The organism is Streptomyces sp. NPDC101178 (assembly GCF_044767965.1).
GTDB lineage: Bacteria > Actinomycetota > Actinomycetes > Streptomycetales > Streptomycetaceae > Streptomyces.
The window spans coordinates 828,079-942,633 of record NZ_JBIWOZ010000002.1 but is presented as its reverse complement, the minus strand read 5'-3'; the positions used below and the strand labels follow the sequence as shown (position 1 = coordinate 942,633).

Genomic DNA, 114,555 nt, shown 5'->3' with positions numbered 1-114,555 from the left:
AGGTGACGTTTTCGCTGGTCTGGGTCACAGGTGCTCCTCGTCGGTACTGGGAATACAAAGCATCGCCCTACCCGGAAGCATGTGCTTCTTCGGGTGGGCGAAACCACGAGCCTAACAATTCCCCAGGAAAAGGGGGAGAAGGTAAACCGTCACACGTCCGGGTGGGCTCCGGGTGGGCCGCATCGCCGCCGTAAGAGCGCAGGTCGGAGGCGGTACGGAGGGGAGGGAAGAGGTCAGCCGGTGGGAGAGTCGCCGGCCGTGCAGCCCGTGAGCTCGACGGCGGTGGCCCGGGCCCGGGTCCGCATCACCACCAGCTCGTCGATCCGGCTCGCGCCCGGGGCGAAGCGGGTCTCCTTGCGGCCGACCTCGCTGCCGTCCTTGCTCAGCGCCCGTACGGTGCAGTAGCCGTCGGTCTCGCTGCCCTTGCGCACTTCGAGGTGGGCCTCGGTCCGCGTGTCGGAGACGATGTCGAACTTGATCAGCTCGGCGTTGATGCCCTGGCCGGTCACGTATCCCCAGCCGATCCAGCCGACCAGGCCGAGCAGTGCGACGCCCAGCACCGAACCGATGATCTTCAGCTTGTGGTCCGCGCGCTGATCGTCGCCCCTGCCGTACCGCCCCTGGGGCGTGGCTTCGCGAACCGCCGTCATGATCTTTCCCTCCGGTCCGGGCAACGAGGAATTTTCCACCTTCCCGTTCGGTCACTATAGAAGTCGCCCGTTCGTCACCCGACCGCGCCCCGACACCGACACAGCAGGATCTACGACACCGAGGATCGAGCTTTGACTGAGCAGCTGCGACTGATGGCCGTTCACGCCCACCCCGACGACGAGTCGAGCAAGGGCGCGGCCACCATGGCCAAGTACGTGTCCGAGGGGGTGGACGTGCTGGTCGTGACCTGCACGGGAGGCGAGCGCGGCTCCATCCTCAACCCGAAGCTCCAGGGTGACGCGTACATCGAGAAGAACATCCACGAAGTGCGCAAGAAGGAGATGGACGAGGCCCGGGAGATCCTGGGCGTCCAGCAGGAGTGGCTCGGCTTCGTCGACTCCGGCCTCCCCGAGGGCGACCCGCTGCCGCCGCTGCCCGAGGGCTGCTTCGCGCTGGAGGACCCCACCGTCGCGGCCGGCCGGCTGGTGGCGAAGATCCGCGCGTTCCGGCCGCAGGTCATCACCACGTACGACGAGAACGGCGGCTACCCGCACCCCGACCACATCATGACGCACACGATCTCGATGATCGCGTTCGACGGTGCGGCGGATGCGGAGGCCTTCCCGGAGGACGAGTTCGGGCCCGTCTGGGAGCCGAAGAAGCTCTACTACAACCAGGGCTTCAACCGGCCGCGCACCGTCGCGCTGCACGAGGCGCTGCTCGCGCGCGGCCTGGAGTCGCCGTACGGGGAGTGGCTGGAGCGGTGGAAGGAGTTCGAGCGGGTCGAGCGCACGCTGACCACGCACGTTCCCTGCGACGAGTTCTTCGAGATCCGTGACAAGGCGCTGATCGCGCACGCCACGCAGATCGATCCGGAGGGCGGCTGGTTCCGGGTTCCGATGGAGGTCCAGCGGGAGGTCTGGCCGACCGAGGAGTACGAGCTGGCGAAGTCCCTGGTCGATACCTCCCTCCCCGAGAGCGACCTCTTCGCGGGCATCCGCGACAATGCCTGATATGTACGCGACCCAGGCACTGACGCACGTCGTCCCGCTCGCCGCCGAGCTCGACAAGAACAAGGTCACCCCCGGCGTTCTCGGCTTCCTCGTCTTCGCGGCCCTCGCCGTCGGCGTGTGGCAGCTGATGAAGTCGATGAACCGGCACATGGGGCGGGTGAACTTCGAGGAGGCGCCCGACCCGGCCGCCTCCGAGGCCGCCGAAGGCGCCCCGGGGGCTCGGGCCGAGAAGTAGCCCGGAGCCCCGGGCGCGGGGTTCCGTCCTCAAACGCCGGACGGGCTGGTCGGGGCCGGTACGCCCATCACCTCCCGGGAGTGGCGGGTCGGGGTCAGGCCCAGGCGCCAGGCCTGCCAGCCGTCCTCCAGGTCCACGCCGCGCGCCAGGGCCACCGCGAGGGCCTCCGTGCACCGCCCCAGCCCGCCGTCCCGGGCCGGGTGGTGCTCGGCGGCCAGCTCCGCCAGCTCCTGCTGCGCCACCACCGTGCCCACCTCACTGCCGCCAGGTGAGGCGTACGGCAGCAGCGTGCACCGCAGGAACCGGGCCCAGTCGCGCCCGCGCTCGTCCCCGTACGACGCGAACAGCTCCGCCGCCTCGCCGCACAGCGTGAGCGCCTGCGGCGCCCGCCCGTTGCCCGCGTCGATCAGCGCCAGCTCCAGGCACGCCCACGCCTCGCCGTGCGCGACCCCGATCCGCCGGAAGTCGGCCCGCGCGTCCATCAGGAGCTGCCGGGCGAAGCCGGAGTTGCGCAGGTTCCCGGTCTGCGCGGCCCGCTGGTCGCGGGTGACCCGGCCCGAGTGGTGGCGGGCGCAGGCGAGCCCGTACACGTCCCGCATCCGGGAGAACATCGTCCGGGCCCGCTCCAGCTCCCGTACGGCCTCCACCGCGTCGCCGTCCTCCTCCAGCGCCTGGCCCAGGTAGTACAGCGTCCACGCCTCGCCGCGCGCGTCCTCGTTGTCCCGGTGGCGGGCCAGCGCGTCGCGGAGCTGCTCCAGGGCGGCCCCCGGGTCGCCGTCCAGCAGCCGGGCCCGGGCGAGCTGGGTGATCGCCCAGGCCTCGCCGCGGCCGTCGCGGGTGCGGCCGTACAGCTCCAGGGCGGTGGACAGGGCCTCCTCGGCGGCAGCGACCTCTCCCGTACGCAGCCGGACCTGGCCGAGCTGGAAGCGCGTCCACGCCTCCCCGTGCAGCGACTCGCCTTCGCGGTGCAGCGTGAGCGCGGTGTCCAGCAGGGTCAGCGCGCGGGCCAGGTTGCCCCGGTCGCGCTCGACCGCCGCCAGCGCGTGCAGGGTCCAGGCACGGTCCTCGGCCTGCGCGTCGGAGGCCTGGAGCTCCAGCGCCTCGCCGAGCCGGGCGGCGGCCTCGGTGAGGTTGCCCTGGTGGTGCAGGGTGATGCCGAGCGAGCAGAGCGCCAGGGCCGCGCCCGCGTCGTTGTGCGCCTCCCGGTAGAGGCCGACCACCGAGGAGAGCGTGGTGCGGGCCTTGTCCAGCTCACCGAGCTGCCGGGCCGCGATCCCCGTACGCCACTGCACCGACCGCTCGAGCAGCCCGTGGTCGACGGAGCGGGTCAGCTCGCTGATCTCGCCGAGGCGGTAGAGGTCGCCGCGCAGCAGGCAGTAGTCGCAGAGCGCGCCCAGCAGGTTCAGCACGGTGGCCTGGTCGACGCCCTCGCTGTGGCGCAGCGCGGAGGTGATGAAGCTCGACTCGTCGTCCAGCCAGCGCAGCGCCGAGTCCAGCGAGCCGAAGCCGTGTGCGCCGAACTGTCCGGCCCGCGTCGACATCTTCCCGTCGACCATGCGGATCACGGCGTTGGCCAGCTCCGCGTAGTTGGTCAGCAGCCGCTCGTGTGCGGCGGCCCGCTCTGCGGGCTCCTCCTCGTCGAGCAGCCGGGCCAGCGCGAAACCGCGGACGAGGTCGTGGAGCCGGTAGCGCGATCCGCGTACGTGGGTGAGCAGCCCGGCCCGGGTCAGCTCGGCCAGCCGCCGCTCGGCCTCCTGCTCGTCGGCGGCCAGCAGGGCGGCGGCGGCAGCGGTACCGAGGCTGGCCCGGCCCGCCAGCGCGAGCCGCCGCAGCAGCCGGCGGGCCGGCTCGCGCTGGTCGGTGTAGCGCAGCCAGAGGGCCCGGTCCACCGGCGAGACCGGACCGTACGCGCGCAGATCCTCGGCGAGCGCGCCGCGGGTACGGGCTCCGAGCGCGGATGCGGCCACGCGCAGCGCCAGCGGCAGCCCGCCGCACAGCTCCACGACGGCCTCGGTGGCCGGATAGTCGTACGGCCCCGCCTCCTCGCCGCCGGCCACCTCGCGCAGCAGCTCCTCGGCGCCTCCCGCGTCCAGCGGGCCGACCGGCAGGTGGTGGACCCAGGCCGGAACGTCCTCCGGCAGCTCCAGCGGCTCGCGGGCCGTGACGATGACGAGGCTGTCGGAGCGCTCCGGGATCAGGGTGCGGACCTGTCCGGCGTCGGTCGCGTCGTCGAGCACGATGGTGACGGGCGTGCCGGTCAGGTGCTGGTGGTACAGCTCGCCGAGGCGCCGTACGTGCTGCTCGGCGGCGGACTTCCCGTACGGCTGCGTGGCGCCGGAGGCTCCCGGTGTGGTGCCGTCCCGGAAGAGGAGCTGCTCACGCGGTGCGCCGAGCCGGTTGAGCAGGTGGAGCAGCGCGTCCCGGGTCGGCAGCGGGCTCTCGCCGTCGACCTGGCCCCGCAGGTCGACCACGCAGGCGCCCCGGAACTGGTCCTTGAGCGCGTGTGCCGCCCGCACCGCGAGCGCGGTGCGGCCGGAGCCCGGATCGCCGTGCAGCACGACGACGGTGGGCCGGGTCTGCGTGGAGGCGCGGGCGGCATGCACCCACTGGGCGATCTGGGCGAGTTCGGCCCGGCGGCCGGTGAACGGCCCGTCGGCGCTCGGCAGATGGCCGAAGGACTGCTCCAGCACGACCCGGGTACGAGCGGCGGCGCTGCGGTCCCCGCCGCGCAACTGCCGTACGACCGGAGCCTTCCGGGTCTTGGCGGCGCGGGTGGTGGGGGTCAGCATGCGCTGCTGGTCGAGGTACGGGCGGATGCCCCGTACCTCCAGCGCCGTCAGCCACTGGAGCCGCAACTGCTCGGCCCCGCCCGGCTGTCCGGCCGCTCCGGCGCGGCGGTGAGCGGCGGGCCAGTGCGAGGCGGTCGCCCTCGCCACGGTCGTCGCGGCACCGGCCACCGCGACGACCGCGCCGGCGCCGAGCGCGGGACCGGCGGCCGTACCGAACGCCAGGTCCGCTCCGAACGCCGCGACGGCGGCAACTCCGGTGACCAGGAACGGCGTTCCGAGCGTCTCTTTGGTGAGCCGCTCCGACAGCGGCCGCTCACCGGCCGCCGTCGCGTCGAGTGCCTGCGTGTACGCGGCGTACTCCTCGCGCGCTCCCGCCGCGATGGTGTCGAGCGCCGCCGTGGCCCGCGCCATCAGCACCCCGGAATCGGTCCGGCCACCCGTGCGCCGCGCCTCCTCCTCCACGGCCCGCACCAACAGCCTTTTCGCTTCCGCCCGATGGCTGTCCCGCATGTGTGTCCCCCTCCGTCAGCGGCGTCCCGGCGTCCGGCACCGGCCGTGGGAGGACCGGCGCCGGATTCAAGTGTGCTGCGGACGGCGCTCGCGCGCGAGTGGCCCGGGGGGGCGCAGCGGTGTCAGCGGCAGCGGGCCGTGAAGCCGTTGTCGGCGAGGCCCCGGCAGAACGACGCCCTGGCGGCGGTGTAGCGGGACAGCCTGCCGTCGACGAACCAGGTGGTGTCCGGGGCGAAGTCGAAGCTGCCGTCGTCGATGCCGTCCCAGCCGTACCGGAAGTCCAGGTTGATGTAGACGACGGACCTGATCACGCCGCGCAGATCGTGCTCGCCCGGCAGGTTGGGGATCGGGCCGCGGTAGTTCATCAGCGAGAACAGCCGCTTGACCCACTGGTCGCCGCGCTGCTCCTCCAGCCCGCGCGTGGAGCCGTTGTCGGCGGTGAAGTTCATCATCCCGGCCTCGGCGAGCACGACCGGCTTGCCGTGGTCACGGGCGAACTTGACCAGCTTGAGCACGTTGGCGTCATGGTCGAAGGTGCGCCAGACGGCGGCCGGGTTGCCGTGGGCGTCGGTGCCGATGTAGGCGTTGCGGCACTGGCTGGTCCCGATGTCGTAGTTCTGCGGGGGCGTGCCGTTGTAGAGGTAGCCCCGGTCGTGGATCGGCAGGCACAGCTCATGGGCGAAGACGGAGACGCCCATCCAGTCCACCGCCGCGTCACCCGGATACATCGCCTCGAACTCGCCCCGCACCGGGTGGAAGACGAACTGGAGGTTGCGCGGTGTGGAGCGGCCTTCGAGGTAGCCGGCCAGCCGGTTGAAGGCGTTCTTGTACGAGGAGCAGCTCGCGTCGGTGCAGTGGTAGAAGCTGCTGACCTCGTAGTCCAGCCGCAGCTTGAACGTGGCCCTCGGGTAGGCGTTGGCGAAGGCCACCAGCCGGTCCAGCGAGGAGGTGTGGCCGCCGGAGGCGATCTCCGCGGTGACCGCGCGCGACCGGGCCGCCTTGGCCGACTCGTCGCCGCCGTCGAAGCCGGGCGGGTTGTCCTTCCAGCTGATGCCCACCTGTACGGTCCCGCCCCGCGCGGCCACGTGCTCGGCGAAGGTGCGGTGCGCCGGGCCGACCCAGTCGCCCTTGCGCAACTCGTAGTAGACCGAGCCGCCGTCGGCGCCGGTGGCGAAGGTGGAGAAGTCGTCCAGGGCGCCCTTGGTGGACTGGCCGAGGAGGAGTTCGGGCGCGGCGGCGGCGGTGGCGGCTGTCGGGATCGTGGCGGGGGTCGCGGTGGCGGGGGTCGTCAGGAGCAGTGCGGCGGTGAGAGCCGCGGTCAGGGAGGTGAGAGCGGCGCGGACGCGGCGGCGGTTGCGGGGGCGTTCGGGGGACACGGGGGCCTCCTGGGGAGGGGGTGAGGGGGAGATGCGGGGCCGCCGTACGGAGGGAGGGGCCGTACGGCGGCCGGTGCGGAGAGGAGCACGGGTCAGCGGGCGGTCCAGGTGTAGGTGGGCGTGGTGGTCTGGTGGGTGACGGTGGTGGGCTGGTAGTTGAAGGAGTACGTGAGGGTCGAGCCGGCCGGGACGGTCACCGGGAACTCCCAGCGGCCGTCACCGTGGTCGTAGGTGAGGAAGTGGTTCTGCGGGGAGCCGCCGTTGAGGCGGTACTGGACGGTGACGAAGGTGGCGGTGAAGCCCCTGGGCCGGAACCAGACGGTGGCGGCGGGGGTGCCGGTCACGCCTTGGGTGAAGTCGCCCGGGGCGGGGTCGGTGGGAGTGGGCGTAGGCTTCGGGGTCGGGGTGGGTGTCGGTGTGGGAGGCGGCGTCGGGGTCGTACCGCCGCTGCCGTTCGTCCACTGCGGTTTCCGGATCTCGGCGAGGAAGTTGTTCAGGACCGTCGGGTCGGCCTGGACCCGGGAGTCGCCCCAGTTGCCGTTCGCGCAGCCCGGTCCGCCGGCCTGGGCGCCGGGCTGGCACTGCCACTGGGTCTGGGCGTCCCAGTTGGTGTTGATGTAGGCGGCGGAGCGGATCACGTCCCGGTTGCGGGCGACCCAGTCGAAGTAGCCGGCGTGCCAGCCGTCCCAGATGGCCTGGCCGCTGGAGCCCGCCGGGTTGTTGCGGAAGATGCAGCTCCTGGTCTTCGCGCCGGTACGGGAACCCTGCGGCGCCGCCTCGGAGACCGCGACCGGTTTGCCGTGGGCGCGGGCGAAGTCGAGCAGGCGGTTCTGCAGGCCCACCGGGTCGGTGTCGTACGTACCGCAGCCCCACTGGGACTGCACGGAACGGGAGTTGTAGAAGGAGGAGGTGCCGACCCAGTCGACGTAGGCGTCACCGGGATACCACGTGTCGAAGTGGCGGGGGTCGGTGACGATGTAGTGGTAGTCCGGGCGGTCGGGGTGGGTGTTGACCGGCCAGGCGGCGCTCTGCCAGACGGTGGCGACGCGGGCCGCGCCGAGGGCGTCGATGCGGCCCTTGATGAAGCGGAACGCCTCCTTGTAGAAGTCGGAGTTGTAGCAGTTCCAGGGGCCGTCGAACTCGTAGCCGATGCGGAGCAGGACGTCCCGGTCGTAGCCCTTGAGACGGTTCACCATCTCGTCGACCTTGGCCTGGTACTGCGTGATCAGGTTCGGGTTCCCGGCGGTGACGTCCGCGTCGTCGCGGCCGATGATCGCCCGCAGCGGCTGGTTGCCGCATCCGCTGGTCGCGTCGGAGAGGTAGAGGCCGACGGCGAGCGTGGCGCCCGGGTACTCGCGCAGGGTGCGGGCGAAGTCGACGGTTCCGGCACCCCAGTTGGCCGGGCCGGTCATTCCCGCGAGCGGGGCCGGGGAGCCGCCGAGGACGAGGTTGGTGTAGAGGGTGACGCCGCCGGGGGCCGGGGCGGCGAGCGCCGGCTTGGCCAGGACGTCGGTGCGGTAGTCCGACAGCGTGTCGCTGTCCTGCCCCATCACCAGCATGACCTTGCCGTCGGCGGGTACGCCCCGCCCGGCCGGCGCGGCGGCCCCGGCGGGAGTGTTCGGTGCGGCGAGGGCGACGAGCGCCCCGAGGGCCACGGCCCCCGCCACGAAGGCTCGGTGCAGCGGTCGTTGATGCCAGCGGACGGTCATGGCGGCTCCGGATTCGGCTACGGCGTCGGCTGCGGCGCGACGCGGTGAGGTGAGCGCTCGAATGATGGAGGCGGGCGGCGGCGAGGACAACAGTCGCCGAAAGTTTCGTAAAGCTGCGCAGGTCAGCCGTGGTGGTCGCACGAAAACGCCAACTCGGTTCCGTGCAGGCGGGTTTGTTGGCTGGATGAGCAGGCCTGGACGGCTGGATTCGCCCGCTTCGTGGTGTATGCGGTAGTGGGGTTTCGGGAATCCGCTCGTGATTTTCGCGAAACTCTTGACACTATTTTCGAAGCCCGCGACCTTGGTGCCCACTCGTCCAGCACCTCTCCCAGCACCTCTCCCGGAGGACCACCATGGGCCGTACGCGTGCCCGCAGAACCGCCGCGGCGCTCGCCGCCGCCGTCGCGCTCGTCGCCGTCCCCGCCTGCGGCTCGGGCGCGGGGGAGTCGGGCGGGAAGATCACGTTGACCGTCGCCACGTTCAGCGACTTCGGCTACAAGCCGCTGATCGAGGAGTACCGCAAGAGCCACCCCGACATCGTCGTCAAGGAGCGCATCTCCCAGTTCGACCAGCACCACAACCAGCTCTCCACACAGATCGCCTCCGGCAGCGGAGCCGCCGACGTCGTCGCGATCGAGGAGGGTTACCTGCCCAAGTTCCGTTCGGTGAAGGACAAGTTCACCAACCTCGCCGACCATGGAGCGGCGGAGCGCAAGAGCGAGTACCTCGGCTGGAAGTGGGAGCAGGGCACCCTCGGCACCAGCGACTTCGTCATGGGGTACGGCACCGATGTCGGCAGCCTCGCCATCTGCTACCGCAAGGACCTCTTCGCCCAGGCCGGCCTGCCCACCGAGCGCGACGCGGTCGGAAAGCTCTGGCCCACCTGGGACGACTACTTCGCCACCGGGGAGACCTTCCGGGCGAAGGTCAAGGACAAGGCGTGGTTCGACAGCTCCGGCAACATCTTCACCGCGATGATGAACCAGACGCGGTACGGGTTCTTCGACGCGGACGACGCCTACATCGGCAGGACCAACCCGAAGGTCGGCGAGTTCTTCCGCGCCACCGCCGACGCCACGGCCGACCAGCAGTCGGCCAACCTCCAGCCCTTCAGCCAGCAGTGGAACGCGGGCATCAAGCAGGGCCGCATGGCCACCATGACGTGTCCCGCCTGGATGACCGGCCAGATCAAGACGGCGGCGGGCGAGGCCGCGGCCGGCAAGTGGGACATCGCCACGGTGCCGGGCGGCGGAGGCAACTGGGGCGGCTCCTTCCTCGCCGTACCGAAGCAGAGCAAGCACGTGAAGGAGGCCGCGGAGCTGGCGGACTTCCTCACCTCCGCCGCCTCGCAGAAGAAGATCTTCACCGGCCCCGTCGGGGCGCTGCCCTCCCTCGTCTCCGTCCTGGACGACCCGGAGGTGCAGGGCGCCGCGCAGCCGTTCTTCAGCGACGCCCCGACGGGCAAGATCTTCGCCGCGTCGGCCAAGAGCCTCCAGCCCAACTACCGCGGCACCAAGGACCAGCAGGCCCGCATCCCGTTCGGCAACGCGCTGCAACTGGTCGAACAGGGCAAGGCCGACCCTCAGGAGGCCTGGGACAAGGCGCTGAGCGAAGCGGACAAGAACCTCCGCTGACCGGGCCGTCCCCGACCTGACCATCCCTGACCGGCCGGGAACCCCACCGACCGGCCCCGGCGGCGGGCCCCTCCCCGGGCTCGCCGCCACCCCGGGCCCACCACCACCCCTACGCGACCCTCATCGGAGAACGAGCATGGCGCTCCCGCTCCGCACCACCCCGGGCCGGACGGCGAACGGACACCGCACCGGCCGGCCGCCCGTCCGGCGGCAGCTGCTCCCGTATCTCTTCATCGCCCCCTTCTTCGTCGTCTTCGGGATCTTCGGGCTCTACCCGCTGATCCAGACCTTCTGGGTCTCCCTGCACGACTGGGACCGGCTCGCCGGGCCCGGCGGATGGGTCGGCGCCGACAACTTCACCCGCCTGCTCTCCGACTCCGACTTCTACACCGCCACCTTCAACACGCTCAGCATCTTCGTCCTCTCCACCGTCCCGCAGCTCCTCGCCGCCCTCGCCCTGGCCTGGCTCCTCGACCGGCACCTGCGCTCACCGAGCGTCTGGCGCGCGCTCGTCCTGGTGCCGCAGTACGTCTCCGTCGTCGCGGTCGCGCTCGTCTTCTCCCAGCTCTTCGGCCGCGACTTCGGCATCGTCAACTGGGCCCTCGAAGGGCTCGGCATCATCAGCGCACCCGTCGACTGGACGGCCGACACCTGGAGCTCGCACCTCGCGATCAGCTTCATGGTGATGTGGCGCTGGACCGGCTACAACGCGCTGATCTACCTGGCGGCCATGCAGGCCGTCCCGCGTGCCCTGTACGAGTCGGCACAGCTCGACGGCGCCGGACGTCTTCTGACGTTCCGAAAGATCACGCTGCCCGCCATCCGGCCCACCGTCGTCTTCACCGTCGTCATCTCCACCATCGGCGGCCTCCAGCTCTTCGCCGAACCCTTCCTCTTCGATCAGCAGGGCAACGCGGAAGGAGGCGCCGAGCACCAGTTCCAGACGCTGACGCTGATGCTCTACAAGTACGGCTTCATCAACAACGACGCCGGATACGCCTCCGCCGTCTCCTGGGTGCTCTTCCTCGTCATCGCGCTCGTCGCCGCGGTGAACTTCCTGCTCGCCCGCCGTTCCGGCCGCAACTGACCCGGTCACCGAGGTCATCAGGAGAACACGCATGGCTGTCACCACACCCACCCGCCTCCCGCCCGCACGGCCCGACCGCCGCGAGGGGCGGCCACGGGCGTTGCTGCGCAGGGTGCCCCGGCGCCCGGACCAGGCGGGGCCCGTCGCGTACGGCCTGCTCGCCGCCGTCATCGCGGCCTCCGTCTTCCCGCTCTACTGGAGCTTCGTCGTCGCCTCCCACGACGACAACTCCGTCCTCGCCGGCTCCACCCCGCCCCTGGTCCCCGGCGGCCACCTGATCGAGAACATCCAGCGGGTCTTCGAGCTCTCCGCGTTCTGGCAGGCGCTCGGCAACTCGCTGATCGTCGCCTCCACCACCGCCGTCTCCAACGTCCTGCTCTCCTCGCTCGCCGGATTCGCCTTCGCCAAGCTGCGCTTCCCGGGCCGCAACGTGCTGCTGGTCTGTGTGGTCATCACCGTCATGGTCCCGACCCAGCTCGGCATCATCCCGCTGTACATGCTGGTCACCGACATGGGCCTGTACGGGAAGCTCGCGGCGCTCATCGTGCCCGCGCTGGTCTCCGCCATCGGCGTCTTCTGGATGCGCCAGGCCATCGAGGAGAACATCCCGGACGAACTCATCGAGGCCGCCCGCATGGACGGCGCCGGGCTCCTGCGTACGTACTGGCACGTCGTCGTCCCCGGCGTACGGACCACCGCCACGGTCCTCGCCATGTTCACGTTCATGTTCGCCTGGAACGACTACTTCTGGCCGCTGATCGCGCTTCCGCCCGAGAACGGCACCGTACAGATCGCCCTCAACCAGCTCGCCGCGGGCTACTACACCGACTACACGCTGATGCTCGCCGGCGTCGTGGTCTCGGTGCTGCCCGTCCTCGTCGTCTTCACCCTGCTGGCCCGCCGGATCGTCTCCGGAGTGATGGCCGGCGCGGTCAAGGGCTGACCCGGCCCGCCACCCCACGACCAACGGAGTACCCATGACCGCCGTGCAGCGCCTCCGCGACCCGGAACGCCCCCGGGACAAGCGCGGGGGCCCCACCCGGCCGACCGACTCGCGGGCCGCGACGCCGGAGACGTACGGGACGATCGTCAACCCCGTACTGCCCGGGTTCCACCCCGACCCCTCGATCCTCCGCGTCGGTGGCGACTACTACCTCGCCACCTCCACCTTCGAATGGCTGCCGGGCGTCGCCGTCCACCACTCGCGCGACCTCGTCCACTGGCGTCCGCTCGGCGGGCTGCTGCGCGAGGAGCGCCTCATCGACCTCACCGGACGCCCGGACTCCGGCGGGGTCTGGGCGCCCTGCCTCTCGTACACCGGCGGGCTCTTCCACCTCGTCTACAGCGATGTCACCAACCTCTCCGGCGCCTTCAAGGACGTCCGCAACCACGTCGTCACCGCGCCGTCGCTCACCGGCCCCTGGTCCGAGCCGGCCCCCTTTCCCTCGCACGGCTTCGACCCGTCCCTCTTCCACGACGACGGCGAGGGCGGCGACGGCCGCAGCTGGGCGCTGTGGATGGAGTGGGACCACCGGCCCGGCCGCCATCCCTTCGGCGGGATCCTGCTCCAGGAGTGGGACCGCACCGCCCGCCGGGTCACCGGCCCGCTCCACCGCATCTTCACCGGCACCTCCCTCGCCCACACCGAGGGGCCGCACCTCTACCGCCGCGACGGCTGGTACTACCTGCTGACCGCCGAGGGCGGCACCTCCTGGGCGCACGCCGTCACCGTGGCCCGCTCCCGGCAGTTGACCGGCCCGTACGAGGCCGATCCCGCCGGTCCGCTGCTCACCGCCCACGGGCACGAGGATCTGCCGCTCCAGAAGGCCGGCCACGGCAGTCTGGTCGCCACCCCGGCCGGCGAGTGGTTCCTCGCCCACCTCATGGCCCGCCCGCTCAGCCCGCTCGGCGCCTGCGTCCTCGGCCGGGAGTCGGCGATCCAGCGCATCGAATGGAACGACGAGGGCTGGCCCCGCCTCGGCGGCGCACCGCCCGTCCCGGCCGGCGGTGCGGCCCTGCCCCGGCCCGTCGTCGCGGGACCGGCCCTGGCACCGGACCCGCTCCCGGCCGAACCCGAGTGCGAGATCTTCGCGGGGCCGGAGCTGGGCCCCGCCTGGGCAACCCTGCGCCGCCACCCGGACCCCTCCTGGCTCAGCCTCACCGAAGACCCCGGCCGGCTCCGGCTGCGCGGCGGCGAGTCGCTCGGCTCGACCCACCGCCAGAGCCTGGTCGCCCGCCGCCAGCAGGCCCACGACTTCACCTTCGCGACCCGGCTGCACGCCGATCCGTGCTCACCGCTGGAGATGTCCGGCCTGGTCCACTACTACAACTCCACGCTCTGGCACTACCTCCACCTCACCCGGGACGAGGAGCTGGGCCGGGTCCTGCGCGTCGGAGTCTGCGACCACGGCCACTACACCGAACCGTGCGACCCGGTCCCGGTCGGCGACGGCCCCGTCGAGCTGCGGCTGACCGGCCGGGGCGCCCGTGCCCGGTTCTCCTGGCGCACCGGCCCGCACACCGCCTGGCAGACGATCGGCCCCTGGCTGGACACCACCCGGCTCTCCGACGAGAGCGCCACCCGGGGCGACCCGGCCACCGGGCACTTCACCTCCTGGGGGTTCACCGGCGCCTTCGTCGGGCTGTGCGCCCAGGACCTCACCGGCGCGGGCGCCACGGCCACGTTCTCCTGGGCGGAGTACCGACAGCCGGGCGACGAGCGGCCGGAGCCCTGGCACCCCGGCGACGAGCGGCCCGGTGGCGCCGACCGCCCCCACGGAGGGTGAACGCGTCCCCCGGCCCCCGGCCGCTACGCTTCCCCGGACGGCAGCGGAGATACGACGAGGCGGAACGGGCGGCAGGGATGACGGCGGACACGGCGGACAGCACCGGCGCCGGCGGCAGAACCACGCTCAGCGCCATCGCCTCCGTGGCCGGGGTCTCCGTCTCCACCGTCTCCAAGGTCCTCAACGGCCGCTCCGACGTCTCCGCCGGGACCAAGGAGCGCGTCGAATCGGTCATGGACGACCTCGGTTACGAGCGCCGCCCGACGCGCCGCCGGGGCAGCGTGATCGACCTCGTCCTCAACGAGCTCGACAGCCTCTGGTCGGTGGAGATCCTGCGCGGTGTCGACGAGGTCCTCGACGCGGCGGGCGCCGGCATGGTGGTCTCGGCGGTGCACGGCCGCAGCGCCAACACCCGCGAGTGGCTCGACCAGCTCGCGGCCCGCCGCAGCAACGGGGCGATCCTCGTCGTCTCCGAACTCACTCCGCAGCAGCGCAAACGCCTGGTCGCCATGGACATCCCGTTCGTCCTGGTCGACCCGGTCGGCAGCGTCGACGCCCTGGTGCCGACGGTCGGCGCCACCAACTGGGCCGGCGCGGTCAGCGCCTGCGAGCACCTCATCGGCCTCGGCCACACCCGGATCGCCCATCTGGCCGGTCCCCGCCAGCTGTTGTGCAGCCGGGCGCGGGCCGACGGCTTCCACGCCGCGATGGAGCGGGCCGAACTCCCCGTGCCCGAGGCCTGGGTGGCGTACGGCGAGTTCAACGACCGTTCCGGACGGGCCGAGATGGCGCGCCTGCTCGACCTGACCGAGGCCCGCGGCGAGAAGCCGCCGACCGCGGTCTTCGCCGCGAGCGACCTCCAGGCGCTCGGCGCCTTCGAGGTGCTCCGGGACCGGGGGTTCGCCATCCCGCAGGACGTGAGCGTCGTCGGTTTCGACGACCTGCCGGTGGCGCGCTGGACCCACCCTGCCCTGACCACCGTGCGCCAGCCGCTGCTGGAGATGGCCGCGATGGCGGCCACCACCCTGCTCCGGATCATCGACGGCGAGCACGTGGAGAACCTGCGGCTGGAGATGGCGACCGAGCTGATCGCCCGGGCCAGCACCGCTCCGCCGCGACCGCAGTCCTGACCGCAGTCCTGATGGCACTCCTGACGGCACGAGGCCCGTACCGCGAGGAACATCGCGGTACGGGCCTCGGCTGTTCCGGCCCTCGGCGGGTCAGGGCGCCCAGGGAGCGGCGAGCGTCCAGCTGCTGTCCGCGGTCAGGGTCTGCGGCCGGTTGAAGCCGTCGCCCGCACTGCCGGAGGCGATGTACACCGCCGAGTCGAAGTGGCGGAGGTACGAGCCCGGAAGGTTGATCGACTCGAAGGTGACGCCGGTTCCGCCGACCCCGGGCCGGGCGCAGAAGGTGGCGTCCTGGCGGTAGAGCGCCGTGTTCTCGTTCGGCGCGTTGCGTACCCGGCTGTCGGCGTGGCGCAGGAACTGACCGGGGAAGTTCACCGACTCGAACGAGTAGCAGGACGAGTCGGCCAGTCCGCGCCGCACGGTGTACGTGGCGTCCTGCTTGAGCGCGGCGCTGCTGCCCGCGCTCACGACCTCGGTGTACGCGAGGCTGTCGGCGTGCCGCAGATACCGGTCGGTGTGCCCCCACGTGGTGACCCGCAGCGAGCGGCGTACGTCGGTCGGGAGCACGACGGAGCTGCGCCACAGGGCCGGCTCGGTGGTGTTCCAGGTGGCGTCGGCGGCGAAACCGGCAGCGGTGTCCCAGGAGTTGGGGCCGCCGCTGCGGGCCAGGTACACGTTGTCGGCATGGTGCCGGAGGTAGGAGCCGCGGAAGTTGTACGACTCGTACGTGGTGCCGCCGGCGGCGAGGCCGGCCCGGGCGCACCAGGTGGCGTCCGCGGCGAACGGGCCGCCGGTGTTCGCGTCGACCCGCACCCGGCTGTTCGCGTGGCGCAGGTAGCGGCCGGGCTGGTTGACCGACTCGAAGGAGACGCAGCGCGGGTCGGCGAGACCGGCCACGGTGCGGTACGAGGCGTCCTGGCGGGCGGTGTCGGACGAGGCGGGCGAGAGGACGTCGGTGCGGGCCGCCGAGTCGGCGTGGCGCAGATAGCGGTCGGTGAAACCGGGTGTGGTGACCCGGAAGGAACGGACGTGGCCGAGGGTGTGCTGCGGCGTGGAGTTGAGGTTGCGGGAGGCGCCGATCAACGCGCCGTGTGCCGACCGTAGTTGGTTGGTGTCGACCTTCTGGACGCGCCGGTCGTAGGTGAGCAGCCCGTTGTACTCGCCTTCGACGTCGGTGATCTCCGTGTAGACGTACGCGGAGACGCCCTTGGTGGTCATCAACTGCTGCACGTCGCGGACCATGCCGGTGTAGCGGTCGTTGAGCTGGGCGTTGCTGAAGACCTGTTCGTAGGCGAAGAACCTGTTGTCGGGGCTGTACTCATGACCCGGTGTGCGGAGTCCGATGCCGCCGAACTCGCCGAGTACGGAGAACCGGGTGGCGGTGGGGCGTGGTGCGTCCGGGCCGGTGTAGACGTGCCAGTCGAGCATGTCGCCGTTGCCCGGGTCGCCCTTGGAGACGCAGCAGTTGTAGCCGCTGTGGGCGTTCATCAGCCGGGACGGGTCGTAGTTCTTCAGCTCGTCGGCGATACGCCGGGTGGCGTTCAGGTCCCACTCGCCCCAGCCCTCGTTGAACGGGACGTAGGAGATGACCGCCGGGGAGAACCGGTGTTCGTCGATGATCTCGCGCGCCTCGGTCTCCAGTTGGGAGATCTGGGCAGGGCTGCGGTTCTGGTCGAAGGCCGGGGTGGAGGGGATGTCCTGCCACACCAGCAGCCCGAGCCGGTCGGCGTGGTAGTACCAGCGGGCCGGCTCCACCTTGATGTGCTTGCGCACCATGTTGAAGCCGAGTTCCTTGTGCTTCTGGAGGTCGAAGGCGAGGGCCGCGTCGGTGGGCGCGGTGTACAGGCCGTCGGGCCAGTAGCCCTGGTCGAGCGTGCCGATCTGGAAGACGAACTCGCCGTTCAGCGTGGGCCGCAGGACCCCGTCGACCATCTTCTTGCCGACCTCGCGCATCCCGAAGTAGCTGGTCACGCTGTCGACGGCGGCGCCGGAGGCGTTGCGCAGGGTCACCCGCAGGTCGTACAGGAACGGGTCGTCGGGCGACCAGTGCCGGGCGTTCGGCACGGGTACGGAGAACTCGGTGAAGCCGCCGGTGGCCTCGCCGACCACGGTGGCACCGGACAGCGCCTCGGCGCGGACGGTGTGGCCGCTGACGTTGCCGCGGGTGAAGACCCGCACGCGGGCGGTGCTGGTCGCCAGATCGGGCCGGATGTCGACGGAGTAGAGCGAGGAGGCGGGGGTCGGCTCCAGCCAGACGGTCTGCCAGATGCCGGAGTTGGGCGTGTAGAAGATCCCGGTGGGGTTGTTGGTCTGCTTGCCGACCGGCTGCTTCTCACCGCGCCCGTCGGTCGGGTCGTAGACGCGCACGAGCAGCTCGTTGGAGCCGGCCCGCAGCTGGGGCGTGATGTCGACCTCGAACCGGTCGTAGCCGCCCCTGTGCGTGGTGACCTGGGTGCCGTTGACCCAGACGGTGGCCTCGTAGTCCACCGCGCCGAAGTGCAGTTGGACGCGCTGGCCGTTCCAGCTCTGCGGGACGGTGAAGGCGCGCTTGTAGAACATCAGGTCGCGGTTGTCGTTGCGCATGATGCCGGACAGGGCCGACTCGACCGGGTAGGGCACGAGGATGCGCTCGGGCAGGGTCTGGCCGAACGGCGGCGCGGCGTTCCGGTTGACGTTCCCGGAGCCGTCGACCGGCGGGTTGAGGAACTCCCACTCACCGTTGAGCGACTGCCAGGCCTGCCGCGTCATCTGCGGTCTCGGATAGTCCGGCAGCGGGTTGGTGGTGGACACCTGACCGGTCCACGGCGTGGTCAACGGCGGCGGTTTGGGTACGACGGCGGCGGTGGCGGTCCCGGTGAACAGCGGGCCTCCCACCATCACCAGCAGGGCCACCAGACAAGCGACGACGCGTCGCATCGATCTCCTCCAGGCAGGACGGCGCGCGGAGTGAGGCGCGACGCCCCGGCGGAGTGAGCCGTGGCAGCGTGCGGCATTCCGTGCGGGGTTGGACGTGCGGGGAAACGCGGGGAGGGAACGCCCATGTCCGGCCCCTTGAAGGGGAGTTGGGACTGGGGCACGGGGAACGTAACACGAGACATACTCAAACGGAATCGCTCAGGAACACCCAATAATCAAACGTTTCCCACCATGCGACGAGAGGGCGTCCGGAACGCGCGGCAGTCGCGCCGACACGAAAGCCTCACCGGCGTCGTCCAAGGACGTGCGGGGGTCGCCGGGCTTCCGCCACGGGCGGCCGGCGGCGAAGGAGGCGGGGGCGATGCGGGGTACGGACGGGTGGGGGCTGGCCGTGGACATCGGCGGGGCCTTCGTCAAGGCGGCCTACTGGGACGGGTACGGCGAGGTCGGCACGCTGCCGGTGCTTCCGGCGACGGTCCACCGGGATCTGGACGGGCGGCTGCTGACGGGACCGGAGGCGGTCCGGCTCGCCCGGACCGCTCCCGACCGGGCCGAGGCGATGCCCGCCCGCGCCCTGGCCGGCCAGGACGGCCTGCTGCTGGGCGGAGAGCCGGCCGCCCCGGCGGAGCTGGTGACGGCCCTGTTGGCCAGAGTGGTCCAGGACGCCGGACCGGGGTCCGGCCGGGCGCGGCCGGACGCGCTGACGCTGATCGTGCCGACCGGCTGGGGCGGGACGGAACGCGCTGTGCTCGCGCGCGCCGCCGTCGCCGCGGGCCTGCCGGAGCCCGCCTGGCTGCCGGCCCCGGTGGCCGTGGCGGCGGGCTGGGCCGCGCGCCGTCGGGCGCCCGACGGCGCACGGGTGGCCGTCTGCGACGCGGGCGGCACCGGGCTGCGATGTGCCCTGGTCGACCTGGACCGGTTCGCGTACGAGGCCGGGGACGAGGTGGCGTGCGGCGGCGCGGATCTCGACGAGGCGCTCTTCCGGCTGGTGGAGGGCCGCGCCCGGGCGGCCGGGCCCGAGGGGTGGGAGCGGCTGCTGAACGCCGAGGGGCCGGAGGGCCTGCGGGCCCGGGCGCAGCTGCGCGAGGACGTGACGGGCGTGCGCGAGGCCCTGGCGGCGACGACGAGCGTCCCCTTCGTCGTACCCGGCCTCGGTGCGGAACTCCTGCTGCGGAGAGCGGAGTTCGAGGAGGCGGCCGACGAGCCGCTGGCCCGGGCGGGCGACGCTCTGGCGGAGCTGCTCGCCACCGGCGTACCACCCGAAGCGGTGCTGCTGGCGGGCGGTGCGGCGCGGACGCCCCGGCTCGCGGAGCTGCTGGCCCGGGCGGCGGGCGGCCGGCCGGCCTGCCTCCTCGTGGCCGCTGTGGTGAGCGCGGTCCTGGTCCTGATGCCCCGGATGAGAGCGCGGAAGGTACGCGACGAAGTCGCCGCCGACTTCGTCTACTTCGGCCACCTGCGCCTCTGGGATCCCGTACGCCTGGCCGAAGCCCTGCACCAGGACGTGCTGCCCGTGGTCACCCGGTCCATCGTGGTCAACAGCCACATCGCCTGGCGCAAACACTGGCTGCTCCGCCTGTCGATCGTCCTGGCCCTGGCCGGCGGTCTCCTGCTCCTGCTGGCCCTGATGCTCAGGCGCTGAGGGCCGAGGAGGCGTACACGCAGGGAATTTTGTCGTGGCCAGACCAATCCTTCCCGTGACCGGCACCGAACACAGGACATCAGCGACCGCACGCGGCTCCGGTCCCGATCGGAACCGCCGGAAGGGGATGTGTTCTTGTGATAGCCCGTCGTACGACTCGCCTCACCGCACTGCTCGTCGTGCCCGCCGCGCTCACTCTCGGCGTCGCCGTACCCGCCTTCGCGCACGAAGGCCACGCCGGAGCCACGACGAAGGCCGCCGACGGCGACACGTACCAGATCGACCTGGAACCGCTGAACGACTCCGGCGCCACCGGCGCCGCCCTGGTCACTCTCGACGGCACCAAGCTGACCGTGAAGATCGACGCCCGCGGCCTGGTGCCCGGACAGCCGCACGCCCAGCACATCCACGGCTCCACCGACGGACACGACTTCCGCTGCCCCGACAAGAGCGCCGACAAGGACGGCGACGGCATCGTCACCACGGCCGAGGGGCTGCCGACGTACGGGGACATCAACATCTCCCTCACCACCAAGGGCGACACGTCCAAGGAGAGCGGGCTGGCCGTCGACCGGATGCCCGTCGCGGACAAGGACGGCAAGCTGACGTACTCCCGGACCATCACCGTCTCGCAGGACGTGGCGGACCACTTCAAGGACCTGCACATCGTGCAGCACGGCATCGACCGCAACAACGACGGGAAGTACGACTTCGGCGCGGGCAAGAGCGAACTCGACCCGAAGCTTCCCCAGGAGGCCACCGCCCCGGCCAACTGCGGCATGGTCAAGGGCGCCGCCGTCGGCTCCGTGCCGGTGGGCGGCGTCGAGACCGGCTCCGCCACCACCGCGGGCGTGGAGTCGCCCGGCCTGCTGGCGGCCGGGGGCGCGGCCGTCCTCGCGGCCGGCGGACTGTTCGCCGTGCGCCGCCGGACGCGGACCTCGGACGTCCGGCACGAGGGCTGACGTACGACCGCTCCGCACGCTGGGCAACGGCAAGCAACAGAGACAGGTGAGGCGATGAACGGCACACCCGACACACCCGACACGGAGGAGCGCCGCGGGACACTCCGGCGGCGACGTGTCCCGCTCATCGCCGCTATCGCCCTGCTCCTGACCGGCGGGCTGCTGCTGGCCCTGGGAACCAGCCGCCAGCAGCCCGCCCCGCCGCCCGCCGCGAACAAGGGCGGCCCGGCCGCCGCCACCCCGGCCGACCCCCGGACCGAACCACCGTCCGGGGCGCCGCGCGCCGAATCCCTGCCCCCCTCCCGCCCGGTGAGCATCACGATCCCGTCCCTCAAGGTCACCTTGGACCTGGAACAGCTCGGGCTGGGAAAGGACCGAGCGATGGAGACACCGAAGGACCCGGCCAAGGCCGGCTGGTACCGCCCCGGAGTCACCCCCGGAGCTCTCGGCCCCTCGATCATCGCGGGGCACGTCACGTGGGACGGCGCACCAGCAGTCTTCTTCAAGCTCACCGAACTCGACCCCGGCGACCGCATCGACGTCAGACGCGCGGACGGCACGACCGCGGTCTTCACCGTCGAGCGCACCGCCGTCTACCCCAAGAACGAGTTCCCGACGGTCGAGGTCTACCGCAACCTCGACCACGCCGGCCTCCGCCTCATCACCTGCGGCGGCGACTACTCCGAGGCCGACAGCCGCTACGCCGACAACGTCGTCGTCTACGCCGCCCTGACCGGACAGACCTGACCGAGGAACAGGGCGGGGCCGGACGGCACCCGGGTTCATGGTCCTGGAGCCGGCCCACTGTCCGCCGTTGCCGGTCCGCCCGGCTTCGGCGGTGCACCCCCGTCCCACCTGCCCGTTCGCCTTCCGTCCCGTGGCGCGCGGGTGTCGTGGAGGCGGGTGCGCGAGGATTGGGGCCATGGCCAACCGACTTACGCAGACCACCTCCCCGTACCTGCTCCAGCACGCCGACAACCCCGTCGACTGGTGGCCCTGGTCGCCCGAGGCGTTCGAGGAGGCCAGGAAGCGGGATGTGCCCGTGCTGCTCAGCGTCGGATACGCCTCCTGCCACTGGTGCCACGTCATGGCGCACGAGTCGTTCGAGGACAAGACCGTCGCTGCCTACCTCAACGAGCGGTTCGTCGCCGTGAAGGTCGACCGGGAGGAGCGGCCCGACGTCGACGCCGTGTACATGGAGGCCGTGCAGGCGGCCACCGGGCACGGGGGGTGGCCGATGACCGTGTTTCTCACGCCGGACGCCGAACCCTTCTACTTCGGGACCTACTTCCCGCCCGAGCCCCGGCACGGCTCGCCCTCCTTCCGGCAGGTGCTCGAAGGGGTGAGTGCCGCGTGGACCGATCGGCGGGAGGAGGTCGCCGAGGTGGCCGGGCGGATCGTTGCCGACCTGGCCGGGCGGTCGCTGGCGCATGGCGGTGACGGGGTGCCGGGGGAGGCGGAGGTGGCACAGGCGCTGCTCGGGTTGACCCGGGAGTACGACGAGCAGCACGGCGGGTTCGGGGGTGCGCCCAAGTTCCCGCCGTCCATGGCGGTGGAGTTCCTGCTGCGGCATTACGCCCGTACGGGAGCGGAAGGCGCTCTTCAGATGGCCGCCGATTCCTGCTCCGCCATGGCCCGGGGCGGGATCTACGACCAGCTCGGTGGCGGGTTCGCCCGCTACTCCGTGGACCGGGAGTGGGTCGTCCCGCACTTCGAGAAGATGCTCTACGACAACGCGCTGCTCTGCCGCGTGTACGCCCACCTCTGGCGGACCACCGGGTCCGAGGAGGCCCGCCGGATCGCCTTGGAGACCGCCGACTTCATGGTGCGGGAGCTTCGTACCACCGAGGGCGGCTTCGCCTCCGCGCTCGACGCCGACAGTGAGGACGCGGACGGCAGGCATGTCGAGGGTGCCTTCTACGTGTGGACCCCCGCGCAGCTGCGTGCGGTGCTCGGTGAGGAGGACGGGGACTTCGCCGCCGCGTATTTCGGGGTCACCGAGGAGGGCACCTTCGAGGAGGGTGCTTCTGTTCTTCAGCTCTCCGGTGACGCGCGGCCCGTGGATGCCGGGCGCGTCGCCGACGTACGGGCCCGGCTGCTGGCGGCGCGTGAGGAGCGGCCGCGTCCGGGGCGGGACGACAAGGTGGTCGCCGCCTGGAACGGGCTCGCCATCGCCGCCCTCGCCGAGACCGGGGCCTACTTCGACCGGCCCGACCTCGTGGAGCGCGCCACCGAGGCCGCCGATCTGCTGGTCCGGGTCCATCTCGGTGAAGTCGCCCGGCTGACCCGGACCTCCAAGGACGGGCGCGCGGGTGACAACGCCGGGGTGCTGGAGGACTACGGCGATGTGGCCGAGGGGTTCCTCGCGCTGGCCGCTGTGACGGGTGAGGGGGCCTGGCTGGAGTTCGCCGGGTTCCTGCTCGACGTCGTCCTGGAGCAGTTCACCGGCGAGGGCGGGCAGCTCTACGACACCGCGCACGAGGCGGAGAAGCTCATCCGGAGGCCGCAGGATCCGACCGACAGCGCCACTCCGGCCGGGTGGACAGCCGCTGCGGGGGCCCTCCTCTCGTACGCCGCCTACACCGGGTCCGAAGCCCATCGTGCCGCCGCAGAGGGTGCGCTCGGTGTGGTCAAGGCGCTGGGGCCGCGTGCGCCGCGGTTCATCGGCTGGGGGCTCGCCGTCGCCGAAGCGCTGCTGGACGGGCCGCGTGAGGTGGCCGTCGCCGGGCCGGTCGGCGGTGAGCTGCACCGTACGGCGTTGCTCGGCCGGGCGCCGGGGGCCGTTGTCGCGGCGGGTGAAGGGCCGGGGGCCGGGGACGAGTTCCCGCTGCTGGTGGACCGGCCTCTGGTGGGCGGTGCGCCGACCGCGTACGTCTGCCGGCATTTCGTCTGTGACGCGCCGACCACCGATGCGGGGGAGTTGGCGGTGAAGCTCGGCGGCTGAGAGCAGAGAGGCGCCAGGGGCCGGCCGTCGCGTGCGGCCGGCCCCTGTACGTCCTAGCCGTGCTGGTACGCCACCAGCGAGATGCCCACGTAGTGCGCCACGAACGCCGCCAGCGTCAGCGAGTGGAAGACCTCGTGGAAGCCGAACCAGCGCGGCGACGGGTTCGGCCGCTTGATGCCGTAGATCACGCCGCCCGCGCTGTAGAGCAGCCCGCCGACGATGACCAGCACCAGGACCGCGATGCCGCCCGTCCGCATGAAGTCGGGCAGGAAGAAGACCGCGGCCCAGCCCATCGCGATGTAGCACGGCGTGTAGAGCCAGCGCGGGGCGCCGACCCAGAAGACCCGGAACGCGATGCCCGCCGCCGCTGCCGCCCAGACCGCCCAGAGCAGCGGCCGTCCGGTGGATTCCGGCAGGAGCAGCAGGGTCAGCGGGGTGTAGGTCCCCGCGATGATCAGGAAGATGTTGGCGTGGTCCAGGCGGCGCAGCACCGCCTCACCGCGCGGGCCCCACGTGCCGCGGTGGTAGACCGCGCTCACGCCGAAGAGCAGGCACGCGGTCGCGATGTAGACGGCGCACGCGATCCGGCCGCGGGTGCTGTCGGTGAGGGCGATCAGGGTGATTCCGGCGATCAGCACCGCCGGGAACATGCCGGCGTGCAGCCAGCCGCGCATCCGGGGCTTGACGGGAACGGGGTCGAGTTCGACAGGGCCTGTGGTCGCCCCGGTCGGGCCCGGGATCGCCCCGACCGGATCGGTGGTCGCGGCGGCAGCGGCGTCAGTCATATCCGCATGCTACCTACGCAACCGTAGGTAACGAATATAAGTGGCCATGCTCACGTGTGAGGCCCCCTGGACAGATGGGCGAAACGGTCGGATGATCAAATGAGTGCGGTCGGCACCGGATGAGCGCCAGGGGATCGAAGGGTACGAAGCATCCGGGTCGCAGCCCCCACGGGGCACCTGACAACACCCACCCTCATCAAGGAGCGATCGTGGCGCGCGACATCGCGGCTCCCCTCACTGTCCCCACCCACCACCAGGAGCTGATCTCCTGGGTCGACGAGATCGCAGCCATCACCCAGCCCGACCGGGTGGTCTGGTGCGACGGCTCCGAGGCCGAGTACGAGCGCCTGTGCGGGGAGCTCGTCGCCAAGGGCACGTTCACCAAGCTGGACGAGATCAAGCGGCCGAACTCGTACTACGCCGCGTCCGACCCGAGCGATGTCGCCCGCGTCGAGGACCGTACGTTCATCTGCTCCAAGGAGGAGAAGGACGCGGGCCCGACCAACCACTGGAAGGACCCCGCCGAGATGCGGGAGATCTTCACCGGTGAGGACGGTGTGTTCCGTGGGTCCATGCGCGGCCGCACCATGTACGTCGTCCCCTTCTGCATGGGGCCCGTCGGCTCGCCGCTCTCCGCCATCGGCGTCGAGATCACCGACTCCGCGTACGTCGCCGTCTCCATGCGCACCATGACCCGCATGGGCCAGGCGGTCCTGGACGAGCTGGGCACCGACGGCTTCTTCGTGAAGGCCGTCCACACGCTCGGTGCCCCGCTGGCCGAGGGCCAGGAGGACGTCCCGTGGCCCTGCAACACCACCAAGTACATCTCGCACTTCCCCGAGGACCGCGAGATCTGGTCGTACGGCTCCGGCTACGGCGGCAACGCCCTGCTCGGCAAGAAGTGTTACGCGCTCCGCATCGCCTCCGTGATGGCCCGCGACGAGGGCTGGCTCGCCGAGCACATGCTGATCCTCAAGCTCACGCCGCCGCGCGGTGAGTCGACGTACGTGGCCGCCGCGTTCCCGTCCGCCTGCGGCAAGACCAACCTCGCCATGCTGGAGCCGACCATCCCCGGCTGGACCGTGGAGACCATCGGCGACGACATCGCCTGGATGCGGTTCGGCGAGGACGGCCGGCTCTACGCGATCAACCCGGAGGCCGGGTTCTTCGGTGTCGCGCCCGGCACCGGCGAGCACACCAACGCCAACGCCATGAAGACCATGTGGGGCAACTCCGTCTTCACCAACGTGGCGCTGACGGACGACGGTGACGTCTGGTGGGAGGGCATGACCGAGGAGGCGCCCGCGCACCTCACCGACTGGAAGGGCAACGACTGGACCCCGCAGTCCGGGACGCCCGCCGCCCACCCCAACGCCCGCTTCACCGTCCCGGCCGGGCAGTGCCCGATCATCGCGCCCGAATGGGAGGACCCGAAGGGCGTGCCGATCTCGGCCATCCTCTTCGGCGGCCGCCGCGCCTCCGCCGTACCGCTGGTCACCGAGTCCTTCGACTGGCAGCACGGCGTCTTCCTCGGAGCCAACGTCGCCTCCGAGAAGACCGCCGCCGCCGAGGGCAAGGTCGGCGAGCTGCGCCGCGACCCGTTCGCCATGCTGCCGTTCTGCGGCTACAACATGGGCGACTACATGAACCACTGGGTCAAGGTCGGTGCGGACAAGGCCGATCAGTCGAAGCTCCCGAAGATCTACTACGTGAACTGGTTCCGCAAGAACGACGCGGGCAAGTTCGTCTGGCCCGGCTTCGGTGAGAACAGCCGCGTGCTCAAGTGGATCGTGGAGCGCCTGGAGGGCAAGGGCGAGGGCGTCGAGACCCCGATCGGCATCCTGCCGGCCAAGGGCGCACTCGACACCGAGGGCCTGGACCTCTCCGAGGCCGACCTCGACTTCCTGCTCACGGTCGACAAGGAGGTCTGGCGCGAGGAGGCCGCCCTGGTCCCCGAGCACCTCGACACCTTCGGCGACCACACGCCCAAGGAGCTGTGGGACGAGTACCGCGCGCTGGTGGAGCGGCTGGGCTGAGCCCCGTACGACCGCTCCGAGCCGCGTACGGCTCGGACCCCTGAACCCCGCGGCCGGGTCCATCGGAGATCCGCCCTGACCTGTGGAATCGACGATCCGCCGCGGTACGGGGCCTGTCGTCGCAGACGGCCCCCGGGTGTCCCCGACCAAGGACGCCCGCCCGGCCCCCGGAACCCCCTCACGGTTCCGGGGGCCGGCCTCGTTCTCGGGGGAGGACGTCGTGGCGCCCGGTCCGCGCGCCCTGCCGGCACGCGGACCGGGGCCGTCAGTGGGCGCCGACCAGCTGCTCGGCGGCGGTGGAGGCGAGGGCCTCGGTGTGGGCGTCCATCCGCTGCGCGGAGAGGATCGCGGCGGTGGTGTCGGCGCGCGACGCGGCCACCACCAGCGCGCGGCCCGCCAAGGCGTGTGCGCGGCGGTGCAGGGACGCCGGGGCGGCGTCGGTCAGGGCCGCGTGCCGGGCGGGCGGGGCGCCGCGCAGGCGTGCCACCTGCTCGGCGATGCGGTCGCCCGCCGGGCCGAGGCCGAGTTCGTCGGTGACCGCGAGGAGCGCGGCGAGATGCCCCGCGAGCTGGATGTCCAGCTCCTCCTCGCGGCTGCGGTGCGGAAAGTCCGCGTCGTCGGCCGGGCTGTGGACCGATGGGGTGCGGATCGGCTCGTACATGGATGGCCTCCCGGTGATGCTGGGTATCCATCCTACATTGGATCGAGTCTAAGTTTGTGCCCGATCCGGTCATTGATGCTAGGGGAGGAGGGCGGGCCTACGGCTGGCCGTAGCCGTCCAGGAACGAGCCGATCCGGGTCACCGCGTCCCGCAGCTCCTCCGTCGCCGGCAGCGTCACGATGCGGAAGTGGTCGGGCTCCGGCCAGTTGAACCCCGTCCCCTGCACGACCATGATCTTCTCGGCCCGCAGCAGGTCCAGGACCATCTGCCGGTCGTCCTTGATCTTGTAGACCTTGGGGTCGAGCCGGGGGAAGAGGTACAGCGCCCCCTTCGGCTTCACGCAGGTCACGCCCGGGATCGAGGTCAGCAGGTCGTACGCCGTGTCCCGCTGCTCCAGGATCCGGCCGCCCGGCAGCACCAGGTCCTCGATCGACTGCCGGCCGCCGAGCGCGGTGGCCACCGCGTGCTGGGAGGGCATGTTGGCGCAGAGCCGCATGTTGGCCAGGATCGTCAGCCCCTCGATGTACGAGGTGGCGTGCGCCTTCGGGCCGCAGACCGCCAGCCAGCCGGAGCGGTAACCGGCCACCCGGTAGTTCTTCGAGAGCCCGTTGAACGTCAGTACCATCAGGTCCGGGGCCAGCGCCGCCGTCGGGGTGTGGGTGGCGCCGTCGTACAGGATCCGGTCGTAGATCTCGTCGGAGCAGACGATGAGGTTGTGGCGGCGGGCGATCTCGGTGAGACCGCGCAGCATCTCGTCGTCGTACACCGCGCCGGTCGGATTGTTCGGGTTGATGATCACCAGGGCCTTGGTGCGGTCGGTGATCTTCCGCTCGATGTCCGCCAGGTCCGGCATCCAGTCGGCCTGCTCGTCGCACCGGTAGTGCACGGCCGTCCCGCCGGCCAGCGAGACGGACGCTGTCCACAGGGGATAGTCCGGAGCCGGTACGAGGACCTCGTCGCCGTCGTCGAGCAGCGCCTGCATGGACATCTGGATCAGCTCGGAGACGCCGTTGCCCAGGTAGATGTCCTCGACGTCGAGGTCGTGGATCCCCTTGGTCTGGTAGTGCTGCACCACCGCGCGCCGTGCCGGAAGCAGGCCCTTCGCGTCGCCGTAGCCGTGCGCGCCCGAAAGGTTCCGCAGGATGTCCTCAAGGATCTCCGGCGGGCACTCGAACCCGAACGCGGCCGGGTTGCCCGTGTTGAGCTTGAGGATGCGGTGACCGGCCGCTTCGAGCCGCATCGCCTCCTCCAGCACGGGGCCCCGGATCTCGTAGCAGACGTTGGCGAGCTTGGTGGACTGGATGACCTGCATGTCCGCGAGCTTACGGCCGCGTTTCGCGCGGTGCGCGGAGATTGCGCCGTCCTCGCGACCTCCGCACCGGCCCGCCGCCACGCTCCGGCTTCCATCGGCAAGGCCGCCCCGGCCCCGGACCGTGGGATCGTCCGGTCGGGGCGGGGGTGCGGCTTGGAAAGGCCGGAAACGGGCGTGGGCGGTCAGGGCGGGTGAGATGCGCCACGCGAGGGTTCATCCGGCCACCGCGTTCGTACGTGAGGCCGCCGGGGGCGGTCTGGCGTACGAACGTGAGGCCGCCGGATGAGCGGTATGGCGTTCGTACGGGAGCTGCCGGGGGAGCGGGTATGGCGTTCGTACGGGAGCCGCCGGGGGAGCGGTATGGCGTTCGTACGGGAGCCGCCGGTGCGGTCACTCCGGCAGTCGGACGCCTTCCGGGAGCCGGATGCCGAAGTCGTCCGCCAGGACCCGCAGCGCCTCGTCGCCGTCCGTCAGCCGCCGCTCCTTGACCGTGCCGCCGTCGGCCGTCTCCACCAGGTCCAGCCCGGCCAGCAGCAGGTGCGAGCCGGTCAGGGTGCGCTGCGCGTACACCGCCTGCCGGAACGGCGAGCGCGGGTGCGTCGCGATGTGCCAGTTGATCACCTCGTAGTCCGGTGCCTCGAACGGCTCCAGGGTGAACGCGTACTGCGGCTCCCACCCGCCGCCCTTCTCCGCCCGCAGCTCCCACATCGGCAGGGGGCCGTCGTGCGCGACGTGGACCAGCCGGTGGTGGCGCGGTGTGTCGGACAGCTCGGCGTCCTCCACCAGCTCGATCGGCTCCAGCAGCGCGCCGGTGGTCCCGAAACCGACGTCCGCCAGATACGGGTGCGGCTCACCCTCCACGTCCACCCGCATCAGCATGTGCGTACGGGGCCGGATGTCACCCGGCGCCGCACCCAGCATCACGCGCGCCGTCAGCAGCGTCACGGAGAAGCCGATCTGCCGCAGCACGGCGGAGAAGAGGGTGTTGTGCTCGTAGCAGTACCCGCCGCGCTCGCCGCGCACGAGTTTCGCCTCCAGATCGTCGAGCGCCAGCGACGGGGCGGAGCCGAGGACGGCGTCCAGGTTCTCGAACGGGATGCCGGACAGGTGGGCGCGGTGCAGGGACCGCAGCACCTCCAGCGTGGGGCGGAGGTTCCCGGTCCAGCCGATACGGGCGACGTACGCGTCGAGGTCGAGTGTCATACGCCGACCGTACGCAGCCGGGGCGCGGGCGCGCCTCCGGCTGCGGACCGACGTGTGCGGCCGGAGGGCTTCGGTCCCTGGACCGAGACCCTCCGCGGGGCTGCTCAGATCTTGCTCAACTCCGGTGAGAGCCGGGCCGGCCCGGGTAGCGGAGGACCGTGAGTCTGTTCCGCAAGCCCCAGCCCCTCGCCGTACTCGTCGTCCGCGACGCCCCTGATGTCGTCGCCGGTCTTCGGCGCGCGCTGGAGAGCGCCACGGACGCCGAGCGCCCCGGACTGGAGCGCGCCCTCGCCCTGGCCGAGGACTCCGCCGCACGCCCGGACGCGGAGCTGCGCGGCCGGTGGGTGCGCCAGCGGCTCGCCGCCGCCGGGCACGAGGGGCCGGCGGACTCCGTGGAGGCCATCAAGATCCTGCGCCAGGCCGAGCCCGGACTGTCGCTGCTCCAGGCGGTGACGTACGCGAAGGAGGCCGCGGCGACGGAGGCCTGACCCGGGCGAGGCGGGCGGAGGCCTGACCCGGGTGGGGCGGAGGCCTGACCCGAGCGGGTCGCCCGGTCGGCATCGCCGTCCCGGACCGTCACATACCGTCCGTCGAACCCGCCGACGCGATCAGCAGCGCCGTGTCGCCGCCCTGTTCCCGGGCCGTACGGCGCGGCGTCGCGTCCCCCGACGCGTGGTGTCGGACATGGGGCCGGGCCGCTCGACCGGACCGGCGGAAATCAAGTACGCACATACGAGTGGGTGTTACCCGTTGACCGCCGACCGGGTCGGGGCGCGGAGGCGATCCCGGCGTCCCGGACGGAGAGTCGTGGCCGGAAACAACCCCTTGTGATGGCCGGACATCTGGGCCACCATGCCCATGCCAACAACCGGAAGATCTCCGGCCCTTGGCGCCACTGGAGGGGACCCCCCACATGAACAAGCCTCTCATCGGTGCGTTTCTTGCTGCCCTGCTCCTGGGGGCGGGCGTCGCGCCCGCCGTCGCGGCCGACTCCGCACAGGCGCGAGAATCCGCCACCGAGACGGCTCCCGCCGTGAAGGCCGTGACCTTCGCCGGGACCGTCGCACTCAGCAACTGTTCGGGCTCCGTCGTCCGTTCACCCGACTCTGCGCCCACCGACCCCGCACTCGTGCTCTCCAACGGGCACTGCCTGGAGACCGGCTTCCCGGGCCCCGGTGAGGTGCTCGTCGACCGGCCGTCCACGCGGACGTTCACGCTGCTCGACGCCTCGGGCAACGGGCTCGGCACGCTGAAGGCGAGCAAGATCGCGTACGGCACGATGACCGACACCGACCTCTCGCTCTACGAACTCACCTCCACCTACGAGCAGATAGAGAGCAGTTACGGCATCGAGGCGCTGGAGCTGGAGACCGCGCACCCGGTCGCGGGCACCGCCATCACCGTCGCCTCCGGCTACTGGAAGCGCACCTACAGCTGCGACATCGACGGCTTCGTCCACCAGCTCAAGGAGGGGCGGTGGACCTGGAAGGACTCGGTCCGCTACACCCCGGAGTGCCGGACCGTCGGCGGTACGTCGGGTTCGCCGGTGATCGACGACGCCACCGGCAAGGTGGTCGCCGTCAACAACACCGGTAACGAGAGCGGCCAGGAGTGCACGGACAACAACCCGTGCGAGGTCGACGAGAACGGCAAGGTGACCGTCCGCGAGGGCATCAACTACGCCCAGCAGACGTACAACATGGTCCCGTGCATCGGCACCGGCAACAAGATCGACCTGGACCGCGAGGGCTGCGGGCTGCCCAAGCCGTAGTCGCCCCGCCGCATAGGCGCATAGGCGCATAGGCGCATAGGCGCGTCGGCCGGACCCGGTCAGGTCCGGCCGACGCGTGCCGCCTCGATCCCGTCCAGCAGCACCCCGAGACCCACCCGGAACGTCTCGCGCGCCTCCCGCTCCGGATACGGCACCGGCTCTGCGCCCTCCGCCCGCTGCCCGCCGCTCGGCGGATGCTCCTCGCCGGGGACGAGACCGCGCTCCCGGCCATCGCCACGGTGCTGGAGGCGCTGCCCGCCGGGACCGGGGCCCGTCGTGTACGCCGAGGTCGCCTACGCGGCGGAGGAACGGGAACCGCCGGCCGCGGCGGGAGGCGCCGAGGTCCGCTGGGTGCACCGCGACCGGGGCGGCTCGCTGGTGCACGCCGTACGGGACGCCGGAGCGGACCTCGACGGGGTGGACGCGGCCTGGGTGGCGGGCGAGGCGTCCGCCGTGCGGGCGCTCCGCCGCCACCTGGTCGTGGACCGCGAACTTTCCAAGGCGGCCGTCGAGTTCAGCGGCTACTGGCGACGCGCGCTCGCCCAGGACGACGCCCTCACCGAGGAGCACCTCGCCTGGGCGGCCGAGCGCGCGGCGGATGCCTCGTAGTGCCTCGCGCGGCGGACGGTTCGTAGGACCTGGATCGCGGCGGGCGGTTCGCCCGTGAGCTCTCAGGCGGCTGTCGCCCCGGCTCCCCGGACCGACCGTCCCGCCAGCACCGACGTGCGCCGGCCCTCCTCGATGACGAACCGCCCGTCGATCAGGACGTGCGGAATGCCCACCGGCAACGTGCGCGGCTCCGCGAACGTGGAGCCCGCCGCCACCGTCTCCGGGTCGAAGAGCACCAGGTCCGCGCGGTAGCCCTCGCGCACCAGACCCCGGTCCGCCAGCCGCAGCCGGGCGGCCGGGCGCGAGGTCAGGTGGGCCACGCACTCCTCCAGCGAGAGGATGCCCAACTCCCTTGCGTACCGGCCGAGATACTGCGGGAACGTGCCGTACGCCCTCGGGTGCGGCTTGTCGCCCTGGAGGATGCCGTCACTGCCGCCCGTGTGCACCGGGTGGCGCATGATCTGCTGGACGTTCTCCTCGTGACCCACGTGCTGGAGGATCGTCGTCCCGAGCCGGTCCTCGGTGAGCAGCCGCCGCGCGGTCACCCACGGCTCCTCGTCGCGCAGCTTCGCCGACTCCGCCACCGTACGGCCGACGTACTCGGCCAGGTGCGGCACGCTGACGCCGGAGATCTCGATGGTGTCCCACTCGATCGGCACCCCGTGGCACCCGTCCGAGCCGAGCACCTCCAGGTGGTGCCGTATCTTCTCGGCGCTCGAAGGGTCCGCGAGCCGGGTGAGAATCGACTCCGGACCACCTTCGCCCGCCCAACTCGGCAGCATCGCCACGAGCGTCGTACAGCCGGGCGTGTACGGGTAGGTGTCGAGCGAGATGTCGGCCCCGGCGGCCAGCGCGTCGTCCAGCAGGGCCAGGAGGTCGGGCGCCCTGCCCTTGTTCACGCCGAAGTTCATGGTGGCGTGGGCGAGATGGAGCGCGCAGCCGGCGGTGCGGGTCAGCCGCACCATCTCCTCGTACGCTTCGAGCGCACCGGCTCCGTAACTGCGGTGGTGCGGGCAGTAGTAGCCGCCGTGGCGGGCCACCACCCGGCAGAGTTCGGTGAGTTCGGCATCGTCCGCGTACATCCCGGGCGTGTAGGTCAGCCCGGACGACATGCCGACCGCGCCCTCCCGCATGCCCTGGTCCACCATCTCCTTCATCCGGGCCAGTTCGGCGTCGGTGGCCGGGCGGTCGTCCCAGCCGACGGCGTACATCCGGACCGTGCCCTGCGGGATCAGGTAGGCCGCGTTGACGGCGATGCCCTGGCCGCCGAAGTTGCGGTCTAGGCGGTCCAGATAGCCGCCGACCGTGCGCCAGTCGAAGTCGATGTCGGAGCCGTCGCCGTTCCAGCCGGTGATCGAGCGGCGGACCTCGGCGAGCGTACGGTCGTCGGCCGGGGCGTACGACAGGCCGTCCTGGCCGAGCACTTCGAGCGTGACGCCCTGCGCCGCCTTCGCGCTGTGGTCCGGGTCCCGCAGCAGCGCCAGATCGCTGTGGGCGTGCATGTCGATGAAGCCGGGGGCCAGCGCGAGGCCGTCGGCGTCGACCGTGCGGGTGGCGGTGGGGCGGGGGCCGGGGGAGCCCTCGCGGTGGATCTCGGCGATCCGGCCGCCGTCGACCGCCACATCGGCGCGGTAGGACGGCTCGCCGGTGCCGTCGACGACGAGCGCGTCGCGCAGGACCAGGTCCATGGATGGCCTTTCGGAGCGGGGGAGTTGGCGGCTCAGAAGAACGTGCGGATGTAGTCCGTGACCGTGCCGTCCGACTCGACCAGCGGGATGAGCTGCCACTTGTCGAAGCTGGTGCACGGGTGCGAGAGGCCCATGCCGACCCAGTCGCCCACCTCCAGTTCGGCGCCCGCCTCCGTACGGATCCAGGTGTGCTGGTCGGAGAGGCCGGTGACCGTGATCCCGGTGGCGGGGCGGACCGAGCCGTCCCGGCCGGAGCGGACCACCTGTGCCTCGGGCAGGTCCAGGTCGTACGCCGCGTCCCGCTTGCCCGCGTTCAGGAACGCCTGCTCGCCGGTCGGTCGCGAGACGACCTGAGCCCAGAGGCGGAACGCGGGCTCCAACGCGCCTTCTTCCGGCACCCGGTTGAACGGGGTGAGGTGCTTGTAGTGGCCGTCGTCGTGCGACACGTACGCGCCGGAGCGGAGCAACTTCAGTACGGGGGAGATGAGTTCGGGGATCTCGGCGAAGACGTCCGCCACCGCGTCGAACCAGGCGCTGCCGCCCGCGCTGATCACGATCTCCTCGGCGCCGGTGAACCGCTTCTCGGCGTCGAAGGTGGCCGCGAGCGCGACGAGGCGCCGCAACCACTCCCGTACGCGCTCCGGATCGGCGTCCGGCACCTCGCCCTCGTACCCGGCGACGCCCACCAGCCGCAGCGACCCGGCCACCGCCACCGCGTCGGCCACCGCCACGCAGTCGGCCTCCGTACGGGCGCCGGTGCGCGCGCCCTCGCCCGCGCCGAGCTCCACCACCACGTCGACGGGACGGGTGGCGCCCGCCGCGCTCAGAGCCTCCTCCATCAGCTCGACCCCGCGCACGGAGTCGACGTAACAGATGAAGCGGAACTCCGGGTCGGCGCTCATCTCGCCGGCCAGCCAGCGCAGCGCGACCGGGTCGACGAGCTCGTTGGCGAGGAAGATCCGGCCGATCCCGTACGTACGGTAGACGCGGGCCTGGTGCGGCACGGCGGCCGTGATGCCCCAGGCGCCGCGCTTCAGCTGGTCCGCGAAGAGCTGCGGGGACATGGAGGTCTTGCCGTGCGGGGCGAAGGCGAGGCCGTGGCGTTCGGCGTACGTCTCCAGCAGCGCGAGGTTGTGCTCGACCGACTCGGCGGAGAGGGCGAGGACGGGCGTGGTGAAGCCGCCGGTGAAGAGGTTGCGGCGCTCGGCGGCGAGCGTTCCGACGGTCAGGCCTTCGGCGTCGGGCGGGAGCGCCTTGAAGCGGTGGTCGACGCGTTCCTCGGCGAGGCCGGCCGTGAGGGAGGCGGGTGAGGTGGTGGGGGCGGTGGGACGTTCGGCTGCCAAGGGGAGCTCCTCGAAGTCTGTTGCAACATATGCAACACCCATTGCGTATATCGCTCAACGCTGTCTAACATCCGAGCCGATGCCCGGTCAATGGTGACCACCGGCCCGCACGCCGATCAGCGAGGAGCCTTCAGTGTCCGGACCCGCAGCAGGGACGGCCCGCGCCGACACGACCACCGAGGTCGTCTGTCTCGGCGAGTCCATGGTGACGTTCCTGCCCTCGCAGCCCGGCCGCCTCGCCGACGTACCGTCCTTCGGGCGCGGGATCGGGGGCGCCGAGTCCAACGTGGCCTGCGCGCTCGCCGCCGCCGGGCATCGGGCGGCCTGGGTCGGGCGGGTCGGGGCGGACGGATTCGGCGACCACCTCGTCGAGACGATCGGGGCGTACGGGGTCGACACGTCGGCGGTCCGCCGCGATCCGGTCCGGCCCACCGGCATCTACTTCCGTACGGCGACGGATCGCGGGGAGGGTGCGCACGAGGTGGCCTACTACCGGGCCGGGTCGGCGGCTTCCGCGATGTCGCCGGCGAATGTGCCGTACGAGGAGGTCTTCGCGGGCCGCGTCCTGCACCTCTCCGGGATCACGGCGGCGCTGTCCGGTGACTGCCTGGCGCTGCTGCGGGAGCTGACGGCCGCGCGGCCGGGGCGCCCGCTGGTGTCGTTCGACGTGAACCACCGGCCGCATCTGTGGCGCGGCGGGGGCGATGCGTCGGTGCTGCTGGAGCTGGCTCGGCGGTGTGACCTGGTGTTCGTCGGGGAGGACGAGGCGGAGGAGGCGTGGGGGATCGTCGGCGCGGAGGCGATCCGGGCGGCGCTGCCGGAGCCGTCGGTGGTGGTCGTGAAGCGGGGGAGTGCGGGCGCGACGGTGTTCGCCTCGGGGCTCCGCCCCGGGCCCCGCTCCTCGGACGGCGGAGGGGCTGAGACTGCCCAGGCCTCGCGCTCCACGGAAGCCACCGAGGCCGGGGGCCCCGACACCGTCACCCACGTCCCCGCCCTCCGCGTCGATGTCGTCGCCGCCGTCGGTGCGGGCGACGCGTTCGCCGCCGGGTTCCTCTCCGCGACCCTGCGCGACCTCCCCGTACGGGACCGGGTCCGGCACGGGCACCTCATGGCCGCCGCCGCCCTCACCGTCCCCGGTGACCTCACCGAACCGCCCGCCCGGCACCACGCCGACCGCCTCGTCGCCCTCGACGACGAGGCCTGGGGGAGACTTCGTCTCGGCCCCGGCTGGACCGCAGCCGACCCGGCCGCCGAGGAGGTACGCACGCCATGAGCCAGACCGTCGACCGGGCACTCAGCATCCTGCCGCTGCTCGCCCAGGGCCCCGCCGACCTCGGCCAGGTCGCCGAGCGGCTCGGCGTCCACAAGTCCACGGCGCTGCGCCTGCTGCGTACGCTGCACGAGCACGGGCTCGTCTACCGCCAGCAGGACCAGCGCTACCGCCTCGGCGCCCGGCTCTTCGCGCTCGCGCAGGAGGCCGTCGAGAACCTCGACGTACGCGAGATCGCCCACCCGCACCTGGTCGAGCTGAACGACCGCTGCGGGCACACCGTGCACCTCGCGGTCTACGAGGAGCAGGAAGTCCTCTACATCGACAAGGTCGAGAGCCGCTACCCGGTCAGGATGTACTCGCGGATCGGCAAGCCCGTGGCGATCACCGTGGCCGCCGTGGCCAAGCTGCTGCTGGCCGACCTCACCGAGCCCGAGCGGCGCGCGATCGCCGAAAAGCTTGACTACCCCATGTACACGTCCCGTTCGACGCCGAACGCGGCCGCCTTCCTCAAGGAGCTGGCCGTCGTGCGCGAACAGGGCTGGGCCACCGACCTCGGTGGCCACGAGGAGTCCATCAACTGCATCGGCGCCCCCATCCGGGGCGCGGACGGGCGGGTCGTCGCGGCCATGTCGGTGTCCGCACCGAACGTGGTCGTCACGGCCGAGGAACTCCTCACCCTTCTCCCGCTGGTCCGGCGCACCGCCGAGACCATCAGCCGGGAGTACTCAGGATCCGGCACCAACCGACCCAAGAAAGTCTGATCAGCCATGACCGAGAAGACCGCCCTCACCCCCTCCACCCACACCACGCCGCCGGCGAAGTTCTCGCACGGGGTGCGGAAGGGGAACATCCTCCAGGTCGCCGGCCAGGTCGGCTTCCTCCCGGCCGTCGAGGGCCAGGCCCCGACGCCCGCCGGCCCGACGCTGCGCGAGCAGACCCTCCAGACCTTCGCCAACGTCAAGGCGATCCTGGAGGAGGGCGGCGCGAGCTGGGACGACGTGATGATGATGCGCGTCTACCTCACGGACGTGGACCACTTCGCGGAGATGAACGAGATCTACAACGCGTACTTCGCCGAGCAGAACCTGAAGGAGGCCCCCTCGGCGCGTACGACGGTCTACGTCGGCCTGCCGAAGGGCCTGCTGATCGAGATCGACGCGCTCGCGGTGCTCGGCTGACGCTTCCGGCCCAGCTGACGGTTCCGTCTCAGCTGACGGTCCGGACGTCTCGCCACCTCATCGCCTTGTACCACCCGCAGCAACTCTCCAACTCGCCGTACGGCACGGCGCCCCGTCCCCCGGGGGCGCCGTGCCGCGCTCCGCCCTGCCCTCCCTCCAGCACCACCGGAGTTCCCCATGCCGCTCGCCGCCACCCCACCGCCGGTCGAGACACCACCGCACACCGGTGGCCTGCTCCTCCTGATCGACGGCACCGCCGGTCTGCTGACCGTCGCCGCCCTCGGTATCGCGCTCCTCCTCTTCCTGATCATCAAGGTCAGACTCCAGCCGTTCGTCGCCCTGCTGGCCGTCTCCATAGCCGTCGGCCTCGGCGCCGGGCTCTCGGTCACCGAACTCTTCGGCACCGTGCAGAAATCCGCCGCCGTCTCGGTCATCGAGTCCGGCATGGGCGGCATCCTCGGCCATGTCGCGATCATCATCGGACTCGGGACGATGCTCGGCGCGATCCTCGAAGTCTCGGGCGGGGCCGAGGTGTTGAGCGCCCGCCTGCTGAACGCCTTCGGTGAGAAGCGCGCTCCGCTCGCCATGGGGATGACGGGCCTCGTCTTCGGCATCCCGGTCTTCTTCGACGTCGGCATCTTCGTCCTCGCGCCCATCGTGTACGCCGCCGCCAAGCGCTCAGGAAAATCGATTCTGCTCTATGCGATGCCGCTGCTGGCGGGGCTGTCGATGACCCATGCGTTCCTGCCCCCGCACCCGGGTCCGGTGGCCGCCGCCGGACTCTTCAACGTGTCGCTGGGCTGGGTCATCCTGATGGGCGCGGTCGTCGGCATCCCGTCGGTCCTCGCCGCCTGGGCGTACGCCTCCTGGATCGGCAAGCGGATCTTCGTCGACGTACCGCAGGACATGGTGGATGCGGCCGCCGAGGCCAAGGAGGCCGTCGCCGCCGAGCAGCGGGCGGCGGGCGTCACCCCGCACGAGAAGCCGGTCCCGCTCCTCACGGTCCTCGCGATCATCGGCACGCCGCTGATCCTGATCCTCGCCGCGACGTTCTCCTCCATCGCGCTGAACCCTTCGACTCTCCGCTCGGTCGTGGAGTTCTTCGGCAACCCGTTCGTGGCCCTGACGATCGCGCTGTTCCTCGCGTACTACCTGCTCGGCATCCGCCGCGGCTGGTCCCGCAAGTCCCTGGAGTCCGTCTCCACGTCCTCGCTCAAGCCGGTCGGCAACATCCTGCTGGTGGTCGGCGCGGGCGGTATCTTCGGCGCGGTCCTCAAGGGCAGCGGCATCGCGGACGCGCTGGCCGACACGTTCAACAACGTCGGCCTGCCGGTCATCCTGCTCGCCTGGCTGATCTCGGTGGTCCTCCGCGTGGCCCAGGGCTCGGCCACCGTCGCGATCGTCACCACGGCCGGAATCGTGGTCCCGCTGGTCGAGGGCCAGGACCTGTCCCAGGCGCACCTGGCACTGATCATCATGGCGATCTCGGCGGGTTCGATCTTCGCCTCGCACGTGAACGACGGCGGATTCTGGATGGTGTCGAAGTACTTCGGCATCTCGGAACGCGACACGCTGAAGTCCTGGACGGTCCTGGAGACGGTGCTGTCGGTGGCGGGCTTCGCGGTCGCGGCGCTGCTGAGTCTGGTGATCTAGGAGCCGTCAGTCCCTGGGGCCCTGGGGGCCGGCGGGTTCCCGAAGGGCTTGCCTTTCAGACGGCCATGACAGCGACGTCGTACCGCGGGATCCACTGGTCGCGGGTCACGATGGTCATCCCCTCGACCTGCGCCTGGGCGATCAGTATCCGGTCGAAGGGGTCGCGGTGCAGGGCAGGCAGTCTGTCCGCCCGCACCCCGTGTCCCGCGGTGATCGGCAGCGAGGTGAACTGGCTGTCACGTACGCGCTCCGCCAGGTCGTCGGCCATCCAGCTTCCCCAGGGACTGCTTGATGGCGATCTCCCACGCGGAGACCGCGCTGAGGTGGACGGAGGGTTCCGTGTCGAGGAGATCCTTCACCTGGTCGGAGAGCTCGTCGGAGTCCCCGAGCACCAGAGGATCACGGGTGTCGAGCAGGAGGCGCATCAGCGCATCCCGAAGGCGTCGGCGATGTCGTCGGGCAGCTCGTCGAAGTCGTCCGCGATGTGGATACGGCCCGCCAGTGACCCGCGTCCGGTCCTCCTGACCTTCGGACGCAGAGGTACCACCTTGGCGACCGGCTCACCCGCCTTGCTGATCACGACCTCCTCGCCGGTGGCGACCTGCTCCAGAATCCGGGAGAGGTGCGTCTTGGCCTCATGCACGTTGTACTGCCGGGCTGTTTCCACGGATGCCTCACCAGAGGAGAAGGGGTGGACCAAGAGGTGGACCAACTAAGGCTGCCTCAGGCTGGCTGAAGCTACCAAGGGCTACCTCCGGCTGCCCACGGCGCCGGCCCCACCACCCAATCCCCGCACGCCCCCTTGTGCCGCCCCGCCGATTGCGCTTCCTTGATCGGCATGTCCGAGACAAGCGCAACCACAGAGACAGGGGAGCCGGCCTCCCGACCGCGTAAGTCCAGCTGGAAGTACATCGGGCCCGGGATCGTGGTCGCGGCGACCGGGGTCGGGGCCGGGGATCTGGTCGCGACGCTCATCGCGGGCAGCAAGTTCGGCTACACACTGATGTGGGCGGCGGTGATCGGCTGTGTCGTCAAGATCTCGCTCGCCGAGGCCGCCGGCCGCTGGCATCTGGCGACCGGGCGCACGCTCTTCGACGGCTGGCGCAGTATCGGCGCGTGGACGACCGTCTACTTCGCGATCTACGTCGTCGTCTGGGGCTTCATCTACGGCGCCACCGCCATGTCCTCCAGCGCCCTGCCCATCGTCGCGCTCTTCCCGGACGGGCCGGGGCTGAAGTTCTGGGCGATCGTCACCGGGCTGATCGGGCTGGCCTTCGTCTGGTTCAACCGGTACGCCGTCTTCGAGAAGGTCATGACGGTCCTGATCGGGATCATGTTCGTGGTGGTCGTATACGTGGCAGTCCGGGTCGTGCCGGACGTCGGGGCCTCGTTCGCCGGGCTCGTCCCCGTACTGCCGGACGGTTCGCTGCTCTACACCCTCGGGCTGATCGGCGGCGTCGGCGGCACGATCACGATGGCCGCCTACGGTTACTGGGTCAACGCCAAGGGGTGGAGCAACTCCTCCTGGATGAAGGTGATGCGGCTCGACAACCGGGTCGCCTACGTCACCACCGGCATCTTCGTCGTCGCCATGCTCATCGTCGGTGCCGAGCTGCTGCACGCCTCGCAGATCGCCCTGACCTCCGGCGACCGCGGGCTGATCGACCTGGGCAAGGTACTGGAGGACCGGTTCGGCGCGGGCACCGCGAAGCTCTTCCTGGTCGGCTTCTTCGCCACCTCGTTCTCGTCGCTGATCGGGGTCTGGCACGGGGTGAGCCTGATGTTCGCCGACTTCGTGGAGCGGTTCCGGGCCCCCGTGGACCCGGGCGAGGAGCATGCCGGTCCCGCCGTCGTCGCCCGCCAGCAGCGGTCGCTGCCGTTCCGCGCCTACCTGCTCTGGCTGACCTTCCCGCCGATGACCCTGCTCTGGCTGGACGAGCCCTTCGGCCTGGTCATCGCCTACGGCGTGCTCGGCGCGTTCTTCATGCCCTTCCTCGCCCTGACCCTGCTCTGGCTGCTCAACTCCTCCCGTACGCCCAGCCAATGGCGCAACGGCTGGGTCAGCAACGGCATGCTGGCCCTCGCCGGGCTGCTGTTCATCGTGCTGTGTGTGCAGCAGGTGCGCGAACTTCCCTGGTGAGGGACAGGACTTACGAAACGCCGCAGCGCCGCCGGGGGAGCGGCGGCGCTGCAGGTTTCGGGGTGGCGGTACCGGTCTACGGTTACGGCAGGCTGCGGACGTGCGGGCCGACCGCCTTCGACCAGGCGAACCCGGCCGTCGCGTCCCAGTTGGTCGACCAGGTCATCGCGCCACGGAGCGACGGGTAGGTCTTCGAGGGCTTGAACGAACCGCAGTTGGTGCCCTTGGTCAGGCAGTCCAGCGCGGCGTTCACGATCGACGGGGAGACATAGCCGCTGCCCGCGCCGCGGGTGGAGGCGGGGACGCCGATGCCGACCTGGCTCGGGTCGAGGCCGCCTTCCAGCTGGATGCAGGCGAGCGCGGTGAGGAAGTCCACCGAGCCCTGCGAGTACACCTTGCCGTCGCAACCGAGCATCGAACCGCTGTTGTAGTACTGCATGTTGACGACGGTCAGGATGTCCTTGACGTTGAGCGCCGTCTTGAAGTACTCACCCGACGTCGACTGCATGTCGATGGTCTGCGGGGCCATCGTGATGACGAGCCCGCTGCCCGCCTTCGCCGACAGCTGGCGCAGCGCCTTCGTCATGTAGGTGGCGTTAAGGCCGTTCTCCAGGTCGATGTCGACCCCGTTGAAGCCGTAGTCCTGCATCAGCGCGTACACCGAGTTGGCGAACGCGGTGGCGGAGGCGTCGTTGTCGACCCGGACCGTGCCGAGCTCGCCGCCGATCGAGATGATGACGTTCTTGCCCTGCGCCTGCTTGGTCTTGATGTCCGCGCGGAACTGGGCGTCGCTGTAGCCGTTCAGGCCGGCCGTGTCCAGCTTGAAGGTGACCGCACCCGGCGTCGGCGTGGCGTCCGCGAAGGAGACCGCGATGATGTCGTAGTCGGCCGGCACATCGGTGAGCTTCTGGACGGCCGCGCCGTTGTTGAAGTTCTGCCAGTAGCCGGTCACCGCGTGCTTGGGCACGGAGGGGCCGGGGCCGGGGCCCGTGCCGGGCTTGGCCGTACGGGCGGTGATGGCCGCCGACTTGGCCGACTCGCCGGCCGCGTTGGTGGCGCTCACGGAGAACTGGTACGCGGTGTCCGCGGTCAGCCCTGTGACGGTCGCCGAGGTCCCGGTGGCCGTGGTGGCCTGGGCGCCGTTGCGGTAGACCTTGTAGCCCGTGGCGCCGGAGACCGCGTTCCAGGACAGGGCGACGGAGGAGGTCGTCGTGGCGCCCGCGGCGAGACCGGCGGGGGTGCCCGGGAGGACGGGGGGCTGCTCGCCGCCACCGCCGCCGTCCGGGCCGGTCACCTCGACGTCGTCGGCGAAGTAGGCGGACTGCCCGTACCAGCCGTGGGTGTAGACGGTCACCGAGGTGGTGTTGGCGCCCGTCTTGAAGCTCGTGGACAGCTTGGTCCAGGTGGAGGAGCCCGGCGTCCAGGTGGAGACGTCGGTCGTGCCGCTGCCGGTCACGCCGAGGTAGGCGTAACCGCCCTGCACCCAGGAGCTCAGCGCGTACGTCGAGTTGGGCTTCACGGCCACGGTCTGCGTGCACTTGGCGTGGTCCTGGCCGGCCGGGGTGGCCTTCAGCGCGGAGGTGCCGCTGCGCACGGGGGTGGAGACGGTGGCGCCGCTCCCGGCGGAACAGGACCAGTTGGCGAGCCCCGACTCGAAGCCCGCGTTCTTGGCGTTGTTGACGTCGGCGGCCTGGGCGGTGGAGACGAGGCCGGTGACGGTCAGGGCGCCCGCCGCGATGACGGCCATGGCGCCACCGAGGAACGGACGGGAGGTGTTCCTTCTGCGTCTTCTGCTGCCTGTGGAGCGTTGCACGGGTTCCTCCGGTGGGGAGTTGGTGGTGCGTGGCGGGGGTGGTGCGGCGGTGCGGGCACGGCGGAGGGGCGGGCGCGCGGCGATGGGGATGCGGAAGGGGCCGCGCGGGTGGGGCGGAAGCGGTCGTCACCGCTGGCGGATAAACTGGTCCAGACCAATCAAGTTGTCAAGACCTCTGGCAGCGAAAGGGACGTCGTGGAGCGTCGGCGCGCACCGGCTCCGGCCGCCCGCCTGACGCCCGACGGAGAGGTCGGGGCCGGAATTTCTTTGCCGGACGGTGACCCGGCGTCCACGCTCCGCTACCCACAAGAGTGATCTTGCCGAAGGTCTTCGTACCGTGACGAGAGCCGCCCGCCGCATTGGTCCGGTACGCACCTCTCTCGGCCCTGACGTGCGGTAATGGAAGCATGACCGGATTCCGGATGGCGGGTTCGGTAACGCAGCGCAATGACGGTGGAGTTGACCGAAATCGATTTCATCCCGTTTAGCACCCGATCCCCGTACGAACGGTGTTCGCATGATGACGCACTGGTCTCCGATAACTGTTCTCTGCCTGATGAGACGTGGCTAAAGTGCTGGGGCAGGAGCACGGAGCAGGAGCGATTGCGGCCGACGTCTCGACGGTGGCCGGAGCCGAACGGGGAAGAGCGTGCCGACCGCGATAGCAGTGACGAGTGCAGATCTGGTGCTGCCGCCCACCGATCAGCAGACACCGACCGCGGCCCTGCTCCAGGCCCCCGAAGCCCAGGCCCTGGAGCTGGCGATCGGCGACATGCATCTCCTGCTCGAACAGCACGGATATGTGATCGCCCTCTATCCGTCCGGCACCCGGCCCGAGCACGTCAGACGGCTCCACTCCATCCGCTCGGTCCTGGAGAGCGACCGGATCGCCCTGGTCAAGGCCGACCTCCCGCCGCTCGGCTTCGCCGTACTGGTCCGCCAGCTACGGCAGTTGTCCGTCTGTGACTTCAGCCCCGGCGTCATCGCCTCCGCCGCCCGCCTGCTGTCCCACTACATCTACGCCGGCGCCCTGCTCAACTCCGTCGCCAGGCTCGACCGGGTCCCGGTCAGCCTCAAGAGCCATGCCAAGTCCTGGGTACCCGGCTCCCAGTTCGCCGTACTCGCCGGTCCCGAACCGCAGCTCATCAAGGTCGGCCCGGCCGCCGAACCACTGGCCGGACCGGAATTCCGTACGCATCTCCTCGTCGCGAAGGGGCAGTTGCCGTCGGACTGGGTGCAGGAGACCCTCGCGCCCGCCTGGAAGGTCCAGGCCGTCCACGAGACGCCCGTACCCGCCGACTCGCCGCGCTGGTGGGGCACGGGAAAGCTGGTGGAGTTCGCCGCCCATCTCCCGGACATCTCCGTGCTGTACCAACTGGTCGCCTCCGTCCGCCGGGAGAGATGCCACTGGTGCGCGATGGAGCTCATCGGTGACCGCTGCGCCTTCTGTTCCTCACCGCTCGCCGCACCCGAGAACCGCACACCGTCCACCGGTGTCCTCCAGCTGGAAGCCGGCAAGCCCTCCGGCCCCTAGGCCCGCCCGGCCCAGGCACCCGGCCCCCGGGCCCGTACCGCCTCACCGGGCCTCCCTCTCCGTCCGCTGCCCCACGCATCCGATTCGAACGAGGTTGTCCGGCCCATGAACTCCCGCCAGCGCCGCGGCGTGATACTCCTGCTCCTGTCGGTCCTGTGTGCCTTCGGTGCCTTCGCCGGCGTCCTCTCGGTGATCAGCGATGTGAACTCCAAGGTCGGTCCCGAAGTGACCGCCTACCAGCTGAAATCCGATGTGGCCCCCTACACGGCCCTGAAAAGCGGTCAGTTCGAGAAGATCACGATGCCCAAGCGCTGGCTCTCGGAGAACGCCGTCACCGACCTGCGCGAGGTCGAGGGCAAGATCGCCGTCACCGAGCTGCGCGGCGGCTCGCTCCTGCAGTCGGACATGATGGTGCGCAAACCCGAACTCCGCGCAGGGGAGCAGGAGATCGCCATCATGATCGACGCCGCCACCGGTGTCGCGGGCAAGATCACACCCGGCGCCACCGTCAACATCTACGCCACCTTCGCCGGCGAACAGCAGCGCGAGGACGGCGCCCCCGCCCAGTCCAAGGTCATCGTCTCCAACGCCAAGGTGCTGGAGGTCGGCAAGCTCACCCCGCTCAACCCGAGCGGCGACGACCGGCGCACCCAGGTGACCGAGGCCGTGCCGATCACCTTCGCCCTCAACACGCTGGACACCCAGCGCATCGCCTACGCCGAGTCCTTCGCGGAGCACGTACGTCTCGCCCTCGTCGCCCCCGGCAGCGACGGCACGATCCGTCCGGGCGACCGCACCTACACGCTCGACAAGGACAAGTGAGGTCGGATGACCACCAGAATCCTCCCGGCCGTCGGCGACCCGGACGCGGCCCGCTCCCTCACCACCCTGCTCAGCCAGCTGCCGGACGCCGAACCCGCGGTCCCGGTCGCCGACTCCACCCAGCTGATCGACACGTTGGCGCGCCTGGCCGGCGAGGCCCTGGACGAGCTGCCCGAAGTGGTGCTGGTGCACGAGCGGATCGGCCCGGTCCCGGCGCTGGAGCTGATCCGGGAGGTCTCCCTGCGGTTCCCGTCCGTCGGGGTCGTCATGATCACCACGGACGCCGGCCCGCACCTCTTCGCCGACGCGATGGACTCCGGCGCCCGCGGCCTGGTCACCCTGCCGGTGGGGTACGAGGAGCTCGCCAACCGGGTCCAGGCGGCGGCCCAGTGGTCGACCGGCGTACGCCGCCACCTCTCCTCGGCCGGAGACGTCTTCACCGGCCCCGGCGGCACCGTCGTCACGGTCACCGGCGCCAAGGGCGGCGTCGGCGCCACCGTCACCGCCATCCAACTGGCCCTGGCCGCCCAGGCGTCGGGCCACACCGTCGCGCTGGTCGACATGGACCTCCAGACCGGCGACATCGCCTCCTTCCTCGACGTACAGTTCCGCCGCTCGCTCGTCGACCTCGCGCTGATCACCGACATCTCGCCGCGCGTCCTCGCCGACGCCGTCTTCTCCCACTCCACCGGCCTCGCCCTCCTGCTGGCCCCCGGCGACGGCGAACGCGGCGAGGAGGTCAGCGACCGCTCGGCCCGCCAGATCGTCAGCGCGCTGCGCTCCCGGTACGAGATCGTCGTCATCGACTGCGGCGGCCAGATGAACGGCGCCAACGCGGCGGCCATCGAGATGGCGGACACGGCCCTGCTGGTGACGACCCCGGACGTGGTCGCGGTGCGCGGTGCGAAACGCATCGTACGGATGTGGGACCGGCTCCAGATCCGCAAGGCCGAGGAGACCGTCACCCTGGTCAACCGCTTCACCCGCAACACCGAGATCCAGCCGCCGCTGATCCAGAAGATCACCGGCACCCGGGTCGCCAACGCGGCGGTCCCCGCCAACTTCAAGGAGCTCCAGGCCGCCGTCGACTCCGGCCGCCTGCACGAACTGGACGCCAGGAGCACGGTCAAGCAGGCCTTGTGGGGCCTGGCCGGAGAGCTGGGCATCGTCAAGCCGGGCGCGGCCGCCAAGAAGTCCGGCGGCGTTCTGGCCAGGAGGAACAGCGGCACCTTCAAGAACGACCAGGGCTCGATCGGACGCCCGCGCCGTCGGCGCGGCGGGCCCGCCGACGCCGAGGGGACACGTTGAGCGATGACGACGACGACCGGAAGGACGGCTGGCCGCTCCACGAGGAGGCTGCCTCGCAGTTTCCGCAGGCTCCGGGGACCCTGGCGGCTCCGGGAGGCTGATCGCGGTCGGACCCGGCAGCTCCGGTGGGCCGGCCGAGGACACACCTGGCAGCTCCGGGAGGCCGGCCGAGGACGGACCCGGCAGCTCCGGCGGAACGATCGCGGGCAGACCGCGATCGAGTTCCTCGGCATGACCCCCTTCATCATCCTGATCATGCTCGTGCTCTGGGAGTGCGCACTGATCGGCTACACCTTCAGTCTCGCGGGCAACGCGGCCGACGTGGGCGCGCGGAAGGGGAGCGGTGCGGAGTACGGGGCCGACGCGGCGTGCCGGGCGGGAGCCGAGGAGGACCTGCCCGACGCCTGGGCGGGTGCGGCCCGGGTGAGCTGCGGCCGGGGCTCGGACCTGTACGAGGCGAAGGTGACGCTCAAGGTCCCGGTCCTGGTGCCGGGCCTCTTCGACCTGGACATCGACATCGACGGCGAAGCCGGATCGGCGCTGGAGGACTGAGCGATGACGACCATGCCGTACAGCGCACGCGTCAGGGCCGGACGGGCCGGGAAGGGCCGGGACCGGGGCCAGGTCGCCCTGGAGTACCTCGGCTTCCTCCCCCTCCTGCTCCTCGTCGCCATGGGAGCCGTCCAGCTCGGCATCGCCGCGTACGCCGCCAACCAGGCGGGCACCGCCGCCCGCGCCGGAGCCCGTACGGCGGCCAGCTACGACGCCCACGGGGACCCGGCGTCCGTGGCCCGCAGCTCGGTGAGCGGCTGGCTGAGCGGCGACGGGTTCGGGTACAGCCAGAGCGGCGGCGAGGACATCACCGCCACGGTCCAGGTCAAGGTCCCGTCCGTCGTCCCCGGCCTGGACGGCTGGGTGGCGACCCGGAGCGCCACGATGCCGCGCGAGTAGCGCCACGCACGGCCCACGCCGACCCGGCCCCGCACCACCCGTCACACCGAGGAGAGTTACGCCGATGAGCCTGCGGGCACGCATGACCGCCCCGGACGAGCAGGGTGGCGGCCGGGAGGACGGCCACCTGGTGGCCACCTACCGGGCCAAGCTGCTGGAGGAGATCGACCTCGCGGAGATGTCCTCGCTGGCCGCCGCCGACCGGCGGGCCCGGCTGGAGCGCGTACTCGGCCACATCATCAGCCGCGAGGGCCCGGTCCTCTCCACCGTCGAGCGCTCGCAGCTGATCAGGCGCGTCGTGGACGAGGCGCTCGGCCTCGGCATCCTGGAACCGCTCCTGGAGGACGCGTCGATCACCGAGATCATGGTGAACGGCCCGGACCAGATCTTCGTCGAGCGCAGCGGCAAGGTCGAGCAACTGCCGCTGCGCTTCGGCTCGCACGAGCAGCTGATGCAGACCATCGAGCGCATCGTGTCGACCGTCAACCGCCGCGTGGACGAGTCCAATCCGATGGTCGACGCCCGGCTGCCGAGCGGCGAACGCGTCAACGTGATCATCCCGCCGCTCTCGCTGACCGGCGCCACGCTCACCATCCGCCGCTTCCCGCGCTCCTTCACCCTCCAGGAGATGATCGGCTTCGGCTCGCTGGACGAGCAGATGCTGGTCCTGCTGGCCGGGCTCGTCCAGGCCAAGTTCAACATCATCGTCTCGGGCGCCACCGGCACCGGCAAGACGACGCTCCTCAACGCGCTCTCCGGCCTCATCCCGAACACCGAGCGGATCGTGACCATCGAGGACTCCGCCGAACTCCAGCTCCAGCAGAGCCATGTGATCCGGCTGGAGTCCCGCCCGGCCAACGTCGAGGGCAAGGGCCAGATCACCATCCGCGACCTGGTCCGCAACTCCCTGCGTATGCGGCCCGACCGCATCGTCGTCGGTGAGGTCCGTGGCGGCGAGTCGCTCGACATGCTCCAGGCGATGTCCACCGGCCACGACGGTTCGCTCGCCACCGTCCACGCCAACAGCGCCGAGGACGCGCTGATGCGACTCCAGACCCTGGCGTCGATGTCCGAGGTGGAGATTCCGTTCGAGGCGCTGCACGACCAGATCAACAGCGCCGTCGACGTGATCGTCCAGCTCACCCGGCACGCCGACGGCACCAGGAAGATCACCGAGATCGCGGTGCTCGACTCGCACGGCCGCGACCCGTACCGGATCGTCACGGTGGCCCGCTTCAACGGGCAGCCGATGGCGGCGGACGGCCGCATCTACGGCCGCTTCCAGTACCTGCCGCTGCCCCGCAGGGTCGCCGACCGCCTCTACATGGCGAGCCAGCCCATCCCGCAGGCGTTCGGCATCGCGCAGAGCGCCGAACAGCTCGCCACCCGAGAGGCCAACTAGGTACGCGCCATGGACAACGTCAACCTCCCCCTGCTCACCGTCGGCGTCACGCTGATCGCCTGTGTGCTCGGCGTGATGGGCCTGTACGCCTACTCCGGCGGCAAGGCCGACCGCGACGCGCTGGTCGAGCGGCTCTCCTACGTCGGCCAGGTCCCCGAGACCGGCCGCCGGCGCCGCTTCAAGGGCCTGGACCGGCGGCTGCGGGCCACCGCGCTCGGCCGGAAGCTGCAGCTGAAACTCGCGGCGACCGGCATGGAACTCACGCCCGGCGAGTTCTTCGTCTACGCGCTCCTCGCGATGGCCGGGCTGTGGATGATCGCCTCCTCCATGCTCGCGTCCTTCTTCGGCCCGGTCGCCGCGCTGATCGGACTCTGGGGCACCAACGCCTTCCTCAACTGGCAGCGGACCAAGCGCACCGAGAAGTTCATCAACCAACTCCCGGAACTCTCCCGCATCCTGGCCAACGCCACCCAGGCGGGCCTGGCGCTGCGCACCGCGCTCTCCATGGCCGCCGAGGAGCTGGAGGACCCGGCGGGCGAGGAACTGGCGCGCGTGGCCAGGCGATTGGCGGTAGGCGAATCGCTGGACGAGGCGCTGAGCGAACTGACCGACCGCCTCCCCTCCCGCGAACTGGTCGTCCTGGTGACGACCTTGGTCCTCTCCAACCGGGCCGGCGGTACGGTCGTCAGCTCGCTGCGCAACCTCACCGAGACGCTGGAGGAGCGCAAGGAGACCCGCCGCGAGGTCAAGACCCAGCTCTCGCAGGTGACCGTCACCGCCTATGCCGTACCGGTCTTCGGGGTCGGCGCGATGCTCCTGATGAACGCGGTCATGCCGGGAGCGCTGGACCGGATGACCGGCGCCTTCATCGGCCAGGCCGCGGTGGTCGTGGCCCTCGCCCTGTACGCGGTCGGGTTCGTGGTCATCCGCCGCCTGTCCCGTATCGACGTCTGACCGGCTGGGAGAAGAACGCCATGGACCTGCTGCTCGCCCTGGTCGTCGGCCTGGCCGTCTACGGGGCCCTCCACGGCATCCGGATCTACCGGGCCGACGCCAAGCTCCCCGGTGACCTCGCCATCGCCCTCGAATCCGGCGCCTCGCGCACCGGCGCGGTCGGCTCCGGTATCGACCGGCTCGGCATCCGCTGGGCCCCGATGGTGCTGCGGATGATGGGCCCGAAGGCGGTCAACAAGAAGCGGCGCCAGATCGACCTGGCCGGAAACCCGGGCGGCCTCACCATCGACCGTTACGCGGCCCGCCGCGCGGTCTACGGAGCACTGGGCCTCCTGGGCGCCTTCTCCATGCTCCTCCAGGGCCAGCTGTTCCTGGCGCTCCTCATGATCGCGTTCGGCCTGTTCTGGGTGGAGGCGGGGATCTGGTCGGCGATCCGGGTCCGCCGCGAGCACATCGAACGCACGCTGCCGGACTTCCTCGACGTCCTCGCCGTCGTCGTCTCCGCCGGCCTCGGCTTCCGGCAGGCGCTGGACCGGGTGGCGGAGAAGTACGAGGGCCCGTGGTCCGACGAACTCCGCATCACCCTGCGCCAGATGGACATGGGCGTCAGCCGCCGCCAGGCCTTCGAGGAGCTGCGCAGACGCAACGACTCGGAGCAGGTCGCGATGTTCGTCACCACGCTCCAGCAGGGCGAGGAGCTGGGTGCGCCCATCGTCGAGACGCTCATCCAGATCGCCAACGACATGCGCCGCACCGACGCCCAGAACGCCCGCCGCAAGGCGGCCAAGGCGGTCCCGAAGGCGACGTTCGCGGTCACGACGTTCCTCCTGCCCGGCACGCTCGTCCTCCTCACGGTCGGGTTCGTGTACGGAGCCGACGTCGACTTCTCGTTTCTCACGGGCGGCTGACATGAACGGCGTACGGGATGGGGACGACGGGGACAGCGGGGCCCTGCGGGGAACGAGGCGGAGGTGACAGGCGCATGGCATACCAACTGACCGGGTCCCGGCCCGGCCTGACCACCGACCTGACCCGGGCCCACACCGGCACCCCGGCGGCCCCGGCCTTCGCCATCCAGGTCAACGCGCTCCAGGCGATGTGCCGCCAGGTGTTCGGCTTCCGCCTGGCGATGATCGCGATCGCCACCCCGTTCGCCATCGCCCACACCGCGCCCGGCCTGCCCACCTGGTTCATCGGCTCGGCGATCCTGGTCACCTTCATGGGCTCGTACGTCCTCTTCCGCGACTGGGAACGCTTCGGCCCCATCCTCCTGCGCCACCCCTGGCTGCTCGCCGTCGACGTGTTCTTCGGCGCGCTCCTGCTGATCACCGCGACCCCCGAGTCGACCCTCGCGTACGTCACCGTCTGCACCCCGCTCCTGGCCGGCCTGGTCCAGGGCTGGCGCGGGGCCGCGGTCTTCGCTGCGCTCCAGGTGGTGATCGTCTTCGGCGTGTACGCGAGCGTCCCGAAGCTGGAGGCGGGCGGGGCGGCGGCGCTGCTGCTGCCCGGCTTCTGTGTGATCGCCGGAGCGGTCGGCGTCACGCTCCGCAACCTGCTCCTCCGCTTCGGGGCGGCCACGCAGGCGCTCACCGAGACCCGGGCGCGGCTGGCGGTGAACGAGGCGGTGGAGGGCGAACGCACCCGCCTGGCACGGGAGATGCACGACTCGGTGGCCAAGACGCTGCACGGCCTGGCGCTGGCCGCCGACGGCCTGGCGTGCTCGGCCGACCGGATGGACCCGCCGACGGTACGGCACCAGGCGGAACTGGTCGCCCGGGCCGCGCGCCGGGCCGCCGCCGAGTCACGGGAGCTGCTGACGGACCTGCGGCGCGAACAGGGCCTGGAGGGCGGCGTGGACGTGATCGCCGAACTGGCGGCCCAGGTGGCGGACTTCGCCGCTCGCCACTCCCTCACCGCCACGTTCCGCCGCCTCGCCGAGGACACCCCGGTCCCGCCCGTCCCGCACGCAGTGGCCCGCCAGCTCCTCACGGTCGCCTCGGAGGCCCTGGAGAACGCGCACCGGCACGCGGGCCCTACGTACCTGGTCGTCCTGGCCGGGGTGAAGGGCGATGTACTGAGGATGAGTGTGTACGACGACGGCCGCGGCCTGCCCGCCGGAACCACCCTGGAGGGCCTGCGGCTGGCGGGCCACTTCGGCCTGGTCGGCATGGTGGAGCGGGCGGCGTCGATCGGGGCCCGGATCCGGATCGGCCGGGGCAGGGCGGAGCGGGGGACGGAGGTGCGGGTGGAGCTCCCGCTGGCGGCACTGGCCCCTTCGCCACCACCACCGTTCGCACCGGCGGCCCCGGTACCGGCCAGACCCACGTCTGTCCCCGCCGCCCACATGTCATCCCCGTGATCCTCATGACCACTCTGCCCCTCGGACCTCCCAACCCCCAGACCCTCGGACCCTCTGACCTCCAGATCCTCAGACCCCCAGACCGCTCTGATCCCCGCTCCTTGATTCCCCGACCCGGAGAGGAGGCCGCAAACATGCCGGACGACGTCTTCGAACCAGGCCCCCCGCACCCCGCGACCGTTCCCCCCGCCCTGCCCCCCGCTCCCGCCACGGCCCGGCTCCGGGTGGTGGTGGCCGACGACAACCCCGTGGTCCGCGCGGGCCTGGGCGTCCTGCTCTCGGGCCGGGCCGACATCCAGGTCGTCGCGGAGGCGGCGGACGGCCGGGAGGCGTACGAGAAGACGCTCCACCACCGCCCGGACGTGGTCCTGCTGGACGTCCGCATGCCCGGCGTGGACGGCATCTCCGCGCTGCCGCACCTGGTGGGCATCGCCCCCGTACTCATGCTGACGTACAGCCGCGAGAGCGAGATCGTGCACGAGGCCCTGCGCCTGGGTGCCGGCGGCTATCTGGTGCACGGCGAGTTCACGGCGGACCAGCTGGTGCAAGCGGTACGGGACACGAGGAACGGCCGCGCCCACTTCACCGCCACGGCCGCCGACGCGCTGCTGGCCCACATGCGCCACGGCACGGGCCCGGAGCGGGCGCCGCTGCCGGACGGGCTGGGCGCGGCGTTGGCAACGGCAACTGGGCGCAAGCCCGTTCAGGCACCCGCCCAAGTGCCCTCGCGACAGCGCGAACATTCCGAAAGCCTTTCGCAACTGCAACCTGTTGTGGGACAGTCTTCTGTAAACGGGGGATCGGTCCCTTCCCCCAACAGGCAGCAGTACGGGCTGAGTTCGAGGGAGGTGGAGGTCATGGAGCTGATTGCGTCCGGAATGAGTAATCAGCAGATCGCCGCCACCTGCTTCATCAGCGAGAAGACCGTCAAGAACCACATCAACCGCATCTTCACCAAGCTCCACAGCGCCAGCCGCAGCGAGGCCATAGCCCGCTGGCTCGGCACGGCGCCCCGGGACCCCGGACGGCGCCCATGACCGCCCGGAAGGCGAACCGGACGTTACCCACGGGGGCCCATGAGGCCTTTTGGGCCCGAGAATGGGCCCACGGACCCTCTGACCGCACAGCGGTTCCCTCTTATGTTTCTCCCGTCGCCCATGGCACCGGCCAGGAGGAAGCCGGTACCGGGGACGGCACCGCGGAAACGCCCGAGCCGGCCGGCGGACGACCGGCCGAACCAGGAGGGGAACACCATGTCGGACATCACCCTGAAGACCGCCGTCCGCGTCAACGGCTGGGCCAACACGGCCGTCACGGCCATCCGGAAGCGGTACGCGGCGAAGGACCGGGGGCAGACGGCGTTCGAGTACCTGGGGATCATTCTGGTGGTCGTGGCGATCATCGGGGCGATCGTGGCTACGGGGATCGGTGGGGCGATCTCGGCGCGTATCAGCGGACTGGTGAACTCGATCACGGCGAAGTGACTCGTATCCTGCGCAAGGAGCAAGGGCAGGCCTTTCCCATCTACGTGATGATGGTGGCGGGCCTGCTCTTCCTTGCGTTGGCCTTCTTCGCTGTCGGCAAGGCCTCGGCATTGCGCAACGAATCCCAAGGCGCGGCCGATGCCGCCGCGCTGGCCGCTGCTCAGCAGGCCCGCGACGACTTCGGGACGGGATTCCTCGCTTCGCTTCCTCTCGATATGCTGGATGCCTTCCTCGGCGGGTCGTTCGTGGCACCCTGCCACGAGGCCCAGCGACTGGCCGACGCCAACGGTTCCGATCAGCAGCTCTGCTACTCGACCCCCGGATACCTGCGCGACCGGGTCACGGTCGAGGTCCAAGGGCGCAAGACGGTGGACTCCTCGGTTCTCCCCGGTTCGGAGAACAGGAGGGCTGAGGCCAAGGCCACCGCGGTCGTCGAGTTCCGCTGTCCCAACCCCGAGGCGGTGGATCTCACCGGTGACGGAGTCCTGGACCTCTACGTCTTCACGTGCCGGAACGGCGAAATCATCGAGATCACGCTGGCCAGCCCTCCACCGTGGGAGAGCGTGAGTAGGACTCTCTTCGATGTCCGGCTGGTCGACCAGTGACAGTGAAGCGAACGATGAGCAGAGGATTCTGAACCATGACCATGCGGTGGACCACAACAGCCAGAAGGGCGACGGTCGCAGCGGCGATGGCCGCGGTCCTCAGCCTGACCGTTGCCGGCTGCGGTGGCGATGACGGCGGCGACGCGCCGAGCACAGGTTCCGCAGGTACGTCCGCTCCGGCCAGCCCCTCGCCCGAGGACAAGGGAGAGCAGCAGAACGACACCGCTGCCGGCGATCCCGTCGACCCGGATGCCAAGCTCGCGGAAGCCCGTGGGCAGAACGGTCTGAAGCTGATCGTCAACCAGGTCGAGCGTGATTCCGGCGGTTTCGTGACCGTGCAGGCTGTGATCGAGAACGGCGGCGACACCACCGAGAACACGTCCAATTGGGTGGGACAGGAGTCCGCGCTCGTAGCGAAGAACCCCAACTCGGTTGCCGGGGCAACCTTGGTGGACAAGACGGGCAAGAAGAACTACTACGTGCTGCGTGACACCGATGGCCGGTGTCTGTGTACGACAGCGATCGTCCCGCTGTCACCGGGTGATTCCGCTTCGATCTTCATGCAGTTCCCGGCGCCTCCTCAGGAAACGACGGAAGTCGACCTCACCCTACCGACTTTCGCCACTACCTCACTCAAGATCTCCGGGTGACTGCGGACATGAACACCACCCGACGTGTTGGGACCAAGCGCAGCGCCGGACGCCTGATGGCCGTTGCCGTGCTCGTGGTGAGCAGTGCGGTCCTGGGCACGTCCGTCTCCTACGGCGACGACGGACCCAGCGTGCCACCAGGCACGGAGGCGACATCCGAGGCTCCCGTTCCCATCGATGCGAACGACCCTGATCTGAAGATGCCTGAGGGCGGGACACTCGCGCCTGGCAGGGTCCTCGACATCGTTCAAGTGGTTGAGGAGCAAGGCGGCGAAGAACGCCGCGAGGACAGCAACGCCGACATCAAGCTCGCGCTCCAGGCCGAAGTCCTCTTCGGCAAGGACAGCGCGAAGCTGAGCTCGGCCGCCAACGCCCGCATCGCCGCCATCGCCGACGAGATCAAGAAGCAGAACGCCACCAAGGTCCGCGTCTTCGGCTTCACCGACGACCTCGGCTCCTCCGCCCACGGCGACGTGCTCTCCAAGAAGCGCGCCGACGCCGTGCACGGAGTCCTCTCCAAGGCGCTCGGCCCCACGATCACGTACGAGATCCGGGGCTACGGCGAGCAGTATCCGATCGCCAGCAACAGCAACGAAGAGGGCCGGAAGAAGAACCGCCGCGTGGAGGTCTCCTTCCCGCGCGGTGAGGGTTCCTGACCTCCGCCGGGAGACACGCACGGCAAAGGGCCGGCACCGCGACGCGATCGCGGTGCCGGCCCTCCCGCCGTCACGCCAACTGCCTCCGCACCAGCTCACGCAGATGGCCCCCCGCCCTCCCCGATCCGCCCCTCCGCCATCACCACCACCCGGTCCGCGTCCATCACCGTGGACAGCCGGTGCGCGATCACCAGGCGGGTGGCGTCCAGGCGCTGGGTGCTCTCGATCACCGTGCGCTGGGTCTCGTTGTCCAGCGCGCTCGTCGCCTCGTCGAAGAAGAGGATGCGAGGCCTCCGGATCAGCGCCACCGCGATCATCAGCCGCTGCCGCTGGCCGCCCGAGATCGCCCCGCCCCCGGCGATCATCGTGTGCAGCCCCATCGGCATCCGCCGGATGTCCTCGGCCAGCCCTGCCATCTCGGCCGCCTCCCACGCCTCCTCCTGCGTGAAGGACTCCGTACCGCAGATGCAGTCCAGGATCGACCCGGTCAGCGGCTGCGCGTTCTGCAGCACCACCCCGCACTGACGCCGTACGGCCGACCGGTCGAGGGCGGCCAGGTCCTGGCCGTCGTACAGCACACTGCCGGACTCCGGCCGGTCGAAGCCGATGAGGAGGCGCAGCAGTGTCGACTTCCCGCAGCCGCTCGGGCCCACCACCGCCACGAACTCGCCGGGACGGATCTCCAGCGACACGTCGTCGAGGACCAGCGGCGCGTCCTCGGCGTACCGGAAGGAGAGCTTCCGTGCTTCGATCCCGCCCGACAGCACGCCGGGCCGGGCGCTCGCGCTCTTCACCTCGGGCATCTCCTCCAGCACCGGCCTGACCTGCTCGTACATCGGCAGTGCGGCCGCCGCCGACACCAGGGCGCCGGTCAGCTGGGTGACCGACGTCAGCAGCATCGTCACCGACGTACTGAAGGTCAGGAACGCCCCGGCCGACATCGTCCCGCGCGCCGGACCGGCCAGCAGCATGAACATGATGAGCGAACAGAGCGGCAGATACACCGAGTCGAGCACCGTGGTGATGTTCCTGATCCGCCCGGCCCGCTGGTGCATCTCCCGCGAGCGCGCGAACTCCCGCGCCCAGGCGGCGTACGCGAAGCTCTCCGCCGCTGCCACGCGCAGCTTCGGCAGCCCGCGCAGGGTCTGGAACGCCTGGTTGTTGAGCCGGTTGTTCAGTTCCACCAGCCGTCGCTGCCAGCGCAGTTGCCATAGTCCCAACGCCAGGAACACGGCCGCGATGACGACCAGCATGCCGATCGCCGCCAACGCCAGCGGCACACTGTGGAACAGCAGCAGCCCGAGGTTCACCGTGCCGACCGTCCCTGCCTGCACGGCCACCGGCCCGACCCCGGCCAACACCCGCCGGATCGCGCTGATCCCCATGGCGGCGCTGGCCAGTTCACCTGTCGACCGCTCGGTGAAGAACGTCGTCGGCAGCCTCAACAGCCGGTCCCGGACGGCCGGTTGCAGTGTGCTCTCGATCCGGCCCTCCATCCGCAGCAGCGTCAGGCTCTGCAGCAGCATGAACGTGGCGGCGACGACGCTCGTGATCATCAGGACCAGGCACACCTGTGCGATCAGATCCGTCTGCGCCCGAGGCACGAACGTACCGAGCACCTGCCCGGTCGCGATCGGCACCAGCGCACCGAGTCCGACCGTCACCAGCCCGCTGATCAGGAGGTTACGCAGGTCGGCCCGGGTGCCCCGCAGGCTGAACAGCAGCAGCCGCGCCGTACGCAGCGGCTTCTCCGGCAGCGGCCGGTAGAACATCACCGCCCGCTCCGCGAAGTCCTCCGCGTTCTCCTCGCCGACCCGGATCCGGCTGCCGGTGGCCGGGTTGACCGCCTCGTACCGGCCCCTCCGCCACAGCAGCGCCACCGGCGCGCCGGACTTGGCACGCTGCCCGACCAGCGGTCCGGCGTCGTTGCGCCACCAGGCCCCGTCGAGCCGTACGGCACGGGTGCGGACCCGGGAGCCGAGCGCGACGCGTTCCACCGCACCGATGCGGTCGCCGTCACCGGCCGCACCTTTCGGCGGCTCGGTCAGCGTGATCCCGGCCGCCTCCGCGACCCGCCGGCACACGGCGTACGTGGCATCCACGCCGGCGCCCGTCCCGCCACCGGCCACCGCGCCGCCGCCCGGCCGCCCGATCGAGGCCAGCAGCGCCTGGTCGGCGCTCTCCCGGACCGCCTCGCCCGCGCGCAACCCGGCGGCCGTACGGTCCTCGTGGGCGCGCTCCACCTGCTCGATCCAGCGGTCGACGGCGGTGAGCAGCCGGTACTGCTGGTCCACCATCCGCTGCCACAGCTCAGCGTCCATCAGCAGGTCCGCGGCGGCCTCCGCGCCGTAGGACGCGCCGTACCGCACGCTGCCCGGCGGGACCGGCAGCCACAGCACATCGTCGTCGGACACGGCCGCGCCGGAGGCAGCGGCGGGGCGGCCGTCCAGCGGCGCCGCGGAGAGGACACCGGTACCGCGCCCGGCGCCGAGCGAGACCGCGTGTTCGAGCGGCGTCGGCCCGGCGGGGGCGTGCGGGGCACCGTAAGAGAGGTCGTACGAATGGTCGTACGGCCGATCACCGTACCCATCCCCGTACGATTCCGGCCGCCACAGTTCCCGCAACGCGATCCGCCGCAGCCGGCAGTCCTGGGAGGGCCGGCCGAGGAGCGTGTGCTGCGGGCCCTCCACCGGCCCGAGCAGCAGTCCGCCCGCGTCGAGCCGGCCCAGGAAGTGCCAGTGGCCCTCCTGGAGGGCGTCGACGGCGAACAGGTCGAGCGCGCCCTCCACCACCAGCCAGAGCACCTGCGGCCCCTCCAGCGGAAGGCTGCGCAGGCCCGCGCCCTCGACCGGCGAGCCGAGCCCGCCCAGCGCATGGACCACAGGGTCGGAGGCAGGCGCCACAGAGGTGCCCGGAGGTGGAACGTACGTCACGGCGGCGCTCAGTGCTCCCTGACCAGTTCGGCGTACGGTCCGCCGGCCGCGACCAGCGCCTCGTGCCGGCCGCGTTCGACGACCGTCCCGTGGTCCAGGACCAGGATCTCGTCGCTGTCCCGCACGGTGCTCAGCCGGTGCGCGATGACCACGCACGCGCAGCCGCGGCGCCGCAGATTGGCGATGACGGCCTGTTCGGTCCGCGCGTCCAGGGCGCTGGTCACCTCGTCGAGGACGAGGACACTCGGCCGCCGCACCAGCGCGCGGGCGATCTCCAGCCGCTGGCGCTGGCCGCCGGAGAAGTTGCGGCCGTCCTGCTCGACCCGGCCGTGGATGCCTTCCGGGCGCCGGGCGATGACGTCCTCGTACAGTTCCGCGTCCCGCAACGCCGTGACCACGGCCTCGTCGGTGATCGACGGGTCCCACAGCGCCACGTTGTCCCGCACCGTGCCCTCGAAGAGGAAGATGTCCTGGTCGACGAAGGAGACCGAGGCCGCCAGCGAGCCGCGCGGGATGTCGTCCAGCCGCTGTCCGTCGATGCGGATCGTCCCCTCCCAAGGGGTGTAGAGGCCCGAGATCAGCCGGGAGACGGTGGACTTGCCGCTGCCGGAGCCGCCGACGAGGGCGATCTGCCGGCCCGGCCCCACGGAGAGCGAGAAGCCGGTGAGCAGCGGCTGGTCGAGCGGGCTGTAGCCGAAGGTGATGTCCTCCAGCGTCACGTGCCCGGTCAGCCGCCGGGTGCCGGCCTCCGGCACATCGCGTGCGTACAGCGGATCGACGGGAAAGTTCTCGACGTCCCGGAGGCGCGCCACGTCGGCAGCGAAGTCCTGGATGCGGCCCGCCACGCCGTTCAGCCGGGTGATCGGCGCGGTGAACCGCGTGATCAGCGCCTGGAAGGCGACCAGCAGGCCGACCGACAGATAGCCGTCGACCGCTCGCAGCCCTCCGATCCAGAGGATCAGCGCACTGTTGAGCGTGGCGAGCGTCGGCGCGACGACGGACAGCGCCGCGCTCGGCACGCCGAGCCGCTGCTGCTCCTCCAGGGTGGTGGCGTGCTGCCCGGCCCACCGCCGGAAGTAGCCGTCCTCGCCGCCGGTGGCCTTCATCGTCTCGATGAGCTGGAGGCCGGTGTACGAGGTGTTGGTCAGCCGGGCGGTGTCGGCGCGCAGCTTCTGGGTGTGGGCGGCGCGCAGCCGGATCACGACGCGCATGGCGACGATGTTGAGGAGGGCGATCAGCACGCCGACGAGGGTGAGTTGGGGATCGTACGTCCACATCAGCAGCGCGTAGAGGATGACGACGACGCCGTCCACGCCGGCCGCTGCGAGGTCCCTGGCCAGCGTCTCGGCGACGGAGTCGTTGGACTGGAGCCGCTGGACGAGGTCGGCGGGGCTGCGCTGGGCGAAGAAGGTGACCGGCAGCCGCAGCAGATGGCGCAGGAAGCGGGCGCTGCCGAGGGTGGAGGAGATGATCCGGCCACGCAGCAGATTGGCCTGCTGGAGGCCGGTGAGGACGGCGGTCAGGACGACCATGCCCGCCATCGAGGCGAACAGCGGTCCCAGCAGCGAGGTCTGACCGCCGATCAGGAAGATATCGATGTACGTACGGCTCAGCGCGGGCACCGCCGCGCCGACGGCGACCAGCAGCAGGCTGGCGAGGAGAGCGGCCAGCAGGGTGGGCCGGGTGGAGCGCAACCGGTCGGGGATGGCCCGCAGGACGCCGGGTTTGCGGCCGCCGCGGCGGAAGTCGCCGGACGGTTCCAGGACGAGGACGACGCCGGTGAAGCTGGTGTCGAAGTCCTCGTCCGGTACGAAGCGGCGGCCCTTGTCGGGGTCGTTGACGTACACGCCGCGCCGGCCCAGGCGCCGGCCGGGCCCCTCGTACACGACGTAGTGGTTGAACTCCCAGAACAGGACGGCGGGCGCCCGGACCTCGGTGAGTGCGGTGGCCTCCATCTGCATGCCGGTGGCGCGCAGGCCGTAACTGCGGGCGGCCTTAAGTACGTTGCTGGCGCGGGAACCGTCGCGCGACACCCCGCAGGCGATGCGCAGCTCCTCCAGCGGCACATGGCGGCCGTGGTGCGCGAGCACCATGGCGAGGGCCGCGGCGCCGCACTCGACGGCCTCCATCTGGAGGACGGTGGGGGTACGGACGCGCCTCGGCCGCTTCGCCGGCGCGGCTCTGCGGGGGTTGCGGGCTCTGGGTGCCTTGTGGGGCTTGTGTCCGGTGACGTGGCGGGGAGGAGCGGTCATGGAAGCAGCCATTCGATCGGATGCTGCTCGGCGAGTTCGATGGAGCCGCCGGCCAGGGTCATGGAGTCCAGCGGGAAGGGCGGGCCCTGCGAGGACGACCAGGCGAAACCGGACTCGCCGCCGTCCGCGTCGGTGGTGAGGCGGACGAGCACGGCGACCGGCGGCCCCTGCCGGGAGAACTGCTCGCCCAGCTGGCTGCTGCCCAGGAAGCCGGAGATCCGCTGGCGGGTCTGCGCGGTCCGGGTGACGGACTCGACCGTGCCGCGGAGCACGCCGTACTGCTGGGTGGGCACGGACTGGACGGTGAGATCGACGGAGGCCCCGACGGGGACGGTCGCGCCGGCCCCGGCGGGGACGTACAGCAGGGCCATGAGCGGGTCGTCGGCCTTGGCGACGCGTTCGACGGCCGCCACGTCCGCGCCCGGGGTGATCACGGAGCCGATGGTGGCGGCGAGCGCGGTGAGCCGGCCGGCGGCGAGGGTACGGACGACGGTGCTGCCGTCGGCCGTACGGACCTTCACGAGCGGCGTGTCGGCGGCGACCCGCTCGCCCTCTTCGGCGAGTACGTCGGTCACCTGACCGGCGACCGGGCTCTGCAGGACGTAGCTGCCCTGCGCGTGGGTGAGGACGCCGGACGCGCTCAGCGTGGAGGACACGGTGCCGGTCACCGCCCAGAAGGCCGCGCCGAGCATGACCGCGAGTGTGACGACGAGCACGAGCCCGCCGCGCGGGCGGGCGTAGCGCACGGGGAGATCGATGTCTTCGGGGGACCGCAGCTTCGAAAGGGCCTGTTGACGAAAGTGCACGCCACGCTTCCTCAAAAGGGGGAGTACCCCGTGTGCCCCGGATCTGGTGGGATCCGGGGCACACGGTCGGGCGCACCGGTATGGGGAGAACCGGCGGCCCGGCATCACTGCCGTGGGGTGTGCCGCTCAACGGCACACGGCCGGCTCAGAGACCCGAGACGAGACCCGAGACGCCCTGAAGGTTGAGGCCGGTGGCGGCGTCGACGGTGCCGGTGGCGGCCTGGAGGGCGCCGGACAGCGAGACCGGGGCGTCGGCGGACAGGCCCAGGGCGTTGTTGTTCAGGGAACCGTTGAGGATGCCACCGGACACGTTGTCCAGGTCGGCGTCGGAGATGACCTGGGTCGGGACCTGGGGGGTGGAGTTCATGAGGAGCTTCCCTTCACATGGATATATCGAGGTTCGGGGGATGCGGTGGTCGGCTCGGAGCATTCAACGGAAAGCTGAGCAGGATTCACGAAATCCCTTGTGCGGCTCCCTGAAGCGAAATAGCCGGGCCGACTGCCGCAGTGCGATGGATCAAAGCACGCCCTCCGTCCGTGCGGCCAATCGCATCGAAGCGGAAGGGTGTGAAAAACGAGAGGTAATTGGCCTGCGGTGAAGAGGTGGTCATGGGGAAAGTGGTGTCTCTTCACACGATCCCCCAGGTGAGAAACCAATCCCCCCGGCGACCGGCACCGAAGGCGCGCTCCCCGTATCCGCCCCGCCTCCGACTCCAAGCGGAACGGAAACGGAAAGCGGGACGGAATGTGAACGCTGCGCGTTCGCGGTGGAGATCTTCGGCAGGGACATTAAATTACCGACAGGTGTATCCCGTGGGTGTGCGCCCTGTTGCTTTCTGTGGGTAGTGACCTGCGCTGAGCCGGTTGGTGCCGTATTACGGTCCGTATGGGCCGGGCTGATGCGGCTTTATCCGGTACGACGCTTTCGGGCGCCGACGGCTGGTTGCCGGAGGCCTCACGGCATGCGCGGGACCACAAGGCCCGGGGAGGCGGGCTGGAGCCGTCGGACGGAACACCCCCGCCTGCGCGGGGACCGCGCTTTCTGACCTGCGAGGTTGGTAGGCCTGCCTCTACTTCACCGCGATAGACCCCACGAACGCGTCCAGCTCCGCCCCCTCCACCGCCCTCTTCACCGCGTTCAGCCGCACCACGAACGGCACACCCCCCGAGTCCACGCCCGCCACCAGCACGCCCGTCATCGGGGTGCCCTTGTTCGGTGTGTCGTTCTGGCCGTCGGCCGTGAAGTCGTAGTCGATGCGGCGGGCGTCCCGGGCGCTCGAAGGGCCCGCCAGGCGGACGTCCTTCGTCGACTTGCGGGTGGCGCCCAGGCCGATTCCGGCGCCTGCCGCGGCCGCCGCCCCGGCCGCGTCGCTCACGCCCGTGGCGAAGTCCAGCTGCACGGAGACCATGCCCGTGCGGATGCCGTTCTCCACCTTCAGCGCCACCGCCGCGTTGCTCTCGCTGCGTTCGGCCGCCGGCTGCTCCGCGTACCCCTGGTTCTTCGGGTAGCCGACGCTCAGGCTGTCCGTGTCCAGCGTGGACCAGCCCTTTGGGACCGAGGCCTTGCCGTCCGTGTCGCTGCCGCACCCTGCCAGCAGTGACAGGCAGAGTGCCAGGCAGAGGGGCAGCCCCGATATCGCCGCCGTGGTCCGCCTGCTTCTCGCGTGGGGCCTCTTCACCATCGTCATCCCTCGTCAGTTCGCGCAGTAGCTGTACGGAAGATACGTGCGGCCGTCACCCCGCGGCGCCCCCAGGAACCGGGCGTCGGTCAGCGTCTCCTGCTTCTGCTCGCCGGAGAGCGAGAACCCGAGGCTCATCCCGAGCGAGATCTCGAAGCCGAACTCCTGCGCGTCACTCTGGCCGAGGTAGCGCATCGTGCTGGACAGCCCGTCCTCGAACATCAGTTTCCCGAAAGGGTCGTTGCCCGTGGGACGTGTCTCCATGCCGCGGTCGCCGAAGAGGTACTCGAAGGGCGCCGTGTTGTTGCCGGAGCCGTCCAGCCACTGTTCGGCGACGGCCCGCTTCGCCTCGGTGGCCGCGTCCGTCTCCTTGCCGAAGACGATCGAGTTGGTCACCACGTCGATGCCGCTCTCGCCCGACGGGTCCGACACCCTGCCCTTGCCGCCGCGCTTGTCCGCGCCCGACTCGCCGTTGTCGCCGCCGACTTCGACCTTGCCGGACGGCGAACCGTTCTCCACCGTCTGCGTCATGTCGATGCGGACGATCTTCCCGGTCTTCTGGTCGCGGGTGACGGTGATGGCGCCGGTACGGTTCTGCTGGTCGCTCAACGTGCCTTTCAACGGGCCCGCGTTGCCGCTCAGCTTGCCTTCGAGTGTGAGCTTGGCGGTGTAGGTGTACGACTCGTTGCCGCTCACGTCGTCCTTGGTGATCGTCACCTCGGGCGAGAACGTGGCCTTCCCGCCGAGCTTCGCGCCGAGTTCGTCCTCGTCGCCGCCCTTCACCGAAAGGCCGCCGTCGGCATAGGCGTTGAGGCCGACCGTCGCGTACGAGATCTTCTTGTCGCCTATCTTCCGCTCGATGTCTTCCTTCTTCTCCGCCCACTTCATGCCGGAGTACCAGTTCCCGCCGTACCCGCCGCCGTGCTTGGTGGCGGTCTCCCACATCTTCATCTCCTCGATGTCGTCCCGCATCTGCTGCGCCTCTGCCTCGCTCGCGAAGATCCAGGTGTCACCGTTGGTGATCTTGATGCCACCGCCGATGTCGACATCCGCCTTGCCGAGCTTCCCCAGCTTCACGCCCGGCGTGCTCGCCGTGACACCGGCGGAGGCCGCGTCCGTGAAGGTCATGGAGACGACCTGGTCGTTCCCGTCGACCTTGCCGTCGCCGTTGACGTCGGTGTTGGCCTGGGAGACCTTCTGCTGGAAGCCGTACTCCTCGCCCCATTCGAACCAGCCGATCTTGACCTTGCCACCCGCCTTGTCCGAGATCGACGAGATCTGGCACATCTTCGGCTCGTAGTCGGCATCCGTCCTCGGCTGCGCCTCAGGGGTCCCGCCACCCGTGGAGCACGACCCGCCACCTCCACCGGCGGCGGCCAGCGCACTGATCGCGCAGCGGATGCGTTCCCCGATCTGTCCGCCGACGCCCGCCATCGCCATCGCGCCGATCAGCGTCACGACGAGGACCACGACGCCGAGGTACTCCGTCGCCGTGGCGCCGCCGTCACGCCAGTTGTACGAGTACGTCGGCGGCGGCGCGGGCCGGGTCGCGCGCTCCTCCACCAGCCGGTCGACGGCCACACCCGACGCCGCGCCCGCGGCCAGCGACGCCACCGGCATCAGGACGCCCTCGATCCCCACCGCCTCCCACGAGACCGCGAAGCCGTACGCCAGACCGGCCACCGGCACGGCCAGCGCGGCCAGCAGGTAGAGCGGGCGGGAGGGGCGGTGTTCGTCCGGGAGCATGCGGGCGGCGGCCAGGACGGTGAGGAGGGTGACGGTGAGCGCGGGGATGTGCAGTAGCGCGAGCCGCCACCCGAACGACTCCAACCGCGCCTCGCTGCCCAGCAGTTCGAGCAGGATCCGGCTCGACAGGAAACCGGCGGCGAGGTAGACCAGCGAGCCCGTGGCCCAGCTCCGCGTCAACGCGAAGAAGCGGCCGCCCGGTTCCGTGCGTGCCAGGGCGCCGGAGCCCCCTGCACCCCGGCGACCTGGCGGTATGTGGCCCGCGCTCCTGCCCTCCGTGCTCCCGCCACCGCTCACGGCGCATCCTCTCCCCGAACCTGTAGCCCCGTGGCCCGAAGCCCGAAGCCTGTGGCCCGAAGCCCGAAGCCCGAAGCCTGTGGCACGGAGCCCGCGTAAGCCGGCACCCGGACTGCGCCCGCACGGAACCCCGTACGGCCCGCACAACATCCGAACGGCGCGCGTGCTGCTGCCTTCCGGCCGTGAGCGTACGGCCGGAACACGTCCCCGGCGCGGGCCCCCGGCCCCAAAGTCGGGCCCAAGACGGCCGGGTGCGGCTGCCCGGCCCGTTCTTTGGGCCGCCCATGGGTCCGTGGGCCCACGCCGCACTCACCGCCGCTCGGTACGCTCGGATCCATCGGTGGTCGCCTACTCATTTATTGGCGCACGCGAATGATGGGATTCATGTCGTGATGAGGGCGGGGCGGCGTCGATGAGTGCCGGGTTCTTCTCCTCGTACCACTTGGGCTGGACCCGGCTGGACGCCGCGACACTCCTCGGTGACCTGGAATCGGAGGGGCTTCGCCCGGTCCATCCGGTGACCGGGAGGACCATGCTCGTCAGTCTGGACTTCCCTTCGAGCGGTGCCCGGTCGCCTGTGACGCGGGAGCAGCTTCTCTCTCTTTCCGGTCTGCAAAGGCTCCAGGAAGTCGGTTTCCGGCTGTGGGTGGACCGCGGCCCCGACCTCCTGGTCCGCATACGGCGGGCTCGTGGCGGAGTCGTCGCCGTCGAGTTCTCGGTGGGGGAGCTGCCACCGGAGGAGCGGGAGCGGGCGGTGGGCGCCATACGGCGGACCGTCGGCCGGGCCTCCGTGCTCTGCATCGGCTTCGTCGTCGACCGCAGTGGCGCGACGGCCGGCACCGACTGGGACGGGGTCGTCATCGACGGCTCCGCGTCCCTCGACTCCTGGCCGGACGCCGTCGCCGTACGGGAGGAAATCGCCTCCGCGCACCCGCAGTTGACGGTGATGGAGTCGGTCACGGTCTCGCCGTGGAAGGTGTTCGGGAGTGCGGTGCCCAGTCCCTGAAGGGAGACATGTGCCCTGGGCATAGGTCCACGGGCCCAAGGTGCCCGTGGAGAGGCACAAAGGCAGGGGGCAGGCGGCAGAGGTAAGGGCAGAGGGGAGGCTCGCGGAGAGGCGCCAGACGTCACAGAGGCGCCACGCACCGCCCATCGCGGCCAGGAGCACCCGCCCCGGGGGAGATAATCGGCCATATGTCCGATCACCAGCTCCGCGCCCGGATGCCCGGCACTCCTGCCCCGCACCCCCGCGACCCCGCCCCCCGCGCGGCCGCCGCGCTCCGGGCCGCCGCGCCCGCGCTCGCGGTCTACGCCGCCGTACGGGCCCTGGGGCTCCTGGTGCTCTGGGCGGCCGCACAAGCCTCCGGCAAGGACCCCTTGGTACGGCTCACCGGCCGCTGGGACTCCGTCTGGTACCAGCGCATCGCCGAGAACGGCTACGGCTACACCGCCACCCTCCCCGACGGCGCCCTCCACTCCGACCTGGCCTTCTTCCCGCTCCTCCCGGCCCTGGAGCGCGGCCTCGCCGAGGTGACCCCGCTCACCCTCGGCGGCGCCGGGCTCCTGGTCGCCTGGACGGCCGGGCTGCTCGCCGCCTGGGGCATCTTCGCCGTCGGGGCGGAACTGTACGGACGGCGTACGGGGGTGGCGCTGGCCGCGCTCTGGGGCGTGTACCCGACGGCCTTCGTCCAGTCGATGGCGTACACGGAGACGCTCTTCACCGCACTGGCCGCCTGGGCCCTGTACACCGTCCTCAAGGGCCGCTGGCTCGTGGCGGGCGCCCTCTGCGTTCTGGCGGGGCTCACCCGGCCCTCCGCCGCCGCCCTCATCGCGGCCCTGGCGATCACCGCCGCGGTCACCCTCGTACGGGAGTTCCGCGCCGACAGCCGTCCCGGCCCGCTGCTCCGCCGCAACGCCCGGATGATCGCCGGGGTGGTGCTCGCGCCGCTGGGCTGGCTGGCGTACGTGGTGTTCGTGGCCGTCCGCGAAGGCAGCCCGGTCGCGTACTTCGACGTCCAGGCGCAGTGGGGCAACAGCATCGACGGCGGCCGCGCGCTCGCCGCCTTCATCGCCGGGCTGCCGCTGCCCGCGGCCCTCGGGCTCTGCGCGGCGCTCGGGCTGCTCGGCTGGCTGGTGGTGCTCTGCGTACGGCAGCGGCAGCCGCTGCCCCTTCTCGTCTACGGGATCGCGATCGTCGTCATCTCGCTGATCGGCGCCGGGTACTTCGGCTCGCGGCCCCGCCTGATGATGCCCGCGTTCCCGCTGCTCCTCCCGCCCGCCGCCGCCCTGGTACGGCTGCGGAGCACGGGACGCGCGGCCGCCGTCATCGCCGTACTGGCCTGCGCCTCGGCGGCCTACGGCGCCTGGACCCTGCTCGGCGCGGGCCCGCCGTAGGACCTATCGGGCGTCCGCCGCCCGCAGCTCCACCCGCACGCCCGGCCGCACCCCCCACCGTTCCATCGCCCCCGCCTCCGCCTCCACCACGTGGCGGGAGCGCAGGCGCGGCAGACCGAGGCGGCCAGGCTTCATCGTGCGGACGGCCAGCACGGTGAACTTCCGGTCCAGGTACGCCACATCGATCGCGAACCGCATCCGGAACGTGTGCACGCTCCCGGCCGGCGTGAGCAGCAACGCCCCGTCGATCCCGTCCCGCCCCAGCAGCCCGCGCGTACGGGACCGGTACGAGGCCGCGATCCGCAGCGGCACCCCCCGGGCCCCCGCGTCCCCGTCGACCGTCAGTGTCCCGTCGCCATCCCGCCAGGTCCTCATGGCCACCGACCGTAGCCGCCGGCGCACGCCCCTGGGTCCCGAACGGCCCGGAGTGGGCCCCAGGGCCCAAGCTCCCTGTCCGCGCGGCCGATTAGGGTCGTGGTGTGGACCTCGCGCTGCTCGCCGTCGCCGCTGTCTGGGGTGGAGTCACCGGACTGCTGATCCCGCGCGCCGCGTACCGGTTCGCCGTCGACCCCGAGAAGCCCTGGCACACCACCTGCCCCGCCGGCCACCCGCTCACGGGCCCGCTCGCCGGCTGGCTCGGCCCGGCGCGCTGCACCTCCTGCCTCCCCGGCACGCAAGCCCCCGTACGGCACGGAGGCGAAGGGCCCGGCCCCGTACCGTACGGAGGTGAGGAGCCCGGCCCCGTACCGTACGGAGGTGAGGAGCCCGGCCCCGTACCGTACGGAGGTGAGGAGCCCGGCCCCGTACCGTACGGAGACGAGGAGCCCGGCCCCGTACCGTACGGAGACGAAGGCCACGCCCCCCAGCCGCAGGCGGCCGAAGGCACCGCCGCTCCCCGCTCCCCGCGTCCCGGCCGCGTCCCCTACGCCCCCGGCGCCCTCGCTCCCCTCGTCACCGTCCTCGCCTGCCTCGCGCTCGCCGCCGCCACCGGGGCCCGGCCCGAGCTGGCCGCGTGGCTGCTCCTCACCCCGCCCGCCGTCCTCCTCGCCACCGTCGACCGCCGCGTCCACCGGCTGCCCGACCCGCTCACCCTGCCTCTCGCCGCCGCGGCCGTGCTCCTGCTCGGCGGCGCCGCCCTCCTCCCCGGTCATGCCGGATCCTGGACCTCCGGGCTCCTCGGCGGGCTCGTGCTCGGCGGCTTCTACCTCCTGCTCTTCCTCATCAACCCGGACGGCATGGGCTTCGGCGATGTGAAGCTGGCCCTCACCCTGGGCCTCGCCCTCGGCTGGTACGGCTGGGAGGTGCTGTTCCTGGGCGGGTTCGCCGGGTTCCTGTTCGGCGCGGCGTACGGACTCGGGCTCGTCCTGCTCCGACGCGCGGGGCGCAAGACCGGCATCCCGTTCGGGCCGTTCATGATCGCGGGCGCGCTGGTCGGCGTACTGCTGGGGGCTCTGGCGGTCTGAGCCCCGGGGCTCAGCCGGTGAACAGGCCTGGCAGCCCGCACGCCCCGTCCCTTCTACGCCCCGGAATCCATTCGCGCGACCCACCCCCGGCCTGACACCATCCCTGTATGTCCGAACAGTCCCCTCCGCCCCCTCCGTCCCGCCCGGCCCCTCGCTCCGCCCCGTCCTTCGCCTCCGCCGCCTCCCGTGACCGGTTCGAGGCCCTCGTCGCCGAGGCGGACTCCGTCTCCGTCGACGGGTGGGACTTCTCCTGGCTGGAGGGCCGGGCCACCGAGCAGCGACCCTCCTGGGGATACGCGCGCGCCATGGCGGACCGGCTCGGTGAGGCGCGGGCCGCGCTCGACATCCAGACCGGCGGCGGCGAGGTGCTCGCGGCCGCGCCGGTCCTCCCGCCGGTCATGGTGGCCACCGAGTCCTGGCCGCCGAACATCGCCCGCGCCACCGCGCTCCTGCACCCGCTCGGTGCCGTCGTCGTCGCGGACGCGGACGAGCCGCCGCTGCCCTTCGGTGACGCGGCCTTCGACCTGGTGGTCAGCCGGCATCCGGTGACCACCTGGTGGGAGGAGATCGCCCGCGTGCTCGCACCCGGCGGTACGTACTTCTCGCAGCAGGTCGGACCCGCCAGCGTCTTCGAGCTCGTCGAGTTCTTCCTCGGCCCGCAGCCGCCCGGGGTCCGCAGCGCCCGCGGCCCCGAGGACGCGCGCACCGCCGCCGAGGCGGCCGGCCTTGAGGTCGTCGCTCTGCGGCCGGAGCGGCTGCGTACCGAGTTCTTCGACATCGGCGCGGTCGTCTACTTCCTCCGCAAGGTGATCTGGATGGTGCCCGGCTTCACCGTCGAGCAGTACCGGCCCCAACTGGCCGCGCTCCACCGGAAGATCGAAGAAGAGGGCCCGTTCCTCGCCCACACCACCCGCTTCCTGATTGAGGCCCGCAAGCCCCTGTGACGTACCGACGAGTGTCAACCTGCTTACCCCGAAAGCCAGTTCAGCCTTGCCCGGCAGGCAACGCGATCGCACGAGCAGCCGTCCTACACGGCGGGAGCAGGCCCAGCGAGGGAGACGGGGAGCGGCCATGAGGGTGGAGAGGGAAGAGCACGGAGCTCCGGCCGGACGCGCCCGGAGCGGCAATGCCGACTGGCTCACGGGGTCCCGGATCACCGCCGTGCACGGGATCTTCTACCGGCCCGAAGGGCGAGCCGGCGAGCCGGAGGCCGTGGAGTTCGTGATCGACCGGGACCAGTCCGTCCTGCTGACCTGTACCTCCGACTGGACGTTACGCGTCACCCCGGGCGCCTGGCCGCTGCTGCCGGACTGGTGCGTACCGGCCAACCAGTGGCAGCACGCCCCCCTGACGCAGCTGCCGCCCGTGCCGTACGGGGGCGCCTGGACGGTCGTCGGCACGCTGGAGCGCAGAGACGGCAACGGCGAGGTCCACGAGGCGGTCATCCGCTGCGAGCAGGGCGACTTCGTGGTCGCGGCGGGAGACACCCTGGCGGTCCGCTTCAACCCGCACTGAGAGCGCCCCCGCCCGAGAGCCCTCCGCACGTACGCCCTCCACACGCACGCCCCCTACACGCACGCCCTCTACGCGTGCGGCCCCACCGACACCGTCCCCACCGTCAGCTCCGCCCGCCCCTCCATGACCGCCCCCACCCGTTCGGCCTCCTCCTCCAGCGCCCGCAGCCGCGCCGCCGACAGCGGCTCCAATGGCTCCACCGTCACCGCGATCCGTCGGCCCGAGCGGCGCTGGTGCCAGACGCCCGCCACCGTGCCGTCCACCAGCAGCACCGGGTAGTTCCCCGCCTGGCCGCCGCCGAGCGCACGTTCGTACGCCCGGCCGGGGAAGAGCCGCTCGCGGGGCTGCGAGGCGATGGTGAACGCGTCGAAGTACGGGAGCAGGCGCACGCCCCGTACCGGACCGGCGGGGAAGTCCGTGTCGCCCGCCACCACCCAGGCGGGCCCGGCCTCCGCGAACGCCACCTCCTCGATCGCGCCGGAACCGGCCAGCGAGGCGAACAGCCCGTCCGCCCACCGCTTCGGCGCGGCGAGCCACCGCGCGAAGTGGGCCGGAGTGGCCGGACCGTACGCGTGCAGGTACCGCTCCACCAGCGCCGCCTGCGCCTCCGGGCCCGGCAAGGGGGTGTACCCGGGGTTCGTGTAGGTCGCCCGGCGGCCCCGGTTCGGCGCGTAGGCGAGCGCGCCCCGGTGTCCCGCCAGGTGCAGGACCTGCCGCCAGCGCGGCCACATCTCCTGGAAGCCGGGCATCACCAGGTCCCCGGCCCACGGCCCGGTCCGCGCGACGACCGCCTCGGAGAGCTCGTCGACCGTCAGCTCCGTCCCGGTCAGCGCCGTCCCGATCGCCGCCACGACCTCCTCCACCTGGTCCGGGGTCATCCGGGTGTCCTTGGGGAACGGGTTCGGGCCGGTCGGTACGGCGGAGAGCGCGCCGGTCCACAGCGGCAGGTCGGCCGCCGGCAGCAGATGGACCGTGCCGCGCGGCCCGAACGTCTTGACCAGGGTCCGCCGGGCCGGGTCGTCGGCCCACAGTGCCGTACGCACGTCCGCGCGCGTCAGCCCCTCGCCGCGCAGCCCGACCGACAGCTCGGCCGCCGACAGCACCTGGGCGTGCGCACCGAGCATCGCGCCGGCCACGTCGGCGGGGGAGAGGCCGGGCGCCGGGCCCGACAGGTGCTGGCGCTCCATTCTGCGGGCGTTCGCCTCGGGCCAGCTCACGGTCACGGTCCTACGGGCTCGGCTCGTCATAGGACGAACCTAGAAGCTCATCAGGACAAATCCTGTCCGCAAGTGCGCGGAGGGTCGTCACGCATCTCATGCCGTCAAGCTCGCGCCACTCCACGCCCCCTCGATACCGGGGACGAATCCGGGCCCGCGCGAGGCGTCCGCAGCGCCTCCGACCGGCCCCCTTACGGAGTCCGGTGAATCCGGAGAGTAGTTGTGGAGTGGCGTGGCACGCGTCAGGACTTACGAAGGGTTACAGTGGAAACCCCCCCCTCGGGCCGGTCCGTATCCCCCCCCCCACGGACCGGCCCGTTTTTTCTGGGCCGGTAACGGGACTCGTCCCGCCGGATCCCTTATCCGCCCTCTCGCCCCCTGACCCGCTGTCAGCCGCGCCCCGCCCAGATGTTCGTGCCCTCGGTGTCCACCGCGAAGGTGTCGATCTCCTTCAGCTCCGCCGCCGTCAGCGCCGGGCCGGCCAGCGCCGCCACGTTCTCCTCCAGCTGCTTCACGCTCGACGCGCCGATCAGCGCCGACGTCATCCGGCTGTCACGCAGCACCCATGCGATGGCCAGCTGGGCGAGCGACTGGCCGCGGCCCTGCGCGATGTCATTCAGGCCGCGCAGCCGGCGCAGGACCTCGTCCGAGAGCAGGCCCGGGTCCAGCGACTTGCCCTGGGTCGCGCGCGAGCCCTCCGGGATGCCCTTCAGGTACTTGTTCGTGAGCAGGCCCTGGGCGAGCGGCACGAAGGAGATGCAGCCCATGCCGGCCGCCTCCAGGGTGTCGAGCAGGCCGTCGTCCTCGATCCAGCGGTTGATCATGGAGTAGGACGGCTGGTGGATCAGGGCCGGGACGCCCATCTCCCGCAGCAGCCCGGCCGCCTCCGCCGTCTGCTCGGCGTTGTACGAGGAGACACCGACGTACAGCGCCTTGCCCTGCTGGACGGCGGACGCCAGCGCGCCCATCGTCTCCTCCAGCGGGGTGTGCGGGTCGAAGCGGTGCGAGTAGAAGACGTCGACGTACTCCACGCCCATCCGCTTGAGCGAGGCGTCCAGGGAGGACAGCAGGTACTTCCGCGAACCCCACTCGCCGTACGGGCCGGGGTGCATCAGATAGCCGGCCTTGGTGGAAAGGACCAGTTCGTCCCGGTACGGCGCGAAATCCTGGGCGAAGAGCTTGCCGAAGTTCAGCTCGGCCGAACCGGGCGGCGGGCCGTAGTTGTTCGCCAGGTCGAAGTGCGTCACCCCGAGATCGAAGGCGCGGCGCAGGATCGCCCGCTGGGAGTGCAGCGAACGGTCGTCGCCGAAGTTGTGCCACAGACCCAGCGAGAGGGCGGGCAGCTTGAGCCCGCTGCGGCCGGTGCGGCGGTACTCCATGGTGTCGTAGCGCGTGTCGGCAGCGCGGTAGTAGAGCTCTGGGGAGAGGTAATCAGTCACTTTCCCTCCTTATCACGGAGTTGTGACAGACCGGGTTGGGCCCCCGTGACCCGATCGCAGTAATGTGGCGGCTTCGGGAAAGCCGCCGTGCGGCGCGGCTCATACCCGCGCGGGTCCGTGCGGACCGCGCGGCGCTCCCCTGCGGGGGCTGACCCCGGACGACCCCCGGCGACGGGGAGGGCGGGCCCCGGGGCCCGTACGGAACCGAGAGGGTGAACTCAGTGAACTTCCGCGACCTGGTGTACAGGCTCTACGCGCGCCGGGTGGAAGGCCGCCTGGACCACGATCAGGTGCCGAAGCACATCGGGGTCATCCTCGACGGCAACCGCCGGTGGGCGAAGGCGTCCGGCGGCTCGGCCGTGCAGGGCCACCAGGCCGGCGCGGACAAGATCTCCGAGCTGCTCGGCTGGTGCAGCGAGACCGATGTCGAGGTCGTCACCCTCTGGATGCTCTCCACGGACAACTTCGACCGGCCCGAACACGAGCTGAAACCGCTCCTCGGCATCATCGAGAACACCGTGCGCAACCTCGCCTCCGACGGCCGCTGGCGCGTCCACCACGTCGGCACGCTCGACCTGCTGCCCGCCGGGACGCAGACGGTGCTCAAGGAGGCCGAGCAGTCGACGTCCCATGTCGACGGGATAATCGTCAATGTCGCCGTCGGCTACGGCGGCCGCCAGGAGATCGCGGACGCCGTGCGCTCGCTGCTCCTGGAGCACTCGGAGCGCGGTACGACCTTCGAGGAGCTGGCGGAGATCGTCTCCACCGACCTGATCTCCGAGCACCTCTACACCCGCGGCCAGCCCGACCCCGACCTGGTGATCCGGACGAGCGGCGAGCAGCGCCTGTCGGGCTTCATGCTCTGGCAGAGCGCCCATTCGGAGTACTACTTCTGCGAGGTCTTCTGGCCGGCCTTCCGCAAGGTCGACTTCCTGCGGGCGCTGCGCGACTACGCCGCCCGCCACCGCCGCTACGGGGCCTGAACCGGCCCCTGCACCCGTACGGCCCGATGGCTCCTCTATATAGAGGAGCCATCGCGTATGTACGGCGTCATCGTGCGTCCACCGGGACTTCTCCACACCGTGTCATATGCAGCGGCATGGCTTCGGGTCGAACAGGGAATACCCCTGGCAGGTCGACATCCGGTCACCAACCAGGCGGATGTCGCATCCAAGTGAGCGGCACCCAGTCCGCTCGCCCGGGAGGTCCTTTGCGCACGAAGGCCCGTAGCCGTGGACGCAGACAGCCTGCGGCCGACGTGGTGGCCGTGGTCCGGCCCGCGCACAGGGGCCCGATCCCGGTCCGTCCTCTCCTTCGGGAAGCTCCGCGACCGTCCGTCGCACTCCCCGACCTCGTCCGAGGGGGTACGTCCTTCCGTGGTGACCAGTAGCAAGCGCCGCATGCCCGACAGGCGCACATACGTTCTCGACACCAGCGTCCTGCTGGCCGATCCCGGAGCCATGGCCCGCTTCGACGAGCACGAAGTCGTGCTGCCGATCGTGGTGGTCACGGAGCTGGAGGCCAAACGGCACCATCCGGAGCTCGGATACTTCGCCCGGCAGGCCCTGCGCCTGCTGGACGACTTCCGGATCCGGTACGGCCGGCTGGACGCCCCGATCCCGCTCGGGGATCTGGGCGGGACGCTCCGCGTCGAACTCAACCACTCCGACCCCGGCGTCCTGCCCGCCGGCTACCGGCTGGGGGACAACGACTCACGGATTCTCGCGGTCGCGCGCAACCTCCAGGCGGAGGGGTACGACGTCACGGTCGTCTCCAAGGACCTGCCCCTGCGGATCAAGGCCTCCTCGGTCGGCCTCCTCGCCGAGGAGTACCGGGCCGAGCTCGCCATCACCGACTCCGGCTGGACCGGGATGACCGAGCTGTCCCTCTCGGGGGAGCAGGTCGACCTGCTCTTCACCGAGGAGACGCTCTACGTCCCCGAGGCCGCCGAGCTGCCCGTCCACACCGGGCTCGTCCTCCAGTCCGAGCGCGGCAAGGCGCTCGGCCGGGTGACGGCCGAGGGCAATGTGCGGCTCGTGCGGGGCGACCGGGAGGCGTTCGGTATCCACGGCCGCAGCGCCGAGCAGCGGATCGCGCTGGACCTGCTGCTCGACCAGGACGTCGGCATCGTCTCGCTGGGCGGCCGGGCCGGCACCGGAAAGTCCGCGCTCGCGCTCTGCGCCGGTCTGGAGGCGGTGCTGGAGCGCCAGCAGCACAAGAAGGTGATGGTCTTCCGCCCGCTGTACGCGGTGGGCGGCCAGGAGCTCGGCTATCTCCCCGGCAGCGAGGCCGAGAAGATGAGCCCCTGGGCGCAGGCGGTCTTCGACACGCTCTCGGCGGTCGCCGGGCGCGAGGTCATCGAGGAGGTGCTGGGGCGCGGGATGCTGGAGGTCCTGCCGCTCACCCACATCCGCGGCCGCTCGCTCCACGACGCGTTCGTGATCGTGGACGAGGCGCAGTCCCTCGAACGGAACGTGCTGCTGACCGTGTTGTCCCGGATCGGGGCGAATTCGCGCGTGGTGCTCACCCATGACGTGGCCCAGCGGGACAACCTCCGGGTCGGCCGGTACGACGGAGTCGTCGCCGTGGTCGAGAAGCTGAAGGGGCATCCGCTCTTCGCGCATGTGACGCTCACACGTTCGGAGCGTTCCCAGATCGCCGCACTGGTGACCGAAATGCTGGAGGAAGGCCACATCTGACCTGCATGTCCTTGTTCGTGCCGCCCGGCGAGCCAAAGAGCTTAGCCGGGCGGCCTTGTGTTGCGCCGTCATTTCCGTCAAACGGATGGCCCAAACGGGGTGTGACCTTTCCCACGCAACACAGAATTGCCCCGTGGCATCCCCGTCCGGCAGAGTCTTGCTTCCGTCAGGCCCCGCATACGGCACTTGGGCACCTCCAGAGGCGCCACGCACCACACAACTCCACACGCAACCGCCGTATGCCGCCCGCGAGTACCACGCGGCGATCCCTTCACCGGGGTCGCCCATCGGGCCCGTGCCTCCCGTGACCCACGCAGTAGGGAGGCCAGTGCCAGGGGCACGAACGCGCCCGCGAGGTCACCTAAGCGGACGATGCTGGAAGGACACCATGTGAGCCGGATCTCGGTCCGGGGGTTCGCCGTGGCATCTGCCACCGCGGTCACCACCGTCGGCGCCGTCGTAGGCGTTGCCGCGGGCGGCGCACCTGCCGCCGACGACAACAACTTCGAGGCTGCCGCAGCCGACACCACGCTGCTCGCAGACATCCCCGCGGGCCAGCAGGCCCAGGTCCAGATCGCTTCGCTGACGCAGCAGGCCGATGCCCAGGCATCCGCGGCCGACGCCGTCGCGAAGAAGTCGGCCGAGGAGTCCGCCCGTCTCCAGGCCGCCAAGGACGCCAAGTCCAAGAAGGCGGCGGCCGAGGCGAAGGCCGAGGCCGAGCGGCTGGCCAAGGAGAAGGCGGAGAAGGAGAAGAAGGAAGAGGCCGAGCGCGCCAGCCGGTCCTCCGTCCGCGACGCCTCCTCGTTCTCCGCGCAGGGCTCGTACTCCGTGTCCGATGTGCAGGCGATGGCCCGCCAGATGGTTCCCGCGGACCAGTTCCAGTGCTTCAGCAACATCGTGAACCACGAGTCCACCTGGAACTACCGCGCGACCAACCCGTCCTCCGGGGCGTACGGACTGATGCAGGCCCTCCCGGGTCACAAGATGTCCTCCGCCGGCGCCGACTGGCAGACCAACCCGGCCACCCAGATCAAGTGGGGCCTCAGCTACATGGACAGCCGCTACGGCTCCCCGTGCGGCGCCTGGTCCTTCTGGCAGGCCAACAACTGGTACTAGGGGCGAACAGCCCTCCCGAAGCCCCCCACCGCGCACGCGGTGGGGGGCTTCGCGCGTGTACGGTCGCATCCGGCGAACCTGGCAGCGCTGGGGAGCGAAGTTGGGGGAAGGGAAAGAGACATGTCAAAACTGCCAGGCTGGCTGGGCCGCTTCGGGTCCGAACTGACGGAGCTGGGCGCACGCCTGGAAGAGCGCCGGGAGCGTGCCCACGGCGACGACGACCCTCACGGGTCCTCGGACGCCGCGGACTCCGGACAGGTTCCCGCGCCTCCCACGTACGCCCCCTCCGTCGCCGCCAAGCCCGATCCGGTCGCCGCGATCCCGTGGGGGATGCGGGTCGCGGCCGAGGCGGGGTGGCGGCTGCTCGTCCTCGCCGGGACGCTCTGGGTGCTGATGCAGGTGATCAGCGCCGTCCAACTGGTCGTCCTCGCCTTCTCCGCCGCGCTGCTCGTCACCGCGATGCTCCAGCCGACCGTCGTCCGGCTCAAGCGGTACGGGCTGCCGCACGGGCTTGCCACCGCCGTCACGGCGGTGCTCGGGTTCGTCATCATCGGCCTGGTCGGCTGGTTCGTGGTGTGGCAGGTGATGGAGAACCTCGACACGCTCTCCGACCGGGTCCTCGACGGCATCGACGAGTTGAAGCGCTGGCTGCTGGACAGCCCCTTCCACGTCACCGAGTCGCAGATCAACGACATCGCCAAGAACCTCAACGAGACCATCGGCACCAACACGGAGGAGATCACCTCCGCCGGCCTCCAGGGCGTCACCTTCATGGTGGAGTTCCTCACCGGCCTGCTGCTGGCGATGTTCTCCACTCTCTTCCTGCTCTACGACGGCCGGCGGATCTGGGAGTGGTCGCTGAAGCTGGTGCCCGCCGCGGCCCGTCCCGGGGTCGCGGGGGCCGGGCCGCGCGCCTGGCGGACGCTGACCGCCTACGTACGCGGCACGGTGCTGGTCGCCCTGATCGACGCCATCTTCATCGGCCTCGGCCTCTACTTCCTCAATGTGCCGCTCGCGGTGCCGCTGGCCGTGTTCATCTTCCTGTTCGCCTTCATCCCGCTGCTCGGCGCGGTGGTCTCCGGAGCGCTGGCGGTGGTCGTCGCGCTGGTCACCGAAGGCGTGTTCACCGCGCTGATGGTGCTGGTGGTGGTGCTCGCGGTGCAGCAGATCGAGGGCCACATCCTCCAGCCCTTCATCCTCGGCCGGGCGGTCCGGGTCCACCCGCTGGCCGTGGTCCTCGCGGTGGCGACGGGCGGCCTGGTCGCGGGCATCGGCGGTGCGGTGGTCGCCGTACCGCTCGTCGCGGTCACCAATACGGTGGTCGGCTACCTGCGGTCCTACGGTGCCCCGCGCGCGGTCGGCGGCCAGCACGGGGCCACCGCGCTGGGGGTCGCGCCGACCGGGCCACCGGCCGCCCCGGACGCGGTGCTGGAAGGACCGCCACCCGAGCCGGTCACCCCGGTCGTCTTCCCCGATCCGCCGGAGGGCCGGGACCCGTCGCAGGGTGAGCCGCCGGAGAAGCAGCCGTAGGCGGAACGGCAGAAGAAGAGCCCCGAGGACGGTCGGTCGTCCTCGGGGCTCTTCCTCGTGTCAGGGGTGGTGCGGGTGACTACTCGGCGAGTACGGCCTCGGCGTCGAGGGTCACACCGACCGCCTGGATCACCGAGGCGACCTTGACGGCCTCCTGGATGGTCTCGCGGTCCACACCGGCCTTGCGGAGCACCTGCTCGTGCGAGTCCAGGCACTGGCCGCAGCCGTTGATCGCGGAGACGGCGAGCGACCACAGCTCGAAGTCGACCTTCTCCACGCCCGGGTTGCCGATGACGTTCATCCGCAGGCCCGCGCGGAGCGTGCCGTACTCCGGGTCCGACAGCAGGTGCCGGGTCCGGTAGAAGACGTTGTTCATCGCCATGACGGCGGCCGCCGACTTCGCCGCGGTGTACGCCTCCGGCGAGAGGTTGGCCTTCGCCTCGGGCTCCAGCTCGCGCAGCACCTTCGGCGAGCGCGAGGCGATCGCGCAGGCCAGCACGGTGCCCCACAGCTGCTGCTTCGGGAGGTCGCTGTTGCCGATGACCGAACCGAGGTTCAGCTTCAGGTCCTTGGCGAAGTCCGGTATGGCGGACTTCAGTTCATCGAGAGCCATAGGTATCAGCTCACTCGCCCGAGAGGAGCGCGACCGGGTCGAGGGTGTTCTCGCCCTTGGTCCAGTTGCACGGGCACAGCTCGTCGGTCTGCAGGGCGTCGAGGACCCGCAGGACCTCCTTGGGGTTACGGCCCACGGAACCGGCGGTCACCATCGTGAACTGGATCTCGTTGTTCTGGTCGACGATGAAGACGGCGCGCTGCGCGAAGCCGTCCTCGCCCTCGATGCCGAGGTCACGCATGAGCTCGTGCTTCGAGTCGGCCAGCATCGGGAAGGGCAGGTCGGTCAGGTCCGGGTGGTCCTTGCGCCAGGCGTGGTGCACGAACTCGGAGTCACCGGAGAAGCCGAGGACCTGTGCGTCCCGGTCGGCGAACTCCTCGTTCAGCTTGCCGAAGGCGGCGATCTCGGTGGGGCACACGAAGGTGAAGTCCTTCGGCCACGCGAAGACGATCTTCCACTTGCCCTCGTAGGTCTTGTGGTTGATCTGCTCGAACTCCTTGCCGCTCTCCAGCGAGACACAGGCGGTCAGGTCGAACGTGGGGAACTTGTCACCAACAGTGAGCACGCGCTCTCCTTGCAGCGTCTGGAACTCCCCTTTTGGGGGAGTTCCTGAGGGTTGGACGAGATCCACCTTGGCACAGAGTGCATTGATCAGTGAAATAGCTACACTCGGTCGTGATGATCGGAGGTGCCTATCAGTGGCGCAGGGAAAACAGGGCATACGCCCGAAGCCATCCGGTAAGTCGACCGCCAGGCAGCCCAGCCTGTCGCAGCTGCGCGCCTTCGCGGCCGTGGCGGAACATCTGCACTTCCGGGACGCGGCGGCAGCAATCGGGATGAGTCAGCCGGCACTCTCCGGAGCCGTCTCCACCCTGGAGGAGGCACTGGGTGTCCAGCTCATCGAGCGTACGACGCGCAAGGTGCTGCTCTCGCCGGCCGGGGAGCGGCTCGCGGCGCGGACCGGCGTCGTGCTGGAGGCCGTCGCCGCGCTGATGGAGGAGGCGGAGGCCGCCCGCGCGCCGTTCACCGGAGTGCTCCGGCTCGGCGTGATCCCGACCGTCGCCCCGTACCTCCTGCCGACCGTGCTCCGCCTGGTCCACGACCGCTACCCGGACCTCGACCTCCAGGTCCACGAGGAGCAGACCTCCTCGCTGCTGGAGGGGCTCTCCGCCGGGCGGCTGGACCTGCTGCTCCTCGCCGTGCCGCTCGGGGTCCCCGGAGTGAGCGAGATCCCGCTCTTCGACGAGGACTTCGTGCTGGTCATGGAGCAGGACCACTGGCTCGGCGGCCGCGCCGACATCCCGCGCGAGGCGCTGCGCGAGCTGCCGCTGCTCCTCCTGGACGAGGGCCACTGCCTGCGTGACCAGGCCCTGGACATCTGCCGGGAGGCAGGCCGTACGGAGGGGGCGCCGGTCACCACGACCGCCGCCGGGCTCTCCACGCTGGTCCAGCTGGTGGCGGGTGGGCTCGGGGTGACGCTGCTGCCGCGCACCGCCGTCACGGTGGAGACCGCCCGCAACGACGCCCTGGCCACCGGCTACTTCGCCCACCCGGCACCGACCCGGCGGGTGGCGCTGGCGATGCGTACGGGCTCCGCGCGCGGCGGCGAGTTCGCGGAGTTCGGCGCCGCGCTGCGCGGTGCGATGGAGCCGCTGCCGGTACGTCTCGTATGAACGGAAGCCGGTGCGGCCGGGAGGGAGCCTCCTGGCCGCACCGGCTTGCACCGCGCTACTCCGTCCGCAGCCCGTCCGGCCGCATCAGCCGCCACAGCGAAGGCAGCGACAACGCCGTTACCAGCAGGATCAGCCCAGCCCCCGCCCCGGTCAGCGGCAGGAAGAGCCACCAGTCGGAGACGCTCTTCTCGATCATCCAGGTGAGCGTCGCGCCGAGCCCCAGCCCGCCCGCGACCGCCACCAGGAGGCCGAGGACCACGGGGATGGCGGTCTGCCACAGGACCGACCAGCTCAGCGTCGTACGCCGGGTGCCGAAGGCGACGAGCACCGACAACAGCCGCTTCCGCTCGCGCAACTGCTCCAGCTGGGAGACCAGCATCGAGGCGGCGATCAGCAGCAGGACCACGGTCGCCCCGACCTTGAGGCCGGTCTGGATGCTCTCGTACTGCCGGTCGCGCTCCACCGCGTCCAAGGTGACGAAGCGCATCGTGGGGTCGATCCGGGCCGCCGTGTTGCGCACGTGCTCGGCGATGTCCGGCACGCTCCGGTCGACCCGGATCTGGGCGGTGATCTGCGCGCCGGGCAGCGTGCCCGCGTCGATCGCCCCGGTGGTGGCCATGATCCCGTAGTGCGTGTCGCCCATCGGGTCGGTGCGGCCCTGCACGGTCGGGGAGTCGGCGGGCAGGGTCCACCGCACCGGCTTCCCGCTTCCGGAGCCGATCTCGACGACCTCGCCCTTGCGGGCCGTCTCGTCGATCCAGTCCGACATCTCCTGGTCACCCGGCGGGTGGACGACGAACGTGTCGCCGTCCTGGCAGGCGCCGATCCGGGCCAGTTCGCGCAGGGTGGCGCAGGTGCCGACGGTCAGCGAGGTGGTGGGCGGGATGTCGTCGTCGGCGTAGACACCCGGCTTGGACGCGTACGCCTGAACCGAGCCGATGACGGCCTCCACGCCCTTGGTGGCGCGGAACTGCGCGATGGCCGAGGTGGCCGCCTCGCCCGTGACGTTCTCGGAGTACCCGGCGAACTGGGCCCGCGTGGGGTCCTGGCCGGTCATCCGGTTGAAGTCGGCGTTCATCGCGGCGAACATCATCTGCAACGCGACCGCTCCCGCCACCGCCACGGTGACCCCGCTGACCGCGCGGGACGCGGCCCCGCTGCTCAACTGGAGCCTGCGGGTGGCGAGCTGCCAGGGCACCGGGCCGCCGCGCAGCCGGCTCACGCACGCCTCGACCAGCCACGGCAGCAGCAGGGCGAGCCCGACCAGCACGAGCACGGCACCGGTCGCGATGAAGTACGGGTTGAAGGGCGCGTACTCGTAGGTGCTGACCCGGCCCGTGGAGGCGAGCACCACCAGCCCCGCGACCGGCATCAGCAGCCGCCACCAGAGCCGGCGGCCCTGGTCGCGGCCCCGGCGTACGACGCCGAGCGGCTCGATCGCCACGGAGCGCATCGCGACCAGCGTGACGAGCACGGCGGTCAGCGGCACCGCCACGGTGATCAGGGCGGCGAGCAGCGGATCGGGCACCAGGTCCGCCGGGAACGCGCTGACGTCCCAGACCTCCACCGAGCCCGCGAACCGCCGTCCCACCCCGAAGAAGACCAGCCCGGCCAGCAGCCCGAGGACCGCTCCGAACAGCGCCTCCCCGGCGGCGATCCGCCGGGTCGTGCGGATGTCGGCGCCGACCAGGCGCAGCGCGGCGAGTCTGCGGTCACGGCGCTCGCCGCCGAACCGTACGGCGGTGGCGATGAAGATGGCGACCGGCACCAGCAGGACGACACAGACCATCACGGTCAGCATGACCAGCAGCGGCGACAGCGGTGGGGCCTCGCGGGTGTCCCCGTACCCGGCGATCCGGTGGCCGCCCGAGGCGAGTGCGAGGGTGTCGTTGCCCGCGTAGTAGCGGAGTTCGTTCGGAGAGCGCAGCCCGGTGTCGCCGATGGTGCCGGTGATCTCGTACGGCAGCCGCTCGCGCAGCAGGTCGTTGCCGGGGGCGGCCAGCAGCTCCTTGAGCGCGGGGGAGACCACCATCTCGTCCGCCCCGGGGAAGCGGTCGACACCCGGCGGGCGGGCCGGAGCCGTACCGTCGGCGCGCATCAGGTATCCCGCCACGGACTGGCTGTGGTACTCGGTGCCCGTGTCGACCACCACCACCGAGGTGTCGGACTTCGGGGCGTTCGCGCCGGGCACTCCGGAGATCGGGGCCTCCTTGCGCGCCTGGTCGCGCCCGTTCCGTTGGTCCAGCATGTGCGGTACGGAGGAGGCGAGCAGCAGCAACGCGACCCCGAGGCCGACGCCGACCGCCGTCAGCAGCGTACGGATCCAGCCCTCGCGGCCCCCGGCGGCGGCGAACCGGATGCCGAGGCCGAGGTCCCGGAGGGTGGCCGCGCCGCGCGAGGGCGGCTTCGGGGGGTCCTGTCCGGCGGCGGGGGCGGTACGGGAGTCGAGCAGCGTCATACGGCGTGCTCCAGGTCGCGGGCCCGGCCGTCGCGCACGGTGACGTCACGGTCGGAGTAGGCGGCGACCCGGGCCTCGTGGGTGACCAGGACGACCGCCACGTTGGAGGAGCGGGCCGCCTCGGTGAGCAGCTCCATGACCCGCTCGCCGTTGAGGGAGTCCAGGGCGCCGGTCGGCTCGTCCGCGAAGATCACCTTCGGCGAGCCGGCCAGCGCGCGGGCCACGGCGACGCGCTGGCCCTGGCCGCCGGAGACCTCGCCGGGCCGCTTGGCGCCGAGGTCCTCGACCTCCAGGCGCTCCATCCACTCCCGGGCGGTGCGCTCGGCGGCCTTGCGCTTCACCCCGTTGAGCCGCAGCGGCAGGGCCACGTTCTCCACGCAGGTCAGCTCCGGCACGAGCTGGCCGAACTGGAAGACGAAGCCGAAGTCGCTGCGGCGCAGGGCGCTGCGCTCGGCGTCCGACATGGCGGAGAGCTCGCGGCCGGCGTAGGTGATGGTGCCGGAGTCCGGCGTGATGATCCCGGCCAGACAGTGCAGCAGCGTCGACTTGCCGGAGCCGGAGGGGCCCATCACGGCGACGACCTCGCCAGGGTGCACGGAGAACGAGGCGCCGTCCAGGGCGGGCGTCGAGCCGTAGGTCTTGCGCAGGTCGTGCGCGGCGAGCAGGGAGCCGTCGGGGATCACGGGGCCACCACCTTGGCGAGCTGGCCGAGGCGGGCGGCGGTCAGTTCCAGCCAGCGCAGATCGGCTTCCAGGTGGAACAGGGCGTGGTCGCAGATCAGTTGGTCGGCGAGGTCGCCCTTGCGCTTGCGGTCGGTGAGGATGCGCATCATCCGCAGGTGCTCCGAGCGCTGGGAGTCCAGCAGGTCGGAGGCGCTGCGGTCGGTCAGGAGCGCCAGGACGACCTTGGTGTAGAGCGTCGACTGGAGGTACGGCTCCGGCTTCTCGGGCTGCATGAGCCAGCGCGAGACATCGGTGATCCCGGCGTCCGTGATGGCGTAGCGCTTACGCTCGGGCCCCCCTTCGCTCTCTATGCCGTCGACCTCGACGAGCCCGTTCTTCAGGAGGCGGGACATCGTCGAGTAGACCTGGCCGTAGTGGAGCGGGCGGTCCTGGCCGAACTTCTCGTCGAAGGTCCGCTTGAGGTCGTAGCCGTGGCGGGGGCCGGATTCCAGGAGCCCTAGGAGGGTGTGACCGATAGACATGCGCAGCACTGTACACGGTGTGTATACCTGCCGTGTATACGGGTCCGGAAAGCGCCCCTGGCCCGCGGTTGCGGGCCAGGGGCGCTTTCTACGCTTCGGGAGCGGGCGGCGTGGGCGGCTCCTCCGGCGGCTGTTTGGGCGGCCGGCCCCGGCGGGCGATCGGTGCCGCCGCTCCCGGCAGCCGCCCCGCCTCCTTCAGCGCCCGGCGCAGCAGGAACTCGATCTGCGCGTTGGCGCTGCGCAGCTCGTCGGAGGCCCAGCGGGCCAGCGCGTCGTGCACCGCCGGGTCCAGCCGCAGCACCATCTGCTTGCGCTGCCGCGGCCGGTCCGCCGGGGTCCGCCGGGGCGGGGGCTCGCCGGTCACTGGTAGAGGCTGCCCGTATTGAGGACCGGCTGCGCCGCGCGGTCACCGCACAGCACCACCATCAGGTTGCTCACCATGGCGGCCTTCCGCTCGGAGTCCAGCTCCACGATCTCCTGCTCGGCGATCCGGGCCAGCGCCATCTCGACCATGCCCACCGCACCCTCCACGATCTGCTGTCGGGCCGCGACGACCGCGCCGGCCTGCTGGCGCTGGAGCATGGCGGAGGCGATCTCGGGGGCGTACGCGAGGTGGCTGAAGCGGGACTCGATGATCCGGACGCCCGCCGCCTTCACCCGGGCGGTCAGCTCGATCGCCAGCTTCTCGGTGATCTCCTCCGCGTTGCCGCGCAGCGAGAGGCCGTCCTCATCGTGGGCGTCGTACGGGTACTCGATGGCGATGTGCCGGACGGCGGCCTCGGTCTGGGTGGCGACGAACTCCAGGAAGTCGTCGACCTCGAAGAGCGCCTGGGCGGTGTCCTCGACCTTCCAGACGACGATCGCGGCCAGCTCGATCGGGTTGCCGTAGGCGTCGTTGACCTTGAGGACGGCGGTCTCGTGGTTGCGGACCCGGGTGGAGATCTTCTGGCTGGAGGTCAGCGGGTTGATCCAGCGCAGTCCGTCGGCGCGGATGGTGCCGACGTACCGCCCGAAGAGCTGGATCACCCGGGCCTCGCCCGGAGCGACCATCTTCACACCGCTCATGCAGAAGAACGAGGTGATCACCAGGAGCGCCCCGAAGACGAAGAGCGGGACGCCGACCGCGTTGTTGCCGCCCGCCCCGATCACCCCGCCGACGATGGCGAGACCGACCCCGGCGAACACCCCGAGCACCGTCAGCAGCAGCCCCAGACCGCCCGGGATCGAGTGTGCGGTGACCTCCCTGACCTGCGGCTCGGGCATGTCGGGAGCGTCGATGTCGAGCTCGGCCGACAGGGCCTGCGGGCGGTGTCCTTCGTGCTGTCCGGTCATGGGATCCCCCGTTCCGTGCGGCTCGTGCCGCGCTATCAATGTGATGTCACATTAACGGTTCTCGCAACCTTGCGCACCCCTGGGGAGTCGGTTCCCTGGGGAACGGGTGCTGATTGTCACGTCCGGAAAAGACCGGATCGCTTGTCTTTCGTCCGTGCCGACGGTGTTAGCTGGCAGGTCTGAACGGAATCGGGTGAACCGAGCGAGCCGGTCGAGCAGAGAAGCGGGAGCAACACAGCGATGGGTCGAGCGGATGCGCGACGAGCCCGGGCGCAGGAGTCGCGCCGGGCTGCGAAGAGCGGCGGCATACGCAGACTCTTCACGTGGAAGAAGCTGCTGGGCACGTTCTTCGGGATCGTCCTGCTGGGCATGGGCGCCTTCGGTGCGCTCTACCTGTACGTCGACGTGCCCGCGCCGAACGCCTTGGCGCAGCGGCAGAGCAACGTCTACCAGTACAGCGACGGCACGCTCCTCGCCCGGTCCAACGGCGACGTCAACCGGCAGATCGTCGACCTGGCGCAGGTGCCCAAGGAAGTGCAGCACACCTTCGTCGCCGCGGAGAACAAGACCTTCTACGAGGACGACGGCATCGACCTCAAGGGCACGACCCGCGCGTTGCTCAACACGGTCAGCGGCAAGGGCAAGCAGGGCGGGTCGACGATCACCCAGCAGTACGTGAAGAACTACTACCTGACGCAGGACCCGACGATCAGCCGCAAGCTCCAGGAGCTGGTGATCTCGCTCAAGGTCGACCAGGACCAGTCCAAGGGCCAGATCCTCGCCGGGTACATCAACACCGCCTACTACGGACGCGGCGCCAGCGGCATCCAGGCGGCCGCCCAGGCGTACTACGGCATCGACGCCAAGGACCTGAACGTCTCGCAGGGCGCCTACCTCGCATCCCTCCTCCAGGCCCCGAGCCAGTACGACTGGGCCACCGCGACCGACACCGGCAAGCGCCTGGTGAAGGACCGCTGGGCCTACACGCTGAAGAACATGGTCGAGATGGGCTGGCTGAGCGAGGCCGAGCGGGCGAAGCAGGAGTTCCCGGTCCCGCAGAAGCCCAAGCCGGCCAAGGGCATGGAGGGCCAGACCGGCTATCTCGTCGAGGCGGTCAACAAGGAGCTCGACAAGCAGGGCATCTCCGCCGAGGACCGTGAGTCCGGCGGCTGGACCTTCACGCTCACCATCGACAAGAAGCGCCAGCAGCAGCTGGAGAAGTCGGTGGACAAGGAGCTGGAGTCGCAGCTGGACCGCGACGGCAACAAGGTCGACGCCACCGTCCAGGCCGGCGCCACCTCCGTCGACCCGAAGACCGGCAAGGTCCTCGCGATGTACGGCGGCGAGGACTACGTCAAGCACTACGTCAACAACGCCACCCGCCAGGACTACCAGCCGGCCTCCACCTTCAAGCCGCTGGTGCTCGCCGCCGCCCTGGAGAACGAGTCCGAGACGCAGAACGGCAACCTGATCGGGCTCAACACGATCTACGACGGCACCAGCAAGCGGCCCGTCGTCGGCGGCGACACCGACTTCGCCCCGCAGAACGAGGACGACCGCAGCTACGGTCCGATCTCCGTGCAGAAGGCGATGAACAGCTCGGTCAACTCCGTCTTCGCGCAGATGATCGTGGACGTGACGCCCGCCGCCACCAAGCGGACCGCGCTCGCCCTCGGCGTACCGGACAAGAACTTCCCCGAGCGCCCCGCCGTCACCCTCGGCACCATGAACGCCTCCACCTGGGACATGGCCGGCGTCTACGCGACCCTCGACAACCACGGCCGCAAGGTCACCCCGCACATCCTCCAGTCCGCCGAGCACCGCGACCGTACGGTGAAGCCGGAGGCGCCCAAGCGCGAACAGGTGATCAGCCGCGCATCGGCCGACACCGTCACCTCCGCGCTCACCGGCGTCGTCGAGTCCGGCTCCGGCAGCGCCGCCAACACCTCCGCCTACCGGGCGGCCGGCAAGACGGGCACCTCGGAGGAGAACAAGTCGGCCTGGTTCGCCGGGTACACCCCCGAGCTGACCACGGTCGTCGCCCTCTTCGGCGAGTCGCCCAAGGGCGGACGGCAGGTCTCCCTCACCGGTACGGCCAACTCCGGCCGCGCCAACGGCGGCGGCTTCCCGGCCCGGATCTGGGCGGACTACACGCTCGGCGCCCTCGGCGGCGGCTCGGACGCGAAGTTCGACCTCCAGGACGTGGAGCGCGGCGAGGTCCCGCCGCCGCCCACGCCGTCGAAGACGCCGTCGGAGGAGCCGACCCCGTCCGAGGAGCCCACGCCGTCGAAGACGCCGTCCAAGACGCCGAGCACCCCGCCCAGCGAGTCGCCGCCGCCGTCGTCGCCGCCGACTCCTTCGCCGCCGCCGACCATCACACCGCCGACCGTTCCGCCCACGAAGAGCCCCGAGCTGCCGCCGGATCCCGGCGAGGACGACGGGCAGCCGGGAGAGCGCCCCGGCTTCCTGGGGGACTGATCCCGCGCGGATGACGAAAGAGGGGCGGTGCCGACGTCGGCACCGCCCCTCTTTCGCGTACGTCCGGTCAGCGCGTCGCCATCTCGAACCAGACCACCTTGCCGGTCGACAGCCGCGTCGCGCCCCACCGCCGGGCCAGCCGGTTCACCAGGAAGAGCCCGCGGCCGCCCTCGTCCGTCTCGCGCGCCCGGCGCTGGCGCGGCAGCTGCGGGGAGTCGTCGCCGACCTCGCAGCGCAGGATGTCCGTCCGCAGCAGCCGCAACGTCACCGGCCGCTCCGCGTAGCGCACCGCGTTGGTGACCACCTCGCTGACCAGCAGCTCCACCTCGTCGGACATCTCGTCCAGGCCCCACCGGGCGAGCGCCCGCCGGGCCAGCCTGCGGGCCCGGCCCGGAGCCGCGTCCTCCGGCTCCAGGTACCAGTACGCCACGTCGCTCGGCGCGATCCCGTCGAAGCGGGCGGCGAGCAGCGCGATGTCGTCGTCCCGGTCGCCCGGCCCCAGCATGTCGAGCACGTCGTCGCAGAGGGCCTCCAGCGGCGGCGAGTGGTCCGGGCCGGTGAGCTGCGCGGTCGCCGCCAGGCGCTCCCGCAGCTGCTCGATCCCCGTCCACACGTCCCGCAGCCGCGACTCGACCAGCCCGTCGGTGTACAGCAGCAGCGTGGCGCCGGCCGGCGCGTCCAGCTCCACGGCCTCGAAGTCGACCCCGCCGACGCCGATCGGGGCGCCCGGCGGCACCCGCAGCACCTCGGCCCGGCCGCCCAGGTGGAGCAGGACGGGCGGCGGGTGGCCGGCGTTGGCGATGGTGATCCGGTGCGAGACCGGGTCGTACACCGCGTACAGGCAGGTGGCCATGCGGTCGCTGCCGAGCCGCTGCGCCTGCTCGTCCAGGTGGTGCAGCACCTCCTGCGGCGGCAGGTCGAGCTGGGCGAGGGTCTGCGCGGTCGTCCTCAGCTGGCCCATGATCGCGGCGGAGGTCATGGAGTGGCCCATCACATCGCCGACGACCAGCGCGACCCGGCTGCCGGGCAGCGGGATCGCGTCGTACCAGTCGCCGCCGACGCGGGCCGTCTCGGCCGCCGGGAGGTAGCGCGAGGCGAGGCGCACGCCGGTGGGCTGGGGGAGCGAGTCGGGGAGCATCGTGCGCTGGAGCTCGTCCGCGATGTAGGCCTCGCGCCCGTACAGCACGGCCTTGTCGATGCCGAGCGCGGTGTGCGTCGCCAGCTGCGCGGCCACCAGCAGGTCACTGGCCTCGAACGCGGGCCGCTCGGTGGACCGTACGAAGACGGCCGCGCCGATCACCCGCCGCCGGCCGCGCAGCGGGGCCAGGATCGCGCGGTGGCCGGTGGGGACCGGACGGCCGGGGCCGAGCAGCTCGGGCAGCGCGGCGCGGGCCGCCGCCGAGTCGCCGAAGACCGGCCGCACGCCGCGCAGCACCTCGGCCAGCGCGCCGCCCGCACGGACCTCGCACAGCTCGGCGGCGGGCATCAGGTCGGCCGTCGGGTCGCTGAGCAGCGGCCGCAGCCGCTCGCTCTCCGGGCCCGTCTCGCCGCTCTCCTCCTCGGTGTGCCGGAGCCGGTCGGAGCGGCGCAGCCGCAGCACGAACGGGCTCACCGGCCGCTCGTCGCCGACCGGCAGCGGGTCGCGCAGGTAGACGAGGATCGCGTCGGAGAACGTCGGCACGCTGGCCCGGCAGAGGCCGAGCACGATCTCGTCCAGGTCGATGCCGCGCGCGATGCGCCGGGTCGCGGCCCCGACGAAGCGCAGCCGGTCGCCCTCGCGGCGGGTGGCCGCCTGCGCTTCGGTGACGGCGGCGGGTCCGGGCCCGGGGTTCGGTGCGGCGGCCGGCGACGGGATCGCGGCCGCGGCGGCCGCGGCCGCCGCGTCCTGCTGCCGGGGCCGGGTGCGCTCCTGCTGCCGTGCCGCGAGCGGCTGCCGGCCTTCGTGGGAGGTGGGGTGCTCCGTCACGCGTGGGGTTCCGTCCGTCCGGGCCGGTTGTATGAGGCAGTCGCCTCGTGGGGCGCCACTGTGCCCCGGCGACCGCGATGAGGACAACGGCTGTCTGCGGATGCCCGGGCACGAGGGGCCGAAACCGTACGTCCGCGAGATGGCCGGAGGACGACGTTCCGTGCGGGCGCCGGTCTGGTCACGGTGAGGCGGCAGCGGGCAGCGAGCACGTCTCCACCCCCTCGTGGTGGTCCTTCGACCGGGCGGTCCGGCCGGGTCCGTGGCCCGTCGTGCCGCACGACCGGTGCGATGACTTGTGGTCAGATCCGGTGTGTCCCTCGGAGAGCCGGGCCTGCCGACCGGGCCCCCGTGGGGTGTATCCAGGGTCTCACGACGGCATGGGGGCGGGGGTGCGGTCCCAGTCATCCGGCAGCGGCGGAACGCGCCACCCCGGATCGGGCCGCCAGTGCTCCCAGCCGTCCCGGAACGGCGAGCCCCACCCGGTGATCACCTCGACCGCCGCCCGGCCCGCCTCCCGGACCCCCGCGGCGGTCGCACGGTCCATCAGACCGACGTGCTGCGCCTGGGCGAACTCGTCCTCGTCGAGCCACTTCCAGCTCCGGTCCGGGTTCACGGAGATGTCGAGAAAGTGATCCTCGGAATCCACTCCTCCGGACCACCGGGTGTGCGGCTCCTCCAGGTTCACGTACCAGTTCCGGAAGAGCCAGCCACGGTCCCAGAAGAGCCAGACCGACCACGGGTCGCCCGGCCGGGCCAGCTTCAGCACGCCGGTGCCGAACCAGGTGGAGCGTGCGGTGGTGCGCGGCGCGGTGTAGCGGGTGGCGAGCGGCTCGGCGTGCACCTGCGTGCCGTCGGCCAGGACCGGGCGTACGCATTCGGTGCCGGGCGCCATCCAGACGGCGAGCAGCTCGGCGCTGTCCTGGACGACGGTCACCGGGCGGCAGATGTGCACGGGCGGGGCCCCGGGCGCCCGGTGGGCCCGGCCGTTGTCGCGGTAGCGCCAGAGGATCTGGTCCCCCGGCGCCCAGCGTGCGCACTCTCCCGTACCTGTCATGGATGGATCTTACGGAGCGTCCGCCCCCGCCCGCTGCGACTCAGGTCACCCGGTGTGCCCGGGCGGCCCGGCGTGGGTCACCCCGGGGTCCTCACGAGCCCCAGGGTGCCCCACGCGCTACGGCCGGGTCATCCGCAACACGTCCAGCGCCGCGTCCAGTTGCTCCACCGTCAGATCGCCGCGCTCGACATAACCCGAGGCCAGGACGGTCTCGCGGATCGTCGTGCCGTCCTTGAGCGACTGCTTGGCGACCTTCGCCGCCTCCTCGTACCCGATGTACTTGTTGAGCGGGGTGACCACCGAGGGCGAGGACTCCGCGTAGGCGCGGGCCCGCTCCACGTTGGCGGTGATGCCGTCCACCGTGCGGTCGGCCAGCAGCCGGGAGGCGCCCGCGAGCAGCCGTACGGACTCCAGCAGGTTCTTCGCGATGACAGGGAGCATCACGTTCAGCTCGAAGTTGCCCGCCGCGCCCGCCGCGGCGACCGTGGCGTCGTTGCCGGTCACCTGGGCGGCGACCATCAGGACCGCCTCCGGGATCACCGGGTTGACCTTGCCGGGCATGATCGAGGAGCCGGGCTGGAGGTCGGGCAGGTTGATCTCGGCGAGGCCGGTGCGCGGGCCCGAGGCCATCCACCGCAGGTCGTTGGAGATCTTGGTGAGCGAGACGGCGATCGTCCGGAGCTGGCCCGAGGTCTCCACCAGACCGTCCCGGGCGCCCTGTGCCTCGAAGTGGTCGCGGGCCTCGGTCAGCGGCAGCCCGGTGGCCTCGGCCACCTCCGCGATCACGGCGGCGGAGAAGCCGGGCGGCGTGTTGATGCCGGTACCCACCGCCGTGCCGCCGAGCGGGAGTTCGGCCAGGCGCGGCAGCGAGGCGCGCAGCCGCTCCACGCCGTACCGGATCTGCGCCGCGTAGCCGCCGAACTCCTGGCCGAGGGTGACCGGGGTGGCGTCCATCAGATGCGTACGGCCGGACTTCACGACCTCCGCGAACTCGGCCGATTTCCGCCCCAGCGATTCCGCCAGGTGGTCCAGCGCGGGGATCAGGTCGGCGGTGACGGCGGCGGTGGCCGCGATGTGGATGGAGGAGGGGAAGACGTCGTTGGAGGACTGCGAGGCGTTGACGTGGTCGTTGGGGTGGACCGGGCTGCCGAGCCGCTCGGAGGCGAGCGTGGCGATGACCTCGTTGGTGTTCATGTTGGAGGAGGTGCCGGAGCCCGTCTGGAAGACGTCGACCGGGAAGTGCTCGTCCCAGCGGCCCGACGCGACCTCGGCGGCCGCCTCCTGGATCGCGGCCGCGATCTCCGGATCCACCACCTTCAGCTCGGCGTTGACCTTGGCCGCCGCGCCCTTGATCCGGGCCAGGGCCTCGATGTGCGCCCGCTCCAGCCGCTGCCCGGAGATGGGGAAGTTCTCCACCGCCCGCTGGGTCTGCGCGCGCCACTTGGCGTGGGCGGGAACCCGCACCTCACCCATCGAGTCGTGCTCGATCCGGAACTCCGGACCGTCCTTCGGATCTGCCGCCGTGTCGGCCATCGTGTTTAAACCTCCCGCAAAAGATGAGCACGTGTCTTGTTCCAGCTATTCCCAAGTCGCCTACCGGCCAGTAAATACCCGGGGTAACCACTCACCCGGGAGGCGCAATGAGGCGCACCAGGCTCAGACTTCGAGGGCTCCGCAGCCTTCGCCGGCTCCGCTGTACGGCCGCTGTCACCGCCGCGTTCGCGGTGGCCGCCACCACGTTGGCGGTCGCCGGACCGGCGGGCGCGGCCGATTCGGGTACCGGCACCAGCACTATCGCATCGACTCCTCTCCCGCCCGCGCTGGAAACGATCCGGGCGGCCGAAGCCACCCGGCTGTACGGCAGCCCCGCCGAACGGCCGCTCGCCGAACGGAAGACCGGGCTCATCTCCCTGGGCGACAGCGAGATCTCCGGCGAAGGCGTGGGCACCTACGACCCCGGCACCAACGGGCCGGACAACTGGTGCCACCGCTCGCCGGAGGCCGCCATCCACCGCACGGGCATCGCGGCGGACGTCACGTACAACGTCTCCTGCTCCGGCGCTTACTCCGGGAACATCCGAATCGGCGGAAACAAGCAGTACGCCGATGAGCTGGTCCAGAGCGACAGCCTCGCCATCAAGGCCCGCAACACCCGGATCAAGATGGTCGTCCTGGTCGCGGGCGCCAACGACGACCTCCAGTTCGGCCCGGTCATGACGGACTGCGTGGTCCGCTACATCACGCTCCAGGGCCCGTGCGAGCCGAAGTACGCGGGCGGCTGGCAGGCGCGTGTGGACGCGCTGGTCCCGAAGGTCGAGGCGACGGTCCGCGATCTGCGTACGGTCATGACCGACGCCGGATACGGAGACGACGACTACAAGCTCGTCCTGATGGGCTACCCGAGCCCGATCGGCCCGGACTTCTACGACAACCCGAAGTTCCCCGGCAAGCTCATCTGCGGCGGCCTCGGCTACGACTCCGACACCGTCTGGGGCCGCAACACCGCCGTGCCCGCCTTCCAGGCCGGCATGCGCAAGGCGGCCGCCTCCACCGGAGCCGCCTACCTGGACAACTCCCGCCTCTTCCACGGCCACGAGGTGTGCAGCGAGGCCCCGTGGGCGCGCGGGCTCTACATCGACCTGAGCAAGCCCGGACTGCCCGACGAGAACTCCGTACGCCAGTCCTTCCACCCCAACGCGGCCGGCCACCGCGCCTTCGCCTCCTGCCTGACCCAGATGTACGGCTCCGGCCTCCGCGAGGCGAGCTGCGCCGACCCGGCCAGCACGGGCGACCCGGTCCTCCAGGGGGCCGCCTGGGACGACCTGTTCCGGCCGGTGAGGAACGAGGCCACCGGCACCTGCCTCGACGTCCCCGCCTCGGTGACCCGTAACGGCACCGCGATCGGCGGCTGGGACTGCCACGGCGGACGCAACCAGAACTGGTGGTACGACACCGGTACGCAGACCCTGCGCACCGCGCTCAGCCATGACCGGTGCCTGGACGTGTCCGGCGCCAAGTACAACGCGGGCGCCACGCTCATCGTGTGGAACTGCGCGGGCGCGGCCAACCAGAAGTTCGTCCGCCAGGCGGGCACCATCCGCCCGGCCGCCGCGACCGGGCTCTGTCTGACGCTGGCCGGGGCCAAGGACCCGCTCAAGCTCCAGACGTGCGACGGCAGCGCGAAGCAGCGCTTCGCGTAACTCCGTGCGGTGGGTGGCGGGCCCTGCGCGCGTCCGCCACCCACCGCGTGCCGTCAGTTCCCCGTCATCACCGCGCCGAGGATCGCCGCCAGATACGCCGGGTCGTCCACCCCGCACAGCTCGCGCGCCGAGTGCATCGAGAGGCCCGGTACGCCCACGTCCACCGTCGTCACGCCGAGACGGGCCGCCGTCAGCGGGCCGATCGACGTGCCGCACGGCATCGCGTTGTTGGAGACGAACGGCTGCCACGGCGCTTCCGCCCGCTCGCAGGCGGCCGTGAACATGGCGATACCGGTGGAGTCGGTGGCGTACCGCTGGTTGACGTTCACCTTGACCGTCGGGCCGCCGTTGGGCAGCGGACGGTGGTCGGGGTCGTGGCGCTCCGCGTAGTTCGGGTGCACCGCGTGGGCCATGTCGGCGGAGACGCAGAAGGCGCCCGACAGCGCCCGTGACCAGTCCTCGTCGCAGCCGCCCCGGGCCGCGACCGAGCGCGAGAGCACCCGCTCCAGCAGCGGGCTCTGCGCCCCCGTCTCGGAACCGCTGCCGACCTCCTCGTGGTCGAAGGCGGCCAGCACCGGGACGAAGGACGGCTCGGTGACCCCGGTCGCCGCGTCCACCAGAGCACTCACCCCGGCGTGCACCGAGACCTGGTTGTCCAGCCGGGACGCCACCACGAACTCCCGCTCCGCGCCCAGGTATCCGGGCTGCTGGATGTCGTGCAGCATCAGGTCCCAGCCCAGCACGTCCGCCGCGTCCTCCCCGGCCGCCGCCGCGACCAGCCGCAGCAGCTCACCCTCGCGCGGATCGCCGAGCGCCCAGATCGGCGCGATGTGGCGCTGCCGGTCCAGTGCCACGCCGTCGTTGACCGTGCGGTCCAGATGGATCGCCAACTGCGGTACCCGCAGCAGTGGTTCGTCGATCTGTACGAGGCGGCTGCGCGGGCTGCCGTCCGGGCCGCCGCGCAGGGCCAGCCGGCCCGAGATGCCGAGGTCCCGGTCGAGCCAGGTGTTCAGCGGGACCCCGCCGTAGATCTCCACCCCGATCTGACGCCATCCCGAACTGCCGGTGTCCGGTGCGGGTTTGATCCGCAGGTTCGGCGAGTCGGTGTGGGTGCCGACGATCCGGAACGGGGTGTGCGCGGGCGCGCCCTCGGGGACGTACCACGCGATCAGCGCTCCGGCCCGGCTGACGAAGCAGCCGCCGGTCGCCCCGGTCCAGTCGTCCGTGCCGAGCAGCTCGCGGAATCCGGCTTTCTCCAGCCGCTGGGCGGCGCTCGCGACCACGTGGTACGGCGAAGGGCTTGCGGCGATGAAGGCGAGCAGGTCGTCGGTGTGGCTGCGGTGGGGGGCCGGGGTCATGCGGCGTCCGCCTTTCCGGAGTGCGGCAGTGGTCGCGCGGCGAAGGGCCGCCGAGCGCCGAGGGCGCCCGGCGGATCAGGCCGGTGGAGTCAGCTCGGTGAGATGGTCAGGAACGTTCGGCAACCTTTGGCGGTGCGCCCGGCGCGGCGCAAGCCCGGAAGGCGGCGGGCTGCGGGAAAGCGGCGGTGCGGGACCGGCCACCTGACCGCTGCGGTGGCCCGGGGGCGGCCGGGGCCGGTGGGGGCGAGTTTTTCAACGTCCTTGCGTGTGGTGTCCGTTCGGGCGAGCTGACAGCGCTCTGCCGGGGACGGCCATCCGGCCTGTGCGGCGGCCCACGGGCGCGCGGTGGAGGCCGTCGGGCCTGTTCCGGACCCGGTCGCGCCGGTGGCGTCCGCCGGTGCGAGATTGGCTTGAAATCGACGTTCGGAGGTCCTCGTGCCGGGACACGGCTCGGCTGCCGGCCGGGCACGGCCCGAACGTGCTCCGAACGCGCTCCGAATGCGGAAGAGGAGGCGCCCGTTCGGACGCCTCCTCCCTCCGTGTGCCGCGTGTGCCGCGACCGGCGGCCGGTCAGCCCAGGCCGGGGCCCCGGACCGGAATGCTGGTGAACGTCGGCGCCGGGGCGGGCTCGGTGAAGAAGTCGTTGCCCTTGTCGTCGACGACGATGAACGCCGGGAAGTCCTCGACCTCGATGCGCCAGACCGCCTCCATGCCGAGCTCCTCGTACTCGACGACCTCGACCTTCTTGATGCAGTCCTGCGCGAGCCGCGCCGCCGGGCCGCCGATCGAGCCGAGGTAGAAGCCGCCGTGCGCACCGCAGGCTTCGGTGACCTGTTTGCTGCGGTTGCCCTTCGCGAGCATCACCTTGGAACCGCCCGCCGCCTGGAACTGCTCCACGTAACTGTCCATCCGGCCGGCCGTCGTCGGCCCGAAGGAGCCGGAGGCGTACCCCTCGGGCGTCTTCGCCGGGCCCGCGTAGTAGACCGGGTGGTCCTTCAGGTACTGCGGCATCTCCTCGCCCGCGTCCAGCCGCTCCTTGATCTTGGCGTGCGCGATGTCGCGCGCCACGACCAGCGGGCCGGTCAGCGAGAGCCGGGTCTTGACCGGGTACTTGGTCAGCTCGGCCAGCACGTCGTCCATCGGCCGGTTGAGGTCGATCTCGACGACGTCCCCGCCCGCCTCGTCGAGGTGCTCGTCGGTGGTGTCCGGGAGGAAGCGGGCCGGGTCCTTCTCCAGCTGCTCCAGGAAGACGCCCTCGGCGGTGATCTTCGCGGTGGCCTGGCGGTCGGCCGAGCAGGAGACGGCGATGGCGACAGGCAGCGAGGCGCCGTGCCGCGGGAGGCGCACCACGCGCACGTCGTGGCAGAAGTACTTGCCGCCGAACTGCGCGCCGATCCCGATCTTCTGCGTCAGCTCGAAGACCTTCTCCTCCAGCTCCTTGTCCCGGAAGCCGTGGCCGGTGGGGGAGCCCTCGGCGGGCAGCTCGTCCAGGTAGTGCGCGGAGGCGTACTTGGCGGTCTTCAGCGCGAACTCCGCCGACGTTCCGCCGACCACGATCGCCAGGTGGTACGGCGGGCAGGCCGCAGTGCCGAGCGAGCGGATCTTCTCCTCCAGGAACTTCATCATGGAGGCCTCGTTGAGGACGGCCTTCGTCTCCTGGTAGAGGAACGACTTGTTGGCCGAGCCGCCGCCCTTCGCCATGAACAGGAACTTGTACGCCCCGCCGTCGGTGGCGTACAGCTCGATCTGGGCAGGGAGGTTGGAGCCGGTGTTCTTCTCGTCCCACATGGTCAGCGGGGCCATCTGCGAGTAGCGCAGGTTGAGCTTGGTGTACGCGTCGAAGATCCCGTGCGACAGGGCCTCCTCGTCACCGCCCTCGGTCAGCACGTTCTGCCCGCGCTTGCCCATGACGATGGCCGTTCCGGTGTCCTGGCACATCGGCAGGACACCCGCGGCCGCGATGTTCGCGTTCTTCAGGAGGTCCAGCGCCACGAACTTGTCGTTGGAGGAGGCCTCCGGGTCGTCCACGATCCGCCGCAGCTGCGCCAGGTGGGCCGGGCGCAGGTAGTGCGAGATGTCGTGCATCGCCTCGGCGGCCAGCGTGCGCAGCGCCTCCGGCTCGACCTTGAGGAACGTACGGCCGTCGGCCTCGAAGGTGGAGACACCCTCGGCGGTCACCAGACGGTACGGCGTGGTGTCCTCTCCCAGCGGGAGCAGATCGGAGTACGCAAACTCTGGCATTACGGCCATTCCTCACTCGGCGACAGCGGCTGACCTCCCTTGGGCAGCGCATCAACCAGGGTAGAACGAGCCTCCTCGTCCGATCCTGTGAGGTAAGGCTCACCTGGAGACCGGCCCTTCCGCGCTTCGGCCGACCTCCAGGAGCCTCGCCCGGCCTCCAGGTGCTCTGCCCCGCCTCCAGGCGCGCCGCCCCGGAGGGTAGTCGCGATCTATCGCGTTTGGGTACGCTGGGGCGGTGGACCTAGAGAAGCAGCCCCAGCATCCCGCCCGGCCGTCCGCCCCGCCCGCCCAGGTCTCGCCCGCCGAGGCCGTGCCCGGCGACTCGATCCGCGCCTCCGACGCCGACCGCGACCGGATCGCGGACATCCTGCGCGAGGCGATGGCCGAGGGGCGCCTGACGGCGGACGAGCACGCGGAGCGGGTCGACCTCGTCTACCGGGCCAAGACCGTCGGCGAACTCCAGCCGCTGGTCCGCGATCTGCCCGCCTCCTCCGGCGCCGCCTCCCCGCGCCCGGAGGCGCAGCCGTACGGGTACGGCCCCGAGGCCGCCGACGGCCCGGTGGACAACCTCGTCGCGGTCTTCAGCAGCGCCACCCGCAAGGGCCGTTGGCGCGTCGGCCCCCGGACGAACGCCTTCTCGCTCTTCGGCAGCGTGGAGATCGATCTGACCGAGGCGCTTTTCAGCCAACGACTCACCGTCATCAACGCCACGGCCATCTTCGGCAGCGTCGAGATCCGGGTGCCGGAGAACATCACGCTGCGCGGCAACGGCACAGGAGTCCTCGGCGGCTTCGACATCCGCTCGCTGGAGTCGGTGGACCCGGAGGCGCCGGTCGTCGTGGTGAACGGCTACGCGGTGTTCGGCGGCGTGGAGGCCAAGCCGAAGCGCGGCAAGTTCGTCGCGGACCTCCAGAGGCGGCTGCGCAAGCACCTCGGCCACTGAGTACGGCACGGACGGACGCACTTCGAGAATCAGCCAGAACACCTCCTGGAGCCCTTGTCGCACACCGTGCGCCGGTGCCGCTCAGTGCATAGGCGTACACGCAACGGGTATGGACTGCTGCATCGTCTCTCGCTCGCGAAGCCGTAGCCGTCGTCAGGAGTAGACCGTGCTGCAACCGCCGCATCAGCCTCTGCAGGTCGCCGCCGTTCCTGCCCAGCGGACCCCCGCCCGGGAGGACGAGGCGGGACCCTGGCACTCGGAGGCGGTGTGCCGCCGGGACGAAGCCGGGCTGTTCTTCGCCCCGTCGAAGGAGCCGACCGCCGCCCGACTGGCCCGGGAGGAGGCCGCCAAGCGGGTCTGCGCCCGCTGCCCGGTCATGGTGGCGTGCCGGGAGCACGCGCTGATGCAGCCGGAGCCGTACGGGGTGTGGGGCGGGCTCACCGCCGCCGAGCGCCGGGTCGCGCTGGCCCGCCGTCGCCGCCGCGACATCGAACTGACCGCCGCCGCACCGGCGGAGCGCATAGCCGCGGCAGGCTGAGACCGCGCAAGGCAGAGGGGGCGCGGGGACCGTAGCCCTCGCGCCCTCTCTGGCTTGACCTCTCAGCTACTTCGCGCGGTCGAAGTCGATGGCGCTGTAGGCGCGCAGCTTCGACAGCCGGTGGGTCGAGGAGATCGACCGGATCGTGCCGGACTTGGAGCGCATCACGATCGACTCGGTGGTCGCCGTCTCCGCGCGGTACCGCACACCGCGCATCAGCTCACCGTCGGTGATCCCCGTCGCCACGAAGAACACGTTGTCGCCGCTGACCAGGTCGTCGGTGGACAGGACCCGGTCCAGGTCGTGGCCCGCGTCCAGCGCCTTCTGCCGCTCCGCCTCGTCCTTGGGCCAGAGCTTGCCCTGGATGACACCGCCGAGGCACTTTATGGCGCACGCCGAGATGATGCCTTCGGGCGTTCCGCCGATGCCCATCAGCAGGTCGACGCCGGTGCCCTCGCGGGCGGCCATGATCGAGCCCGCGACATCGCCGTCCGAGATGAACTTGATCCGCGCGCCGGTCTCCCGGATCTCCTTGACGATACCCTCGTGCCGGGGCCGGTCCAGGATGACGACCGTGACGTCCTCGGGCGTGGAGTTCTTCGCCCGTGCCACGCGCCGGATGTTCACCGCCACAGGGGCGTTGATGTCGACGAAGTCCGCCGCCTCGGGCCCCGTCACCAGCTTGTCCATGTAGAAGACCGCCGACGGGTCGAACATCGCGCCGCGGTCGGCGGCCGCCAGCACGGCGATCGCGTTCGGCATGCCCTTGGCGTTGAGCGTGGTGCCGTCGATCGGGTCGACCGCGATGTCGACCTCGGCGCCGGTGCCGTCGCCGACCCGCTCGCCGTTGAACAGCATGGGGGCTTCGTCCTTCTCGCCCTCGCCGATGACGACGACGCCGTTCATCGAGACGGTCGAGACGAGGGTGCGCATGGCCTTCACGGCGGCGCCGTCGGCGCCGATCTTGTCGCCGCGGCCCACCCAGCGCCCGGCGGCCATCGCGGCGGCCTCGGTGACCCGGACCAACTCCAGGGCCAGGTTGCGGTCGGGGGCCTCCGGGGAGACCTCCAGTTGGGACGGCAGATGATGCTCGGACATCGGAGCGCACCTTTCTGTACGGCGACGACCGGATATGAGGGTGCTGCGACTCTATCGGTAGGTCGATAAAATGAGCAGTGCGGGTCACGCATGAGCGCCCCGGTCCGTGTCCCCGCCGCCACCCACGGTCAGCACCCGCCTCCGGCCCCACCCTGCGGCCGGGCGTGCCGGGCCGCGTGCCACCATGGATGCCGTGGCAGAGAGCAAGCGAGGCAAGCAGACGGCCAGGAACATGTTCCTGTCGACCATCGTGACCGCCGCCTGTGCGGGCGTCATCTACATCTTCGTTCCGCACGACGAGAACCTCGACCCGGTCAAGGCCGTCGACTTCACGGTGGAACTGGCGACGGTGCGCATCGCCGCGCCCTACCCGGTCGCCGCGCCGGAGGGCCTGCCGGAGAAGTGGAAGCCGACCTCCGTCTCGTTCGACCGCGCCGCGGGCAAGGCCTGGCACCTCGGCTTCCACGACCCGGACGGCCGGTACGTCGCGGTCGAGCAGTCCACGGCCGACGCGCGCACGTACATCCCGCAGGTCAGCCAGAAGGCCAAGGACACCGGCACCACCGAGACGGTCGCGGGCCGCACCTGGCAGGTCTGGGAGGGCGAGAAGTACGACGCCCTCGTCCTGCCCGGCAAGGGCCACACCACCGTGGTGACGGGCACGGCGCCCCGGGAGCGGCTGGTGGAGATGGTCGAGGCGCTCAGGACGGAGCCGGTGCCGTCGGCCCCGGCCTCTCCGGCGTCCTGAGCCTTCGCGGTCGTGACTACGTGCAGGGCCTTCCCGGTCGCACCTGCGTGAAGGGGCCCCGGAACACCAGGTGTTCCGGGGCCCCTTCACATGGCCGGGTGGCGTCGCTCAGACGGTGGTGATGACCTCGTCGTAGGAGAGGCGCGGGCTGCGCGGGAACCAGGCGTCCTCGCCCGGCTTGCCGATGTTGACGACCATCAGCGGGGTGTGGTCGCCGTCCAGGAACTCCTTCTGGATGCCGGCGGCGTCGTAACCGGTCATCGGTCCGGCGGCCAGGCCGGCGGCGCGGACACCGATGATGAAGTACGCGGCCTGGAGCGCGGCGTTGAGGCCGGCGGCCGACTCACGGACCGGGCGCTCGGCGAAGAACATGTCCTTGGCCTGCGGGAAGTGCGGCAGCAGCGCCGGGAGCTCCTCGTGGAACTCGTTGTCGGCGGCCAGGATCGCGACCAGCGGAGCGGTGGCGGTCTTCGGGCGGTTGCCCTCGGCCATGTGCTGCACCAGACGCTCGCGGCCCTCGGCGGAGCGGACCAGGACGACGCGCAGCGGCGACTGGTTGAAGGCGGTCGGGCCGAACTTGACCAGGTCGTAGATCGCCTGGACCTGCTCATCGGTCACCGGCTCGTCGGTGAAGGTGTTGGCGGTGCGGGCCTCACGGAAGAGGAGGTCCTGGGCGGCGGGGTCGAGAACGAGGGACATGTGAGGGCAAACCTTCCGAAAGGGCGCGTGGGGCGATGCGTCGACCGTAACGGAGAGGTAGGTTAACTTTCAACTAAAACTGGAGGGGAGTGATCCACTCCACAGCTCCTCAGGCTCTCCGCGTGATCAGCCGTCGGAGGCCGGACCCCCTCCGGACTCGCCCTCCGGCCGGGCCAGCGCCGCGTCCAGCCGGGCCCGGGCGCCCTCCAGCCAGTGACGGCAGACCTTCGCCAGCTCCTCGCCGCGCTCCCACAGGGCCAGCGACTCCTCCAGCGTCGTGCCGCCCGCCTCCAGCCGGCGTACGACCTCGATCAGCTCGTCCCGCGCCTGCTCGTACCCGAGCGTGCTCGTCGCGGCAGCCGCCGCCGTACCGTCGTCCGTCATGTGATCCACCCTAGGTCTGTCGTCTTCCGGTCCCACGCGCCGAGCCTCTTCGCCGAGGCTCACCCGTCCCCGGCCCCGTCCACCCGCACCGTGAACTCGCCCTCCGACACCCGCGCCCGCAGCGGCTCACCGGGCGCTCCGGCCTCCGCGGGGGAGCGCACCACATGGCCGTCGGGCCGCTGGAGCACCGCGTACCCCCGCTCCAGCGTGGCGGCCGGCGACAGCGACACCACCCGGGCCCGGGTGTGCGCGAGCTCCGAATCGGCCCGGTCCAGCAGATGGCCCAGCACCCGGCGGCTCCGCCCGACGAGCGCGTCGACCTCCGCCGCCCGCTCGTCCACCAGCCGCTGCGGCCGCTCCATCGCGGGCCGGCCCAGCGCGTGCGCGAGCCCCCGCTCCTCGCGGTCCAGGATTCCTCGTACGGTGCGCAGCGCCCGGTCCCGGAGCTGCTGCACCCGGTCCAGCTCCTCGCCCACGTCCGGGACGACCTTCTTGGCCGCGTCCGTGGGCGTGGAGGCGCGCAGGTCGGCCACCAGGTCCAGCAGCGGGGAGTCGGGCTCGTGGCCGATCGCGGAGACCACCGGCGTACGACAGGCGGCGACGGCCCGGATCAGCCGCTCGTCGGAGAACGGCAGCAGGTCCTCCACGCTCCCGCCGCCCCGCGCCACCACGATCACGTCCACCTCGGCCAGCGCGTCCAGCTCCTCGACCGCCTGGACCACCTGGCCGACCGCGTTCACCCCCTGCACGGCGGTGTTGCGGACCTCGAAGCGGACGGCGGGCCAGCGGCGGCGCGCGTTCTCCAGGACATCGCGCTCGGCGGCGGAGGCCCGCCCGCAGACCAGTCCGATGAGCTGGGGCAGGAAGGGGAGCGGCCTCTTCCGGTCCAGCGCGAAGAGCCCTTCGGAGGCGAGCGACTTCTTCAGCTGCTCCAGCCGCACCAGCAGCTCACCGATGCCGACCGGCCGTATGTCGGTGGCCCGCAGCGACAGCTGCCCCCGGGGCGCGTACCACTCGGGCTTGGCGAGGACGACGACCCGCGCGCCCTCGCTCACCACGTCGGCGATCCGGTCGAACACCTGCCGGAAGCAGGTCACGCTCACCGAGATGTCATGGGCCGGGTCGCGCAGGGTCAGGAAGACGACCCCGGCACCCGGCCGCCGCGAGAGCTGGGTGATCTGCCCCTCCACCCAGATGGCGCCGAGCTTGTCGATCCACCCGCCGATCAGGCGCGACACCTCACCGACGGGCAGCGGAGCTTCCGCGGACGTGTTGAGAGCCATGCGATCGAGCGTATCGGCACGCACGGACAGCGGAGACCGGCCCGCGTACCGGAGAAGGCCCCCGCACCGCCCGCCTGTCCGCTTGTACGGGAGAAGACCCGCTCACCGCCCGCTCCCCACACCACGCGTCCCCGCCCCCTGCACCGCCAGCACCACGAACCCCACCGCCAGCCAGCACAACCCCACCACCTGCGCGCTCGTCGTCGCCTCCACGATCACGGCGACGAGGATCCCCGCACCGACCACCGGGAGGAGCACGTGCTTCCACCAGACGGGCGGCCCGCTCATCCGGCGTACGGCGAACCAGCCGACCACCGACGCGTGCAGCAGCACGAACGCCGTCAGCGCACCGATGTCCACCACCGACACCAGATGGTCCAGCCCGTCGTCGCGCCGGGCCGCCCACACCGCTGCCACCAGCGTCACGATCGCCGCACCCAGGATCGCGACGCGCGGCACGCCCGACTTGGGGTCGACCTTCGCCAGCAGACCTGGCAGCCGCCGCTCCCGGGCCATCGCGAAGACCAGCCGCCCGGCCGCCGCCTGCCCCGCCAGCGCAGCGAACGCCGCACCGATCGCCTTGCTCACCGCCACCAGGTCATGCAGCCAGCTCCCCACGGAGGCGTCGACCGCGTCGTAGAAGGCCGACCCCTGCGCCGCCGGATCCGCCGCCAGCTCGGCCGAACTCATCGGCTCCAGCAGCGCCGCCAGATAGGTCTGGGCGATGAAGAGCACCCCCGCGAGCACCAGACAGAACAGCACCGCCCGCGCCACCTTCTGCGACCCGCCCGTCACCTCCTCCGCGAACGAGGCGATGGCGTCGAACCCCAGATACGACAGCACGGCCACAGAGACCGCGCCCAGCACCGCCGCCATGGAGAACGCCGCGTCCCCGGTCAGCGGCGTCAGCCACCCGCGCTGCGCCCCGTCCCGTACGAGGACGACCACGGCCGACACCACGAAGACCAGCAGCACCACGATCTCCATGGCCAGCACCGCGAACCCGACCCGCGCGGCCGCCCGTACGCCCCACAGGTTGAGCAGCGTGGTCACCAGCACCGCGATCGCGGTCCACACCCACCGCGACACCTCCGGGACCAGCGCGTTCATCGCGATCCCGGAGAAGAGGTAGGCGACGGCCGGGATCAGCAGGTAGTCGAGCATCGCCATCCACCCGGCGATGAACCCGGGCCCCTCGCCGAGCCCCTTGCGCGCGTAGGTGAAGACCGACCCGGCGAAGGGCGCGACCCGCACCATCTGCGCGTAACTGAAGGCGGTGAACCCCATGACGACGGTGGCCACCAGGTAGACGAGGGCGACCGAACCGCCGGACTTGGCGTCCAGGGTGCCGAAGATGCCGACGGGGGCCATGGGCGCGATGAACAGGAGCCCGTAGACGACGAGGTCCCGGAAGCCGAGGGTCCGCCGCAGCTCGCCCTCCGCCACGCTGCTGCCGCTGTCGCTCTCCGGGACCGGCGTCATGAACCCTCCACAGTCACTGTCCGCCACACACGTGCAGCCATCAGTCTCCCGACCCGGCCGTCGAGGCGCCCGCTGGGTACGGCCTTACGATGGGACACATGACTGCAACGCCTGCCCGTCGTGTCCTGCTCGCCGCACCCCGTGGCTACTGCGCGGGCGTGGACCGCGCCGTGATCGCCGTCGAGAAGGCCCTGGAGCAGTACGGGGCCCCGATCTACGTCCGCCACGAGATCGTGCACAACAAGTACGTCGTGCAGACCCTGGAGAAGAAGGGTGCGATCTTCGTGGACGTCACCGCGGAGGTGCCCGAGGGCTCCATCGTGATGTTCTCCGCACACGGCGTCGCGCCCACCGTCCACGCGGAGGCCGCCGAGCGCAAGCTCGCGACCATCGACGCGACCTGCCCGCTGGTCACCAAGGTCCACAAGGAAGCCGTCCGGTACGCCAAGGAGGACTACGACATCCTCCTGATCGGCCACGAGGGCCACGAGGAGGTCATCGGCACCTCCGGCGAGGCCCCCGACCACATCCAGCTGGTCGACGGCCCGGAGGACGTCGCGAACATCGAGGTCCGCGACGAGTCGAAGGTCGTCTGGCTCTCCCAGACCACCCTCTCCGTCGACGAGACGATGGAGACGGTGGGCGCGCTCAAGTCGAAGTTCCCCAACCTCCTCTCGCCGCCCAGCGACGACATCTGCTACGCCACGCAGAACCGCCAGGTCGCGGTGAAGAAGCTGGCCGAGGACGCCGAGCTGGTCATCGTGGTCGGCTCCAAGAACTCCTCGAACTCCATCCGCATGGTCGAGGTCGCCCTCGACGCCGGCGCCGACGCCGCGCACCTGGTCGACTTCGCGAGCGAGATCGACGAGGCGTGGCTGGAAGGCGTGTCCACGGTCGGCCTGACCTCCGGCGCCTCGGTCCCGGACGTCCTGGTCGACGGGGTGCTGGAGTGGCTCGCGGAGCGCGGTTACGAGGACGTGGAGACGGTCAAGACGGCCGACGAGTCGATCACCTTCTCCCTCCCGAAGGAGCTGCGCCGGGACCTGCGCGCCGAGGCTGCGGCCCTCTCCGCCGAGTAGGCGCGGGCAGGCACCGAGTAGGCCGAGTAGCAGGGCACGGCGCCCTGCCTCCCCGTACGGTGTTTCCATGGAGATCTTCGGCGTGGACATCGGCGGTTCAGGGATCAAGGGCGCTCCCGTGGACTTGGACCGAGGGGACCTGGCGCAGGAGCGCCACAAAGTGCTGACACCGCACCCGGCCACGCCCGACCGCGTGGCCGACTGCGTGGCGGAGGTGGTCGGCCACTTCGGCTGGCAGGGCCCCGTCGGGGTCACGTTCCCGGGCGTGGTCACGGACGGCACCACGCGCACGGCGGCCAATGTCGACAAGGGCTGGATCGACACGGACGCCCGTGCGCTGCTGGGCGACCGGGTCGGTCAGCCGGTGACGATCCTGAACGACGCGGACGCGGCCGGGGTCGCGGAGATGACGTTCGGCGCGGGCCGGGGCCGTAAGGGCACGGTCATCATGCTGACGCTGGGCACGGGCATCGGCAGCGCGCTCTTCGTCGACGGCCGCCTCGTCCCCAACACCGAGCTGGGCCACCTGGAGCTGCACGGCCACGACGCGGAGAAGCGCGCCTCCACGAAGGCCAAGGAGGACGAGGACCTCAGCTGGCAGCACTGGGCGCACCGGGTGCAGAAGTACCTGCTGCACGTGGAGATGCTGTTCTCGCCCGAGCTCTTCATCATCGGAGGAGGCGTGAGCCGTAAGGCGGAGAAGTTCCTGCCGCTGATCGAGAAGGTCCGCGCGGAGATGGTCCCTGCGGAGCTGCAGAACAACGCGGGGATCGTGGGCGCGGCGATGGCGGCGGCGGGGCGGTAGAGGTCAAGGGGGCACGGGCCGGGGGCTTGGGGGACCCCCCCAGGACCCCGGGTCTCACCGGCTGGCGCGAGGCCGCTCGGCGCGGCCCGTCGGCGCGCCCGCCCCGGCGACCTTCTTCTTCGGCGTCCGGGGAGCGGGCCGGGGGGCCTTCGCCGCTCCCGTACGCCCCTGGGCCAGCAGATACCGCTGCCGGGCCCGCATGTGCAGAACCTTGCGTACGGAGGCGATGAGCCCGGCGACCAGCGTTCCGCCGTACAGCCACCCCGCGTGCACGGCGAGCGCGGTGACCAGGCCCATGACCTGCCCGCCGAACCCTTCCGACCCTCCGGAGATCGGGAAGACCCCGACGGCGAAGGCGATGGGCACGCTGATGGGCGCGGTGACGAGGTCGGCGGGCCGGACCCAGAGTGCGGTGAGCGCGCTGACGGGCAGGAAGAGCAGCCCGTAGACGAGTTCGGAGCTGTCGAACAGCAGCCGGTCCAGGCAGGCCAGCACGAACATGGTGAGCGCGGCGAACAGCCCGGCCCCGATCCCGGTGAGCCGGGGGTTGGGGAACCGCCGCAGCGCGAGCAGCGCGGGCGGCACGGCACGGACCCGCCCGCCGGAGCTCCCGGCCGCTCGGTAGACGGTGGCGGACTCACCGAAGACACCCGGCACGGGCGCGACGGGAGGAACGGGCGCGGCCTGTGAGGCCGGCCTGCGCTGCGGGGGACGTGTCCTGGGCTGCTCCACGGGGACAACGTAGGTCGCGAGGCCGGAGGAATCAGGCGTTGGACACGCGCTTTGGCCGACCTTGGCGTTGCGTTCGATGCGGCACGGCCGAAACAGACCTGTTCGGCGGTGTACGTACGGTGCCGAGGCATACGGGAACCTCCGCGCCCAGGGCCTTCGGCGGACCCGTGCGGGGCGGCGCGCCCCCGCCCGTAAACTGGAGAATCGGTCCACTCCGCGACCCGGCCCGAACAGCCGAGCCGGCCGCGGACGCCCCTGACCCCCTCCTCACTCCAGGAAGTCGCCAAAGTGTCGCTCACGATCGGAATCGTCGGTCTGCCGAATGTCGGCAAGTCGACCCTGTTCAACGCCCTGACCAAGAACGACGTGCTGGCGGCCAACTACCCGTTCGCCACGATCGAGCCGAACGTCGGCGTGGTCGGCGTCCCGGACCCGCGGCTGGACAAGCTCGCGGAGATCTTCAACTCCCAGAAGCTCCTGCCGGCCACGGTGGACTTCGTCGACATCGCCGGCATCGTCCGGGGCGCGTCGGAGGGTGAGGGCCTGGGCAACAAGTTCCTGGCGAACATCCGCGAGTCCGACGCGATCTGCCAGGTCATCCGCGCCTTCAAGGACGAGAACGTCGTCCACGTCGACGGCAAGGTCTCGCCGAAGGACGACATCGAGACGATCAACACCGAGCTGATCCTCGCCGACCTCCAGTCCGTCGAGAAGGCCGTCCCGCGCCTGACGAAGGAGTCCCGCCTCCAGAAGGACAAGGTCGCGGTGCTCGCCGCGGTCGAGGACGCGCAGAAGATCCTGGAGTCCGGCCAGACGCTCTTCTCGGCCGGCATCACCGCCGCCACGGAGAAGGGCAAGCTCCTCCACGAGCTGCACCTGCTCACGGTCAAGCCGTTCCTCTACGTCTTCAACGTCGACGAGGACGAGCTGGTCGACGAGGACTTCAAGAACGAACAGCGCGCCCTGGTCGCTCCCGCCGAGGCGATCTTCCTCAACGCCAAGATCGAGTCCGAGCTGATCGAGCTCGACGACGACGAGGCCCTGGAGCTCCTCCAGTCCATGGGCCAGGAAGAGCCCGGCCTCGCCACCCTCGGCCGCGTCGGCTTCGACACCCTGGGCCTCCAGACCTACCTCACGGCCGGCCCGAAGGAAGCCCGTGCCTGGACCATCAAGAAGGGCGCCACGGCCCCGGAGGCGGCCGGTGTGATCCACACCGACTTCCGGAAGGGCTTCATCAAGGCGGAGATCGTCTCCTTCGACGACCTGGTCGAGACGGGCTCGGTCGCCGAGGCCCGCGCCAAGGGCAAGGCGCGCATGGAGGGCAAGGAGTACGTCATGCAGGACGGGGACGTGGTGGAGTTCCGCTTCAACATCTAATTTAACTTTCAATCAAATGGCGTCTGTGAAGGCGTAGGCCAAGAAGGGGCCGTCTCCGTCGATCCAGGGCGGTCCCTACTTGACGTTGTGTCGAGGTTGACCAGCACTCGGAGCGCAGATGCTGTTCTCTGGGTGGTCCCCGGATTGCACGCTGCCCTGCGCGGAGCGTTTTGCCTCCGCGCGGCAGTTCGGGGCCTGGGCTAGCTACCCGTAAGGGCGTTCTGAGAGTAGGATTCGGCCCCATCTGGCAAACACCGGACTTCTGCTCCTGCAGACACGTCCTCAACAGCCAACGGAGCTTCTCCATGCCTTTCCACGCGTTCAGCTGTCGTTCAACAGCGGTGGCCTTTGTTCCGCGCTACGCAGCACGCTGGGACACGGCAGTCTCCACGGCATCGTCGGCCAGTTCCGACCGAACGGTCTAACACGCAGACCGCCTACCGACGGACTGCGGTGGACCCAGGGGCGTGCCTCCCCATCGCGGTTCGGCGTAGCGCCGAAAGGACTGCCTTGCTCTCCGACCCCCTCATCGTCGCCGCTTCTACGGCTGCCTTTACTGTGATTACTTGCTGTGTGGCGATCTGTGTCACTGCATGCAGGATCGTCAACGCGGCCCTTCGCAACAGCCGCTCCGCCGACCGCCCTGAGATCATCCGCGAGCTTGCCAGGGTCTTCCGCCAGCTCCTGTCGACTTGGTGGCGACGCAAGTAGAAGCTGTTTACCGATCCCCTCACATGCCGGCCGGAGCGCGTTCTGCGTACGCGCGCTCCGGCCGGCTCCATCGGCGTGAGGTACTTGTGGATATACAGTTGAGCAGCGTTGTGGACGTTCTCGTCCGGGCTCATGCCCTGCTGAGGCAGCAGCTTAAAGTAACTCATTCTGAACTTGCACAAATCCCTGTACGTTACCTGGGGGCGTTCCTTGCTGTTTCATGCACCGGTACACGAAATCGCCGCACAAGTCCGTGAAGGCTCGCTCATTTCTCGGCTGCGTCGGAACTTCATCCACGTGCATGGCCGTGAGCCCAGCACGTCTGAGCTTCGTTTCTGGGGAGAGAGCATTCCTGTGCTGACCGGCGTGCTTCTGGATGCGGGGCTGGATCACGTCGACATGATGATCGAATATGCGCTGCCACTCACCTCCAAGTACGCCGACGTGGTCCTCGCCGGAGTGCACCCAGTGAGCGGGCAGCCCTCGTATGTTGTAATTGAGCTGAAACAATGGAGTAGGGCGAAGCCCGAAGAAGGGGAACCGCTACTGTGTCGGGTCGATGCATATGCGCGGCCCGTGCTTAATCCGATAGAGCAGGTTCGCGGTTACTGTGACTATTTGGCATCCGTTAACGGGGCGCTCGCCGAATTCCCGGAGCGCATCGCAGGTGTGGCCTATCTATACAACGCAACTGAGTTCGGTATCTCTGGGTTGCGCGAAGGGAGGCTGGGCGTACGCGGACGGTTGTTCAGCGCAGAGCGGCGTGGCGAATTTATTGCATATCTAGGTGAGCTACTGGCGCCTGAGTCCGGTGCAGCGGCGGCTGAAGGGTTGCTCACCGGGAGCATTGCTCCTCCAAAGCCACTCTTGACAGTGGCTGCCAATGAGGTGCGAGAACGAGAACAGTACGTTCTTCTGGACGAGCAGCGTGTTGCCTATGAAGAGGTTATGCACGCGGTCCGCCGGGCACGACGCTCCGCTAACAAAGAGGTCGTGGTCGTTACAGGAAACCCGGGCTCTGGAAAGAGTGCGATTGCGCTGGCGCTCCTAGGGGAACTCCACCGGAGTGGCTCCACTGTGCTTTATGCCACGGGCTCGGCTGCGTTGACGAAAAGCATGCGGAAGATTGCCGGGGCGCGCAGCCGTGAAGTGCAGAGCCTTTTCACATATTTCAACAGCTTTATTACCGCCGAGCCTAACAGTGTAGACGTCCTCATCTGTGACGAAGCTCACCGAATTCGAGAAACTTCCGCCAACCGCTACACCCCAGCTTCTCATCGGACTGGAAGGCTGCAGGTTGAAGAGCTGATCGATGCGGCACACGTTCCCGTTTTCCTGCTGGACGAGTTTCAGGCTGTACGTCCCGGAGAGCTAGGGACGGTAAACATGATTCGAAAAACTGCGGAGGAGAGGGGGATCGACTGTCGGATCGTATCCCTCAGCGGAAATTTCAGAAATAGTGGCAGTGATGAGTATCTGCGCTGGGTAACTCAATTGCTCGACCCGCCGAAGGCGGGACCAAAATCCTGGCAACCTGAGCGACGGATGGATCTCCGAACCGCCGACTCACCCCAGGAACTGGAAGAGTTCCTCCATCAGCAGCGGACCCTTGGTTTCAGCGCACGCATGACAGCCGGCTACTGCTGGCGATGGTCGGAGGCCAAGCCGGGGGAGCCACTGCCGAAGGATGTAGTGATCGGCGACTGGGCCCGCCCTTGGAGCCTCCGGGGCGACCGATCCGTTATGGGGGCCCCACCAGCCGCGCTATGGGCGACCGATCCGGCCGGATTCAGTCAGGTGGGTTCGGTTTACACCGCGCAAGGATTCGAGTACGACTGGAGCGGCGTGATCCTTGGGCCGGACCTAGTGTGGCGAAACGGGAAATGGGTTGTTGACCGCGCAGCGTCCAAGGACCCTGTGTTCCGGAAGGTCATTGCGGACAACGACGTGCATCGCTTGATCCTCAACACGTATAAGGTGTTGTTGACTCGCGGCATGGCTGGCACAGTTATCTATTCTACTGACGCCGCGACGCGCGTCAAGCTGCGTGAGCTAATTGAAACGCCAGTCACCGTTGCCTTGTAGGCGGCAGGATTCTATTTTGGCGGCGCATTTTTGCACTATTTTCAATTGGGGCGCTGATGTGAAAATCGTTTCCATGATGTTAGTCGATACCTGTGTGCATTGTATGAGTTGCTCTCATGCTCTCACGGGAGGACGTCCAGAAAGAAAGCGCCGCAGGGAAATGGCGATCCTCTAGAATCGAGGCCAGAGGCGTTCCGGAAAAACCCTCGAGGGTTCGAAGGACCTCCGGGAAATCCGCACGACGCAGGCGTACAGCGGTGCGTCTAGCCGCTTCTTCCTTCCCAAGCTGTAGTTGATCGTGCCATCGGATGAGGCCGGAGATGAACATCTCGCAAGCATCCGCGCGACCCTTCCGCAGTTCTTCGCGGTTCAGTCCAAAGACCTCGATGCTGTGTTTACCCTTGGGCGTACGGAATTTTAGCTTGCCCGTCCTCGGAAGTAGCTTCAGATGATCCGCGGGGTCGTCCACAGTCGGGTCGATGAGCAGGCAAGCGCCTGTATCCGGGTCGCAGGGAAACAGGTGGCGTTTCTCGTTGCTGTTGCAGTGAGAGCAGGCCAGCAGATGGTTGTCCCAGCAAAAGGTCCGAAGTGGGGAAAGAGCCTTCGGCTCGAAGTGGTCGATGTCGGTTCCCTGGTTATCCAGGCAGTACATGCAACGGATACGACCGGGGGCCATCTGCTCCAGCAGACTTTTGATGTGTCTTCTGGCAGCTCGCGCACCCTTCCACTGTGCATCGGCTGCGTTGCTTGTGGCTCCTGCGTCCTGGATCTTCTTTGTGCGGGAGTTGCAGAGCTTGGTCATCGCGTCAGTGGCAGGCAGGCGTTGGACGGGGATCATTCGTCACCTGCGAGGTGCGCCGCCATCTCATAGATCCGTGCGGTGCGGGAACTCGACAGCTTGGCTGCCAGGTCCTTGTACTCCGCGACTTCGTCGGCATTCGCTTCCTCATCGAAGACCTTCTCTTCGAGATGCACGAGCCTCTTTCGCAGGTTGTCTGCGTGCTCGGAGTACGGGGTCTCTAGGCCAAAAAGCTCGGAGAGCACGGCATCTTCGCCGCTTCCGTACACGATCCGCTGGTACAGGTCCGGTGCTACGACCTCAGGTGCACGCTGTTCCTCAGGTCCCGGCAGCCGAATGAGTCCACCTGGATCGGCGGCCTGGCAGATGTAGGGGCTATGGCTGGTAACGATGAACTGGATTCGTGGAAAGTGACACTTCAGCCAGTCGCCGATCGCCCGTTGCCAGGTGACGTGCAGATGGGCATCCACCTCGTCGATGATGACCACTCCTGGCATCCGCACGATTGGACGGCCGGTGCTGTTGGTCCCGGAATCGAGGGTCCCGTAAGCGGTCTGGAGTTGTCGGACTATGTCGAGAACCAGGGCCACGACGGTTCGGAAACCATCGCTCATTTCCCTTAGGGGATAGGCCCGGTCTGGGGCGTCGGCCGGTGCCACCCACAGTCCTTCGGACGAGACCCGCAGTGCCCGATACTTGTTGGGCAGCAGGCCGTCGGAGAGTAGTTCCTTAACGGTATCCAGAAGCTGCGTGGCCTCCTCGCTGCCCTCCAGACTCCGCAGCCGCAGCTCCTTGAGCCAGCTGACGCCCTCGGCGAGCGAGGCGTCCTCGTGGAAGAGCGAGGCCATCCGTCCCGCGGGTCCCGGCGAGAGCATGAGCCGTTGGGCTTCCCCGCTGCCCCCCATCAGGCGTCGGAAGGGGCCGTATGCGGCACAAAACCAACCTTGCGGATTGTCAGACCAGGGGCCGCGCTCGGCTGACGGAGACCTGTACTTGATGCCGTCGTATTGGGATAGCGAGGGCTGTACGGCGCCGCCGAAGGCGTTGCGCTGGAGGTCGTCGGCGTTCGGTAGCGTCCAGTCCAGACCGAGCATCATGCGGCCGTCCGGTCCGCGGCCTCGGCCGGTGAGCTGGTCGACTGCGTAGTCAGGTGAGACAGCAGCCTGACACCAGGCGGCTGTCTCACCAGTAGTGATCCAGCCGCTGAAGTTCTGGGTGAGGGTACGAGCGACTCGCGGGCCGGCGAGCGCAAGGGCCAAGGCGCGCAGGAACGTGGACTTTCCGGAGCCGTTGCGTCCCGCGACTACAGTCCAACTGCCTCCATCACCGGGCTGGGGCAGGACGAGTGTGTCAACAGCACGGGCTCCATGGAAACCCCGGACACTGGAGAGGCCGAACTCTGTAACGTACACACAACCCTCCTTACCGATCCTCCGTTCCCTCAGTGGGGATGGCAGTGTCAGCCTCTCATGAGCTGCTGACACTGCCATCTGCCTCGGCTCCGATGCTTCGGACAGCTCCGTGCCGAGACGCGCCCAGCCCTCTGAAAAGGCCAGATTCA

General features: G+C 70.7%; 96 protein-coding genes and 4 pseudogenes (1 of these 100 only partly in view). 53 read left to right on the top strand and 47 right to left on the bottom strand.

Translation table 11 applies throughout. The features are described 5' to 3' along the window. Positions 1–28 carry the 5' end (the start) of a transcription elongation factor GreA gene (greA, locus tag ACIRR8_RS08320; protein ID WP_030561462.1) on the bottom strand. It extends 470 nt beyond the left edge of the window, so 28 of the gene's 498 nt are visible here — the first part of the coding sequence; the start codon lies at positions 26–28; its stop codon lies beyond the left edge, outside the window. Between the two features lie 205 nt (positions 29–233). Then, positions 234–650 carry a DUF4307 domain-containing protein gene (locus ACIRR8_RS08315; protein WP_404060535.1) on the bottom strand — a complete coding sequence of 139 codons (417 nt, stop codon included), beginning with the start codon at positions 648–650 and terminating at the stop codon, positions 234–236. A 132-nt stretch (positions 651–782) separates the two neighbouring features. On the opposite strand from ACIRR8_RS08315, the gene mca reads away from it, so the two are divergent. Together mca and ACIRR8_RS08305 are read left to right on the top strand one after the other, a co-directional pair. Then, positions 783–1,664 (top strand): mycothiol conjugate amidase Mca, encoded by an 882-nt coding sequence (gene mca / locus ACIRR8_RS08310; protein WP_404060533.1) that lies wholly within the window; start codon positions 783–785, stop codon positions 1,662–1,664. A 1-nt stretch (position 1,665) separates the two neighbouring features. Beyond that, positions 1,666–1,899, top strand: coding sequence for a hypothetical protein (locus ACIRR8_RS08305; protein WP_404060530.1), 234 nt, complete (start codon positions 1,666–1,668; stop codon positions 1,897–1,899). A gap of 29 nt (positions 1,900–1,928) precedes the next feature. Here ACIRR8_RS08305 and ACIRR8_RS08300 read toward each other — a convergent pair whose 3' ends face one another. The 3 genes from ACIRR8_RS08300 to ACIRR8_RS08290 form a co-directional block, all read right to left on the bottom strand. Beyond that, a complete protein-coding gene (locus tag ACIRR8_RS08300) occupies positions 1,929–5,198 on the bottom strand; it encodes a tetratricopeptide repeat protein (RefSeq protein WP_404060527.1) in 3,270 nt (1,089 codons plus the stop codon). A gap of 122 nt (positions 5,199–5,320) precedes the next feature. Then, entirely contained in the window at positions 5,321–6,574 is a 1,254-nt protein-coding gene (locus tag ACIRR8_RS08295; RefSeq protein ID WP_404060524.1) for a hypothetical protein, read from the bottom strand. Between the two features lie 92 nt (positions 6,575–6,666). Beyond that, a complete protein-coding gene (locus ACIRR8_RS08290; protein ID WP_404060521.1) occupies positions 6,667–8,283 on the bottom strand; it encodes an endo-1,3-beta-xylanase in 1,617 nt (538 codons plus the stop codon). 353 nt (positions 8,284–8,636) lie between these two features. Between ACIRR8_RS08290 and ACIRR8_RS08285 the strand changes: the two genes are divergently transcribed. The 5 genes from ACIRR8_RS08285 to ACIRR8_RS08265 all read left to right on the top strand — a co-directional run bounded on the left by ACIRR8_RS08285 (position 8,637) and on the right by ACIRR8_RS08265 (position 14,920). Further along, entirely contained in the window at positions 8,637–9,917 is a 1,281-nt protein-coding gene (locus ACIRR8_RS08285) for an extracellular solute-binding protein (protein WP_404060518.1), read from the top strand. Between the two features lie 136 nt (positions 9,918–10,053). Continuing rightward, positions 10,054–11,004, top strand: coding sequence for a carbohydrate ABC transporter permease (locus ACIRR8_RS08280; protein ID WP_404060516.1), 951 nt, complete (start codon positions 10,054–10,056; stop codon positions 11,002–11,004). A 31-nt stretch (positions 11,005–11,035) separates the two neighbouring features. Beyond that, positions 11,036–11,947: a carbohydrate ABC transporter permease gene (locus ACIRR8_RS08275; protein ID WP_404060513.1), complete on the top strand. Its 912-nt coding sequence runs from the start codon at positions 11,036–11,038 to the stop codon at positions 11,945–11,947. Positions 11,948–11,981: 34 nt separating this feature from the next. Then, positions 11,982–13,790: a glycoside hydrolase family 43 protein gene (locus ACIRR8_RS08270; RefSeq protein WP_404060510.1), complete on the top strand. Its 1,809-nt coding sequence runs from the start codon at positions 11,982–11,984 to the stop codon at positions 13,788–13,790. A gap of 77 nt (positions 13,791–13,867) precedes the next feature. Next, positions 13,868–14,920: a LacI family DNA-binding transcriptional regulator gene (locus ACIRR8_RS08265; RefSeq protein WP_404060507.1), complete on the top strand. Its 1,053-nt coding sequence runs from the start codon at positions 13,868–13,870 to the stop codon at positions 14,918–14,920. A gap of 90 nt (positions 14,921–15,010) precedes the next feature. Here ACIRR8_RS08265 and ACIRR8_RS08260 read toward each other — a convergent pair. Together ACIRR8_RS08260 and ACIRR8_RS08255 are read right to left on the bottom strand one after the other, a co-directional pair. Further along, positions 15,011–15,445: pseudogene (locus ACIRR8_RS08260) on the bottom strand (AbfB domain-containing protein); the annotation flags it as partial. A gap of 60 nt (positions 15,446–15,505) precedes the next feature. Beyond that, positions 15,506–17,833 (bottom strand): annotated as a pseudogene (locus ACIRR8_RS08255) (AbfB domain-containing protein); the annotation flags it as partial. A gap of 361 nt (positions 17,834–18,194) precedes the next feature. Here ACIRR8_RS08255 and ACIRR8_RS08250 point away from each other — a divergent pair. The 4 genes from ACIRR8_RS08250 to ACIRR8_RS08235 all read left to right on the top strand — a co-directional run bounded on the left by ACIRR8_RS08250 (position 18,195) and on the right by ACIRR8_RS08235 (position 23,378). Beyond that, entirely contained in the window at positions 18,195–19,472 is a 1,278-nt protein-coding gene (locus ACIRR8_RS08250; protein ID WP_404060504.1) for a Pycsar system effector family protein, read from the top strand. Positions 19,473–19,609: 137 nt separating this feature from the next. Further along, a complete protein-coding gene (locus ACIRR8_RS08245; RefSeq protein ID WP_404060502.1) occupies positions 19,610–20,434 on the top strand; it encodes a hypothetical protein in 825 nt (274 codons plus the stop codon). Between the two features lie 54 nt (positions 20,435–20,488). Continuing rightward, positions 20,489–21,181 (top strand): class F sortase, encoded by a 693-nt coding sequence (locus ACIRR8_RS08240; protein WP_404060499.1) that lies wholly within the window; start codon positions 20,489–20,491, stop codon positions 21,179–21,181. A 175-nt stretch (positions 21,182–21,356) separates the two neighbouring features. Beyond that, positions 21,357–23,378: a thioredoxin domain-containing protein gene (locus ACIRR8_RS08235; RefSeq protein WP_404060496.1), complete on the top strand. Its 2,022-nt coding sequence runs from the start codon at positions 21,357–21,359 to the stop codon at positions 23,376–23,378. A 53-nt stretch (positions 23,379–23,431) separates the two neighbouring features. Here the strand turns inward: ACIRR8_RS08235 and ACIRR8_RS08230 are convergent, their stop codons facing one another. Further along, a complete protein-coding gene (locus ACIRR8_RS08230; protein ID WP_404060493.1) occupies positions 23,432–24,163 on the bottom strand; it encodes a hemolysin III family protein in 732 nt (243 codons plus the stop codon). Between the two features lie 209 nt (positions 24,164–24,372). Between ACIRR8_RS08230 and ACIRR8_RS08225 the strand changes: the two genes are divergently transcribed. After that, positions 24,373–26,199: a phosphoenolpyruvate carboxykinase (GTP) gene (locus ACIRR8_RS08225; protein WP_404060490.1), complete on the top strand. Its 1,827-nt coding sequence runs from the start codon at positions 24,373–24,375 to the stop codon at positions 26,197–26,199. 265 nt (positions 26,200–26,464) lie between these two features. Here ACIRR8_RS08225 and ACIRR8_RS08220 read toward each other — a convergent pair whose 3' ends face one another. The 3 genes from ACIRR8_RS08220 to ACIRR8_RS08210 form a co-directional block, all read right to left on the bottom strand. Next, on the bottom strand, positions 26,465–26,860 hold the full coding sequence (locus ACIRR8_RS08220; protein ID WP_404060488.1) for a hypothetical protein: 396 nt from the start codon (positions 26,858–26,860) through the stop codon (positions 26,465–26,467). A 97-nt stretch (positions 26,861–26,957) separates the two neighbouring features. Then, positions 26,958–28,172: a pyridoxal phosphate-dependent aminotransferase gene (locus ACIRR8_RS08215; RefSeq protein ID WP_404060485.1), complete on the bottom strand. Its 1,215-nt coding sequence runs from the start codon at positions 28,170–28,172 to the stop codon at positions 26,958–26,960. Between the two features lie 390 nt (positions 28,173–28,562). Continuing rightward, positions 28,563–29,375, bottom strand: a complete 813-nt coding sequence (locus ACIRR8_RS08210; RefSeq protein WP_404060482.1) for an arylamine N-acetyltransferase — start codon at positions 29,373–29,375, stop codon at positions 28,563–28,565. Positions 29,376–29,533: 158 nt separating this feature from the next. Between ACIRR8_RS08210 and ACIRR8_RS08205 the strand changes: the two genes are divergently transcribed. Continuing rightward, the gene (locus ACIRR8_RS08205) at positions 29,534–29,863 is read left to right on the top strand and encodes a hypothetical protein (protein WP_404060480.1); all 330 of its coding nucleotides are present in this window, start codon (positions 29,534–29,536) and stop codon (positions 29,861–29,863) included. A 425-nt stretch (positions 29,864–30,288) separates the two neighbouring features. Next, entirely contained in the window at positions 30,289–31,146 is an 858-nt protein-coding gene (locus tag ACIRR8_RS08200; RefSeq protein ID WP_404060477.1) for a serine protease, read from the top strand. Positions 31,147–31,205: 59 nt separating this feature from the next. On the opposite strand, the pseudogene ACIRR8_RS08195 reads toward ACIRR8_RS08200, so the two are convergent. Then, a pseudogene (locus ACIRR8_RS08195) lies at positions 31,206–31,316 on the bottom strand (TetR/AcrR family transcriptional regulator); the annotation flags it as partial. Here ACIRR8_RS08195 and ACIRR8_RS08190 point away from each other — a divergent pair. Next, a pseudogene (locus ACIRR8_RS08190) lies at positions 31,317–31,755 on the top strand (siderophore-interacting protein); the annotation flags it as partial. It lies immediately after the preceding pseudogene. 62 nt (positions 31,756–31,817) lie between these two features. Here the strand turns inward: ACIRR8_RS08190 and ACIRR8_RS08185 are convergent. Both ACIRR8_RS08185 and ACIRR8_RS08180 read right to left on the bottom strand, forming a co-directional pair. Beyond that, entirely contained in the window at positions 31,818–33,443 is a 1,626-nt protein-coding gene (locus tag ACIRR8_RS08185; protein ID WP_404060475.1) for an amidohydrolase family protein, read from the bottom strand. A 32-nt stretch (positions 33,444–33,475) separates the two neighbouring features. Beyond that, entirely contained in the window at positions 33,476–34,828 is a 1,353-nt protein-coding gene (locus ACIRR8_RS08180; RefSeq protein WP_404060472.1) for an alanine racemase, read from the bottom strand. A 91-nt stretch (positions 34,829–34,919) separates the two neighbouring features. On the opposite strand from ACIRR8_RS08180, the gene ACIRR8_RS08175 reads away from it, so the two are divergent. The 4 genes from ACIRR8_RS08175 (at position 34,920) to ACIRR8_RS08160 (ending at position 38,890) form a co-directional block, all read left to right on the top strand. Then, positions 34,920–36,059: a sugar kinase gene (locus ACIRR8_RS08175; protein ID WP_404060469.1), complete on the top strand. Its 1,140-nt coding sequence runs from the start codon at positions 34,920–34,922 to the stop codon at positions 36,057–36,059. After that, the gene (locus ACIRR8_RS08170) at positions 36,056–36,820 is read left to right on the top strand and encodes an IclR family transcriptional regulator (RefSeq protein ID WP_018490108.1); all 765 of its coding nucleotides are present in this window, start codon (positions 36,056–36,058) and stop codon (positions 36,818–36,820) included. The genes ACIRR8_RS08175 and ACIRR8_RS08170 overlap by 4 nt, the downstream gene beginning before the upstream one ends. 6 nt (positions 36,821–36,826) lie before the next feature. Continuing rightward, positions 36,827–37,237: a RidA family protein gene (locus ACIRR8_RS08165; protein ID WP_326703798.1), complete on the top strand. Its 411-nt coding sequence runs from the start codon at positions 36,827–36,829 to the stop codon at positions 37,235–37,237. Between the two features lie 177 nt (positions 37,238–37,414). Continuing rightward, positions 37,415–38,890, top strand: coding sequence for a GntP family permease (locus tag ACIRR8_RS08160; RefSeq protein WP_404060465.1), 1,476 nt, complete (start codon positions 37,415–37,417; stop codon positions 38,888–38,890). Positions 38,891–38,945: 55 nt separating this feature from the next. Here ACIRR8_RS08160 and ACIRR8_RS08155 read toward each other — a convergent pair whose 3' ends face one another. Genes ACIRR8_RS08155 through ACIRR8_RS08145 form a run of 3 tightly spaced genes read right to left on the bottom strand, consistent with a single transcriptional unit; the run spans position 38,946 to position 39,557 of the window. Further along, the gene (locus ACIRR8_RS08155; protein WP_404060462.1) at positions 38,946–39,158 is read right to left on the bottom strand and encodes a type II toxin-antitoxin system VapC family toxin; all 213 of its coding nucleotides are present in this window, start codon (positions 39,156–39,158) and stop codon (positions 38,946–38,948) included. Continuing rightward, positions 39,127–39,315, bottom strand: coding sequence for a type II toxin-antitoxin system VapC family toxin (locus ACIRR8_RS08150; RefSeq protein WP_404060460.1), 189 nt, complete (start codon positions 39,313–39,315; stop codon positions 39,127–39,129). The genes ACIRR8_RS08155 and ACIRR8_RS08150 overlap by 32 nt, the downstream gene beginning before the upstream one ends. After that, positions 39,315–39,557 carry a type II toxin-antitoxin system Phd/YefM family antitoxin gene (locus ACIRR8_RS08145; RefSeq protein ID WP_404060457.1) on the bottom strand — a complete coding sequence of 81 codons (243 nt, stop codon included), beginning with the start codon at positions 39,555–39,557 and terminating at the stop codon, positions 39,315–39,317. The genes ACIRR8_RS08150 and ACIRR8_RS08145 overlap by 1 nt, the downstream gene beginning before the upstream one ends. A gap of 171 nt (positions 39,558–39,728) precedes the next feature. On the opposite strand from ACIRR8_RS08145, the gene ACIRR8_RS08140 reads away from it, so the two are divergent. Further along, positions 39,729–41,030 carry an Nramp family divalent metal transporter gene (locus ACIRR8_RS08140; protein WP_404060455.1) on the top strand — a complete coding sequence of 434 codons (1,302 nt, stop codon included), beginning with the start codon at positions 39,729–39,731 and terminating at the stop codon, positions 41,028–41,030. 82 nt (positions 41,031–41,112) lie between these two features. On the opposite strand, the gene ACIRR8_RS08135 is transcribed toward ACIRR8_RS08140, so the two are convergent. Beyond that, positions 41,113–42,843, bottom strand: coding sequence for a chitinase (locus ACIRR8_RS08135; protein WP_404060453.1), 1,731 nt, complete (start codon positions 42,841–42,843; stop codon positions 41,113–41,115). 667 nt (positions 42,844–43,510) lie between these two features. On the opposite strand from ACIRR8_RS08135, the gene ACIRR8_RS08130 reads away from it, so the two are divergent. The 14 genes from ACIRR8_RS08130 (at position 43,511) to ACIRR8_RS08065 (ending at position 55,568) form a co-directional block, all read left to right on the top strand. Further along, positions 43,511–44,377 (top strand): hypothetical protein, encoded by an 867-nt coding sequence (locus ACIRR8_RS08130; protein ID WP_404060450.1) that lies wholly within the window; start codon positions 43,511–43,513, stop codon positions 44,375–44,377. A 105-nt stretch (positions 44,378–44,482) separates the two neighbouring features. Then, the gene (cpaB, locus tag ACIRR8_RS08125) at positions 44,483–45,199 is read left to right on the top strand and encodes a Flp pilus assembly protein CpaB (RefSeq protein WP_404060447.1); all 717 of its coding nucleotides are present in this window, start codon (positions 44,483–44,485) and stop codon (positions 45,197–45,199) included. Positions 45,200–45,205: 6 nt separating this feature from the next. Then, entirely contained in the window at positions 45,206–46,507 is a 1,302-nt protein-coding gene (locus tag ACIRR8_RS08120) for a CpaE family protein (protein ID WP_404060444.1), read from the top strand. A 216-nt stretch (positions 46,508–46,723) separates the two neighbouring features. Continuing rightward, positions 46,724–47,059: a septum formation initiator gene (locus ACIRR8_RS08115; RefSeq protein WP_404060762.1), complete on the top strand. Its 336-nt coding sequence runs from the start codon at positions 46,724–46,726 to the stop codon at positions 47,057–47,059. A gap of 12 nt (positions 47,060–47,071) precedes the next feature. After that, positions 47,072–47,458, top strand: coding sequence for a TadE/TadG family type IV pilus assembly protein (locus ACIRR8_RS08110; protein ID WP_404060759.1), 387 nt, complete (start codon positions 47,072–47,074; stop codon positions 47,456–47,458). 64 nt (positions 47,459–47,522) lie between these two features. Further along, a complete protein-coding gene (locus ACIRR8_RS08105; RefSeq protein WP_404060442.1) occupies positions 47,523–48,860 on the top strand; it encodes a CpaF family protein in 1,338 nt (445 codons plus the stop codon). Between the two features lie 9 nt (positions 48,861–48,869). Then, on the top strand, positions 48,870–49,814 hold the full coding sequence (locus ACIRR8_RS08100) for a type II secretion system F family protein (RefSeq protein WP_404060440.1): 945 nt from the start codon (positions 48,870–48,872) through the stop codon (positions 49,812–49,814). Between the two features lie 20 nt (positions 49,815–49,834). Further along, positions 49,835–50,722 (top strand): DUF5936 domain-containing protein, encoded by an 888-nt coding sequence (locus ACIRR8_RS08095; RefSeq protein ID WP_404060437.1) that lies wholly within the window; start codon positions 49,835–49,837, stop codon positions 50,720–50,722. Positions 50,723–50,796: 74 nt separating this feature from the next. Further along, positions 50,797–52,173, top strand: a complete 1,377-nt coding sequence (locus tag ACIRR8_RS08090) for a sensor histidine kinase (protein WP_404060435.1) — start codon at positions 50,797–50,799, stop codon at positions 52,171–52,173. Positions 52,174–52,307: 134 nt separating this feature from the next. Next, on the top strand, positions 52,308–53,210 hold the full coding sequence (locus ACIRR8_RS08085) for a response regulator (RefSeq protein ID WP_404060432.1): 903 nt from the start codon (positions 52,308–52,310) through the stop codon (positions 53,208–53,210). Positions 53,211–53,426: 216 nt separating this feature from the next. Further along, positions 53,427–53,657: a hypothetical protein gene (locus ACIRR8_RS08080; protein ID WP_404060429.1), complete on the top strand. Its 231-nt coding sequence runs from the start codon at positions 53,427–53,429 to the stop codon at positions 53,655–53,657. After that, entirely contained in the window at positions 53,654–54,262 is a 609-nt protein-coding gene (locus ACIRR8_RS08075) for a pilus assembly protein TadG-related protein (RefSeq protein ID WP_404060427.1), read from the top strand. The genes ACIRR8_RS08080 and ACIRR8_RS08075 overlap by 4 nt, the downstream gene beginning before the upstream one ends. Before the next feature lie 35 nt (positions 54,263–54,297). After that, a complete protein-coding gene (locus tag ACIRR8_RS08070) occupies positions 54,298–54,912 on the top strand; it encodes a hypothetical protein (RefSeq protein ID WP_404060425.1) in 615 nt (204 codons plus the stop codon). 8 nt (positions 54,913–54,920) lie between these two features. Then, the gene (locus tag ACIRR8_RS08065) at positions 54,921–55,568 is read left to right on the top strand and encodes an OmpA family protein (RefSeq protein ID WP_404060423.1); all 648 of its coding nucleotides are present in this window, start codon (positions 54,921–54,923) and stop codon (positions 55,566–55,568) included. A gap of 95 nt (positions 55,569–55,663) precedes the next feature. Here ACIRR8_RS08065 and ACIRR8_RS08060 read toward each other — a convergent pair whose 3' ends face one another. From ACIRR8_RS08060 to ACIRR8_RS08035, 6 genes are all read right to left on the bottom strand, one after another. Next, complete coding sequence (locus tag ACIRR8_RS08060) at positions 55,664–58,501, bottom strand: NHLP bacteriocin export ABC transporter permease/ATPase subunit (protein WP_404060420.1); 2,838 nt, start codon at positions 58,499–58,501, stop codon at positions 55,664–55,666. 8 nt (positions 58,502–58,509) lie between these two features. Further along, the gene (locus ACIRR8_RS08055; RefSeq protein WP_404060418.1) at positions 58,510–60,753 is read right to left on the bottom strand and encodes an NHLP family bacteriocin export ABC transporter peptidase/permease/ATPase subunit; all 2,244 of its coding nucleotides are present in this window, start codon (positions 60,751–60,753) and stop codon (positions 58,510–58,512) included. Then, entirely contained in the window at positions 60,750–61,559 is an 810-nt protein-coding gene (locus ACIRR8_RS08050; protein ID WP_404060415.1) for an HlyD family efflux transporter periplasmic adaptor subunit, read from the bottom strand. Before ACIRR8_RS08050 ends, ACIRR8_RS08055 begins: the two co-directional genes overlap by 4 nt. Before the next feature lie 145 nt (positions 61,560–61,704). Continuing rightward, positions 61,705–61,926: a type A2 lantipeptide gene (locus ACIRR8_RS08045; protein ID WP_404060412.1), complete on the bottom strand. Its 222-nt coding sequence runs from the start codon at positions 61,924–61,926 to the stop codon at positions 61,705–61,707. Positions 61,927–62,629: 703 nt separating this feature from the next. Continuing rightward, a complete protein-coding gene (locus ACIRR8_RS08040) occupies positions 62,630–63,241 on the bottom strand; it encodes a hypothetical protein (protein ID WP_404060410.1) in 612 nt (203 codons plus the stop codon). A gap of 12 nt (positions 63,242–63,253) precedes the next feature. After that, positions 63,254–65,281 carry a hypothetical protein gene (locus tag ACIRR8_RS08035; RefSeq protein WP_404060407.1) on the bottom strand — a complete coding sequence of 676 codons (2,028 nt, stop codon included), beginning with the start codon at positions 65,279–65,281 and terminating at the stop codon, positions 63,254–63,256. A 412-nt stretch (positions 65,282–65,693) separates the two neighbouring features. On the opposite strand from ACIRR8_RS08035, the gene ACIRR8_RS08030 reads away from it, so the two are divergent. Further along, complete coding sequence (locus ACIRR8_RS08030) at positions 65,694–66,287, top strand: hypothetical protein (RefSeq protein WP_404060405.1); 594 nt, start codon at positions 65,694–65,696, stop codon at positions 66,285–66,287. Between the two features lie 188 nt (positions 66,288–66,475). After that, a complete protein-coding gene (locus tag ACIRR8_RS08025; RefSeq protein ID WP_404060402.1) occupies positions 66,476–67,675 on the top strand; it encodes a hypothetical protein in 1,200 nt (399 codons plus the stop codon). Between the two features lie 3 nt (positions 67,676–67,678). Here ACIRR8_RS08025 and ACIRR8_RS08020 read toward each other — a convergent pair whose 3' ends face one another. After that, complete coding sequence (locus ACIRR8_RS08020; RefSeq protein ID WP_404060399.1) at positions 67,679–68,050, bottom strand: DUF192 domain-containing protein; 372 nt, start codon at positions 68,048–68,050, stop codon at positions 67,679–67,681. A 104-nt stretch (positions 68,051–68,154) separates the two neighbouring features. Between ACIRR8_RS08020 and ACIRR8_RS08015 the strand changes: the two genes are divergently transcribed. The 3 genes from ACIRR8_RS08015 to ACIRR8_RS08005 all read left to right on the top strand — a co-directional run bounded on the left by ACIRR8_RS08015 (position 68,155) and on the right by ACIRR8_RS08005 (position 70,653). After that, on the top strand, positions 68,155–69,138 hold the full coding sequence (locus tag ACIRR8_RS08015; RefSeq protein WP_404060396.1) for a prepilin peptidase: 984 nt from the start codon (positions 68,155–68,157) through the stop codon (positions 69,136–69,138). 107 nt (positions 69,139–69,245) lie between these two features. Next, entirely contained in the window at positions 69,246–70,082 is an 837-nt protein-coding gene (locus ACIRR8_RS08010) for a class I SAM-dependent methyltransferase (RefSeq protein ID WP_404060393.1), read from the top strand. A 127-nt stretch (positions 70,083–70,209) separates the two neighbouring features. Beyond that, the gene (locus ACIRR8_RS08005; RefSeq protein WP_404060390.1) at positions 70,210–70,653 is read left to right on the top strand and encodes a hypothetical protein; all 444 of its coding nucleotides are present in this window, start codon (positions 70,210–70,212) and stop codon (positions 70,651–70,653) included. Positions 70,654–70,721: 68 nt separating this feature from the next. Here the strand turns inward: ACIRR8_RS08005 and ACIRR8_RS08000 are convergent, their stop codons facing one another. Together ACIRR8_RS08000 and mgrA are read right to left on the bottom strand one after the other, a co-directional pair. After that, positions 70,722–71,900, bottom strand: coding sequence for a winged helix DNA-binding domain-containing protein (locus tag ACIRR8_RS08000; protein ID WP_404060387.1), 1,179 nt, complete (start codon positions 71,898–71,900; stop codon positions 70,722–70,724). Between the two features lie 359 nt (positions 71,901–72,259). Next, entirely contained in the window at positions 72,260–73,309 is a 1,050-nt protein-coding gene (gene mgrA / locus ACIRR8_RS07995) for an L-glyceraldehyde 3-phosphate reductase (protein WP_404060384.1), read from the bottom strand. Between the two features lie 221 nt (positions 73,310–73,530). On the opposite strand from mgrA, the gene ACIRR8_RS07990 reads away from it, so the two are divergent. From ACIRR8_RS07990 to ACIRR8_RS07975, 4 genes are all read left to right on the top strand, one after another. Next, a complete protein-coding gene (locus ACIRR8_RS07990; protein ID WP_404060756.1) occupies positions 73,531–74,292 on the top strand; it encodes an isoprenyl transferase in 762 nt (253 codons plus the stop codon). A gap of 393 nt (positions 74,293–74,685) precedes the next feature. After that, positions 74,686–76,008: a PhoH family protein gene (locus tag ACIRR8_RS07985; RefSeq protein WP_128847652.1), complete on the top strand. Its 1,323-nt coding sequence runs from the start codon at positions 74,686–74,688 to the stop codon at positions 76,006–76,008. A gap of 390 nt (positions 76,009–76,398) precedes the next feature. Further along, the gene (locus ACIRR8_RS07980; RefSeq protein WP_404060380.1) at positions 76,399–77,124 is read left to right on the top strand and encodes a transglycosylase SLT domain-containing protein; all 726 of its coding nucleotides are present in this window, start codon (positions 76,399–76,401) and stop codon (positions 77,122–77,124) included. A 120-nt stretch (positions 77,125–77,244) separates the two neighbouring features. Continuing rightward, the gene (locus tag ACIRR8_RS07975) at positions 77,245–78,654 is read left to right on the top strand and encodes an AI-2E family transporter (RefSeq protein ID WP_404060377.1); all 1,410 of its coding nucleotides are present in this window, start codon (positions 77,245–77,247) and stop codon (positions 78,652–78,654) included. Between the two features lie 79 nt (positions 78,655–78,733). On the opposite strand, the gene ACIRR8_RS07970 is transcribed toward ACIRR8_RS07975, so the two are convergent. Together ACIRR8_RS07970 and ACIRR8_RS07965 are read right to left on the bottom strand one after the other, a co-directional pair. After that, positions 78,734–79,267 (bottom strand): alkyl hydroperoxide reductase, encoded by a 534-nt coding sequence (locus tag ACIRR8_RS07970; protein WP_109979359.1) that lies wholly within the window; start codon positions 79,265–79,267, stop codon positions 78,734–78,736. Positions 79,268–79,277: 10 nt separating this feature from the next. Further along, positions 79,278–79,832: a peroxiredoxin gene (locus tag ACIRR8_RS07965; RefSeq protein ID WP_109163845.1), complete on the bottom strand. Its 555-nt coding sequence runs from the start codon at positions 79,830–79,832 to the stop codon at positions 79,278–79,280. Between the two features lie 133 nt (positions 79,833–79,965). On the opposite strand from ACIRR8_RS07965, the gene ACIRR8_RS07960 reads away from it, so the two are divergent. Further along, positions 79,966–80,940, top strand: a complete 975-nt coding sequence (locus ACIRR8_RS07960) for a hydrogen peroxide-inducible genes activator (protein WP_404060374.1) — start codon at positions 79,966–79,968, stop codon at positions 80,938–80,940. Between the two features lie 55 nt (positions 80,941–80,995). Here the strand turns inward: ACIRR8_RS07960 and ACIRR8_RS07955 are convergent, their stop codons facing one another. From ACIRR8_RS07955 to ACIRR8_RS07935, 5 genes are all read right to left on the bottom strand, one after another. Next, positions 80,996–83,398 (bottom strand): FtsX-like permease family protein, encoded by a 2,403-nt coding sequence (locus ACIRR8_RS07955; protein ID WP_404060371.1) that lies wholly within the window; start codon positions 83,396–83,398, stop codon positions 80,996–80,998. Next, positions 83,395–84,081 carry an ABC transporter ATP-binding protein gene (locus tag ACIRR8_RS07950; protein ID WP_404060368.1) on the bottom strand — a complete coding sequence of 229 codons (687 nt, stop codon included), beginning with the start codon at positions 84,079–84,081 and terminating at the stop codon, positions 83,395–83,397. The genes ACIRR8_RS07955 and ACIRR8_RS07950 overlap by 4 nt, the downstream gene beginning before the upstream one ends. Beyond that, positions 84,078–84,602, bottom strand: coding sequence for a PadR family transcriptional regulator (locus ACIRR8_RS07945; RefSeq protein WP_382069817.1), 525 nt, complete (start codon positions 84,600–84,602; stop codon positions 84,078–84,080). Before ACIRR8_RS07945 ends, ACIRR8_RS07950 begins: the two co-directional genes overlap by 4 nt. An 88-nt stretch (positions 84,603–84,690) precedes the next feature. Continuing rightward, entirely contained in the window at positions 84,691–84,966 is a 276-nt protein-coding gene (locus tag ACIRR8_RS07940; RefSeq protein WP_404060365.1) for a hypothetical protein, read from the bottom strand. Beyond that, entirely contained in the window at positions 84,963–85,934 is a 972-nt protein-coding gene (locus ACIRR8_RS07935; protein ID WP_404060363.1) for an SPFH domain-containing protein, read from the bottom strand. The genes ACIRR8_RS07940 and ACIRR8_RS07935 overlap by 4 nt, the downstream gene beginning before the upstream one ends. Positions 85,935–86,174: 240 nt before the next feature. Here ACIRR8_RS07935 and ACIRR8_RS07930 point away from each other — a divergent pair, with 240 nt between their 5' ends. Then, complete coding sequence (locus ACIRR8_RS07930; protein ID WP_404060360.1) at positions 86,175–88,412, top strand: transglycosylase domain-containing protein; 2,238 nt, start codon at positions 86,175–86,177, stop codon at positions 88,410–88,412. Positions 88,413–88,479: 67 nt separating this feature from the next. On the opposite strand, the gene ACIRR8_RS07925 is transcribed toward ACIRR8_RS07930, so the two are convergent. From ACIRR8_RS07925 to ACIRR8_RS07915, 3 genes are all read right to left on the bottom strand, one after another. Beyond that, positions 88,480–90,378, bottom strand: coding sequence for a SpoIIE family protein phosphatase (locus ACIRR8_RS07925; RefSeq protein ID WP_404060358.1), 1,899 nt, complete (start codon positions 90,376–90,378; stop codon positions 88,480–88,482). Positions 90,379–90,745: 367 nt separating this feature from the next. Next, entirely contained in the window at positions 90,746–91,432 is a 687-nt protein-coding gene (locus ACIRR8_RS07920; protein WP_404060355.1) for a DUF402 domain-containing protein, read from the bottom strand. A 117-nt stretch (positions 91,433–91,549) separates the two neighbouring features. Then, positions 91,550–92,965, bottom strand: coding sequence for a class II fumarate hydratase (locus ACIRR8_RS07915; RefSeq protein WP_404060353.1), 1,416 nt, complete (start codon positions 92,963–92,965; stop codon positions 91,550–91,552). Positions 92,966–93,072: 107 nt separating this feature from the next. On the opposite strand from ACIRR8_RS07915, the gene ACIRR8_RS07910 reads away from it, so the two are divergent. After that, positions 93,073–94,632: a ricin-type beta-trefoil lectin domain protein gene (locus tag ACIRR8_RS07910; RefSeq protein WP_404060351.1), complete on the top strand. Its 1,560-nt coding sequence runs from the start codon at positions 93,073–93,075 to the stop codon at positions 94,630–94,632. A 53-nt stretch (positions 94,633–94,685) separates the two neighbouring features. Here ACIRR8_RS07910 and ACIRR8_RS07905 read toward each other — a convergent pair whose 3' ends face one another. Together ACIRR8_RS07905 and ACIRR8_RS07900 are read right to left on the bottom strand one after the other, a co-directional pair. Continuing rightward, a complete protein-coding gene (locus ACIRR8_RS07905; RefSeq protein ID WP_404060348.1) occupies positions 94,686–95,990 on the bottom strand; it encodes a M18 family aminopeptidase in 1,305 nt (434 codons plus the stop codon). Positions 95,991–96,560: 570 nt separating this feature from the next. Beyond that, positions 96,561–98,231, bottom strand: coding sequence for a fumarate hydratase (locus ACIRR8_RS07900; RefSeq protein ID WP_404060346.1), 1,671 nt, complete (start codon positions 98,229–98,231; stop codon positions 96,561–96,563). 235 nt (positions 98,232–98,466) lie between these two features. On the opposite strand from ACIRR8_RS07900, the gene ACIRR8_RS07895 reads away from it, so the two are divergent. Continuing rightward, positions 98,467–99,174 (top strand): DUF1707 domain-containing protein, encoded by a 708-nt coding sequence (locus ACIRR8_RS07895; RefSeq protein WP_404060343.1) that lies wholly within the window; start codon positions 98,467–98,469, stop codon positions 99,172–99,174. A gap of 166 nt (positions 99,175–99,340) precedes the next feature. Continuing rightward, entirely contained in the window at positions 99,341–99,712 is a 372-nt protein-coding gene (locus ACIRR8_RS07890) for a WhiB family transcriptional regulator (protein WP_015611061.1), read from the top strand. A 66-nt stretch (positions 99,713–99,778) separates the two neighbouring features. Here ACIRR8_RS07890 and glpX read toward each other — a convergent pair whose 3' ends face one another. Further along, positions 99,779–100,810, bottom strand: coding sequence for a class II fructose-bisphosphatase (gene glpX / locus ACIRR8_RS07885; RefSeq protein WP_030115326.1), 1,032 nt, complete (start codon positions 100,808–100,810; stop codon positions 99,779–99,781). Positions 100,811–100,994: 184 nt separating this feature from the next. Between glpX and ACIRR8_RS07880 the strand changes: the two genes are divergently transcribed. Beyond that, complete coding sequence (locus tag ACIRR8_RS07880) at positions 100,995–101,558, top strand: DUF4245 domain-containing protein (protein WP_404060339.1); 564 nt, start codon at positions 100,995–100,997, stop codon at positions 101,556–101,558. A 108-nt stretch (positions 101,559–101,666) separates the two neighbouring features. On the opposite strand, the gene ACIRR8_RS07875 is transcribed toward ACIRR8_RS07880, so the two are convergent. The 4 genes from ACIRR8_RS07875 to ACIRR8_RS07860 all read right to left on the bottom strand — a co-directional run bounded on the left by ACIRR8_RS07875 (position 101,667) and on the right by ACIRR8_RS07860 (position 105,406). After that, positions 101,667–102,257: a malonic semialdehyde reductase gene (locus tag ACIRR8_RS07875; RefSeq protein WP_404060336.1), complete on the bottom strand. Its 591-nt coding sequence runs from the start codon at positions 102,255–102,257 to the stop codon at positions 101,667–101,669. Positions 102,258–102,383: 126 nt separating this feature from the next. Then, positions 102,384–102,641, bottom strand: a complete 258-nt coding sequence (locus ACIRR8_RS07870; RefSeq protein WP_404060333.1) for an exodeoxyribonuclease VII small subunit — start codon at positions 102,639–102,641, stop codon at positions 102,384–102,386. Between the two features lie 59 nt (positions 102,642–102,700). Then, positions 102,701–103,924 carry an exodeoxyribonuclease VII large subunit gene (gene xseA, locus ACIRR8_RS07865; protein ID WP_404060330.1) on the bottom strand — a complete coding sequence of 408 codons (1,224 nt, stop codon included), beginning with the start codon at positions 103,922–103,924 and terminating at the stop codon, positions 102,701–102,703. A 102-nt stretch (positions 103,925–104,026) separates the two neighbouring features. Then, on the bottom strand, positions 104,027–105,406 hold the full coding sequence (locus ACIRR8_RS07860) for an APC family permease (RefSeq protein ID WP_404060327.1): 1,380 nt from the start codon (positions 105,404–105,406) through the stop codon (positions 104,027–104,029). Positions 105,407–105,495: 89 nt separating this feature from the next. Between ACIRR8_RS07860 and ACIRR8_RS07855 the strand changes: the two genes are divergently transcribed. Both ACIRR8_RS07855 and ppgK read left to right on the top strand, forming a co-directional pair. Beyond that, positions 105,496–106,485 (top strand): 4-hydroxy-3-methylbut-2-enyl diphosphate reductase, encoded by a 990-nt coding sequence (locus ACIRR8_RS07855; RefSeq protein WP_404060324.1) that lies wholly within the window; start codon positions 105,496–105,498, stop codon positions 106,483–106,485. Positions 106,486–106,552: 67 nt separating this feature from the next. Next, positions 106,553–107,290, top strand: coding sequence for a polyphosphate--glucose phosphotransferase (gene ppgK, locus ACIRR8_RS07850; RefSeq protein WP_404060321.1), 738 nt, complete (start codon positions 106,553–106,555; stop codon positions 107,288–107,290). 54 nt (positions 107,291–107,344) lie between these two features. Here ppgK and ACIRR8_RS07845 read toward each other — a convergent pair whose 3' ends face one another. Beyond that, positions 107,345–107,947, bottom strand: coding sequence for a DUF6542 domain-containing protein (locus ACIRR8_RS07845; RefSeq protein WP_404060753.1), 603 nt, complete (start codon positions 107,945–107,947; stop codon positions 107,345–107,347). Positions 107,948–108,310: 363 nt separating this feature from the next. Between ACIRR8_RS07845 and ychF the strand changes: the two genes are divergently transcribed. Both ychF and ACIRR8_RS07835 read left to right on the top strand, forming a co-directional pair. Next, positions 108,311–109,399: a redox-regulated ATPase YchF gene (gene ychF, locus ACIRR8_RS07840; RefSeq protein ID WP_404060319.1), complete on the top strand. Its 1,089-nt coding sequence runs from the start codon at positions 108,311–108,313 to the stop codon at positions 109,397–109,399. A 921-nt stretch (positions 109,400–110,320) separates the two neighbouring features. After that, on the top strand, positions 110,321–112,195 hold the full coding sequence (locus tag ACIRR8_RS07835; protein ID WP_404060317.1) for a DUF2075 domain-containing protein: 1,875 nt from the start codon (positions 110,321–110,323) through the stop codon (positions 112,193–112,195). Positions 112,196–112,274: 79 nt separating this feature from the next. On the opposite strand, the gene ACIRR8_RS07830 is transcribed toward ACIRR8_RS07835, so the two are convergent. Both ACIRR8_RS07830 and ACIRR8_RS07825 read right to left on the bottom strand, forming a co-directional pair. Continuing rightward, the gene (locus tag ACIRR8_RS07830; protein ID WP_404060314.1) at positions 112,275–112,997 is read right to left on the bottom strand and encodes an HNH endonuclease; all 723 of its coding nucleotides are present in this window, start codon (positions 112,995–112,997) and stop codon (positions 112,275–112,277) included. Between the two features lie 32 nt (positions 112,998–113,029). Continuing rightward, complete coding sequence (locus ACIRR8_RS07825) at positions 113,030–114,406, bottom strand: AAA family ATPase (RefSeq protein WP_404060311.1); 1,377 nt, start codon at positions 114,404–114,406, stop codon at positions 113,030–113,032. Between the last annotated feature and the right edge of the window lie 149 nt (positions 114,407–114,555).

Excerpts from the sequence above, each read along its gene's own strand:
- xseA (WP_404060330.1), bottom strand. The coding sequence starts at position 103,924 with ATGGCTCTCAACACGTCCGCGGAAGCTCCGCTGCCCGTCGGTGAGGTG.
- ACIRR8_RS08020 (WP_404060399.1), bottom strand. The coding sequence starts at position 68,050 with ATGAGGACCTGGCGGGATGGCGACGGGACACTGACGGTCGACGGGGAC.
- ACIRR8_RS07955 (WP_404060371.1), bottom strand. The coding sequence starts at position 83,398 with ATGACGCTGCTCGACTCCCGTACCGCCCCCGCCGCCGGACAGGACCCC.
- ACIRR8_RS08080 (WP_404060429.1), top strand. The coding sequence starts at position 53,427 with ATGTCGGACATCACCCTGAAGACCGCCGTCCGCGTCAACGGCTGGGCC.
- ACIRR8_RS08160 (WP_404060465.1), top strand. The coding sequence starts at position 37,415 with ATGCCGCTCGCCGCCACCCCACCGCCGGTCGAGACACCACCGCACACC.
- ACIRR8_RS08150 (WP_404060460.1), bottom strand. The coding sequence starts at position 39,315 with ATGCGCCTCCTGCTCGACACCCGTGATCCTCTGGTGCTCGGGGACTCC.
- ACIRR8_RS08180 (WP_404060472.1), bottom strand. The coding sequence starts at position 34,828 with ATGGGTGTTGCATATGTTGCAACAGACTTCGAGGAGCTCCCCTTGGCA.
- ACIRR8_RS07860 (WP_404060327.1), bottom strand. The coding sequence starts at position 105,406 with ATGACGCCGGTCCCGGAGAGCGACAGCGGCAGCAGCGTGGCGGAGGGC.
- ACIRR8_RS08300 (WP_404060527.1), bottom strand. The coding sequence starts at position 5,198 with ATGCGGGACAGCCATCGGGCGGAAGCGAAAAGGCTGTTGGTGCGGGCC.
- ACIRR8_RS08025 (WP_404060402.1), top strand. The coding sequence starts at position 66,476 with ATGTCCGATCACCAGCTCCGCGCCCGGATGCCCGGCACTCCTGCCCCG.
- ACIRR8_RS08120 (WP_404060444.1), top strand. The coding sequence starts at position 45,206 with ATGACCACCAGAATCCTCCCGGCCGTCGGCGACCCGGACGCGGCCCGC.
- ACIRR8_RS07875 (WP_404060336.1), bottom strand. The coding sequence starts at position 102,257 with ATGTCCCTCGTTCTCGACCCCGCCGCCCAGGACCTCCTCTTCCGTGAG.
- ACIRR8_RS08270 (WP_404060510.1), top strand. The coding sequence starts at position 11,982 with ATGACCGCCGTGCAGCGCCTCCGCGACCCGGAACGCCCCCGGGACAAG.
- ACIRR8_RS08110 (WP_404060759.1), top strand. The coding sequence starts at position 47,072 with ATGCCGTACAGCGCACGCGTCAGGGCCGGACGGGCCGGGAAGGGCCGG.
- ACIRR8_RS08210 (WP_404060482.1), bottom strand. The coding sequence starts at position 29,375 with ATGACACTCGACCTCGACGCGTACGTCGCCCGTATCGGCTGGACCGGG.
- ACIRR8_RS08165 (WP_326703798.1), top strand. The coding sequence starts at position 36,827 with ATGACCGAGAAGACCGCCCTCACCCCCTCCACCCACACCACGCCGCCG.
- ACIRR8_RS07975 (WP_404060377.1), top strand. The coding sequence starts at position 77,245 with ATGTCAAAACTGCCAGGCTGGCTGGGCCGCTTCGGGTCCGAACTGACG.
- ACIRR8_RS07920 (WP_404060355.1), bottom strand. The coding sequence starts at position 91,432 with ATGACAGGTACGGGAGAGTGCGCACGCTGGGCGCCGGGGGACCAGATC.
- ACIRR8_RS07970 (WP_109979359.1), bottom strand. The coding sequence starts at position 79,267 with ATGGCTCTCGATGAACTGAAGTCCGCCATACCGGACTTCGCCAAGGAC.
- ACIRR8_RS08090 (WP_404060435.1), top strand. The coding sequence starts at position 50,797 with ATGGCATACCAACTGACCGGGTCCCGGCCCGGCCTGACCACCGACCTG.
- ACIRR8_RS07915 (WP_404060353.1), bottom strand. The coding sequence starts at position 92,965 with ATGGCCGACACGGCGGCAGATCCGAAGGACGGTCCGGAGTTCCGGATC.
- ACIRR8_RS07930 (WP_404060360.1), top strand. The coding sequence starts at position 86,175 with ATGGGTCGAGCGGATGCGCGACGAGCCCGGGCGCAGGAGTCGCGCCGG.
- ACIRR8_RS08290 (WP_404060521.1), bottom strand. The coding sequence starts at position 8,283 with ATGACCGTCCGCTGGCATCAACGACCGCTGCACCGAGCCTTCGTGGCG.
- ACIRR8_RS08235 (WP_404060496.1), top strand. The coding sequence starts at position 21,357 with ATGGCCAACCGACTTACGCAGACCACCTCCCCGTACCTGCTCCAGCAC.
- ACIRR8_RS08200 (WP_404060477.1), top strand. The coding sequence starts at position 30,289 with ATGAACAAGCCTCTCATCGGTGCGTTTCTTGCTGCCCTGCTCCTGGGG.
- ACIRR8_RS08280 (WP_404060516.1), top strand. The coding sequence starts at position 10,054 with ATGGCGCTCCCGCTCCGCACCACCCCGGGCCGGACGGCGAACGGACAC.
- ACIRR8_RS08265 (WP_404060507.1), top strand. The coding sequence starts at position 13,868 with ATGACGGCGGACACGGCGGACAGCACCGGCGCCGGCGGCAGAACCACG.
- ACIRR8_RS08285 (WP_404060518.1), top strand. The coding sequence starts at position 8,637 with ATGGGCCGTACGCGTGCCCGCAGAACCGCCGCGGCGCTCGCCGCCGCC.
- ACIRR8_RS08055 (WP_404060418.1), bottom strand. The coding sequence starts at position 60,753 with ATGACCGCTCCTCCCCGCCACGTCACCGGACACAAGCCCCACAAGGCA.
- ACIRR8_RS08305 (WP_404060530.1), top strand. The coding sequence starts at position 1,666 with ATGTACGCGACCCAGGCACTGACGCACGTCGTCCCGCTCGCCGCCGAG.
- ACIRR8_RS08250 (WP_404060504.1), top strand. The coding sequence starts at position 18,195 with ATGCGGGGTACGGACGGGTGGGGGCTGGCCGTGGACATCGGCGGGGCC.
- cpaB (WP_404060447.1), top strand. The coding sequence starts at position 44,483 with ATGAACTCCCGCCAGCGCCGCGGCGTGATACTCCTGCTCCTGTCGGTC.
- ACIRR8_RS08095 (WP_404060437.1), top strand. The coding sequence starts at position 49,835 with ATGGACCTGCTGCTCGCCCTGGTCGTCGGCCTGGCCGTCTACGGGGCC.
- ppgK (WP_404060321.1), top strand. The coding sequence starts at position 106,553 with ATGGAGATCTTCGGCGTGGACATCGGCGGTTCAGGGATCAAGGGCGCT.
- ACIRR8_RS07880 (WP_404060339.1), top strand. The coding sequence starts at position 100,995 with ATGGATGCCGTGGCAGAGAGCAAGCGAGGCAAGCAGACGGCCAGGAAC.
- ACIRR8_RS08155 (WP_404060462.1), bottom strand. The coding sequence starts at position 39,158 with ATGGCCGACGACCTGGCGGAGCGCGTACGTGACAGCCAGTTCACCTCG.
- ACIRR8_RS07910 (WP_404060351.1), top strand. The coding sequence starts at position 93,073 with ATGAGGCGCACCAGGCTCAGACTTCGAGGGCTCCGCAGCCTTCGCCGG.
- ACIRR8_RS07855 (WP_404060324.1), top strand. The coding sequence starts at position 105,496 with ATGGGACACATGACTGCAACGCCTGCCCGTCGTGTCCTGCTCGCCGCA.
- ACIRR8_RS08010 (WP_404060393.1), top strand. The coding sequence starts at position 69,246 with ATGTCCGAACAGTCCCCTCCGCCCCCTCCGTCCCGCCCGGCCCCTCGC.
- ACIRR8_RS08070 (WP_404060425.1), top strand. The coding sequence starts at position 54,298 with ATGACCATGCGGTGGACCACAACAGCCAGAAGGGCGACGGTCGCAGCG.
- ACIRR8_RS08005 (WP_404060390.1), top strand. The coding sequence starts at position 70,210 with ATGAGGGTGGAGAGGGAAGAGCACGGAGCTCCGGCCGGACGCGCCCGG.
- ACIRR8_RS08030 (WP_404060405.1), top strand. The coding sequence starts at position 65,694 with ATGAGTGCCGGGTTCTTCTCCTCGTACCACTTGGGCTGGACCCGGCTG.
- ACIRR8_RS07870 (WP_404060333.1), bottom strand. The coding sequence starts at position 102,641 with ATGACGGACGACGGTACGGCGGCGGCTGCCGCGACGAGCACGCTCGGG.
- ACIRR8_RS08085 (WP_404060432.1), top strand. The coding sequence starts at position 52,308 with ATGCCGGACGACGTCTTCGAACCAGGCCCCCCGCACCCCGCGACCGTT.
- ACIRR8_RS07935 (WP_404060363.1), bottom strand. The coding sequence starts at position 85,934 with ATGACCGGACAGCACGAAGGACACCGCCCGCAGGCCCTGTCGGCCGAG.
- ACIRR8_RS08240 (WP_404060499.1), top strand. The coding sequence starts at position 20,489 with ATGAACGGCACACCCGACACACCCGACACGGAGGAGCGCCGCGGGACA.
- ACIRR8_RS07830 (WP_404060314.1), bottom strand. The coding sequence starts at position 112,997 with ATGACCAAGCTCTGCAACTCCCGCACAAAGAAGATCCAGGACGCAGGA.
- ACIRR8_RS08000 (WP_404060387.1), bottom strand. The coding sequence starts at position 71,900 with ATGACGAGCCGAGCCCGTAGGACCGTGACCGTGAGCTGGCCCGAGGCG.
- ACIRR8_RS08105 (WP_404060442.1), top strand. The coding sequence starts at position 47,523 with ATGAGCCTGCGGGCACGCATGACCGCCCCGGACGAGCAGGGTGGCGGC.
- ACIRR8_RS08065 (WP_404060423.1), top strand. The coding sequence starts at position 54,921 with ATGAACACCACCCGACGTGTTGGGACCAAGCGCAGCGCCGGACGCCTG.
- ACIRR8_RS08315 (WP_404060535.1), bottom strand. The coding sequence starts at position 650 with ATGACGGCGGTTCGCGAAGCCACGCCCCAGGGGCGGTACGGCAGGGGC.
- ACIRR8_RS07945 (WP_382069817.1), bottom strand. The coding sequence starts at position 84,602 with ATGTCTATCGGTCACACCCTCCTAGGGCTCCTGGAATCCGGCCCCCGC.
- ACIRR8_RS08170 (WP_018490108.1), top strand. The coding sequence starts at position 36,056 with ATGAGCCAGACCGTCGACCGGGCACTCAGCATCCTGCCGCTGCTCGCC.
- ACIRR8_RS08230 (WP_404060493.1), bottom strand. The coding sequence starts at position 24,163 with ATGACTGACGCCGCTGCCGCCGCGACCACCGATCCGGTCGGGGCGATC.
- ACIRR8_RS07905 (WP_404060348.1), bottom strand. The coding sequence starts at position 95,990 with ATGACCCCGGCCCCCCACCGCAGCCACACCGACGACCTGCTCGCCTTC.
- ACIRR8_RS08215 (WP_404060485.1), bottom strand. The coding sequence starts at position 28,172 with ATGCAGGTCATCCAGTCCACCAAGCTCGCCAACGTCTGCTACGAGATC.
- ACIRR8_RS08220 (WP_404060488.1), bottom strand. The coding sequence starts at position 26,860 with ATGTACGAGCCGATCCGCACCCCATCGGTCCACAGCCCGGCCGACGAC.
- ACIRR8_RS08100 (WP_404060440.1), top strand. The coding sequence starts at position 48,870 with ATGGACAACGTCAACCTCCCCCTGCTCACCGTCGGCGTCACGCTGATC.
- ACIRR8_RS08185 (WP_404060475.1), bottom strand. The coding sequence starts at position 33,443 with ATGGACCTGGTCCTGCGCGACGCGCTCGTCGTCGACGGCACCGGCGAG.
- ACIRR8_RS08140 (WP_404060455.1), top strand. The coding sequence starts at position 39,729 with ATGTCCGAGACAAGCGCAACCACAGAGACAGGGGAGCCGGCCTCCCGA.
- ACIRR8_RS08275 (WP_404060513.1), top strand. The coding sequence starts at position 11,036 with ATGGCTGTCACCACACCCACCCGCCTCCCGCCCGCACGGCCCGACCGC.
- ACIRR8_RS08045 (WP_404060412.1), bottom strand. The coding sequence starts at position 61,926 with ATGAACTCCACCCCCCAGGTCCCGACCCAGGTCATCTCCGACGCCGAC.
- ACIRR8_RS07900 (WP_404060346.1), bottom strand. The coding sequence starts at position 98,231 with ATGCCAGAGTTTGCGTACTCCGATCTGCTCCCGCTGGGAGAGGACACC.
- ACIRR8_RS08040 (WP_404060410.1), bottom strand. The coding sequence starts at position 63,241 with ATGGTGAAGAGGCCCCACGCGAGAAGCAGGCGGACCACGGCGGCGATA.
- glpX (WP_030115326.1), bottom strand. The coding sequence starts at position 100,810 with ATGTCCGAGCATCATCTGCCGTCCCAACTGGAGGTCTCCCCGGAGGCC.